Genomic DNA, 109,563 nt, shown 5'->3' with positions numbered 1-109,563 from the left:
TCTATTTCGATTCGGTTGTTCGTTCGTTTGCTTGTCGATTGTCGGCGCGCGTGTCCGGTTTACGGAATCGCGTCGATCGCCAGCTTCTTGCCGTCCAGCCGCACCTGCGCCGGCTTGCCGAGCACCGACTCGGGCAGCGGCACTTCGTTGGTGCGGTAGATGCCCGCAATGGCGACGAGCTGCGCCTCCATGCAGGTCGAGAAGATCCGCGCCTCGGTGTTGCCGCGCGCACCCGCAATGGCCTTGCCGCGCAGGGGCGCATAGACGTGCACGTTGCCGTCCGCAATGACTTCCGCGCCGAAGCTCACGACTGCCGTGACCACCACGTCGCCGCCGCGCGCGTACACCTGCTGGCCCGAGCGCAGCGGCTTGTCGATCAGCAGCGTGCCGTTGGCGGGCACCGGCACTTCGCGCACGATCTGCGGCGCCGCGCTCGCGGGGGCATTGGCGGGGGCAGGCGGTGCAGGGCTGCGCGGCGCCGGCGCCACCGGCATGGTGGTCAGCGAGAGGCCGGCGGCACGTGCGGCCGCGTTGTGCGCGTCGCTACCGCCGCGCACTGCGATCGGCTGCGTCTGGTGGCGTGCCAGCAGGTTGCGCAGCGCGGCAAAGTCGATGACGTGCGCCGGGGCGCCGCCTTGTTCCTCTTCCTGGAGCAGCGAAAGGTCGATGACCACCGGCTCCTGGTCGAAGAAGTCGGGGGAATCCGCCAGCTGCGCATCGAGCGCCTCGGCCAGCACGCCCAGGTCGGACGTCTTGAGGATCACTGCGATGAGCGGCAGCGTGGCGCTCTTGAATTCGAAAACCGCCTTGGTGCGCGCGGCGGAGACATCGGCCATTGGAAAACGTCGGTGCGAAAAGCGTTGAAGTCTAACGGGCGAAGGCTTCCGGCCCATCGCCCAGGCCTTCATGGGGCCGCCCGGACAACATCTCTTGCACCGCGTTGCACTTTCTTTCGCGGCGCAAAGGGAGCAGCGGCCCCCGCGCGGGCACCCGCGGATCGGGCTTTGCCCGGCCGCTGGGTGCGCCCCCCAGTGGGGGGAGGCGCCGCAGGCGCTTCGGGGGGCGTCCACATTCAGGCGTTGCGCGATCGCCCGAGGAGTGCGTAGAGGATGATCGCGCCGAAGGTAGCGGTTCCGATGCCGCCAAGCGCGAAGTCGCCGAACTTCAGCGTGAAGTCGCCAGTGCCGATGATCAGCGTGATCGCGGCCACGATAAGGTTCTTGTTCTGCGAGAAGTCGACCTTGTTGTCGACCCAGATCTTGGCGCCCGCAATGGCGATCAGGCCGAACACCACGATGCTCACGCCGCCCATCACCGGCAGCGGTATCGCCTGGATCAGCGCGCCGAACTTGGGGCTGAAGCCCAGCACCAGCGCGATCAGCGCCGCCACCACGAACACCGCCGTCGAGTAGATGCGCGTGGCCGCCATCACGCCGATGTTCTCGGCATAGGTGGTCACGCCCGTGCCGCCCGCGGCGCCGCTCACCACCGTCGCGATGCCGTCGCCGATGAACGCGCGGCCCATGTAGGGGTCGAGGTTGCGGCCGGTCATGGCGGTGACCGCTTTCAGGTGCCCGAGGTTCTCGGCCACCAGGATGATCGCCACCGGCGCGATCAGCAGCATCGCGTTGGCGGTGAACACCGGCGCGGTGAAGGTCGGCAGGCCGAACCAGGCCGCATTGGCGATGCCGCTGAGGTCGACCGGCTTGCCCAGGCCCATGCCGTTGGTCAGCACCGCGTAAACCACGGTCGCGAGGATCAGCCCGACCAGGATCAGGAGCCGCTGCAGCATGCCGCGCGCGAACACCGCCACCAGGCCCACGCAAAGGAAGGTGACGGCCTGCATCCAGGCGTCGAAGTTGCCGGCCGCCATGTTCTTGATCGGCACGTTGGCCAGGTTGAGCCCGATCACGGCCACGACGGCGCCAGTCACCACGGGCGGCATGAAGCGCTCGATCCAGCCCGTGCCGATGGCCTGCACGATCGCGCCGATCGCGATGTAGACCACCCCGCAGGCCACGATGCCGCCGAGCGCCACCGCGATGTTGGCGTTCGGGCCCTTGCCCGCGTAGCCGCTCGCCGCGATCACCACGCCGATGAACGCGAAGCTCGAGCCCAGGTAGCTGGGCACTTTGCCGCCGGTCACGAAATAGAAGATCAGCGTGCCGATGCCGCTCATCAGGATCGCGATGTTGGGGTTGAAGCCCATCAGGATCGGCGCCAGCACCGTGGCGCCGAACATCGCGATGACGTGCTGCACGCCCATGGCGCCGGTCTGCAGCCAGGGCAGGCGTTCGTCGGGCGCGATGACCGCGCCGTCGGCCAGTGTGGACACCGGCTTTTCAGTCCAGTTGAACATTGCTTTCTTCTCCTCTTGTTGATGGCGCGTGATTGTGGGGCAGAGAAGCAGAAGCAAGAAGGACGCCGCTCGGCCGCCGGGCGCGTGCCAGCGGGCTCAGCGCGGCTGCAGCACCGCCATCGTGATCCGCGACACGCAGGTCAGTTCGCCCGCCTCGTTCGTCAGTTCGATCTGCCACACCTGGGTGGAGCGCCCGCGGTGCACCGGCCGGGCCGTGCCCGTGACCCAGCCGCTGGTGGCCGAGCGGATGTGGTTGGCGTTGATGTCCAGGCCCACGGCGCGGTCGCCCTCGGGCGCGCTGTAGTGCGCGCCGCACGAGCCCAGCGTCTCGGCAAGCACCACCGACACCCCGCCGTGCAGGATGCCGTAGGGCTGGCGGGTGCGTTCGTCCACCGGCACGCGGGCGCGGATGAAGTCGTCGCCCACCTCCAGGAACTCGATGCCGAGGGCGGACACGGCGGTGCCGACATGGTTGCGGGTCAGTGCCTCGACGGAGATGTCTTTCTTCCAGATGCGCATTCGGTTCTTTCGGCTACGGGGAATCGGAAAACTATAGCGACGGCGGCTGACAAGGCGTGTCGCCTTGGCGTGCTAAGTTGCCGCGATGAAACGCTCAGTTCGCCCCTGGCTGCTTGGCATCGCCGCGGCCCTGCTGCTCGGCGCCGGGGCGCTGGTGTGGCTCGTCGCCTCGCGCCTGCCGAGCGACGAACAAGCCGCCGAGCGTATCGCCGAGGCGTTCGAAAAGCGGTTCGGCGTCGGCCTTCAGGTGGGCGGTGCGCACTGGTCGCTCTGGCCCAGCCCCGTGCTGGTGCTTTCGGATGTGGCCACGGTGCAGCCGCGCCCGGTCACGCTGCGCCGTGTCACGCTGCAACTGAGGCTGCGCGAGCTGCTGCAGCGGGTGGTCGCCGTCGACGCGCTCGAGGTCGAAAGCCTGGTGCTGCCGCGTGAATCGCTTTATGCGTTCCGAGGCAAGGGGCCGAGGCCGAGCGAGGGCGGCGGCGCCTTCACGCTGCCTGCGCCCTGGACGCTCGCGCCGCTTCCGATCGAGAAGGTCCGCTGGCGCGACGTGGTCTGGATCGACCGGCGCGGCATCGCATTGGCCTACGACGGCGAGATCGCGTTCGACGGCCAGTGGCGCCCGCGCGAGGCGCGCGTCGAACGCGCCGGCGCGTCGCCGCCCGCGCGCCTGCAGCTCGAGCGCGAGCCCGGGCAGGACCGCTGGCGCACCCGCATCGACGCGGGCGGCGGAAGCTGGAACGGCGTCTCGGTGTTCGAGGTGCGCCCGAACGACGCACTGCGCGTGTCGGCCGATCTCGAGGCGAGCGACATCGACCTCGCGGGCCTGCTGAAGGCCTTCGACCGCCGCGCGGCCGTCGCCGGCAAGGTCTACGGCCGCTCCATGCTCGAGGCCGAGGCGGGCGAACTCGGTGCGCTGCTGCGCAGCCTGCACACGCGCACCACTTTCGCGGTGCGGCCCGCGACGCTCGTCGGGCTCGACCTCGCCAAGGCGGTGAGCACAGCCGGCGTCAGCCGCGGCGGCACCACGCCGCTCGACGAACTGACCGGCACCCTCGACACCCAGGGCGGCGAGGACGGCACCGTGCTGCGCTACACCGACCTCCGCGCGCGTTCGGGCGTGCTCACCGCGAGCGGCCAGCTGCGCTTCTTCAACCGCAAGCTCGACGGTGCGGTCGCGGTCGACATCGTCGACGGCGTGGTCGGCGTGCCGCTCAAGATCGGCGGCACCGCGAGCGACCCGGAGGTTTCGCTGACCGGCGGCGCGCTGGCCGGCGCGGCGGTCGGCTCCGCGGTGCTGCCGGGCGTGGGCACCGCGATCGGTGCACGCCTGGGGCAGCAGGTCGAAAAGCTGTTCGGCACCGAGGCGCCGAAGGCGGAGAAAAAGGCGCCGGCCGCACCGCGGCGCTAGGCGTCGCGTCGCACCACCTCGGCATCGCCGTCGCCCGCCGCATGCAGCCGCGCCACGTCGGCCGCACGGCGCGCGAGCACCGCGCGCTGGTTGATGTAGCCCTTGTCGGTGATCTCGCCCGCATCGAGGCTCGGCGGCTCGGCCAGCACCAGCGCGCGTGCCGGGCATTGGGACGAGCCCGCGCCTTCGTCGCGCAGCGCGCGCAGCACCTCGGCAATGCGCGCCTGCAGCGCGCCATGTTCGAGCGATGCGGCTTGTGGCGCAGGGAACACCAGCATGCCGATCTCGTCGCGGTCGTGGCCCGTGAGCACCACGTCCTGCACATGCGGCGCGAGCAGCGAAACCAGCCGCACGCGCAGCGTGCCCACCGAAACCCAGGTGCCGCTCGAGAGCTTGAAGTCCTCGGCCACGCGGCCGTTGAAGACCACGCCGCGCGAAGGCGCCGCCGGGTCGGCCAGGAAGCCTGCGTCGCCGATGCGGTAGTAGCCTTCGCCGTCGAAGGCCTCGGCCGTCTCGCGCGGCGCGCCGCGGTAGCCCGGGAACACCGACACGCCCTTCACGCGCATCTCGAGCTTCTGCCCGTTGGGCACGAACTTCAGCTCGAGCCCCGGCAGCGGCGCGCCGATGCAGCCGGCACCGTCCAGCTTCCAGTGCGCGGAGGTAATGGCCGGCGAGGTCTCGGTGGCGCCCCACGAAGTGGTGAGCCAGAGCGGGCGCTCGGGCCGCACGCGCCGTGCCACCGCTTCGAGCCGCTGCCAGGTCGACGGTGCCAGCGCTGCAGCGGCATAGAACGCGAGCCGCAGCCGGGAGAACACCTCGGCCGCGAGCGCGTCGTCGGCCTCGAGAAAGGGCAGCAGCATGTCGAAGCCGCGCGGCACGTTGAACAGCAGCGTGGGCTTCACCTCGCGCAGGTTGCGCACGGTCCTGTCGACAAGGCCCGGCGCGGGCCGACCCTCGTCGATGTAGAGCGCGCCGCCGTGGCACAGCACCATGTTCAGGTTGTGGTTGGCGCCGAAGGTGTGGCTCCAGGGCAGCCAGTCGACCAGCACCGGCGGCTCCTTTGCGAGGAAGCGCCAGGTCTGCGCCATCATCTGCTGGTTGGCGCAGAGCATGCGGTGCGTGTTGATCACCACCTTGGGCCGCCCCGTGGAACCCGAGGTCAGCAGGTACTTGGCGTGCGTGTCGGGCTGGATGGCCTCGAAGGCCTGCATCACCGCAGGCGTTTCAGCGCTGGCCAGCAGGCGGTCGAACGCGATGGCGCCCGGATGGGCCTCGGCATGGCGGCTGAACACCGCGACCGCCTCGACGCCGCACCCCGCGAGTGCCGCGCCATAGACCTCGGCATCGGACGCATAGACCAGCGACGGACCGAGCGCCTGCAGCACGCCGTGCAGCCGAGACGGATCTTTCGCCATGCGCGAGTAGGCGCTCGACAGCGAACAGGCGGTGCGCCCGATGTGCATCGCCGCGAGCATCAGCACCGCGTGGTCGATCGCGTTGTCCGAGAGAATCACGATCGGCCGGTCATCGGGCAGCGCGAGGTCGAGCAGGCCCTGCGCCACCGCGCCCACGGCCTGCCGCAGCGCGCGATAGTCGAGCCGGCGCCAGCCGCCTTCGCCCGCCTCGTCGCGCTCGGCCAGCGCGAGCGCATCGGGCGTCTCGCGCGCCCAGCGCTCGAGCCATTCGCCGATGCAGCGCGCATACGGCTGCAGCGCCATCGGCGAACGCAGCGCGAACGAGCCGTCGTCGAAGTCGATGCGCACCGTGCGGGGCGGGGCGATCTGGTCCGGGTCGAGGAGGAAGTCGTGGTCGGTCATGGCGCTCGAGTGTGCCGGTGCTGGCGGTTGCGCGAATCAGGGCCAACAGCAGGTATCGCGCGCCGAAGCGCCTAGAGTGGAGCTTGCGTTCACCGGCATCATCATCGAATCACCACTCACGCAGGAGTCCCCATGAAGCTGTCACCACTGGCCCTTGCCGCCGTCATCGCCGCACTGGCATCGAGCGTGGCCGTCGCACAACCGGGCGCCGGCGCGACCTGCGCGGACAAGCGCGAGGCCATCGCGGCCGACATCGAAGCGGCCAAGGCCGAAGGCCAGCCCCGACGCGTGCGCGGGTTGGAACGTGCGCTCGCCGAAGTGCGCCGCAACTGCACCGACGAGAAGCTGGCCGCCGAGCACCGGCAGCGCGTGCGCAGCCACGCGCAGAAGGTGGCGCAGCGCGAGCGCGACCTGCGCGAGGCCCAGCGAAAAGGCGATGCCGACAAGATCGCGCGCCGCGAAGACAAGCTGCGCGAGGCGCAGGCCGAGCTTGAGCGGGTCAGGGCGCAGCGCTGACCGTGGCGCCGCGCTGCAGCGCGCTCACACCCCCAGCAGCTCTTCGAGCACCCCCGGCTCCGCCAGCAGATCCGCCGAGGCCCCGTGCCGCACGATGCGCCCCTTCTCCATCACCACGGCAAGATCGGTATGTGCGAGCACCTTGCGGTAGTCGCGGTCGACGATCAGCGTGGCGATGCCGGTGGTGCGGATCTCGGCGATCACGCGCCAGATCTCGGCCACGATCAGCGGGGCGAGCCCTTCGGTGGCCTCGTCGAGGATCAGCAGGCGCGGGTTGGTCATGAGCGCGCGGCCGATCGAGAGCATCTGCTGCTCGCCGCCCGAGAGCTGCTGGCCGCCGTGCGAAAGCCGTTCGGCGAGCCTGGGGAAGGTCGCCATCACGCGCTCGAAGGTCCAGGCGCGGCTGCCGTCGATGCCGGCACGCTCGCTCATCACGAGGTTCTCGCGCACTGAGAGGTTCGGGAAGATGCCGCGGCCCTCGGGCACGTAGCCGATGCCGAGCCGTGCGATCTTCTCGGGCGGCAGCCCGGTGACGGTGCGGCCGTCGATCTGCACCTCGCCCGAGGCGGGGCGCACGTAACCCATGACGGTGCGGATCAGCGTGGTCTTGCCCATGCCGTTGCGCCCCAGCAGGCCGACCGAGGCGGCCTTGGGAATGGCGGCATGCACGCCACGCAGGATGTGACTGTTGCCGTAGTAGGTGTTGATGTCGCGGACGGTGAGCATCTCAGTGGCCTTCCGCCGCGCCGCCCCAAGGGAGGCCAGCGCCCCCTCGGGGGGCAGCGAATACACGAAGTGATGAGCGTGGGGGCATCAGTGTTCCTCGCCGAGGTACGCGGTGCGCACTTCGGGGTTCTCGCGGATCGACGCGGGTTCGCCCGTGGCGATGACGGTGCCGTTCACCATCACGGTGATGCGGTCGGCAATGCGGAACACCGCATCCATGTCGTGCTCGACGAGCAGGATCGCATGCGTGGCCTTGAGCCGCGCGAGCAGCGTGAGCATGCGGTCGGTTTCCTCGGCGCCCATGCCGGCGAGCGGCTCGTCGAGCAGCAGCACGCGCGGCCGGGTGGCCAGGCACATGGCCACTTCGAGTTGACGCTGCGCGCCATGGCTCAGCGTGCCCGCGATGCGCGACGCCTCGGCCGTGAGGCCCGCGGCCTCGAGCGCCGCGTCGGCGGCGGCATTGCTGGCCGCGCAGCGCCCGAAGGATTCCCACAGCGTCCACGGCCGCGCGGTGGCGGCCTGCGCCGCGAGGCGGCAGTTCTCGTGCACGCTGAACTCCGGGAAGATGGTCGTGCGCTGGTAGCTGCGGCCCACGCCGGCGCGCGCGCGGCGCCACTGCGCGCGCCGTGTGATGTCGTGGCCGTCGAGTGCGATGCGCCCTTCGGAGGCCTCGATCTCGCCCGAGAGCATGTTGATCAGCGTCGACTTGCCGGCACCGTTGGTGCCGATCACGGCATGCACCTCGCCGACGTGCAGGTCGAGCGTGACGGCGTTCACGGCGGTGAGGCCGCCAAAGCGGCGGGTCAGTCCTTCGACCGAAAGCAGTGCGTGGGTGTTGCTCATGGTCTGGCTCCTTCCCCTTTCGGGGGAAGGCTGGGATGGGGGCGGGCAGGGCGCTCGACGGACACGCCGCTTGCCCCCACCCCGGCCCTCCCCCGGAAGGGGAGGGAGAAAGTCAAAGTCGAAGTCAGAACGCGTGTCATGCGCCCCCCTTCGGCGACAGCCGCTTCGCCAGCCCGATCAGCCCCTTGGGCAGCAGCGCGACGAACACGATGATGGCGATGCCCAGCGTGAGCTGCCAGTGGTCCGCGAGCGGACCGATCACTGCATGGGTGGAGAAGACCTCCTTGAGCAGCGTGAAGGCCACCGCGCCGATCACCGCGCCGCGCAGGTGGCCCAGGCCGCCGAGGATCACCATCAGCAGCACCTCGCCGGAGTTGTGCCACGCCATGAGTTCGGGGTTGACCACGCCGTCGCGCGACGCGAGCAAAAAGCCCGCGAGCCCGGCCAGCGCGCCCGCGAGCACGAAAGCCGCGAGCTTGTAGCCATAGACCGGAAAGCCCGCCGCGCGCATGCGCTGCTCGTTCACGCGGATGCCCGCGAGCGCCGCGCCGAAGCGCGAGCGCTTCAAGAGCGCGAGCAGCCCGTAGGTGAACACCAGCGCGCCGAGCACCACATAGAACAGCACCGTGCGGTTCTCCATGTCGAGCGGGCCGATGGCGGGCCGCACGTACAGGTAGATGCCGTCGCTGCCGCCGCCGACTGCGGTGTCGTGGAACACGAAGAAAGCCATCTGCGCGAAGGCGAGCGTCACCATGATGAAGTACACGCCGCGCGTGCGCAGGCTCAAGGCGCCCACGAAGAGCGCATACAGCGCCGCGACGCCCATGGACGCCAGCAGCAGCAGCACGAGGTTGCCGCCGTCGTTGCCCGAGGCCAGCACCGTCACGTAGGCGCCAAGGCCGTAGAACGCGGCATGGCCCAGGCTCACGAGGCCGGTCGTGCCCACGAGCAGTTCCAGGCTCAGCGCGAAGATCGACAGGATCATGATCTTGACGACGAAGTCCGAGGCGTAGTTGCCCAGCATCGGGCCGGCCACGCCAACCGCAATGGCCACCGCCACGGGCACCAGGAACGACAGCGAGGAGCGCTGGCGGACGGTGGCGTGGGTGTTGTTGTTGTTCGTCATGGCCGCTTCCCCATCAGCCCTTCGGGCTTCCAGATCAGCACGATCGCCATCAGCAGGTAGATGCCGATGCCGCTCAGGTCCGCGAAGAACACCTTGCCGAAGGTGTCGACGAAGCCCACGAGCAGCGAGGCCACGAGCGCGCCGGTGATCGAGCCGATGCCGCCGATCACCACCAGCACGAAGCAGATGATCAGCACGCTCGCGCCCATGTTGGGGTACACCGACGACATCGGCGCGGCGATCATGCCGGCCAGCGCCGCGAGCGCCACGCCCGCGGCGAACACGATGCGGTAGAGCCGCTTCACGTCGATGCCCAGGCCGCGCACCATGTCGCGGTTGCTCGCGCCGGCGCGGATCATCATGCCGAGCCGCGTGCGGTTGACGACGAAATAGAGTCCGACCGCCAGCACGATGCAGGCCGCCGATGCGAAGAGCCGGTACCAGGGGTAGCTCATGACGTTGCCGAGCGCGAAGCTGCCCTCCAGCCATGGCGGCACGCCGACACCGTGCACGTCGTTGCCCACCAGGATCGAGCGCAGCTCCTCGAACACCAGGATGAGCCCGTAGGTCATCAGCACCTGCTGCAGGTGGTCGCGCTGGTAGAGATAGCTGAAGAAGGCCCATTCGAGCAGGTAGCCGAAGATCGCCGCCAGCACCACGCCGGCCACCAGCATCAGAAGAAACTGGTCGCCGAACAGCGGCGACAGCGTGAACGCCATGTACGCGCCGATCATGTAGAAGCTTCCGTGCGCCAGGTTGATGACGCCCATGATCCCGAAGATCAGCGTCAGCCCCGAGGCCACGAGGAAGAGCAGGAGTCCGTACTGAACCGAGTTCAGGCACTGGACGAGAAAGGTGCCGAAATCCACGTTGAATGATCCCGAGAGCGCAAGAAAGAGGAGTGTGGCGCGAAGCGCCCACGATGTTCGCGAGACACCGCGGAACCGGCTTTGCCGGGCCGCAGGTGTCGCCCCCTTGAGGGGGAGGCGGCTACACGAAGTGAGCCGCTTCGGGGGTGGGCCTTACTTACATTCTGCAGCCGCGGGCGGGGTCGGCCAGACCCTTGATGGCCGTGCTCACCACCTTGTTCTCCTTGCCCTCGACCTTGCGCAGGTAGATGTCCTGCACCGGGTTGTGCGACTTGCTCATCGTGAACGTGCCGCGCGGGCTGTCGATCTTCGCCTTCTCGATGGCGGCGGTGAACTCGGCCTTCTTCGAGATGTCGCCCTTGGTGGCGGCCAGGCCCACGCCGAGCATCTGCGCTGCGTCGTAGCCCTGCACGGCGTACACGTCGGGCTGCATCTTGAACGACTTGGCGTAGCCGGTGCGGAAGGCGTTGTCGCGCGGCGTGTTCAGGCCGTCGGCGTAATGCAGCGTCGTCAGCATGCCCTGCGCGGCGTCGCCCTGCGCCTCGAGCGTGCCGTCGGTCAGAAAGCCCGGGCCGTAGAGCGGAATGGTCTTGTTGAGGCCCGCGGCCTGGTAGTCCTTGACGAACTTCACCGCGCCACCGCCCGCGAAGAAGGCGTACACCGCATCGGGCTTGGCCGCAGCGATCTCGGTCAGGAGCGCCTGGAACTCCACATTGGGGAAGGCCAACGTGAGCTGCTTGTCGACCTTGCCGCCGTTCTTCTCGAAGCCTTCCTTGAAGCCGTTGGCCGACTCGTCGCCGGCCGCGTACTTCCAGGTGATGGTGATGGCCTTCTTCTTGCCCTGCTGCTTGGCCGCGACCTCGCCCATCGCGTAGGCCGGCTGCCAGTTGCTGAACGAGCTGCGGAAGATGTTGGGCGCGCACATCGGGCCGGTCACCGCGTCGGCGCCGGCATTGGGAACGATCAGCACGGTGCCGCTTTCCTTGGCGGCCTTGGCCATCGCCATCGCGACGCCGGAGTGCACCGTGCCGACGATCACGTCGACGTTGTCGCGCTTGATGAGCTTGTTGACGTTGTCGGTGGCCTTGGCAGGGTCGGATTCGTCGTCGACCTTGAAGTACTCGATCTCGCGGCCGGCGAGCTTGCCGCCCTGTTCGTCGACGTAGAGCTTGAAGCCGTTCTCGATGGCCACGCCGAGCGCGGTGTAGGTGCCGCTGAAGGGCAGCATCAGGCCGACCTTGAGCTTGGCCGAACCCTGCGCCGCGGCGGTCGATGCGAGTGCGGCGAAAGCGATCGCGGTAAGCGCGAGGCGGGCGGTGCGAATGGTCATAGGGACTGTCTCCGATTGTGGGTGGTAATAAAAAGGTTGGCCGCGACGATGACACGATCCGGCTGATCGCGATGCGGGGAATGCCCGCATTCCGCGAGTTCAAGCAATTCGCATGCCCCGCCGACGCGCGCCGCGATGCCGCGGACCTGTGCGAGCGTGCCGTATTCGTCGTCGATGCCCTGGACCGCGAGCACCGGGCTGCGGATCGCGTCGATTTCGGCTTCGATGTTCCATTGGCGGAAGGGCGGATGCAGCCAGATGCGGTTCCAGCCCCAGAACGCCGAGTCCGCGCTATCGTGGTAGCGGCCGAGCTTCTGCGGCAGGTCGGTCGAAAGGTAGGCGCTGCGCGCTTTCTCGATGTTTTCGACGGTCACGTCCTCGACGAAGATGTGCGGCGCGAGCACCACGAGGCCGGCCACGCGAGCGGGAAAGCGCGCAGCGTACAGCAGAGAGATCGACCCGCCGTCGCTGTGCCCGAAGAGCCACGGCGTCTCGCCGTCGAGCCCCAGTGCGGCGAACAGCGCGGGCAGTACCTCGTGCGCCTGGCGGTGCATGAAGTCGACGTCCCAGGTTTCGTCTTCGCCGCGAGGCGTCGAGCGGCCGTAGCCCGGGCGCGAGAACACGAGGCCGCGCACCTTGGCGGCCTCGCACAGGCGCGCGGGAAAGTCCTTCCACATCGCGACCGAGCCGAGGCCTTCGTGCAGGAAGACGACGAGCGGGGCGTCGGTGCGCTCGGGGGCGATCCATGCGCACTCGATCTGCACGGCGCGGCCGCGCCAGTCGATGGTGGCGAATTCGGCGGTGCTCATGGTATTGCTCCTTCCCCCTCTGGGGGAAGGTTGGGATGGGGGCGCGCGGCGTTGGCAGAGGCCATGCCTTCGCGAAGGCCGCCTGCCCCCACCCCCACCCTCCCCCAGAGGGGGAGGGAGAAAGACAGCGGGAGCTTCACGCCTGCTTCTCCTTCTCGCGCAACCGAAACCGCTGGATCTTCCCCGTCGCCGTCTTCGGCAGCTCGGGCACGAACTCCAGGAAGCGCGGGTACTTGTACGGCGCGAGGCGTTCCTTCACGAAGGACTTGAGCTCGTCCTCGGTCGCCGCGGCGCCGTCCTTCAGCACCACGAAGGCCTTGGTCTTCGTGAGCCCGTCGCTGTCTTCCTTGCCGATCACCGCGGCCTCGAGCACGCCCGGGTGCTGCATCAGCGTGGCCTCGACCTCGAACGGCGAGACGTAGATCCCGCTGACCTTCAGCATGTCGTCGCTGCGGCCCGCATAGGTGTAGTAGCCATCGGCGTCGCGCGTGTACTTGTCGCCGCTCTTGGTCCAGCCGCCCTGGAAGGTGTCGCGCGACTTCTCGCGGTTGGCCCAGTACATCAGCGCCGAGCTGGGCCCGCGGATGTAGAGGTCGCCGACTTCGCCGTCGACCACGGGCCGGCCGTCCTCGCCGCGCAGCTCGACCTCGTAGCCCTCGACCGGCCGGCCGGTGGTGCCGTAGCGCACGTCGCCGGGGCGGTTGCTGATGAAGATGTGCAGCATCTCGGTGGAGCCGATGCCGTCGATGATCTCGCAGCCATAGTGCGCCTTGAAGCGCTGTGCGATCTCGCCCGGCAGCGCCTCGCCGGCCGACGAGCACATGCGCAGGGCCACGGCCTCGCGCGGCGGCAGCTTCGGCGAGGCGAGCATGCCCGCAAAGCCCGTTGGCGCGCCAAAGAACACGGTCGGCTGGTGCGCCGTCCAGCGGCGGAAGGTGGCGTCGGGCGTGGGCCGTTCGGCCATCAGCACCACCGTGGCACCGACCGAGAGCGGGAAGGTCAGCGCATTGCCGAGCCCGTACGCGAAGTACATCTTCGCGGCCGAGAAGCAGACGTCGTTCTCGGTCAGGCCGAGCACCGGCTTGCCGTAGAGCTCGGCGGTCCACCAGAGGTTGGCGTGCGTGTGGACCGTGCCCTTGGGCTTGCCGGTGGAGCCGGAGGAATAAAGCCAGAAGCCCGGGTCGTCCGACGCGGTGGGCGCCGCCGCAGGCATCGGCGCCACATCGGCGAGCGCGGCCTCGAAATCCTTCGCGCCTTCGGGCAGCGCGCCGGTTGGCTGCGAGACGAAGAGCGTGTGCACTTCATGCGGCGCGCGGTTCATCGCCTCCTGCAACCCCGGCATCAGCGCGCCCGAGATCAGCGCGGCCTGCGCGCGGCTGTGGTCGAGCATGTAGGCGTAGTCGTCGGGCGTGAGCAGGGTGTTCACCGCGACCGGCACCACGCCCGCATAGAGGCAGCCGAGAAAGCTCACGGGCCAGTCGCTGCTGTCGAGCATCAGCAGCAGCACGCGTTCCTCGCGCCGCACGCCGGCCGCCTTGAGGGCAGCCGCCAATCGGCGCGCGCGGTCTTCGAGCTCGCCGTAGGCCAGCCGGCCGCGGTCGTCGATGTACGCCGTGCGATCGGCGCGGCCACGGTTGAGCGCGAACAGGTGTTCGGCGAAATTGAATCGGGGGGGCAGCAGCGTCATGTTCTTGTTTCCTGGAGGCCCAGCGCGGCCAGCACGCCGGGGCTCGCCTGCACGGCGGTCCGGCGGTGATAGAAGTCGAGCGCGCGCAGCCCGCCCAGCTCGGCGCCGCCGCCGGCACGGCCGGGGCCGCCGTGCAGCGACATCGGCATCACGGTGCCATGGCCCGTGTGGGCCTGCGCCACCTCGGGGGACACGACGTGCACGCGCCCGTGGCTCGGCGCCACGGCCAGCGCGGCTTGGGCCAGTGCCGCATCGTCGCTGCCGTACAGCGACACGACCAGCGAACCCTGGCCGCGGTGCGCGAGCGCCGTGGCATGGGCGAGGTTGCGGTAGGGCAGCAGCGTGGCGACCGGGCCGAACACCTCGATGTCGTTCACGCGCGCGGCGGCATCGGCGTCGCGCGCGCCAAGCAGCACGGGGCCGATGCAGGCTGCGATGGCAGGGTCGGCATCCACCAGCGGCGCCTTGCGGCCGTCGTGCAGCACGGTGGTTTGCGTGGACAGCGCGTCGAGCCCTTCGCGCACCGCATGGAGCTGGGCGCGGCTCACGAGCGAACCCATGCGCACGGCCTCGTTGCGCGGATTGCCCACCGTGACGGCCGAGAGCTTCGCGCCGATGGCCTCGGCCGCGGCGTCGTACACCTCGGCCGGCACCAGGATGCGGCGGATCGCGGTGCACTTCTGGCCCGACTTGACCGTCATCTCGCGCACCACCTCGCGCACCAGCAGGTTGAACGCCTCGCTGCCGGGCGCGGCGCCGGGCAGCAGCAGGGCGCTGTTGAGGCTGTCGGCCTCGATGTTCGCGCGCACCGAGCGCGCGGCCACCGCTGCATGCGAACGGATCAGTGCGGCCGTCTCGGCCGAGCCGGTGAACGACACCACGTCGAAGGGCTGCAGCGCCTCCATCAGGCCGGCCGAGGTGCCACACACCACCGACAGCGCGCCCGCGGGCAGCACGCCCGCATCGACCACATCCTTGACCATGCGATGCGTGAGCCAGGCGGTCGCGGTGGCGGGCTTCACGATCACCGGCACGCCCGAAAGCAGGGCGGGCGCGGCCTTCTCCCACAGGCCCCACGACGGGAAATTGAAGGCGTTGATGAACAGCGCCACGCCGCGCGTGGGCAGCTGCAGGTGCTGCGACTGGAACACCGGCTCCTTGCCGAGCTTCACCGCGTCGCCGTCGCGCAGCACGCGCCCGTCGCCCAGCGCATCGCCCCATTTCGCATACTGGCCGAGCGTGAAGATGGCGCCGTCGATGTCGACCGCCGAGTCGTTCTTCACGGTGCCCGAGTTGGCGGTGGCGATCTCGTAGTAGCTGTCGCGGTTTGCTTGCAGCACCTTCACGATGGCCGCGAGCAGCCCGGCGCGCTCGCGGTAGGTCAGCGCGCGCAGCGCTGCGCCGCCCTGTTCGCGCGCAAACGCGAAGGCCGCGGGCAGGTCGAGGCCCGTGGCGTCGACGCGCACGAGTTCGGTGCCGAGCACCGGGTCGAAGAGCGGCGTGCCGGCGTCCGAGCCGCTTTGCCAGTGGCCGGCGACGAAATTGGCGAGGCGTTCGGTCATTGGGTGAACTTGATCTGCCCTTCCGGCAGCAGGTAGAGAACGAGCGCCCGGCCTTGCGCGACGGTCGGGCGGTGTGCGGTGCCGGGTCCGTAGACGCACCAGCCCGCGGGGCGTCCGTCGAAGGTGGCGGCGCTGCCGTCCAGCGGCATGATCAGGTCGATCTCGCCGTTCGGATGCGTGTGGTGCGGGCCGGCAATGTCCTGCATGTCGACCACGTCGACCGAGAAACGGTGCAGCGCGTCGTCAGCTTTGAACACGCGGCCGTAGCGGATGCCGCCGCCTTCGCGCTCGCAGAGCCAGCCTTCGGCCACGCCGCCGATGCAGGCCGCGCGCAGGCGCTCGAAACGCGCGCTGCCGGCACCGTGCTGGGCGTTCAACCACGCCTCGAGCTGCGCGTCGAGCGGCCGCCCGGCGATCTCGGCGGTGAGGCCGGCAATCAGTTGATGAAAATCTTCCTTGCTGGACATGGCGGGCTTCCTGTTGGAGGCTGGCTGGCGGGGACGCCGCCGCGGCTGCGAACTTTTGGTCTCACTTGCGCGATGGCGGCGTGTGCAGTATCTTGCTTGTAGTCGAACGATAAGCACCGAGACAATGGGTGTCAAGCAATATAGTGCATCTATGGTGTTTACCCTGAGCGCGCACAATCCTGGCCAGGAACGAGGACTTGCATGAACGAGCATGGAGACACGGTGCTGGCCACCGCGCCGGAAAGCGGCAACAACGCCGCGCCCGCCGGGGAGGCGAAGCATCCGCTGCTGGCGGCGCTGGGCGAGCGCGTGCGCAACCTGCGCGCGCAGCGCGGCCTCACGCGCAAGGCGGTGGCCGTGGCGGCCGATGTCTCGGAGCGGCATCTGGCCAACCTCGAATACGGCATCGGCAATGCCTCGATCCTCGTGCTGCAGCAGGTGGCGGGCGCGCTGCACTGCTCGCTGGCCGAACTGGTGGGCGACGTGACGACCAGCTCGCCCGAGTGGCTGCTGATCCGCGAACTGCTTGAAAAGCGCAGCGAGGCCGACCTGCGCCGCGTGCGCCTGGCCCTCGGCGAATTGCTCGGCACCGCCTCGGTCGATCCGGCGCGGCACCGGCGCATCGCGCTCGTGGGCCTGCGCGGTGCGGGCAAGTCGACCCTGGGCCAGATGCTGGCCGACGACCTCGAGCTGCCCTTCGTGGAGCTGAGCCGCGAGATCGAAAAGCTCGCGGGCTGCAGCGTGCGCGAGATCCACGACCTCTACGGCACCAACGCCTACCGCCGCTACGAGCGCCGCGCGCTCGAGGAGGCGGTGCAGATCCACAGCGAAGTGGTCATCGCCACGCCGGGCGGGATCGTGTCCGACCCGGCCACCTTCAACGAGCTGCTCGCGCACTGCACCACCGTCTGGCTGCAGGCCTCGCCCGAGGAGCACATGGGCCGCGTGGCCGCCCAGGGCGACACCCGCCCCATGGCCGCGAGCCGCGAAGCGATGGAAGACCTGCGGCGCATCCTCAACGGCCGCGCCGCCTTCTATTCGAAGGCCGACCTGTCGGTGGACACGAGCGGCAAGAGCCTGACCGACAGCTTCCAGGCGCTGCGCGCCGCGGCGCGGCAGGCTATGGGCATCGGCGCCTGAACCGGGCCCGACCCGGGACGATGAAAAAAAGCACAACAGGCATTGACTTGCCTGTTCGCATGCAGCATGATGCATGTCATCGGCGCTGGAATGTGCAATATTTTTCCGGTTCGCATCCGCCCCCACAGGAGACTTCCGTATGACCGAGACCACCCCCCCCGTCCAGGCGCCTCCGCGCGTCGACTACCGCGTCGAACCGGCGCAGTACAAGCATTGGAAGTTGAATGTCGAGGGCAGCGTGGCCCGCCTGGTGCTCGACATCGCCGAGGACGGCGGCATCCGCCCGGGCTACAAGCTCAAGCTCAACAGCTACGACCTCGGCGTGGACGTCGAGCTCAACGACGCGCTCAACCGCGTGCGCTTCGAGCATCCCGAGGTGCGCAGCGTGATCGTGACCAGCGGCCGCGACCGGATCTTCTGCTCGGGCGCCAACATCTTCATGCTCGGCGTCTCGAGCCACGCCTGGAAGGTGAACTTCTGCAAGTTCACCAACGAGACGCGCAACGGCATCGAGGATTCGTCGAAGCACTCGGGCCTCAAATTCATCGCGGCCGTGAACGGCGCCTGCGCCGGCGGCGGCTACGAGCTGGCCCTGGCCTGCGACGAGATCGTGCTGGTGGACGACCGCTCCTCGGCCGTGTCGCTGCCCGAGGTGCCGCTGCTCGGCGTGCTGCCCGGCACCGGCGGCCTGACCCGCGTCACCGACAAGCGCCATGTGCGCCACGACCTGGCCGACATCTTCTGCACCAGCGTCGAAGGCGTGCGCGGCCAGCGCGCGGTTGACTGGCGCCTGGTCGACGCGATCGCCAAGCCTGCGCAGTTCGCTGCCACGGTGCAGGAACGCGCCGCGCAGCTCGCGGCCGGCAGCGACCGCCCGGCCGGCGCCAAGGGCGTGGCGCTGACCCGCCTCGAGCGCACCGACAGCGCCGACGGCATTGCCTACAGCCACGTCGACGTGAAGATCGACCGCAGCAAGCGCACCGCCACGATCACCGTCAAGGCGCCCACGGGCGCACAGCCGGCCGACGTGGCCGCCATCGAGGCCGCGGGCGCCGCCTGGTGGCCGCTCGCGATGTGCCGCGAACTCGACGATGCGATCCTCAACTTGCGCACCAACGAGCTCGACATCGGCACCTGGCTGCTCAAGACCGAAGGCGATGCCGATGCGGTGCTTGCGTCGGACGCCGTGATGCTGGCCCACAAGGACCACTGGCTGGTGCGCGAGACCATCGGCGCGCTGCGCCGCACGCTGGCGCGGCTCGACGTGTCCTCGCGCAGCCTGTTCGCGCTGATCGAGGCCGGCTCCTGCTTTGTCGGCACGCTCGCCGAGCTGGCCTTTGCCGCCGACCGCAGCTACATGCTCGCGCTGCCCGACAATGCCGGGCGCGCGCCGAAGCTGGTGCTGAACGAATTCAACTTCGGCTTCTTCCCGATGGTCAACGACCAGAGCCGTCTGCAGCGCCGCTTCTACGAAGAGGCCGCGCCGCTCGAGGCCGCGCGCGCCGCGGCCGGCCAGCCGCTCGATGCCGACCAGGCGCTGAAGCTCGGCCTCGTCACCGCTGCGCCCGACGACATCGACTGGGACGACGAGATCCGCATCGCCATCGAGGAGCGCGCCGCCATGTCGCCCGACGCGCTCACCGGCCTCGAAGCCAACCTGCGCTTCGCGAGCCGCGAGAACATGGCGACCCGCATCTTCGGCCGGCTCACGGCCTGGCAGAACTGGATCTTCAACCGCCCCAACGCCGTCGGCGAGAAGGGTGCCTTGAAGGTCTACGGCACCGGCGAGAAGGCCGGCTTCGACTTGAACCGCGTGTGAACTGGCAGCCCCTACAACCCAAGGAACAACGATGAGCACGATCAACTACAGCGAGAAGATCCCCAACAACGTCAACCTCGGCGAAGACCGCACGCTGCAGCGCGCGCTCGAAGGCTGGCAGCCCAACTTCATCAACTGGTGGGACGACGTGGGCCCCGAGGGCTCGACCAACCACGAGGTGTACCTGCGCACAGCCGTGAGCGTCGATCCGCAAGGCTGGGCCCAGTTCGGCCACGTGAAGATGCGCGACTACCGCTGGGGCATCTTCTTGAACCCGGGCGACGCCAACCGCGAGATCCACTTCGGCGACCACAAGGGTGAGAAAGCTTGGGCGGACGTGCCCGGCGAGCACCGCGCCAACCTGCGCCGCATCATCGTGACGCAGGGCGACACAGAGCCGGCCTCGGTCGAGCAGCAGCGCCACCTCGGCCTGACCGCGCCGTCGATGTACGACCTGCGCAACCTGTTCCAGATCAACGTCGAAGAGGGCCGCCACCTCTGGGCCATGGTCTACCTGCTGCACAAGCACTTCGGCCGCGACGGCCGCGAGGAAGCCGAGGCGCTGCTGCAGCGCACCTCGGGCGACGTCGACAACCCGCGCATCCTCGGTGCCTTCAACGAGAAGACGCCCGACTGGCTCGCGTTCTTCATGTTCACCTATTTCACCGACCGCGACGGCAAGTTCCAGCTGGCCGCGCTGGCCGAAAGCGCTTTCGATCCGCTCGCGCGGACCACCAAGTTCATGCTGACCGAAGAGGCGCACCACATGTTCGTGGGCGAGAGCGGCGTCTCGCGCGTGCTCTCGCGCACCGCGCAGGTCATGAACGAACTCAAGACCGACGACCCGCAGAAGGTGCGCGCCGCCGGCGCCATCGATTTGGGCACCATCCAGCGCTACCTGAACTTCCACTACAGCGTGACCATCGACCTGTTCGGTGCCGACCAGTCGAGCAATGCCGCCATCTTCTACAGCTCGGGCCTGAAGGGCCGCTACGAAGAAGGCAAACGCACCGACGACCACGTGCTCAAGGGCCAGACCTACAAGGTGCTCGAGGTCAAGGATGGCCAGCTCGTCGAGAAGGACGTGCCGATGCTCAACGCGCTCAACGAAGTGCTGCGCGACGACTTCATCAAGGACTCGGTGGCCGGCGTCGGCCGCTGGAACAAGGTGCTCGAGAAGGCCGGCATCCCGACCCGCCTGGTGGTGCCGCACAAGGCCTTCAACCGCCAGATCGGCGCGCTCGCGGGCATCAAGATGTCGCCCGAGGGCCGCGTGGTCAGCGAGACCGAATTTGCCGCCAAGAGGAACGAATGGCTGCCAAGCGCCGAGGACTTCGCCTTCGTGGCATCGTTGATGGGCCGCGTGGTCGAGCCGGGCAAGTTCGCCGGCTGGATCGCGCCGCCGGTGATGGGCATCAACCGCCAGCCGGTGGATTTCGAATACGTCCGCTTCGGTTGACGGGTATTTCTCCTTCCCCCGTTGGGGGAAGGCCGGGATGGGGGCCAGCAGCGTGACCACGACCAACGCCGCCGGCCCCCACCCAACCCTCCCCCGAAAGGGGAGGGCTTCAGGAGAAACAACATGGACATGGCCGTCGAAACCGGGATCATCAAGCAGCACCTGATCGATCCCGAGATCTGCATCCGCTGCAACACCTGCGAGGCCACCTGCCCGGTCAACGCGATCACGCACGACGACAACAACTACGTCGTGCGGGCCGACATCTGCAACGGCTGCATGGCCTGCATCTCGCCGTGCCCCACGGGCTCGATCGACAACTGGCGCACCATGCCCGTGGTGCGCGCGTACACCATCGAGGAACAGCTGGCCTGGGAGTCGCTGCCGCCCGAGCTGCCGCCCGAGGAACTCGAGGCCGCAGGCGCATCCGCGGAGCCTGCCGCAGCCGCGGCACCGGCCGCAGTGCCGGCGGAGAGCGCCGCCGCCGTCGATTCCGTCGAGCCGGTCTTCAATTCCGCGCAGTTCGGCGCCACCGTGCCGCCCTGGTCGGCCGCGCACGCCTACACGAATCTCTTCCCACCGAAGACGCCGACCACGGCCACCGTCGTGGGCAACTTCAACTGCACCGAAGCCGGCTTCGACAGCGAAACGCACCACATCGTGCTCGACTTCGGCGTGGTGCCGTTCCCGGTGCTCGAAGGCCAATCGATCGGCATCGTGCCGCCGGGCACCGACGCGCTGGGCAAGCGCCACCATGCGCGGCAGTACTCGGTGGCCAGCCCGCGCAACGGCGAGCGGCCCGGCTACAACAACGTCTCGCTCACCGTGAAGCGCGTGACCGAAGACCATCAGGGCAGTCCGGTGCGCGGCATCGCCTCCAACTACGTCTGCGACCTCAAGGTGGGCGACACGGTGCAGGTGGTCGGTCCGTTCGGCGCCTCGTTCCTGATGCCGAACCATCCGAAGTCGCACATCGTGATGATCTGCACCGGCACCGGCAGCGCCCCCATGCGCGCCATGACCGAATGGCGCCGACGCCTGCGCAAGAGCGGCAAGTTCGAGGGCGGCAAGCTCATGCTGTTCTTCGGGGCGCGCACGCAGCAGGAGCTGCCGTACTTCGGGCCGCTGCAGTCGCTGCCAAAGGATTTCATCGACATCAACCTCGCGTTCTCGCGCACGCCCGGCAGCCCCAAGCGCTACGTGCAAGACCTGATGCGCGAGCGCGCTGCCGACCTCGCGGTGCTGCTGAAGGACGGCGCGAGCCACTTCTACGTCTGCGGCCTCAAGAGCATGGAAGAGGGCGTGGTGCTCGCGCTGCGCGACATCGCGAAGGAGGCGGGGCTTGACTGGGACGCCGTGGGCGGTGCGCTCAAGCGCGAAGGCCGGCTGCACCTCGAGACGTACTGAGCGCCGGCGAATGAAGTTCGCCGACTTCCAAGCGGGCCAGGTCATCGAGGCCGGGCCCTACGTGCTGACCGAAGCCGAACTCGTGCGCTTCGCGAAGGACTACGACCCGCAGTGGTTCCACACCGACGCCGAGGCTGCGGCCGGCAGCCCCTTCGGCGGGCTCATTGCAAGCGGCTGGCACACCTGCGCGATCGCGATGCGCCTGGTCGTCGGTGCCGCACTCGAGGGCTCCGAATCGTTCGCCTCGCCGGGGCTCGAGCATGTGCGCTGGCCGAACCCGGTGCGGCCCGGCGACGCGCTGCGGCTCGTCGCCGACGTGATCGAGGTGCGGCGCTCCGAGAAGCGGCCCACGCTCGGCATCCTGCGCTGGCGCTGGCAGCTGTTCAACCAGCGCGAGATGCTGGTGCTCGATGCCGAGGTCACGAGCCTGTTCAGGCTCCAAGCCGCGACCTGATCAAGAAAAGCCCGCGAGGCGCTGCGGGCTCCGGCTGCGGGTACCGCGGCGCGCTTACTTCCGGATCTCGGCGCCACCCACGGCCCCGGTGGCGCCGCTCACTGCATTCGTGGTCCCACCGCCTCAACTGCGTTTGTCGCCATGTGCGCCGTGGGCGCGCGGGGTGTGGGCGCCCTCCGTCGGCGGAGACGGGGGGTGAAGCGTTTGGCCGTCCGCTGCATCGAGGCAGCGGATGGGTTCGAAAGAATCTGTTGTGCGCTGCTTCACGTCTGGTAGCGCCGCGGCGCCAATGACCGTTCCGCACGCAGGGTCTGCCGCACAGCAGCCAGGCAACATGCATTTCATGCAACTCATAATGTTGCATGAAACGAGACAGCAAGCTTTCCGGCGTTCTCCACGCGCTGCTTCACATGGCCGAGATGGACGAGCCCGTCACGTCCGAAACGCTCGCCATGGCGATGCAGACCAACCCCGTCGTGGTGCGGCGCGCGATGGCCGGTCTGCGCGAGGCAGGCCTCGTGAGTTCGGCCAAGGGGCATGGCGGCGGGTGGGTGCTGTCGTGCCCGCTCGACGCGGTGACGCTCGGCGACATCCACCAGGCGGTGGGTTCGCCGGCGCTGCTGGCCATCGGCAACCGCACCGAAAGCCCGGGCTGCATCGTCGAGCAGGCGGTGAACGCGGCGCTCGACGGTGCCTGTCGCGACGCCGAGGCGCTCCTGCTCGCGCGGTTCAACGGCATCACGCTGGCCGATCTCTCCAGGGACTTTCATCGCCGCATGACGGGCGGCGGTTTCAACCTCAAGGACATTCAACATGCACTGTGACGCTCTGATCGTGGGCGGCAGCTTCGCCGGCCTTTCCGCTGCCCTGCAGCTCGCGCGCGCCCGAAAAAACGTCTGCATCGTGGATGCGGGCGCGCCGCGCAACCGCTTTGCCGAAGCCGCGCACGGCTTCTTCGGGCAGGACGGCACGCCGCCCCTGAAGATGATGGCCGATGCGCGCGCCAAGGTGCTCGCCTATCCGAACGCCAGCTTTATCGAAGGCCGCGTGACCGAGGCCCGGCCGGACGGAACCGGCGGCTTCGCGGCCACGCTCGAAGACGGCCGGCAGCTCTCGGCCGCGCGCATCGTGCTGGCCTTCGGCGTGGAGGATGGGTTTCCCGACATCGCCGGCGTGCGCGAGCGCTGGGGCCGGAGCGTGCTGCACTGCCCGTACTGCCACGGCTACGAGGTCAGCGGCCGGCGCCTCGGCGTGCTGATCGAGCCGCCGCACACGCCCGATCACGCGATCCTGTTCACCGAATGGGGCCCGGCCACGCTGTTCCTCCACGAGGGCAGCCTGCCGGACGCGGAGATGCGCGCGAAGCTCGAGGCGCGCGGCGTGGCGATCGAGCCGGGCCGCATTGCAGCGCTCGAGGGGCCGTCGCCCACCGCGCTGTCGAGCGTGCGCCTCGAGAACGGGCGGCGCGTGCCGCTCGACGCGATGTTCATCGTGCCGCGCACGCGTCTCGCGAGTCCGCTGGCCGAACAGCTTGGCTGTGCGATTGACGCGGGCGGCTTCGGACCGATGATCCGCACCGACGCCATGAAGATGACCACCGTGCCCGGCGTGTTCGCGGCCGGCGATGCGGCCATGATGTTCCACAACGCCACCATGGCCTCGGCCGACGGGGTGATGGCCGGGATCTCGCTGCACCGGGCGTCGGTCTTCGGCGGCTGATCCAAGCGGCTCAAAAAATCAGGCTATAATTCGCGGCTCGAAATGCGGGAATAGCTCAGTTGGTAGAGCGCAACCTTGCCAAGGTTGAGGTCGAGAGTTCGAGACTCTTTTCCCGCTCCACATTTCTTGCAAAAGGCCACCCCTGCGGTGGCCTTTTGCTTTTTGCGGCCGCCGTTCAGCCTTTGGCCGGCAGCACCATGCCGCGGCTTTCGCCGAAGCCGATGCGCGCATGGCCCGGCTTCTCGCACCAGCCGCGCAGCATCACCGCGTCGCCATCTTCCAGGAAGCCGCGCTGTTCGCCGTGCGCCAGCGTGACCGGGCTCTGCGCCGCGCGTGTCAGCTCGATGATCGCGCCGGCCTCGCCCGGGCCGGGCCCCGACACCGTGCCGCTGCCGAACAGATCGCCCGCGTTGAGCTGGCAGCCGCCCACGGTGTGGTGCGCCACCATCTGCGCCACGCTCCAGTACTGGTGCCTGAAGCTCGTGCGCGACAGGCGCGAGGCGCCATGCCCGCCGCTGCGCGCCTGCTCGCTTTCGAGCCAGACTTCGAGCTGGATGTCGATCGCGCCGCTTTCGCGGTTCCGCGCGTCTTCCAGGTAGGCGAGCGGCTGGGGATCGGCGGGCGCGCGCGTCCATGCCTGGCGGTAGGGCGCGAGCGCCTCCATCGTCACGATCCATGGCGAGACGGTGGTCGCGAAGTTCTTCGCCAGGAACGGCCCGAGCGGCGCCATTTCCCAGAACTGGATGTCGCGCGCCGACCAGTCGTTGAGCAGGCAGATGCCGAAGATGTGGTCCTCGGCATGCGCGAGCGGGATCGCCTCGCCGGCTGCGTTGCCCTCGCCGATCCAGATGCCGAGTTCGAGCTCGTAGTCGAGCCGCGCGCAGGCATGGTAGGTCGGTGCCTTCGCGCCGGGCGCCAGCGTCTGGCCCATCGGGCGATGAAAGCGCTGGCCGCTGACGCCGATGGTCGAGACACGCCCGTGGTAGGCGGTCGGAATCCAGCGGAAGTTCGGCGTCACGTCGCCTTCGGGGTTCATGAGCCGGCTGATGTTCAGCGCATGGTCGATCGAGGTGTAGAAGTCGGTGTAGTCGCCGATGCGCGCCGGCACGGTGAACTCGACCTCGGCCTGCGGCACCAGGCACTCGCGCATCGCTTCGACAGTGGCCGCGGTCGCGTCGGCGTGCAGCAGCGCGAAGAGCGCATGGCGCAAGGCCTGCCACGCGCTGCCGCCGAGCGCGAAGAGATCGTTCAGGGCGGGCAGCGCCGCGGCGCGCGCCGCATCGAGTGCAAGGCCGTCGAGCAGCGGGCGCGTCGCGAGTGCAGCCATGTCGACGACCTGGTCGCCGATCGCCACGCCGCCGCGAAACGGCTCGGGGCTGCCGAGGCGGCGGAACACCGCATGTGGCAGGTTCTGAACCGGAAAGTCGCTGCCCGCAGCATTGGCGCTGGCCACCCAGCTGCGGGCGTCGGCATCGTGCGTGTGATTGAGCGTGATCATGGTCTTGACCTTCCGCGCGTCAGACCGACGCCATCAGCGCGTCGTCGAAGATCGCCACGGCGCGCGTCCAGCCCGCCGAGGCGCCGCGGATCTTGTGCGGAAAGCAGCTGATGAAGAAGCCCGTGGGCGGCAGCACCTCGAGGTTGTGCAGCTTCTCGATGTGGCAGTAGCCGATGTCGCGGCCGGCCTTGTGGCCTTCCCAGATCAGCGAGGCGTCGTTCGTCTCACCGTATTTCTTGGCCGTGTGCACGAAGGGCGCGTCCCAGCTCCATGCGTCGGTGCCCGTGAGGCGAACGCCGCGCTCGAGCAGATACATCGTGGCTTCATAGCCCATGCCCGCGCCGGCCGAGACGTAGTCCGGGTTGCCGTAGCGTTTGCCAGCGCGCGTGTTGACGACCACGATCTCGAGCGGGCTCAGCGTGTGGCCGATGCGCTTGAGCTCGGCTTCCACGTCGGCCGCGGTCACCACGTAGCCGTCCTCGAAATGGCGGAAGTCGAGCTTCACGCCCGGCTGGAAGCACCATTCGAGCGGCACGTCGTGGATCGCGATCGCGGGCTTCTTCTCGCCGAGCGCCTTGTCCATGGTCGAGTGGAAGTGGTAGGGCGCATCGAGGTGCGTGCCGTTGTGCGTCGACAGCTGCACCAGCTCGACCGCCCAGCCTTCGCCGTCGGGCAGGTCTTCCTTCTTCAGGCCCGGGAAGAAGGGCTCGATCTGCTCGTAGGTCTGTTCGTGCGTGAAGTACTGGATCTTCGGCGCGAAGGCCGGCGGGTCGGAGAGCACGTCGTTCTCCAGGAAGATCGACAGGTCGACGAATTTGCGTGGCATCGGGGCGCTCCTTCTGTGGGGATTTCGGGTGGATGTGGGTTCTACGGCTGCTGCCACCGCAGCAAGCGTTTCTCCGCAAAGGCCAGCAGCGCATTGCTCACGAAGCCGATCAGCCCGAGCAGCACGATGCCGGCAAAGAGATCGCTCGCGCGAAAGGCGCGCGCCGCGAGAAGAATGGCCTGGCCGAGCCCGCTCTGCGAGGCGATCATCTCGCCCACCACGGCCACGATCAGCGCAATGGTCAGCGCGAGCCGCATGCCGGCCAGGATGTCGGGCAGGGCGTTGGGCAGGCCCACTTTCCAGACGAAGGCGGCGCGCGACATCTGCAGGCAGCGCGCCACCTCGGCGAGCCGCGGCTCCACGGCCGCGAAGCCGTGCACCGTGGCCAGCAGCACCGGCCACATCGCGCCGAAGGCCACGACGAACAGCACCATGTTCGGGTTCAGGCCGAAGATCGAGATCGCGAGCGGCAGCAGTGCCGAGGCCGGCAGCGGCCGCACGAACTCGAGCGTCGGCTGTACCCAGGCACGCACCGCGGGCGAGACGCCGATGGCCGCACCGAGCACCACGCCGAACAGCGACGCGAGCAGCCAGCCCTGCACCATGCGGCCCACCGTGGCTTGCGTGTAGGCGAGCAGTTCGCCGTTGCCGCCATCGCCCTTCAGGTTGAGCCCTTCGAGCAGGCTCGCGAAGGTGGCCTGCGGCGTCGGCAGGAACACGCGGCTCACCCAGCCCGCATTGCTCGCAACCCACCACAGCGCCACCAGCGCGCCGAACACGGCGAGCGGACCGAACCAGTCCGAGGCCGCTCGATGCTTCACCGTGCTCATGGCAGCACCCCCATGCGCCGCGCCACCGTGCGCTGCAGCAGCACCATGCCCGCGTTGACCGCGAAGCCCACCACCCCGATCCAGCCCAGCCAGGCGAGCATCAGCGCGGGATCGAAGCTCTGCTGCGCGATCATCATCGCGTAGCCCATGCCATGCGGATTGGCCGCGATCTCGACCGTGACGGCCACCACCAGCGCCACCGCCACGCCGAGCCGCAGCGCGACGAAGAGCCGCGGCACGATCGCCGGCAGCACGATCTTGAAGGCGCGCTCGCGTGCCGAGAGCCCGAGCACGCGGCTCACCTCGAGCAGGCGCGGCTCGATCTGCTGCACGGCCGACTGCACCAGCACCAGCAGCGGCCAGAAGGTGGCAAAGCCGACGATCGCCACTTCCATGCGCACGCCGAAGCCGAAGGCCAGCATCGCGAGCGGAATCAGCGCCACTGACGGCACTGGCCGCAGCACCTCGATCGACAGCGAGCCGAGCCGCGCCGCGCGGCGCGACAGGCCCAGCGCCAGCCCGAGCGCAATGCCGAGCACCGCGCCCAGCAGCAGCCCGAGCGCCGCGGTGCCGAGCGTGAAACCCGTGGCCTGCCAGAGCGAGCCGTCGAGCGCCGCGCCGACGAAGGCCTTCGCCGCTGCACTGGGGGGTGCGAGCGCGTCGCTGCCCAGCGCCGCCGCGCGCCTCGCATACCACTCGAAGGCGCCGATCAGCAGCGCCGGCAGCACCCACGGCCGCAGCCAGCGAAGCAGGCGCGGTTCAGTCATGGCTCTGCTCGATGAACGCGAAGAGCTCGCGCCGCAGCCGCAGGTAGTCCGGGTGCTCCTTGGTCGTGAGCTGGTCGCGCGGGCGCGGGATCTTCACGTCGATCATGCGCGCGAGGCTTGGCCGTCCCGGCCCGGGATTGGCCTGCAGCGCGATCACGCGGTCGCCGAGGTAGATTGCCTCTTCGAGGTCATGCGTGACGAACAGCACCGTCAGGCCGTCGTCGCGCACCAGCCGGGCCAATTCGTCCTGCAGGCCCTGGCGCGTGAGCGCATCCAGCGCGCCGAAGGGCTCGTCCATCATCATGAGTTCGGGCTTCTGCGCCAGGCAGCGCGCGATCTGCGCGCGCTGCTGCATGCCGCCCGAAAGCTGCACCGGAAACTTCTGCGCATGCTTCGCCAGGCCCACCTTCGCGAGCACCTCGGTGATGCGCGGCGCACGCTCGGCTTTCGGCACGCCGGCCGCTTCGAGTGCGAGGCTCACGTTGCCTTCGACCGTGCGCCAGGGCAGCAGCGCGCGGCCGTAGTCCTGGAACACGAAGGCCACCTCGCGCGAGGGCGCCTCGACCGCCACGCCGTTGCGCCGCACCGCGCCCGCGCTCGCCGCCACCAGGCCGCTGGCCGCGCGCAGCAGCGTGGTCTTGCCGCAGCCGCTCGGGCCGACGATGCAGACGAACTCGCCGCGCGCCACGTCGAACGACGTGGGCGACAGGATCTCGCGTCCGCCGAGACGGATCGCGACGCCGTCGAAGCGAAGAAAGTCGGCCCCGGCGCTCACTTGGCGATCAGCTTCGCGACGTCGATCGGGGTCCTGAGCATGTCCTGGTCCTTCATCAGGCCGACCCAGTAGCCCAGCTGCTTCTCGGTCACGGTCGGGCCGGGCGGCGAGATCTGGATCTTCGCGAGCACCTCGGGCGGCAGCTTGATGTACTTGCCGATGGCCGCGCGCACCTTGGCGTCGTTCTTCGGCTGCTGCATGAAGGTGGCGGCCTCGACCAGCGATTCGCGGAACGCGCGCGCCGCCGCCGGGTGCTTCTGCACCCACTCGCGCTTGGCCGCATGCACGATGGTCTGGTTGTTCTCGGGCAGGAAGGTCGAGTAATACGACGCCACGTAGCCCGCGCCGCTTTCGGTGATGCGGCTCATGAACGGATCGGCCGACACCACCGCGTCGACCGAGCCGCCGCGCAGCAGGTCGGCATGTTGCGGGAACGAGGCTTCGACGAAGTTGACCTTGCGGTGGTCCACGCCGCTGTCCTTGAGCCAGGCACGGAAGGTCACGTGCAGGAAGGCGCCGAGCCCCGGCACGCCGATCTTCTTGCCCACGCAGTCCTGCGGCGTCTTGATGTTCGAGCCGGCGCGCGCCACCAGGCCGAAGCCCGTGATGGTCTTCGACGTGAGGCCGCCGCCGGCCACGAGCACCAGGTCGAGTCCGCCGTCCACCGCCTGCAGGAACACCGAAGGCGTGGGCCCGCCGATCTGCAGCGAATCGGACTGCAGCGCGGCGGGAATGGTCGAGTTGAGCGGAATGAACTTGAGCGCCACATCGAGGTTGCGCTTCTTGAAGTAACCCTCTTCGGCGGCCACGAAGACCGAGGCGAAGTCGGACACGGCTGTGTAGCCGAACACGATCTTGGGGTTCTCCTGCGCGCGCGCAGGCAGCGCCGCGGCGGCCGATGCGGCGCCCAGCGCCGACAGCAGGGTGCGTCGATTCATCATTTCTTTTGTCTCCTTGAGGTTGTTTTCTTTGGGGTCGCCTTGGGTCGCGGCAGCGCTGCGCGCAGCCCGCCGACGATGAAGTTGACGAGCATCGGCGCCACGGCCGGATCGCTGCGCCGGTTCTCGCCCCGCGACAGCCGTTCGATGCGGGCGTCGCTCAGGTGGTGCAGCAGCGCACCGAGCGCGAACTGGTAGCCCCAGGCGGCCTGGCTGCGCGTGGCATGCGGCAGCGCGACGTGCAGCGCATCGATGTAGGCCTCGGCCAGCGGATCGAAGTAGCCGCGCAGCACGCGGTCGGCTTCCTCGGACGCGTGGTAGAGCTCGCGCGCCACCAGCAGCGCGTAGTACTCGCCCTCGGCGCTCGCGCGCAGCGCCAGCACGGGCGCGGTGAAGGCTTCGATGATGCGCGGCAGCGTGCGTGCGTCGTCGGGGTCGATGTCGACCGCCGCGAGCCCCGCAAGCCGCTCCTCGATGCTGTGGCTCCAGTGCTCGAAGATGGCATGGAAGAGTTCGTGCTTGGGACCGAAGTAATAGCCCACGAGCGCGAGCGGCACGGCGGCCTCTTCGGCGATCTGGCGGATCGTGACCGCGTGGTAGCCATGCTGCGCGAAGAGCTTCTCGGCGGCCAGCAGGATGGCCTGCCGGCGGTCGGGCCGCGGCGCCTCGGCGGCCGCGGGCGAGCGCTTGCGGGTGCTTCGCCGGGCGGTGGGGGTGCGCGCATCCATGGCCGGTATTGAACGCCTGTACAAAACTGTTGAACACACGTGCAAACCCTGAGGTCTATTCCTCTTGAGCCGCGCGTGGCGCGGCATTACGCTCGTGCCCATGCCTGCGCCTAACCTTCCCGCCCCCAACATCCCCCAGATCCGCCTGTACCAGAACTGGCTGCGCGACGAGCGCGGCCTCTCCTTCGACAGCTACGACGCGCTCTGGCGCTGGTCGGTGACCGACCTCGACGCGTTCTGGCAGAGCATCTGGGACTACATGGGCATGCACTCGCCCACGCCGCACACGGCAGTGCTGGCCAAGGCGCGCATGCCCGGCGCGACGTGGTTCCCGGGCGCCCAGGTCAACTACGTGCGCGAGGTGCTGCGCCATGCCGACGCGGCGCATGCGGCCGGCATGCCCGCGATCGTGAGCGACGACGAACTCGGCCGGGTGCGCGAGATGTCATGGCCCGAGCTGCGCCGGCAGGTGGCCTCGGTCGCGCTCACGCTGCGCGCGCTCGGCGTGCGGCGCGGCGACCGCGTGGCCGCCTACATGCCGAACGTGCCTGAGACCATGGTGGCCTTCCTCGCGTGCTCGAGCATCGGCGCGGTGTGGAGCGTGTGCGCGCCCGACATGGGCACGGCCGCGGTGGCCGACCGCTTCCGCCAGATCGAGCCCACGCTGCTGATCGCGGCCGACGGCGTGCACTACGGCGGCAAGCCGATCGACCGCAGCGCCGTGGTGCAGGAACTGCGCGACGCGCTGCCCAGCGTGCAGAAGCTGCTGCTGGTGCGCACGCCGCATGCCGCGCACCAGCTTGCGGCCAACGCCGACTGGCTGGACGCCATCGCGTGCGACGACGCCGAGGTGGCGGCCTTCGAGCCCGAGTGGCTGCCTTTCGACCATCCGATCTGGATCGTCTATTCGAGCGGCACCACCGGCCTGCCCAAGCCGATCGTGCACGGGCAGGGCGGCATCCTCCTCACGATGTACGCGTGCGGCCTGCACAACGACGTGGGCACGAGCTACGGCGCCAACAACTTCGGCGAGCGCTTCCATTGGTACAGCTCGACCGGCTGGGTCATGTGGAACTGCCAGCTCGGGGGCCTGGCCTTCGGCGCGACCGCGGTCATCTACGACGGGCATCCGGCGGGCAGCAAGGAAAAGCCCGACTGGGCCGTGCTCTGGCGCTTCGTCGCCAAGCACCGCATCACCTTCTTCGGCGCGGGCGCGGCCTATTTCACGAATTGCATGAAGGCCGGCGTGGTGGCCGCCGACTGCGGCGATCTTTCGCGCGTGCGCGCGCTCGGCAGTACCGGCTCGCCGCTGTCGGAAGAGGTGCAGCGCTGGGGCACGCAGCAGATCCTCGGTGCGGGCGCGAAGGAGGTCTGGTGGTGCAACATCTCCGGCGGCACGGATTTCTGCGGCGCCTTCATCGGCGGCAACCGCGAACTGCCCGAGGTGCCCGGCCAGATGCAGTGCCGCGAACTCGGCCATGCCGTCGAAGCCTGGAACGAAGCGGGCGAGCCGGTCATTGGCGAAGTCGGCGAGCTGGTCTGCACGCAGCCGATCCCGTCGATGCCGCTGTGTTTCTGGGGCGACGAAGGCAACGCGCGCTACCTGTCGAGCTACTTCGATACCTACCCCGGGGTCTGGCGCCATGGCGACTGGATCAGGATCGGCGAGGACGGCGGCTGCATCATCTACGGCCGCAGCGACGCGACCATCAACCGGCAGGGCCTGCGCATGGGCACGAGCGAGATCTACAGCGCCGTCGAAGGCCTCGCCGAGGTGCTCGACTCGATGGTGGTCGACCTCGAATACCTCGGTCGCGACAGCTACATGCCGCTGTTCGTGGTGCTGCGGCCCGGTGTCGCGCTCGACGACGCGATGCGCACGAAGATTCACAACGCCATCAAGACCTCGCTCTCGCCGCGCTTCCTGCCGAACGACATCTTCCAGGTGGCCGAGATCCCGCGCACGCTCTCGGGCAAGAAGCAGGAACTGCCGATCAAGAAGCTGCTGCTCGGCCAGCCGATCGAAAAGGTGGTCAACCGCGAGGCCATGGCCAACCCCGGGTCGCTCGACTGGTTCGTTGCGTTCGCGGCGCAGCGGGCGTCCTCGTCCGCGGTGCAGGACGAAGCCTAGCTCGCGTCGTGAAAGATGATGCCGAGCGTGTGCCGCTGCCCCGAACGCACGCGGCTCACGCCATGGCGCATGGTCACGCGGTAGGTGCCGCGCGTGCCCGCCACCGGCCGCTGGTTGACGGCAAAGACCACGGCCTCGCCCTGCGCCAGCGCCACCACTTCGGCGCGTGACTGCATGCGCGGGCGCTGTTCGGTCAGCACGAACTCGCCGCCGCTGAAATCCTCGCCGGGCCGGCTCAGCAGCACGGTGAGCTGCAGCGGAAACTGCAGTTCGCCGTAAAGGTCCTGGTGCAGGCAGTTGTAGTCGCCCTCGTCGTAGCGCAGCAGCAGCGGCGTGGGGCGCAGCTGGCCGGCCGCATGGCAGCGCGCAAGGTAGTCGGCGTGGGTGGTGGGAAAGTCGGCCGGTTGCCCCATGGCCGAGCGCCACGCGTTCGCGAGCAGCACGAGCCGCGCATAGAGCGCGCTGCGCCATGCGGCCAGCATCGGCGGCAGCGGGTTCGCGAAGTACTGGTATTCGCCCTGGCCGAAACCGTGGCGCTGCATCACCACGCGGCTGCGGAAGCGACCCGGCTCGTCGTACATCGCGGCCAGCGTACGGCATTCGTCGGGGCCGAACAGCACACCGGTGTTGGCGCAGCCGCGCGCGGCGAGTTCGCTGTCGATGCGGGGCCAGTCGAGGGCGGCGACGGCGCGCGCGGGAGAAGAAGAAAAAGAAGTCTGCATGCCGCCAGTCTCGCGTGGAGGCGCTGGCGCTGCTGGCCGTTTCCGGACCTCGGTCTTCGGCGGTTTTCGGCCGGGTGGCTACAGCCAGGTGCCGCCGGTCGGCATCTGGATCGTCGTGGCGGGGTCGCCGCTGCTGACGAGCGAATCGATCGCGATGCTCAGAATCGAAATGAAGATGCTCGCGAAGAACGCGGTCCAGAAGCCCGAGAGCTTGAACCCGCGCACCAGCGCGGCCACGAGCATGATCATCAGCGCGTTGATCACGAGCAGGAAGAGGCCCAGGGTCAGCAGCGTCAGCGGCAGCGTGAGGACGATCAGGAGCGGCTTGACGACCGCATTGGCCAGGCCGAGCAGCAGCGCCGAGACCACGAGCGCGGAGGTGGTCTCGAACTTGAGCCCGCGAAAGATCAGGCTCGCCACCCACAGCGAGAGCGCCGTGATGGTCCAGTGCACGAGAAAGGGGACGAGGTTGTTGAGCATGGCGGAGCGGCAAGCGGGAAGAGGGCGGCCCATCATATCGGCCGCGCTCGGCCCCGGCTTGTCAGCCGCCGCGCCGCGCCTCGGCCAGCAGCCAGTCGCTGAAGTACTTGAGCAGCGGGCGCTGGTCGGCGCGCTCCGGCGTTACCAGGTAGTAGTTGCGCTCGCCCGAAAGCGGCCGCGCGCAGGCCACCACGAGTTCGCCGCGCGCGAGTTCGTCGGCCACCAGCATGGTCGGCATCAGCGCCACGCCGAGCCCGTGCGATGCCGCGGCCGCCAGGATGGAGAACAGCTCGTAGCGCGGCCCGCCGCGCGCGGTGGGTGCATCGATGCGCTGCGCGTCGAACCACTGCCGCCAGCCGTCGGGCCGCGTGCTCTGCTGCAGCAGCGGCATCTTCGCGATGGCCGCGGGCGCCACGGACCGGCCGCGCGGCAGCAGCGACGGGCTGCACACCGGCACCACGTCCTCGTGCATCAGCAGCAGCGCGCGCGTGCCGGCCCAGTTCTCGACCTGCGCCGGCGTGCCGGCGTAGAGGGCGGCATCGAACTCGGCATCGGCGAACAGAAAGGGCCGGGTGCGCGTCTCGATGTGCACCACCACGTCGGGCTGCAGCGCCGCGAAGCCCTTGAGGCGCGGCATCAGCCAGCGCGTGGCGAAGGTGGGCACGGCCGCGAGCGACAGCGAGCCGCCCTCGCCCTGGTGGGCCATGGCATCAAGCGTGTCGCGCTCCATCGCCTCGAGCCGCCGGGCGGTCTGGCGCGCGTAGGCCGCGCCGCTCGCGGTCAGTGCCACGCCATGGCGCGTGCGGCGGAACAGCGCCACGCCGAGGAAGGCCTCGAGCGTGCCGATCTGGCGCGACACCGCACTCTGCGTGAGCGCGAGCTCCTGCGCGGCGCGGGTGTAGCTTTCATGCCGTGCCGCGGCATCGAAGCACACGAGGGTCTGCAGGGGCGGAATCTTGCGGCGCATGTATGCCGCGAGTGTATGACTGGAAACCTGCGGTTACCAGAGAGACGGCTTCACTAGATGCACAAGATGTGCGTTGAACGCATATCTGGGTGAGGATTCATCGTTTGCGCCCGGCCTGCAGCGGGGCTAGGATCGGGCCATTCCCCCGTCTTTTCGCCTTTCCTTTTCTTCCCCCCTTTTCCGGAGACAGCCACATGGCCGCCAAAGCGCAATTCCATTGGGACGACCCCCTTCTTCTCGACCAGCAGCTGACCGACGAAGAACGCATGATCCGCGATGCGGCCAACGCCTACTGCCAGGAGCGCCTGGCGCCCCGCGTCATCGAAGGCTTCCGCAGCGGCGAAACCGACCCCGCCATCTTCCGCGAAATGGGCGCGCTCGGCCTGCTGGGCCCGACGATTCCCGAGCAGTACGGCGGCCCCGGCCTCAACTACGTGGCCTACGGCCTGATCGCGCGCGAAGTCGAGCGCGTCGATTCGGGCTATCGCTCGATGGCCAGCGTGCAGAGCTCGCTCGTGATGGTGCCGATCTTCGAATTCGGCACCGAAGGCCAGAAGCAGAAGTTCCTGCCCAAGCTCGCCACCGGCGAATGGATCGGCTGCTTCGGCCTGACCGAGCCCGACCACGGCTCCGACCCCGGCAGCATGGCCACGCGCGCCAAGAAGGTGCCGGGCGGCTATTCGCTCTCGGGCTCGAAGATGTGGATCAGCAACTCGCCGATCGCCGACGTGTTCGTGGTGTGGGCCAAGGAAGTCAGCGAGAGCGGCGCCGTCGGCCCGATCCGCGGCTTCGTGCTCGAGAAGGGCATGAAGGGCCTCAGCGCACCGGCGATCCACGGCAAGGTGGGCCTGCGCGCCAGCATCACCGGCGAGATCGTGATGGACGGCGTGTTCTGCCCCGAGGAGAACGCCTTTCCCGAAGTGCAGGGCCTCAAGGGTCCGTTCACCTGCCTCAACAGCGCGCGCTATGGCATCTCGTGGGGGGCGCTCGGCGCGGCCGAAGACTGCTGGCACCGCGCCCGCCAGTACACGCTCGACCGCAAGCAGTTCGGCCGCCCGCTCGCCGCGAACCAGCTGATCCAGAAGAAGCTCGCCGACATGCAGACCGAGATCACGCTCGGCCTGCAGGGCAGCCTGCGCCTCGGCCGCATGAAGGACGAGGGCACGGCCGCGGTCGAGATCACCTCGATCATGAAGCGCAACAACTGCGGCAAGGCGCTCGACATCGCGCGCCTGGCACGCGACATGATGGGCGGCAACGGCATCAGCGACGAGTTCGGCGTGGCACGCCACCTGGTCAACCTCGAGGTGGTCAACACCTACGAGGGCACGCACGACATCCACGCGCTGATCCTGGGCCGTGCGATCACGGGCATTGCCGCATTTTCAAACTGACCCGGCCGAACGACCGCATGACCCAACCCGCAGCGCTCGACGGCATCAAGGTGCTGGACCTGTCCCGCGTGCTCGCGGGCCCGTGGTGCACGCAGATCCTCGCGGACCTGGGCGCCGACGTCGTCAAGATCGAGCGCCCCGGCGTGGGCGACGACACGCGCACCTGGGGCCCGCCCTTCGTGAAGGATGCGAACGGCAACGACACCGACCAGGCGAGCTACTTCACCGCCTGCAACCGCAACAAGCGCTCGGTCACGGTCGACATGGCCACGCCCGACGGGCAGGCGCTGCTCCGGCAGATGGCCTCGCAGGCCGACATCGTGGTGGAGAACTTCAAGACCGGTGGCCTCGCGCAGTACGGCCTCGACCACCACAGCCTGCGCGCGGCCAACCCGCGGCTCATCTACTGCAGCGTGACGGGCTTCGGCCACGACGGCCCCTATGCCGAGCGCGCGGGCTACGACCTGATGATCCAGGCCATGACCGGCATGATGAGCATCACCGGACGTCCCGACGGCGAACCCGGCGGCGGTCCGCTGCGCGTGGGCGTGGCACTCACCGACCTGTTCACCGGCGTCTACGCGAGCACCGCGATCCTCGCGGCGCTGCAGGTGCGCGACCGCACGGGCGAAGGCCAGCACATCGACATGGCGCTGCTCGACGTCGGCATGGCGATCCTCGCCAACCAGGCGAGCGCGTTCCTCAACACCGGCCATGCACCCGAGCGCCAGGGCAACACCCACCCGAGCCTCGCGCCCTACCAGGACTTCCCGACGGCCGACGGCGCGATGCTGCTGGCCGTCGGCAACAACGGCCAGTTCGCGCGCTTCTGCGAGGCGGCCGGCCATGCCGAATGGGCGGCCGACGCGCGCTTTGCCACCAACACGCTGCGCGTGAAGCACCGCGGCGTGCTCATACCGATGATGGAGGCGCTCACGCGCACGCGCAGCACCGCCGACTGGGTCGCGCTGCTCGAGGACAAGGCCGTGCCCTGCGGCCCCATCAACGACATCGCGCAGGCCTTCGACGATGCGCAGGTGAAGGCGCGCGGGCTGGCCGTCACGCTGCCGCGCGACGCGGGCGACGGCATCGCGAGCATCACCGGCGTGGCGAGCCCGCTGCGCCTTTCGGCCACGCCGCCCGTGCTGCGGCATGCGCCGCCGGCGCTCGGGCAGCACACGCGCGAGGTGCTGGCCGAGTTCGGTGTCGACGCTGCGCGCTTCGAGGCATTGCGCGCGGCCGGGGTGGTCTGACACACTGGCGGGCATGGTCACCCGCCCGCCGCCGAATCCGCCCGCCGCACCGTTCGCGCTGCTGCGCATCGACCACATCGTGCTGCGCGTGCGCGACACCGAGCGCGCCATCGGCTTCTACTGCGGCGTGCTCGGCTGCACCGTCGAGAAGCGCCGGGACGACCTCGGCCTCGTGCACCTGCGCGCCGGTGCGAGCCTGATCGACCTGGTCTCGCACGACGGCCGGCTCGGCCGGCAGGGCGGCGCGCTCGCGGGGCCCGAGGGGCGCAACGTCGATCACCTGTGCCTGCGCATCGAGCCCTTCGACGAAGCGGCCATCCGCGCGCTGATGGCGCAGCACGGCGTGCCGGTGAACGGCGAGGTGCAGAACAACTTCGGTGCCGAGGGCGACGGGCCCTCGATCTACGTCACCGATCCGGACGGCAACGGCGTCGAGCTGAAGGGGCTCGCCTGATCTGCGGTGCTCGGCGAACGCGGAGCACCGAGCGCGCTCAGCCCGCGCGCCCGATGATCGCGACCGCGAACACCGCCACGCCGAGCGCGAGGTTCAGGCTCACGAGCATGCGCACCGAGCCGAGCCGCGCGGCGGCCTCGGGCCATGCGCTCTGCGCGACCGCGCGGCGCAGAGCCGGGAACACCGCGGCGCGGATGTAGACGTAGACGCCGGCCATCACGAGCGCGATGCCCATCATCGCCTGGACACGCCAATGCACGCCGCGAAAGCCGCCCGTGAGCATGATCATCGCGAAGCCGCTCGCGAACAGCAGCGTGACGGCAGCGTCGACGCCGACGAAGAAGCGCCGCAGCGCCGCAGCCATCGTGGGCAGGCGCAGCGGCGGCTCGAGCGTGGCGGCCACGGCGGGGCGCACGGCAAAGTGCAGGGTGGCCATGCCGCCGACCCAGAAGGCGGCCGCGAGCAGGTGGATGAGAAGCAGGATGACGTAGGGCATGGGTGCCGATCAGAACACCGAAAGGTGCCCGCACGCAATGTTTCGCGCCTTGGGTTAAAACGCCGTCCTCCCCTTCTCAGAAAGCCGAGAGACGACATGACCCGTACCGTCACCCAGAAACGCGCCGATTTCCGCGCGCTCCACGAACAAGGCTGTTTCATCCTTCCGAACCCCTGGGACGCGGGCAGCGCGCGCTACCTGCAGGGGCTGGGCTTCAAGGCGCTGGCCACCACCAGCTCGGGGCATGCGTGGTCGCAAGGCCTGGCCGACGGTGCCGAGACGCGCGACGTTGTGCTCGCCCACCTGCGAGAGATCGTGGCGGCCACCGACCTGCCGGTCAACGCCGACTTCGAGAACGGGTTCGGGCGTGACGCCGACGGCGTGGCCGAGAGCGTGCGGCTCGCGGTCGAGACCGGCGTGGCGGGCCTCTCGATCGAGGATTCGACCGGCGATGCCGCCGACCCGCTGTTCGCGATCGATGTCGCCGTGGCGCGCCTGCGTGCTGCGCGCCAGGCCATCGATGCGGCCGGCGGAGACACGCTGCTCGTGGGTCGTGCAGAGAACTTCATCGTCGGGCGGCCCGACCTCGACGACACCATCGCGCGCCTGAAGGCCTACGACGCGGCCGGCGCCGACTGCCTCTATGCGCCGGCGATTCGCACGCGCGAGCAGATCGCGGCGGTGGTCGCCGCGGTTTCGCCCAAGCCGATCAACCTGCTGATCGGCTGGTCGAGCGAGCTCACGCTGCAGGACGCGGCTGCGCTCGGCGTGCGCCGCATCAGCGTGGGCGGTGCGCTGGCCCGCGCGGCCTGGGGCGGCTTCGACCGCGCGGCGCGCGCCATGGCCGGCGAAGGGCGCTTCGACTTCGAAGGCGCCGCTTCCGGTGCCGAGCTCAACAAGTTTTTTGGGCCGTCCGCCGCATAGGCCTGCGCGCATGGCCGGTCGCCGCATCGAGGTGCTGCTCGCGGAGATCCGCGCCTGCAGCGCCTGCGAGGCCCACCTGCCGCTCGGCCCGCGGCCGGTGCTGCAGGCGAGCGCAGGCGCGCGGCTGTTGATCGTCGGCCAGGCACCGAGCGCGACGGTGCATGCCACCGGCGTACCGTGGGACGACCGAAGCGGCGAGCAGCTTCGCCGCTGGCTCGGCATCGACCGCGACATGTTCTACGACGCATCGCGCGTCGCGATCATGCCGATGGGCTACTGCTACCCGGGCCGCGGCGCAAGCGGCGACCTGCCGCCGCGCCGCGAATGCGCCGCACTCTGGCACGAGCGGCTGCTTGCGCAGATGCCGCAGATCGCGCTGACGCTGCTCGTCGGCCAGTATGCGCAGCGCCACTTTCTCGGCGCTGCACGCAAGGCCGGGCTCACCGAGACCGTGCAGGCTTTCGAGGACTACGCGCCGCGCTTCATGCCGCTGCCGCATCCGTCGCCACGCAACACCGGATGGTTCAAGCACCACCCGTGGTTCGAGCGCGACGTGCTGCCGGTGCTGCGCGAGCGCGTGAGTGCGGCTCTCGCTGCCTAGGTCGAACTGCGCGCCGCGGGCCGACGCGGCGGCCGGGCCTCGAGCACGAGTTCGGCTGGCAGCGTGTCGTTCCACGATTCGGTGAAGTAGGCACGGTCGCTCGGCACGAGCTGTGGCAACGCCTCGCGCAAATGCGCCAGCGAGCGTTCGGCCGCCTCCAGATCGCCCGCATGCGCCGCATACCAGGCATGTTCGAACAACAGGCTGCCATGCTGCAGGCCCGGGTAGCGCCGGCGACCGGTCTGGTGGTCGGCGAGCCGGGCCGCGGCCACGTCGACCCAGCGCGCAGGCCAGTGCGTGGGGCTGTCGAAGGCATCGGCGAGCGGTCCGGCCAGCGCCGAGACCGCGGCCGGATCGAGCGGCACCTGGGCGCGGAACTGCGCGAGCGAGGGCTGCCGCCCGGCGCTGCAGTGGCCGCGCGCGATGCGCATCAGGTAGATCGCATTCCAGGCCGAGCGGCCCTGGCCGTCGGTGTGGCCGCAGAGCCATTCGCTGAACGCGATCCACTGCACTGCGCGGCGCGTGGTGTCGGCGTGGCCGTCGTGCGCGAGCGCCGGCAGGTCGGAGAGTCCCACGCGGTCGAACAGCCAGGCCGCCATGCCCATGTTCGCGGCCACGTGCTGGGCCGCATCGAAGGAGTGAGATTCGAAGGCGGCCGCCAGCGCCTCGCCGAAGCGCCGCAGCGATTCCTCGGCGAGCGCCGCGGCGGCCTGCGCATCGCCGGCCGCCAGCCCAAGGGCGCGCGAGCGGCACACCAGCGCCCAGAGATTGCACCATTCGAAGCGCACGTCGGGATGGTGGCGCAGCACCAGCGCCCGCGCGGTGTCGCCCGCCATGCCGCCGAGCAGCGACTCGGCGAGCGGCAGGTCGCGTGCCGTGTAGGCGCACCAGGCCGAGACGATGCATTCCATCGCGCCAAGATAGTCGTTGCCCGCCACATGGTGGGCGAGGCGCTGTTTCTTCAGTGCCTGCAGCCGGCGTCGCGCCTGCTCGTTGTCGCCGAGGCGGCGCCACAGCATCGCCTCGTTGAGCGTGACGAGCGCGCGCTGGAAATCGGTGGCGGCCAGGCCGCCGGCCAGGCGGATCGATTCGAGCGCGCTCGCCGGCTGCGGGCCCGCCGCACCGCCGCCACCGTCGCCTGCCACGGGCGCCATGAGCCGGCCCTGGCGCGCGGCCTGCTGCGCGGCGACCAGCTGTTTCCAGAAGGCGGCGTCCTGCAGGTGCACCGCGTCGGGCGGTGCCGAGCCGGTCTCGGCCGCCGGGCGCCGCCGCGTGCGCAGGCCCAGGAACGAAGCCACCTCGGCGGCCGTGGCGGCACGGCCGCCGACCTGCAGGCGCACCCGCGCGGCCTCGCCGGCGGGCAGCCAGAACGGGCCCTGACTGCGCCGCTCGGCGTTGAGGAAGCGCGGCTCGCGCTGCGTGTCCTCGCCCCAGCCGACGTCGAGCTGCCAGGCCTTGAAATCGCGGAACGCACGGCTCACGACCATGCGCAGCGTGCTCGCGTCGGACACCTCGCCGCGCAGGTCGGCCAGGCGCACCAGCCCGCCCTCGGTATCGTGCGCATGCTTCATGCGCGCGACGAGCCAGAGCGACTGGAACGCCGCACGCCGGCCGTCGACGGTCTGCGGCGAGGTGAGCTCAATGGAAAGCGGAGGAAGGGAGGCTGCGGTGGAGGGGGGCACGCCCCGGATTGAACCTCAAATTCAGCGGTAGCGATCCATCAGGGCCGGCAATTCGCTGCGCCCGATGCCCAGGTCGCGCAGCTCGTGGTCGCTCATCGACCGCAGATGGCGCTGCGCATCGCGCGCACGGCGGCCGTTCACCACGCGGCGGCGCCAGCCGCCGAGGGCATGGATCAGGCGTTGATGAAAGGACGATGGCTTGGGCGCGGTCACGATGGGCTCCTTGGTTGGAGCGCCGATCTTCTGGTGTCGCGTGCTATTGTGGAAGTTGAGAATGCTGACGGCACCGATCAGGGTTGCTGATATGACGACCCAACCGCTCCACCCATGCGACACCTCAACCTCGACCAGTTGCGCACGCTCATTGCCATCGCCGATCTCGGCAGCTTCTCGGCCGCCGCCAAGGCGCTGCACCTTGCGCAGCCGACCGTGAGCCTGCACATCAGCGAACTCGAGTCGCGCCTCGGCGCGTCGCTGGTGGTGCGCGGCAACCGCCGCATCGCGCCTACGGCGGCCGGCGCGGCGCTGGTCGAGCGCGGCCGCAAGCTGCTGCGCGACACCGACGATGCCATCGAGGCCGTCAAGCGGCAGGCCGAAGGCCGCGTGGGGCGCGTGCGGCTCGGCACGTCCACCGGCGTGCTCGTCGACCTGCTGCCGCAGGTGCTCGAAGCCTTGGGCGCAGAGCATTCGGGCATCGACGTGGAGGTGAGCATCCGCGGCTCCTTCGAGGCCATGGCGCGGCTGGCCGCGGGCACGCTGGACATCGGCCTGGTCGCGGTGCCGCAGCCGCCGATGAGCGGCATCGTCGTGACGCCCTGGTGCGAGCAGCCGATGATGGCCTTCGTGCCGCAGCGCTGGAAAGCGCCCCGGCGCGTGACGCCGGCCTGGCTCGCGGCGCAGCCGCTGATCTTCAACGAGGCGACCACGCACATGTACCGCCTCACGATGGAGTGGTTCGCCGCGGCCGGCTTCGCGCCGCGCGCGCGCATCGAGCTCAACTACGACGCCGCCATCCGCAGCCTGGTGTCGGCCGGCTATGGTGCCGCGCTGCTGCCGTTGCAGAAGAGCACCGACCTCCCGGACAACGGGCGCGTGCAGATCCTTCCGGTGAGCCCGAAGCTCACGCGCCGCGTGGGCATTGCGCACCGCCAGCCGGCGATGCTCGACGGGGCCACCCGCAGCGTGCTGGAGGTGCTCACGTCGTTTAGCCAGGCCTGAGCCTGCCTTTCTTCAGCCGCCCGGCTTGCCGCGCGCGCCGAGCGAAAGGATCTCGTTGGCGTTGACGATGGCTGCGGCAATGTCTTCCATGGTGCTGCGCTTGCTCATGGCCTGTTCGCGGATAAGGTCGTGCGCCTGGCCCTCGGTCACGTCGTGCGTCTTCATGAGGATGGCCTTGGCTTCGGCGAGTTGACGCACGCCGAGCAGTTTGGCCTCGGTCTTGCGCAGGCGCCGCGTGAGCGAGCGGCTTTCCTTGTGCGCCTCGCGCGCGACCACCAGCGCCGACAGCAGGCCGAACGAGCGCACCGGCGAGGGCAGCACGGCCTTGGCGCGGATCTCGAGCACAGCCTCGACGATGGTCGGGTTCTCGTAGGTCACGACGGCGATCACCGCCGGGGCGTCGTCGCTCTGGGTCCATTCGAAGCGCAGGTTGATGAGGTCGGGCTGCACCGCCATGAAGGCCACGTCGATGCCCTCGGGCAGGTGCTGCATCGGTGGCCAGAAGGCCTGCACCTGGCAACCTATGCGCTGCAGTTGCTGGGTGAGCTGCCGCCCGTCGGCGTCGTCGGGGTGGATGACCGCGATCTTCAGCAGCCGCAGCTCCTTGAGCTGCGTCGGCGTCACCCGCAGGGTGTGTCGCTTGGGTGCCGTTGCGTCCACGCTCAGGCCTCTCGGGATGCAGGTTCCAGCGAATCCAGCCGTGCCGTCCAGTCGCCCAGTGAATGGGTGACGAGGTAGGGGTCGGGGTAGACCGCGCGCGTCGCGCGCCGGACGATGGTGAACTGCCCGTTCGCATCGACCCGGCCGATGCGCGGATAGAGACAGGTGTGGTGGTTGGCCGGATCGACCTTGACGCGGCCCTGTGGCGCGTCGAACTCGCTGCCCAGGATGTGCGGCAGGATCCGCGCGATGTCGTCCGTGCCCGCCTGCGCGAACGCATTGGCGAAGATGTGCATCTGGAAGTACGACGCTTCCCAGCACAGGTTGGGCACGCAGCCGTCACCGAAGCGCCCGCGCAACCGCGCCAGGCAGCGCTGGTTGGCTGGCGAATCGATCGACTGGAAGTAGGGCGCCGCCGTGAAGTGCCCCGTGGCCACGCCCTGGCCCATCTGCGAGATCTCGGCCTCGGAGGTCGTGAGGCTCGAGATGGGCATCGTCTTCGGATCGAAGCCCGCCTCGGCGTAGGCCCGATAGAGGCTCGCCGTGGAGTCTCCCACCACGGTCGAGAAGATGAAGTCCGGCCGCTTGTCGCGGATGTCGGCCATGATCGCCCGGTAGTCCTTCTCGGTAGCGTCCAATGCCACGTAGCGCTCGCCGAGCTTCTCGCCGCCGGGGCGCTGCATGACGAGTTCGCCCATGATGCGGTTCGACTCGTACGGATAGATGTAGTCGGAACCGACCAGGTACACGCGCGAGCCGAAGTTGGTCGTCATGAACTCGGCCAGCTGCACGCTGTTCTGGTTCGGCGCGGCGCCCGTGTAGATGACGTTGCCCGAATACTCGAAGCCCTCGTACAGCGTGGGATAGAACAGCAGCTTGTTCCACTTCTCGATCACCGGGATCACGGCCTTGCGGCTGCTCGACATGTAGCAGCCGAAGATCACGTTCACGCGGTCGTGCACGATCAGCTGCTCGGCCAGCTGCGCGTAGCGCGCGGGGTTCGACTGCGGGTCGTAGCGCACCCCGACGAGCTCGCGGCCGTCGACACCGCCGGCCGCGTTGATTTCCTCTATGGCGAGCAGCGCGCCCTGCAGCTGCGAAAGGCCGATGGTCGAGGTGACGCCGGTCTCCGAATAAAGAATGCCGACGCGCAGAGGGTCCCTGTCAGCCACTGGGGTGTCTCCTGGATGTGTGGACCCTCATTGTGTGCTCCTCCGTGTGCTTCTTCATTCGGTCCCTCAATGGGCGGCGGCCAGCCGCGTGCTCATGCGGGCCAGCCGCGCGGGCAGGCTGCGCGCATCGTCGGCGATGCAATAGTTGCGCCAGCCGAAGATGCGCCGCACATACGCATCGGCCGCACCATCCACCGCGATGCACGCGCTGCGCACGCCGGCATCGCGCGCCTCGACCACGGCCTGGCGGGCGTCTTCGATGAGGTACTTCGGGTCGTGCACGTCGATGTCCGACGGCGCACCGTCGGTCACCAGCAGGATGGCACGCGGCCCCGCGGGCTCGGCCTGCAGGTGCGTTGCTGCATGGCGCAGCGCGGCGCCCATGCGCGTGGAGTAGCGCCCGCGCACCGCGCCGATCATGGCGCGCGACGGCGCGGCGAGCGGCTGGCCGAATTCGAGCAGGCGGTAGTAATACACCTCGGCGCGCGTGTTCGACGAGAAGCCGTGGATGGCCAGTCGGTCGATGCCGCGCGTGTTCGAGGCGGCGAGCAGCAGTGCGGCCTGCTTCTCCAGGTCGAGCAGCGAAGCCGTCCCATCGCCATGGCCCGGATCGTTGGCCGATGCCGAGAGGTCGAGCAGCACCAGCACGCTCGACGGCCGTGGCGCCTTGCCGGGCCGCATGAAAAGCCGCGCGTCGGGCCGCAGGCGCAGGCGGCGGTCGATCAGCACCTCGATGGCCGCATTGAGGTCGATGTCGTCGCCTTCCCACTGCCGGCGCAGGCGGTGCGTGCGGTCGAGGTGGCGCGCGCGGGGCAGCGTGAGCGGCACCATGCGCTCATGGCCTGCCGTCGCCGGCGCGCCCGCCGCGCCCAATCCCTGCCACGCGGGCAGCTTCTCGATCACCGTGCACCAGTCGGGGCGCAGGCGCTCCTGCACACGGTCCCATTCGGGGTAGGTGTAGCGGCCGAGTTCCATGTCGGCAATGCCTTCGGGTGGCGCTTCGTTGCCGTCGTTCGGTGCTTCGGAAGATGGCGGAGGCGGCCGCGCGCCGGTCTGCTGCAGCGCGACGGCTTCGTCCGGCGGTGTCTCGGCATCGCCGAAATCCCACAGGTAGCTGTTGTCGTCGCGCCAGAGCGCGGGCACGGCGTAGTCCTGCGGCTCGAAGCGCACGCGCATCTGGCCGAGGTCGTTGGCGAGGACCGAAGCGACGGCGCGGAAGGCGTCGTAGTCCTCCAGCCCCGCGCGCGCGACGGTCTCGTCGAACAGGCGTCGCGCCTTGTTCACCCAGTGGTTGTCGTCCTGTGCGTCGGCGCGCAGCAGCACGCGGTCCATGCGTGCGACCAGCGCGGCAAAGCGCAGGTCCAGCGGATCGGGTGCGGGCGGTAGCGCGGCGGTGAACCAGCCATGCAGGCCGGGAAAATCGCGGCACAGCAAGCGCTCGACGCGCGCGTCCTCGAGCGCCGAGACGATGGCGATGCCCAAGGGCTTGAGCGTGCGCGCCGGCCGCGCGGGCGTGGAGTAACGCAGGTGCGCGACCGCATGCGCGACCATAGCGCGGTGCAGGCGCACGGTGTCGTCGCCCTCCGGCAAGAGCAGCCGGCGGCCCGTGAGCACGGCGCGTGCGGTGGCCAGCGGCTGCACGTCGACATCGATGCCGGCCAGCCCGCGCGCCAGCAGCGAGAGCGCGCCGTGCCCGTCGTTCATCCGAACTGCGCCTCGACAAAGCCCTGCAGCGCGCTCGCCATGTCGGGGTCGTCGGTGAGGGCGCGCGTCATCGTCATGTCGCAGCTGTCGCGCGGTGACACGCCGTCGCGGATCAGCACGCCCGCGTAGATCAGCATGCGCGTCGATACGCCCTCGTCTAGCCCGCGGTGCTTGAGCTCGCGTGAGCAGTGCGCAATGGCGACCAGCTTCGCGGCAAGCCCGGGCTCGACCCCGGCCTCGTGCGCGACGATCTCGGTCTCGAGCGCGCCATCGGGGTAGTCGAACTCCAGCGCGGCGAAGCGCTGGCGCGTCGATGGCTTCATGTCCTTTGCGCTGCTCTGATAGCCGGGGTTGTACGACACCACGAGCTGGAAGTCGGGGTGCGCATGCACCAGCTCACCTTTCTTGTCGAGCGGCAGGATGCGGCGCGCGTCGGTCAGCGGGTGGATCACCACCGTGGTGTCCTGCCGCGCCTCGACCACCTCGTCGAGGTAGCAGATGCCGCCGTGGCGCACCGCGAGCGTCAGCGGTCCGTCGTGCCAGGCCGTTCCGTTGGCGTCGAGCAGGTAGCGCCCCACCAGGTCCGAGGCCGTCATGTCCTCGTTGCAGGCGAGCGTGACCAGCGGACGGCCGAGCGACCATGCCATGTGCTCCACGAAGCGCGTCTTGCCGCAGCCGGTCGGCCCCTTGAGGATCAGCGGCATGCGGTGGCGGTAGGCGTGCCGGTACAGCGCCACCTCGTTGCCCGCGGGCCGGTAGAACGGCTCGGTCTCGATGCGGTGGGCGGCGAGCGGGTCGTGGATGGGGGCGTTCATGGCGTGGCGAGCAGTTCCTTGAGGGCGCTGTCGATGAAGCGGGTGTCGGCCGGGCTGCTGCCGCCGCCCGCGAAGTGGCCCCACACGCCCGGGATCGGGCGGCACTCGGCGTTCGGCATGTGCGACACCTCCCACGCGTTGTCGGCCACGGGAAAGTACAGGTCGCGCTCCGCCGGCATCACGATCGCGCGCGCCCGGATGGCACCCAGCGCCTTCTCGAAGTCGCCCTTGAACACCGGGTTGTCGCTGATGTCGCCGTGCTGCCACGACCACAGCATCGCCAGCAGGTTGTTCGCGTCCTTCTTCAGGAAGAAGCCTTCCCAGTAGCCCACCAGGAAGTCTTCGAGCGAGCTGAAGCCCAGCTCGCGCCACAGCTGCTGCATGTAGAAGGGCTGCGACAGGCCCCAGCCCGCGTACACGCGGCCCACCGCGCGCAGTCCGCGCGTCGGCGGCGTGGTGTACCAGCCGCCGTTCCATGCGGCGTCGGCCGTGAGCGCGGCCTTCACGCCTTCGAGGAACACGATGTTGTGCGGCGCCGTCTTCGCCGAGCCGCAGAAGGGCGCGATGCGCTTCACCATGTCGGGGTACAGGCAGCCCCACTGGTTGGTCTGCTGCGCGCCCATCGACCAGCCCACCACGAGTGCGACCTGCTCGATGCCGAACTGCTCCGTCACCAGCCGGTGTTGCAGCGTGACGTTGTCGTAGAGCGTGACGTCCGGAAAGCGCGACAGGTTGTACGGCTCGGGCGTGTTGCTGGGCGACGAAGAGAGGCCGTTGCCCAGCATGTTCGGCACGATGATGAAGTACTTCTCGGGGTCCAGCGCCATGCCCGGTCCGATCAGCCACTCGTTGTCGTGGTGCTGGCCCGAGTACCAGGTCGGGTAGACGATCACGTTGCCCTTGTCGGCGTCGAGCTTGCCGTAGGTCTTGTAGGCGAGCTTGGCATCGCGCAGCGTCGCGCCGCGCTGCAGGGGCACGTCGCCGAGCTCGAAGATTTCGTGGTCCATGGTCGATGTCGCTTTCGAAAGAGGTGTTCAGTTCTTGATGGAAGGCGCGGCCGCCGCCACTGGCGTGGCGCTGCCGACGTGGAGCACGAAGTAGCACACGCCTGCCGCGATGAAGGCCGCTACCGCGGTCGACAATTGCGGCGCCATCGTCTCGGTGGCGTACGCCACCAGCGAGCCCACGCCCCAGGCGATGAAGGCGCGCGGGCGCCAGTCGGCACCGATGGCGGCGCCCGGCCGCACGAAGTACAGGTCGGCTATCAGGATGGCGCCGATGGGCGGCACCAGGATGCCCAGCAGCGACAGCCACGGAATGAAGAGCGCCCACACGTTGGCTGCGGCGATCGCGATGCCCATCGCGGCGAGCACCACGGCGAACACGCGCATGCGGCCGTTGCCGATGCGCGACCAGCCGACGGCCGAGTTGTAGAGGCAGTGCGCGCACACCGAGCCCAGGTTGCACAGCAGGAACACGAAGGCCACCACGGCGAGCCATGGCGCGTTCTGCGCGAGCAGGTAGCCGAACATGTTGTCCAGGCCGAAGGGCTGCGGTTGCGGCAGCGCCAGTGCGACCGTCATGATGCCGCCGACCAGCATCGCGACCAGGTTGGCCACGGGAAAGGCGCAGGCCGTGGCGATCAGCGAGCTCTTGCGGTCGGCGGACCAGCGGTTGAAGTCCGCCGTGACCGTGCCCGCGTCGATGAACAGCGCCACCACGATGGTCAGCCCGATGCCGAAGGACATCGGCAGCGCGGGCTGCGTGCCGGCGTACGAGAGCACCTTGTCCCACCCCGCCGCGCCGGCCGAATGCAACGCGACCCAGCCGCCCAGCACCACGAACAGCGGCACCGACACCATGCCGATCCAGTGCAGGCCGCGAATGCCGACGAAGGTGATGCCCAGGTACAGCACGCCGGCCGCGATGGTCATCGTCAGGTAGTCGATCTTGAAGGCCGTGTGCATCAGGTTGCCCGTGATGCCGGTCTGCACCGCGTACCAGCCCAGCAGCAAGGTCGACAGCAGGCCCGAGGCGAACACGTAGCCCTTCTTGCCGAAGCTGGCGCTGGCCAGCAGCGCGAAGTTGTGGCCGCGCGCCGTGCCCAGCACGCCGAGCGACCCGACGTACGCGAACATCAGCAGGTTGCCAACGATCATCGCGAGCAGTGCGGACTGGAAGCCCATGCCTGCCACCAGGATGGAGCCCGTCATGGCGCCCGTGATGATCATCGGGAACCCGAGCCACACCATCGAGACCGAGAAGGTGCTGCGCCGCTTGGAGAGCGGAACCGGGTCGTGCTCGTACTCGTCGCCGAGCACCTCGTCGTCGACATGCGTCTGACTCATGGCATACCTCTTTTTCTTGCGTTGAAGGGAATGGCGGGGCGCCGCAGTGGCTCAGCGGTGCTTCGCGGGCTCGTTCGGAATGCCCTCGATCGGGCACTCGGGCGTGCCGACCGTGCTGCGCGTGAACGACTCCACCCGCTCGCGCGTGCCCTCGGGGTCGTTGATCCACTGCGTGTAGAAGTTGTAGGGGCAGGCGGCCACACCCTTGTCGCCATCGCCCGAGTTGATGGTCCCGGTGTAGCCGCGGTGCACGAGCTTGAACAGGTGGTTCTGCGACTGGCCGTTCTTGCGCGCATCGCGGATCAGGCCCATCGACAGCTCGGCGTAGTTGATGCCCATTTCCTCTTCGCCGCATTCGCCGAGCGTGCGGCCGTCGAAGCCGATCAGCGCCGAGTGGCCGAAGTACGAGTACACGCCGTCGAAGCCGGCCGCGTTGGCCACGGCCACGTAGGTGTTGTTCATGAAGGCCATGGCCTTCGAGACCATGATCTGCTGCTCTTTCGCGGGGTACATGTAGCCCTGGCAGCGGATGATGAGCTCGGCGCCGCGCATCGCGCAGTCGCGCCAGATCTCGGGGTAGTTGCCGTCGTCGCAGATGATGAGGCTCATCTTCATGCCCTTCGGGCCGTCGCTCACATAGGTGCAGTCGCCCGGATACCAGCCCTCGATCGGAACCCACGGCATGATCTTGCGGTACTTCTGGACGATCTCGCCCTGGTTGTTCATGAGGATCAGCGTGTTGTAGGGCGCCTTGTTCGGATGCTCCTCATGGCGCTCGCCGGTCAGCGAGAACACGCCCCACACGTTGGCGCGGCGGCAGGCGTCCGCGAAGATCGCGGTTTCTTCGCCGGGGATGGCCGACGCGGTGTCGTACATCTCCTTGGCGTCGTACATGATCCCGTGGGTCGAGTACTCCGGGAAGATCACCAGGTCCATGCCCGGCAGCCCTTTCTTCATGCCGACCAGCATCTCGCCGATCTTGCGTGCGTTGGCCAGCACCTCGGCCTTGGTATGCAGGCGAGGCATCTTGTAGTTGACGACCGCGACGCCGACGCAATCGTTGCTGCTCGAAATATCACCATGTCTCATGACGTTGCTCCTGGAGGGTGGTTGAAGGGAAAAAGAGAAGGGCTCACACGGTCAGGAACGACCTGACCTTGTCCTGGTCGAGCGTGGCCCGCGCTTCGTCATGCACGATGCGGCCCCGGTCGATGACGAGAAAGCGGTCCGCCAGCGCGAGCGCGAAGCTCAGCACCTGCTCCGACACCACGACGGCAAAACCGCGCTCGGCGCGCAGCACGTTGAGCGTCTGCGCGATCTCCTTGATGATCGAAGGCTGGATGCCCTCGGTGGGCTCGTCGAGGATCAGCACTTTCGGCTCCGAGATCAGCGCACGCGCGATCGCCAGCATCTGCTGCTGGCCGCCCGAGAGATTGCCGGCCTTGCGCTGCTTCATGTCCCTGAGCACCGGGAAGAAGGTGTAGAGGTAGTCGGGCACCGTGCGGTGGCCCGACTTGGCCGCTCCGGCCAGGATGTTCTGCTCCACCGTGAGGAACGGAAACACCATGCGCCCCTGCGGCACGAAAGCCAGGCCTTGCGCCACGCGCTGGTAGCTCGGAAGCGCCGTGAGTTCGCTTCCCTCGAGCAGGATGCGGCCGCTGCGCGCGGGCAGCAGGCCGATCAGCGACTTCAACAGCGTGGTCTTGCCCATGCCGTTGCGGCCCATGATCGCCACCGCCTCGCGGGGTGCGACGCGCAACGAGACGTCGCGGATGACGTGCGATTCGCCGTAGGCGACATTGAGTTCGGAGACTTCGAGCATCAGCATTTCTCCTTCGTTCAGTGGCCGAGGTACACGTCGATCACGCGCGGGTCGGCCTGCACTTCGGCGGCTGTACCTTCGCTCAGCAACTTGCCCTGGTGCAGCACCGTGACGCGGTGTGCGATGCGCTTGACGAAGTCCATGTCGTGCTCGATGACGACCACCGACTTGCCCGCCGAGACGCGGCGCAGCAGGTCGCCCGTCTGCTCGCGCTCGCGCGGGCTCATGCCCGCCACGGGCTCATCGAGCAGCAGCAGCTCGGGCTCCTGCATCAGCAGCATGCCGATCTCTAGCCACTGCTTCTGCCCGTGGCTGAGCTGCCCGGCGCGGTGGTCGAGGCGATCGGACAGGAAGACTTCCTCGGCCATCGCATCGATGCGTTCGCGCAGGGCGCGCGTGCGACGGAAGGTCAGCGACTGCAGCAGGCCGTGCATGCGTGGCAGCGAGATTTCGAAGTTCTCGAGCACCGACAGGTCTTCGTAGACCGAGGGCGTCTGGAACTTGCGGCCCACGCCGGCGCGCACGATCTCGTACTCGTTGAGGCGACCGAGGTCCTGGCCGTTGAACAGCACGCGGCCTGCGCTGGGTTTGGTCTTGCCACACACCATGTCGAGCAGCGTGGTCTTGCCAGCGCCGTTCGGGCCGATGATCACGCGCAGCTCGTTGCGCTCGACCGAGAGGCTCAGGCCGTCCACGGCCTTGAAGCCGTCGAAGGACACGGTCAGGTCCTCGATGCGCAGGATCTGCTCGTTCGAGGGCGGCACGGCCGAGGCGGCCCGCGGCAGCCCGCCGTTGGACATCGTCATCGTTGCGTTCATGGCGCAACCTCCACCACGGCACGTCGGCGCACGAGCTTGTCGCCCAGGCCCGCGAGCCCGTTCGGCATTGCCCACACCACCAGGATGAACACCGCGCCCAGCGCGTACAGCCAGCCCTCGGGGAAGGTCTCCGACAGGTACGACTTGAGAAAGCCGATCAACAGCGCACCGACCACCGCGCCCGGAATCGACAGCCGGCCGCCGACCGCCGCGTAGATCACCATCTCGACCGAGGCCACGACGCCGATCACGCTCGGCGCGATGAGTCCGACCTGCAGGCTGTAGAACGCGCCGCCGATCGCCGACAGCGCGGCGGCCACCGCGAACACGAAGGCCTTCATGTGCGCCGTGTTGTAGCCACTGAAGCGCACGCGGTCTTCCTTGTCGCGGATGGCGATCAGCAGCTTGCCGAAACGACTGCGCACGATGGCGAGCGACACCGCCATCACTAGCGCGATGGCCGCCACCTCGACGAAGTACATCGTGCGCCTGGCTTCGTCGCCCACGATGTCCCATCCCAGCAGCGTGCGGAAGTCGGTAATGCCGTTGGCACCACCGGTGTCGCCCTGCTGGCCGACCACCACCACCGTGAGGGTGAGCGCCAGCGAGAGCGTGACGATCGCGAAGTACACGCCGCTCACGCGCCGCTTGAAGATCGCGTACGAGAACACATACGCCAGCACCGCTGGAACGACGAGGATGCCCACGACCGTCCAGCCCAGCGAATGGAACGGCTGCCACCATGCGGGCAGCTGCTCGACGCTGCTCCACACCATGAAGTCCGGCAGCTCGGGTGCGGACGCCTCGAGCTTGAGGAACATCGCCATCATGTAGCCGCCCAGGCCGAAGAACATGCCCTGGCCCAGGCTCAGCACCCCGCCGTAGCCCCAGGTGAGCACCACGCCCACCGCGACGAACGCGAAGGCCAGGTACTTGCTCACGAGGTTGAGGCGGAAGGGGTCGAGCGTGAGCGGCAGCACCACGGCGAGCAGCACCAGCACGGCCAGCATGGCGCCGATGTCGCGCTGGCGTTCAGCAGAAAGTCCGTGCATGCCTCAGCTCCTCGACCGCGTGGCGAACAGGCCGTGGGGCCGGAAGTACAGCACCGCGATCACCAGCAGCAGGATCGTGGCCTTTGCCATCGAGCCGCTCATGAGGTACTCGAGCCAGGTCTGCGACTGCGCGATGGCAAAGCCCGAGAGCGCGGTGCCGATGAGGCTCTGCACGCCACCGAACACCACCACGATGAACGAGTCGACGATGTACAGCTGGCCCGTGCCGGGATTGGTCGAACCGATCATCGTGAACACCGCGCCCGCGATGCCCGCCAGGCCCGAGCCCAGCGCGAAGGTCATCGCGTCGACGCGGTGCGTGTCGATGCCCACCGCGCCGGCAATGGCGCGGTTCTGCGTGACGGCGCGCACCTTCAGCCCCCACGGCGTGCGGTACAGCAGCAGGTACACGCCGACCGCGACCAGTGCCGTGAGCCCGACGATGAAGATGCGATTCAGCGGCAGCTGGATGCCCGCGGTGGGCTCCCAGGCACCGGCGAGCCACGAGGCCAGCGGCACGCTCACTTCCTGCGCGCCGAAGATCGAGCGGTAAGTCTGCTGCAGCATGAGGCTCAGGCCCCATGTGGCGAGCAGGGTGTCCAGCGGCCGGTCGTAGAAGAAGCGGATGAAACCCCGCTCCAGCGCATAGCCGAACGCGAAGGTCACGGTGAACGCGAACGGAATCGCAGCGAACAGGTACAGGTCCATGAAGCCTGGCGCGAAGTGCGCAAAGAAGCGCGCGGCCAGGTAGGTCATGTAGGCGCCCAGCGCCATCAGCTCGCCGTGCGCCATGTTGATGACGCCCATCAGGCCGAACACGATGGCCAGCCCGAGCGCCATCAACAGCAGGATGGTGAACAGGCTCACGCCGTTGAACACCTGCATCACCGCGATGTCGAAGTTCATCGCGTTCAGACCTTCGGGAAGGGGTTGGGCTCGACCAGCTGCGGCGATTCCCACACGATGTCGAACTGCCCGTCGGGCCGCGCACAGCCCACGCGCACCTTCTTCCAGACGTGGTGGTTGGTGGCGTGCACGCGCACGGTGCCTTCGGGTGCCTCGATCTCCACGCCCGCGGCGGCGGCCGTGACCTTGTCGACGTCGAAGGACCTGGCCTTCTCCACCGCCAGCTTCCACAGGTACACGCTGTTGTAGGCCACCTCCATCGGGTCGCCGATCACGCGCTCCTGACCGTACTTGGCCTTGAAGGCCTTCACGAACTTCTCGTTGGCCGGCGATTTGATGCTCTGGAAGTAGCCCATGCAGGCGTAGTAGCCCGCGGCGTTGTCCTTGCCGATGCCGTCGATCTCGTTCTCGGACACCACGGTCGAGAGCAGCACCTGCTTGGCGCCGTCCAGGCCCGCCGCGCGCAGCTGCTTGTAGAAGGCCACGTTCGACCCGCCCACCACCGTGCTGTAGATGCAGTCGGGCTTGGCGGCCTTGATCTTGTTGATGATCGACGAGAACTCGGTGTGGCCCAGCGGTGCGTATTCTTCGCCAAGCACCTTGCCGCCGGCCTTCGCGATGGCGGGCTTGGCGATCTTGTTGCAGGTGCGCGGATAGATGTAGTCGGAGCCGACGAGGAAGAAGTTCTTGCCTTTCTCGCGCGCCATCCACTCCACGGCTGCGATCACTGACTGCGTGGCTTCCTGCGAGGGATAGAACACGCGCTTGTCCTGCTCCTGGCCTTCGTAGTAGGTCGGATAGAACAGCAGGCCCTTGGCCTGGTTGAGCACCGGCAGCAGTGCCTTGCGCGAGGCCGAGGTGTAGCAGCCGATGATCGCCGCGACCTTGTCGCGCTCGAGCAGCTTGCGGGCCTTCTCGGCAAACACCGAGTTCTCGCTCGCGCCGTCTTCGACCACCGCCTCGATCTTCTTGCCGAGCACGCCGCCGGCGGCATTGATCTCCTCGATCGCCAGCTTCTCGGCATCGACCAGCGAGGCTTCGGCGATGGCGATCGTGCCCGAGAGCGAATGCAGCAGGCCGAGCTTCACGCTGGCGCCGTCCTGCGCGCGGGCCAGGCCGGCCACGCCGCCGGCGGCACCCAGCACGATCATCGAGCCCCCGGTCTTCACGATCTGGCGGCGGTTGAAAGCGTTCGTCATGTCAAATTCCTTTGCTTTGGTTTTGTGCGAGTCATCAGGAACATCCGACCTTCGGAACTGCGATTTGGGTGTCTCCTCCCGCCGCGCGGCCCCTGCAAACGAGCGCTGTGCTGCCAGTGCTTCTTCTTCGGGCAAAGCTGCGCCACCGGATGCCGCGCATCCGTTTTGAAAAGGCGTTGTTGCGACCGAAAAAACAAAAAAGCCCGAACCGGTGGTGAAACCGATTCGGGCTTTATTGCCCGACACCTCGCTGGCAGCACTGGCAGCGGGCGTCGAATGACTGGTAACGATTGCTCGTTGGGGCGAATTCTTCCTCGATTCACCCTCGCGTGAACATACGCTGTTTCGCTAATTGGCGAATGTGCGAAACGTGTGTTATTCGCGCGCAGCGCCTGTGGGGCTTGCTAACCCCGCGGACGCGCGTAGCCCGATTCGATCCACGCGGCAGCGCTCGACGTGGTGAGCCGGAACGCGGGCGACACGCTCACGCTCGCCAGTTCCGTGTCGTCCGCAGCGTCGTGCGCCGCGAGCGTGGCCGAGGGGTTGTCCTCGTCGGGCACGATCGCGAGCGACACGCGCACGCGCCGGTCGTCGCGCGTGGTCACGGTCACGTGCTTGTTGAGCGTGGCATGCAGCTGCTGCTCGTGTCGGCGGATGACCTCGGCGGCGGTCTTCACGAGCGTGGAGAACGCCGGGCCGTCGAGCGGCTTGGGGTTCTTCTTGTCGCGGCCCATGGTCCATGGGCCGACGAGCGCGGGCTCGGGGTCGCCATGGCGCGTCATCTCGACGGCCCAGCCGTCGTCGTCCTCGTTCTTGATCACGCGGGCGGTCCAGAGGCCGTCGCGCCAGAGGCGGGGTTCGTGCAGGGGCGGGGTGTCGTCGGTGTCGGTGGGTTCGGTCATTCGGGGCATGCGTGATCTTGCGCGGGCATTGTCGCCTGACGCCATGAGCGCCGGGGCGCGCCGCGCCGGCCTCAGAACACCGACAGCCCGGTGCGCGCAACGAACAGTTCGAGCGCCTTCATGCCGAGCAGCGAGTTGCCCGACGCGTCGAGCGCGGGCGACCAGACGCAGAGCGTGAGCCGGTCGGGCACCACGGCCACGATGCCGCCGCCGACGCCGCTCTTGCAGGGCAGGCCGATCGAGAAGGCGACGTCGCCGGCGGCATCGTAGGTGCCGCAGGTCAGCATCAGCGCGTTGATGCGCCGTGTCTGCCGCTCGCCCGTGACATCGGCGCGGCCGTCGATCGGATGCGCGCCGTCGCGGCACAGGAAGGCCGCGGCGCGCGCGAGCTGGCGACAGCTCATGCGCAGCGCGCACTGGTGGAAATAGGTGTCGAGCACCGCGCCCACGTCGTTGTCGATCTTGCCGAAGCTCTTCATGAAGTTGGCGAGCGCGACATTGCGGAACCCGGTGGCGGCCTCCGACTGCGCCACTTCGCTGTCGAAGGCGATGGGCTCGTCGCAGAGGCTCGCCATCAGCGCGAGGATGTCGGCCTTGGCGCTGGCGCCCGCCTGCAGCGCCTGGCTCACGAGCCGGTCGGCCACCGCGATCGCGCCCGCATTGATGAACGGGTTGCGCGGCTTGCCGTGCTCGTTCTCGAGCTGCACCAGCGAGTTGAAAGGGTTGCCCGAGGGCTCGCGTCCGATGCGCTCCCACAGCGCATCGCCCACGCGCTGCATGGCGAGCGTGAGCGTGAAGAGCTTCGAGATGCTCTGGATCGAGAACGGCGTCTCGAAGTCGCCGGCGCCGGCTTCCTCTCCCTCGCAGGTGCGCAGTGCGATGCCGAGCTGGCGCGGATCGACCGAGGCGAGCGCGGGGATGTAGCTTGCGACCGTGCCGCCCTGGCCGAGCTGCGGCCGCAGGGTGTCGACGATCTCGTCGAGGACGTGCTGGAAATGGCTCACCGGTGCACCTTCGGCGCCGCGGGCCGCCGGTTCACGAGCACGATGCCGACCGCCACGCCCACGAGCGCCACGATCAGCTGTGCCGTGAGCGGCTCCTTCAGCAGCGCCACGCCGAACACCAGCGCGAACAGCGGCGTGAGGAAGGTGAACGACGACATGTGCGTGGCCGGGTAGTGCCGCAGCAGCCACATCCACGCGAGATAGCTCGCGAATGCGCCGACCACGGTCTGCAGCCCGATTGAGGTCCAGGCCCAGGCGGAGTACGAGAAACCCCACGGCTCGCCGAGCACGAGCGACAGCAGCGGGCAGACCACAGCGGTCACCGCCACTTGATAGAACAGCGTCTTCTCGGCGCTCGCCGTGGCGAGGCGCGTGGTGCGCAGCGTGAGCGTCGTCAGGCCCCAGAGCATGCCGGCCCCGAGCGCCATGGCGTCGCCGACGAGCTGCGTCGAACTCATGTGGCCGAAGCCTTCGCTGAAGGCCAGCACCACGCCCGCGAACGCGATCAAAAGGCCCAGCCACTGGAAGCCGCGCAGCCGCTCCGACGGCACCCAGCGCGGCAGCAGCAGCGACACCCAGAACGGCGCGGTGTAGAGAAACACCGTGAGCCGCGACGCGCTGGTGTTCTGCAGCCCCAGGTAGATGCCCGCGAACTCGCCCGCGAACAGCAGCCCCGCGAGCAGCCCGGCACCGAGCGTGCCGTCGCGCTCGAACAGCGGCACGCGCCGCCACACGCACCACAGCCACAGCAGCAGCACCGCACCCGCCATGCGGATCGAGGCCTGCCAGAGCGGTGGCACTTCGGCGACGGTGGTCTTGATGAGGATCTGCTGCAGCCCCCAGAAGGCACAGCAGGCGACGAGCAGACCGATGGCCAAAGAGTCGAGGTGGGTCTTGCGCTGGATCATGGGTCTTGTTTTTCTTGTGCGCCGCAGAAGGCGCCGGTCAGAGCGGATGTTCGGTGTAGAAGCGCCCGCCGTGAAAGAGCAGCGGCGATGCCGTGTCGTCGTGCGTGCAGCGCTCCACCTCGCCCACGAAGATCACATGATCGCCTTCGTCGTAGCGGCTGCGGTTGAAGCATTCGAAGCTCGCCGCCGCGCCCGCGAGCACCGGCGCGCCGCCGAGTCCTTCGGTGAAGGCCACGTCGACCCAGCGGTCGATGTTCTTGGTGGCGAAGCGCTCGGCCAGCGCTTTCTGGTCGGCCGCCAGGATGTTGACCGCATAGTGCGAGCCCGCGCTGAGCGCCGGCATCGAGGCCGCGGCACGCGAGAGGCTCCAAAGCACCAGCGGCGGCGCGAGCGAGACCGAGTTGAACGAATTGGCAGTAAGGCCGACCAGCGTGCCCTCGGCCGATCGCGCGGTGACGATGGTCACGCCGGTGGCGAACATGCCGAGCGCCGCGCGGAATTCAGCGGGCGAGAAGGTCGGGGGCTGGGCCCGGCGGGAGGTGGTCACGGAAGAAGCGGCGCGTTGGAAGGCAGGGAAGGGCTATTCTGGCTCAGCTGCCGGCAGTGCCGCTGGCGGGGCCGTCATTCCCTCGGTCACGTACGGGGTGTAGATCGACAGCCTGCGGAGCAGATCGAACATGGCCCTCCCTCGTGTTCACGCGCTCCTCAGCTCCTCTACCGCCTTGTGCAGAAACGCGGCGATCTCTTCCTTTTCTGGCAACTGCACCTGGTATCGCGACACAAACAACTGATTGCTCATGCCCGCCAATGCGTATTCCACGAGTTCAACGTTCTTTCGTGTGCACAGAAGAATGCCGATCGGTGGCTGGTCGCCATCGCTCATTTCATGCTGCTTGTAGTACCCCACGTAACTGTTGAGCTGTCCCAGATGCTCATGGCGGAACGCGTCGTTCTTGAGTTCGATAAGCACATGACATTTGAGGACGCGGTGATAGAAGACCAGGTCCACGAAGAAGTGCTCGCCTCCGATCAGGAGGCGCTTTTGCCGCGCCTCGAAGCAGAAGCCGTGGCCCAGTTCCAGAAGGAACCCCTGAAGCTTTTCGAGCAGCGCGTCCTCGAGTTGGCCTTCGGTCACCACTTCCTGGGGTTTGAGGCCCAGAAACTCGAACACGTAGGGATCGCGAATGACCTGCTGCGGCGCGTTCTGCTCCGCACCCTCATGGGTGCGTTTCGAAAGTGCGGCTTTGTCGATGGACAGTCCGCTGCGTTGCCAATACTGGCTCGCGATCTGGCGCTTGAGTTCGCGCACGGACCAGTTCCCGCGCAGTGCTTCGGCTTCGTAGAAGGCTCGCTGCGGTGCGTCGTCGAGCTCGACCAACTGCTCGAAGTGACTGTAGGAAAGCCGAGTGACGAGCAGTTCGGGGTCGGTTGAGGAAACGGTGGTGGGCGATGGTGCGGACGCCGTCCGCACTTTTCCTTCCGGGGCCGTGGGCGGAGCAGGGCCGCAGATTGTGCGGACACCGCCCGCACAATCTGCGGATAGGCCCTGTAGAAGGCCAGGTAGCCATACAGCTGGCGTTTGCCGCTGTTGCTGACGCCTTGAGCGCGCAAGGCTTCCGACAGTTCGACCAGCAGCTTGTCCCCATAGCGGGCGAGATCGGCGCCTTGCAATTCGTAGTGGTGGATGTGGGAGCCGATCAGCCAGTTGCGCCAAGTGAGGCTGATGTTGACGGCGCGGGTCGCCCGGACAGCGCACTCTTCGTGCACCTGGCGAATGCTGGTCACCAGCGCGGCAAATCCTGTGTCCGGCGGCTTTGTTGCAGGGCTGCGCTCAGAGGGCATGCGCAGGAGCTTACCTCGACCAGCGCCCTGCAAGCGGCATCGTCGCGAACGGATGAGAAGTCAGGCTTGCGCGCTCGGTTTCAGCCGAAGAACCAGTAGCAGACCCCGACGGCCGCGGCCACGCCGGCCGCTTCGGCCGCGAGGGCGCAGGCCACCGCATGCCGGGCGCGCTGGATGCCCACGGCGCCGAAGTACACCGCGAGCACGTAGAAGGTGGTCTCGGTGCTGCCCTGGATGGTGGCGGCCACGAGCGCGGGAAAGCTATCGACACCCTGGCTCTGCATGGTCTCGATCAGCATCGCGCGCGCCGCGCTGCCCGAGAAGGGCTTGACCAGGGCGGTCGGCATCGCATCGACGAAGCGCGTGTCCCAGCCGCCCATCTCCACCAGCCAGCGCAGCCCCGCCAGCGCGGCGTCGAGCGCGCCCGATGCGCGCAGCACCCCCACGGCGCACAGCATGGCGACGAGGTAGGGCAGCAGGTTCTTCGCGATGTCGAAGCCTTCCTTCGCGCCTTCGACGAAGCACTCGTAGACCTTGATGCGGCGCACCGCGCCGGCCACGAGAAAAGCGACGATCACGCCGAACAGCGCCAGGTTGCCCGTCAGCGACGACAGCGCGGCGATCGCTGCCGCCGAGAGGCTGCCGAGCAGCGCCATGAAGCCGCCGAGCAGCAGCGCGGCCGGTACCAGGTAGGCCAGCACCACGGGGTCCCAGAGCCGCAGCCGCTGCACGGCCGCCACCGCGAGCAGGCCGGCGAGCGTCGATGCGCTGGTGGCGAGCAGGATCGGCAGGAACACCAGCGTCGGATCGGCGGCGCCCTGCTGCGCGCGGTACATGAAGATCGTCACCGGCAGCAGCGTGAGCGACGAGGCGTTGAGCACGAGGAACAGGATCTGCGCGTTGGTGGCGGTGACCGGGTCGGGATTGAGCCGCTGCAGTTCGCGCATGGCCTTCAGGCCGATCGGCGTGGCCGCGTTGTCGAGCCCGAGCGCGTTGGCCGCGAAGTTCATCGTGATGAGCCCCAGCGCCGGATGGCCCGCGGGCACGTCCGGCATGAGCCGCCGGAACAGCGGCCCGAGCAGCCGCGCAAGCCAGCCGACCAGCCCCGCCGCTTCCGCGATGCGCAGGAAGCCGAGCCACAGCGTGAGCGTGCCGAACAGCAGCACCATCACCTCGACCGCGAGCCGCGCCATCGCGAACAGGCTTTCGACGATGGCCGCGAAGACGCCCGGATCGCCGCCGACGAGCCAGCGGCCGAGGGCGGCGAGCGCCGCCACGAGGAAGAAACCCAGCCACAAGCCGTTGAGCACGCGCGATTCTTTCGTCAGGAAATATCGATCAGCAGATGCGGCCGGAAGCCTTCCTGTTCGCCCTTGCCCTTGTAGCCGAGCGGATTGGCCACCACGCGGCAGCCGTTCTTCACATAGTCGAACGGACAGTGCAGGTGGCCGTGCAGCCACAGCTGCGCGTGGGCGAGCAGCGGGTCGAGCGCATTGCAGAAGCCGGCTGTGCCCGGCCTGAGGCCGTAGCGCGGATCGGCGCTCGCGAGGCTTGGCGCGAAATGCGTGATGGCCACGGTGGTGCCGTCGAACGGTTCGGCCAGCGCCTGTTCGAGCCAGGCCTGGCATGCGAGCGCCTGCTCGCGCAGCGCGGCCGACATGAACGGCTGCCCGTGGCGGACCGTGGCCGCCTTCTCGAGGTAGAAGTCGGCCGCGCGCATCGCCTTGCCGCGTTTCTTGAGTGCGTCGGCCAGGCCGTCGACCGCCGGGTCGACGAGCGCGTCGAAGTCGGCCCACAGCGTGGTGCCGACGAAGCGGATGCCCTCGATGACCGCCGTCTCGCGCTCGAGCCAGCGGATGTCGAGCGCGTCGCAGAGCGCGCGAAGCCGGGCATGGGTTTCGTCGAAATCGGTGTTGTCGTATTCGTGGTTGCCCGGCACGTAGACCACCGGCACGGGCCAGCCGTGGCGCGGCGAGAAGCGGCCCAGGCCGAAGTCGGTGTCGACGAGGCGCGAGCCCTGTTGATAGGAGCCGATGTCGCCCGCCAGCACCAGCATGTCGGCCCCGGGTGCGGGCTCGGCAACGAAGTTCGGATGGGATTCCAGGTGCAGGTCGGAGAGCAGTTGCAGCTTCATCGTCGGGCCAGTCTAGAGGAATCAGCCCATGCACAAAGCGCATGAGGGAGGGGGTTTAAATACTAGGGATAACCCTTATTCTTGAAGCACCAACTACTTCGCGCAGCCAAAAGCAGCGCACTCGCCATGTCCAACCTCCTTGCCCAAGTGGCCCAATTCTTTCGTTCCGCCCCGGCCGATGCCCTGCCGCGCAGCCACGCCGCCACGCTGATGGAAAGCGCAGACGTGCGCGCCGGCATGAATGCGCACCAGGCGCAGGAACTGCGCATCGCCGCCAGCGCCTGGCTCAGCGTCGTTCGCTGAGCGCCTGCGTTCAGCCCTGGCCGCCCGCCTGCCGGCCCAGCGCCGGATCGGCGAACGCTGATGCGGCCGAGCGCATCAATGCGGTGCGCAGCCATTCGTGCGCGTGCCCGTGCTGGGCGCGCCGATGCCAGATCGCGTCGACATGCACCATCGGCTGGTCGAACGGCAGCTCGCGCAGCACCAGCTGGTCCTCGATGCCGGTCACGGTCACGAAGTGGCGTGGCAGCACCGTCAGCAGATCCGAGTTGGCCACCACCCGGCCGGCCGTGAAGAACTGGTTCACCGTCACCACGATATGCCGCTCGCGCCCCAGCGCGCCGAGCGTCTGGTCGATGAAGCCGTAGGGCCGGCCCGAAAAGCTCACCAGCAGGTGCCGTGCGGCGCAGTAGCCGTCGAGCGTGAGCGGCGTGTCGGCCAGCGGGTGCCCGCGCCGCATCACGCAGACGTACTGGCCCAGGTAGAGCCGCTGGGTCTCGAACGCCACCCCTGCGCCCGACTGGCCCCGGGCGGCGAGGCTGGCGATCACGGCCGGGAAGTAGCCCACCGCCATGTCGACTTCTTCCTGCTCGAGCATGCGGCGCGGATCGCGTGTGGTCAGCGGCAGCACGCGCAGCGAGATGGCGGGCGCTTCCCTCTCGACGATCTGCACCAGGCCTGGAATGAGCTCGGCCGCGGTCGCGTCGGCCATGGCCAGAACGAAGGTGCTGTCGGCCGAGGCCGCGTCGAATTCGCCCGGCGCCAGCGTGTGCTGCAGCTGCCGCAGCGCGTCGCGCACCGTGGGCCAGAGCGCCAGCGCGCGCGGCGTGGGCTCGACGCCGGCGCCCGCGCGCGTCACGAGTTCGTCGCCCAGGGCGTCGCGCAACCGGCGCAGGGCATTGCTCACGGCCGGCTGGGTGATCGACAGATTGCGCGCGGCGCGCGTCAGGTTGCGCTCCGCCATCACTTCGTCGAAGACGCGCAGCAGGTTGAGGTCGAGGGTACGGAAATTGACGTCCATCAGTGTTGTGAATGATAAACATCAGAAAGATAAAGTAGCCAAACACTAGGGCAAACCCTAATATCACCCCATCGACACCGTAATTCATCCCTAGGAGGGATTCATCATGACCAGCTTCGTCCACGTTGACCAACCCACTTCCCATCCCGGCGTCGATCGCGCCGAGGTTCTGTTTGCCCGCCTGAAGGCTGCCCGCGCGGGCGCCAACGGTTCGCGTCCCCTGATCGTCCTCCTGATCGTCGCAGCGCTTGCCGCCGCGGCGGTGGTGGCCGACAACCTCGTCACCCATTGGGACGAAGGCGCGCTGCTCGCCGGCTGGGCCGTGCTCTGCGGCGCCGTGTTCGCCGGCATCGCGCTGTTCGCCGGTTCGCTGTGCGACACGGTGGCAGGCACCTGGAACGCTGCGGCCCACCGCCGCGCCGCGGCCCGTGCCGATGCCCGTTTCCTCGAAACCGCCAAGAACGACCCGCGCATCATGCAGGAGCTGCAGGCCGCCACGTGGCGCCACGAGTCCGAAGGCAAGGTTCCGGCCGCTGCCGCCGCCAAGGTCGATGCGCTGGCCCGCATGGCCGAAAGCGCCCGCGAAGCCCGCATGCCGACGATCTACGACGCCATGCGCCGCATGAACAGCTCGCGCTACTACTGATCGACCGGCCGCGAGGCCCCAATGAAAAAGCCGCCCGGCGAGGGCGGCTTTTTTTTGCCTTGGCCAATCAGGCCGCGAGTCGCTGCTCGATGGCGGCCCGGGTCTCGGGCAGCTCCTTCGGCAGGTGGTGCTTGAGCTGTTCGAACAGCTCGGCATGCAGCTTCAGCTCGGCCTCCCAGGCGGCCTTGTCGATGCTGGTGACGCTCTTGAACTGCTCGGCGCTGAAGTCCAGGCCGGTCCAATTGAGCTCTTCGTAGCGCGGGCTGACGCCGAACACATGGTCGACGCCCTCGGCCTTGCCCTCGATGCGGTCGATCATCCACTTGAGCACGCGCATGTTCTCGCCATAGCCGGGCCAGACGAACTTGCCGTCGGCGCCCTTGCGGAACCAGTTGGTGGTGAAGATGCGCGGCTGCTTGGCGCCCGAGGCCTCGAGCTTCTTGCCCAGATCGAGCCAGTGCTGGAAGTAGTCGCTCATGTTGTAGCCCATGAAGGCCAGCATCGCGAACGGGTCGCGGCGCACCACGCCCACCTGGCCGACGATGGCGGCGGTGGTCTCGGAGCCCATGGTGGCGGCCATGTAGACGCCTTCGGTCCAGTTGCGGCCTTCGGTGACCAGCGGCACCGTGGTCGAGCGGCGGCCGCCGAAGATGAAGGCATCGATCGGCACGCCGGCCGGATCGTCCCAGGCCGGGTCGAGCGCCGGGTTGTTGGTGGCGGCCACGGTGAAGCGCGAGTTCGGGTGCGCGGCCTTGGCGCCGGTTTCCTTGGCGATGGCCGGGGACCAGTCCTTGCCCTGCCAGTCGATCAGGTGCTCGGGCAGCTGCTTGCCGGGCACGTCGTCCTCGAGGCCTTCCCACCAGACGTCGCCGTCGTCGGTGAGCGCCACGTTGGTGAAGATCACGTCGCGGTCCAGGCTCTTCAGGCAATTCGGGTTGGTCTTGAGGTTGGTGCCGGGGGCCACGCCGAAGTAGCCGGCTTCGGGGTTGATGGCGTACATGCGGCCATCCTTGCCGGGCTTGATCCAGGCGATGTCGTCGCCGATGGTGGTGACCTTCCAGCCTTCGAAGCCGGCCGGCGGCACGAGCATCGAGAAGTTGGTCTTGCCGCAGGCCGACGGGAACGCGGCGGCCACGTGGTACTTCTTGCCCTCGGGCGAGGTCACGCCGAGGATCAGCATGTGCTCGGCCAGCCAGCCTTCGTCGCGGCCCATGGTCGAGGCGATGCGCAGCGCGAAGCACTTCTTGCCGAGCAGCGCGTTGCCGCCGTAGCCCGAGCCGTAGCTCCAGATCTCGCGCGTCTCGGGGTAGTGGACGATGTACTTTGTCTTGTTGCAGGGCCAGGAGACGTCCTTCTGGCCGGGCTCGAGCGGCGCGCCCACGGTGTGCACGCAGGGCACGAACTCGCCGTCGGCGCCGAGCACGTCGTACACGGCCTTGCCCATGCGGGTCATGATGCGCATGTTGACGGCCACGTAGGGGCTGTCGGAGAGCTCGATGCCGATGTGGGCGATGGGCGAGCCGAGCGGGCCCATGCTGAACGGCACCACGTACATGGTGCGGCCCTTCATGCAGCCGTCGAACAGCGGCTGCAGCGTGGCGCGCATCTCGGCCGGGGCCATCCAGTTGTTGGTGGGGCCGGCGCTTTCCTTCTGCTCGGAGCAAATGAAGGTGCGGTCCTCGACGCGTGCGACGTCGCTCGGGTCGGACAGTGCGAGGAAGGAATCCGGGCGCTTGGCCGGGTTGAGCTTCTTGAAGGTGCCCGCGTCGACCAGTTTCTGGCAGAGGCGGTCGTACTCTTCCTTGCTGCCGTCGCACCAGTAGATGGACTCGGGTTTGCAGAGCGCGGCCATTTCGGCCACCCAGGCAATCAGTTTCGCGTTCTTGACGTATGAGGGTGCCTGAATGGCGAGGCCCTGCATCGTGGGTGCGTTCATCGGAAATCTCCTAAGTTGAAAAATCGTCTTTCCGAACGGGACGCCGTACCGGCATGGCACGGAGGTCCGTTTGAGAAAACGTTTCGCCTCGCGGAGACTGCGTCACCCGGGGCCACCCGGCCCACGGACGAAGACGCAACCGGCTGTCAGGCCAGGTAGACGGCGATCGATGCCAGGAGGAGCATCAGCACCGCGCCTGCCACGGGGAGCACGACGGGCATCAGGTGCACGACCGATTCGACGGCATCTGCTTCAACGGCCGCGGCATGGCCGGGCTCGACGGGAGTGGTGTTGGACATGGGAATACCTCGAATGCACAAAGACGGAAAAACTGCGGGCATTTTACAGATGGACCCCGTCCATCCGGTCTAGGGGGTTCCGAGCCCCCTTTTTCAGTGCTGCTCCTCGGCCTCGAAGCCGGCCTCGTGCAGCGCGCCCAGCACGCTCGCGAGGTGGGCCCGTCCGCGGGTCTGCAGCACCAGCTCGATGTCGACGTTCTGCGCCGCCAGCATGGTGAAGGCGCGCTGGTGATGGACTTCGTCGACGTTAGCGCCCGCTTCTGCCACCGTGGCGGTGATCTGGGCCAGCGAGCCCGGCACGTCGCGCGCGCTCACGCGCACGCGGGCGAGCCGGCCGGCGCGCACCATGCCGCGCTCGATGATCGCCGCGAGCAGCAGCGGGTCGATGTTGCCGCCCGAGAGCACCAGCCCCACGCGCTTGCCCTTGAAGCGCTCGGGATGCCGGATCAGCGCCGCCAGGCCGGCCGCGCCGGCGCCCTCGACCAGCGTCTTCTCGATCTCGAGCAGCATCAGCACGCCCTGCTCGATGTCGCCCTCGTCGACAAGCAGCAGGTCGTCGACGTGGCGCGCGATGATCTCGCGCGTCAGCACGCCGGGCGTTCCCACTGCGATGCCTTCGGCGATGGTGCTCTTGCCCTGCAGGTGCTGCGTGCCCTTGACTGCATTCACCATGCCGGGGAAACGCGTGGTCTGCACGCCGACGATCTCGATGCCGGGCCTGCGGTGCCGCGCCGCGACGGCCATGCCGGCGATCAGCCCGCCGCCGCCCACCGACACCACGAGCGTGTCGAGTTCGGGCACAGCATCGAGCATCTCGAGCGCCACGGTGCCCTGGCCCGCGATGATCGCTTCGTCGTCGTAGGGATGCACGAAGCTGAGGCCTTCGCGTTCGGCCAGCTCGAGCGCATGCGCGCGCGCCGCATCGAGCGTGTCGCCATGCAGCACCACCTCGGCCCCGAAGCCGCGCGTGCGCTCGATCTTCACGCCCGGCGTGAAGCGCGGCATCACGATGAGCGCGCGCAGGCCCAGGCGCTCGGCGTGGTAGGCCACACCCTGCGCATGGTTGCCGGCCGACACCGCGATCACGCCGCGGGCGCCGCCCTCGGACAGGTCGACCAGCTTGTTGCAGGCGCCGCGCTCCTTGAACGAGGCGGTGAACTGCAGGTTCTCGAACTTCAGGAACACCTGCGCGCCGACGATCTCGGAGAGCGTGCGCGACTCCACGCAGGGCGTGTCGAGCACCTGGCCCCGCAGGCGCGCCGCGGCACGCTGGATTTCTTCGATTCCAACCATGGCGGGCATTGTGGCTGGAATCGCACCATCAGGGTTTTTACCGTTCCCGCATCTTCCCGAAGCCAAAACTCTGCGCTATGGTCGCTTCAGTAATTTCCTCATGCCAGGAGGTCGGTGGATGGTCAAGCGCGCGGGTGTCGATGTGGTGGCTGCTGCTGTGCGCGGGCAGGCATTGCCGTCGCCCGGGCTCAAGGGCGCGCCGGTGCTGGAGCTCATGTGCTCGCACTTCGTGCTCACGCTGGCCGCCAAGCAGGGCCCGCGCTTCAACGTGCGCCGCGACATCAACGGCCTGCTCTCGCTGACCGGCCGCCACCTGGTGTGGCCGCTCGCGGTGCTGCAGCGGCTGAGCGAGTTCCTCGGCCGGCGCTGCGCGGGCAACGAGGCCTGGAAGGGCGTCGAAGACCTCGACGGCCGCACGCTGCTCGAGCGCCATGGCGTGTGGCGCGGCCCCTATGAGGAAGGCACGCTGTTCTTCTACCTCGACGAGTACGCGAAGGACCATCCCAAGGACCTGCTCTCGGTGCTGTCCGTCACGCGCGACTGGCTCACGCATGCGCTGCGCAAGCAGTCGACGCTGGTCGAGAAGAACATCGATGCGCTCGCCGGCCTGCTGCAGCTCAACAAGGCCGAGCGTGCGCTGCTGCTCTACGGCACGCTCGCGCGCTACCAGCGCGACCTGCGCTCGCTGCTGGTGGAGTTCAAGGTCAACAACGCGCCCGAGGCCTATGCCGCCATCGCCGACATCGCGGGCGTCAATGCAAGCGAAGTCGGCGAGGCGCTGCGTGCGGGGTCGCGGCTCGAGCGCATCGGCCTGGTCGAGAACCTGATCTCCGAGCACAACATCACCGACCTGGCCGATCTCATGAAGGTCAGCGAGAAGCTGCCGCCGGTGCTGATGCGTGAGTACCGCGACCACAACGAGCTCATGGCCGTGTTCACGCGGCCCTCCGCAAAGAGCACGCTCACGCCCCACGATTTCTCCTTCGTCGAGGAAGACGCGCAGATGCTCGTCACGCTGCTGCGTGCGGCCGTGGCGCGCAAGGAGCCTGGCGTCAACGTGCTGCTCTACGGCCCGCCCGGCACGGGCAAGACCGAACTCGCCAAGGTGGTGGCGCAGGCCGCGGGGCTCGATCTGTTCGAGGTCGAGTACGCCGACCGCGACGGCAACTCGCTGTCGGGGCGCGACCGCTACCGCTCGCTACAGATCGCGCAGGTGTTCCTCAAGGGCAGCGCCCAGGCGGCGCTGCTGTTCGACGAGGTGGAAGACGTCTTTCCGCCCATCAGCACCGAGGCCGCGCAGTTCATGGCGCGTGCCGAGCAGGTTCCGGCGCCCCCGAGCGGCAGCGTGAGCGGCAAGGCCTGGGTCAACCAGATCCTCGAGGCCAACCCCGTGCCCACGCTGTGGGTCACCAACCGCATCGAGCAGATCGACCCGGCGTTCCGGCGCCGCTTTGCCTACCACCTCGAACTCAAGTCGCCGCCGCCCGGCGCGCGCGAGCAGCTCGTCAAGAAGACGCTCGACGGCATCGTCGTGTCCGAGGCGTTCACCGCCAAGCTGGCAGAGCGCAAGGGGCTCACGCCCGCGCAGATCCGCACCGCGGTGCGCTTCGCGGGGCTGGCCTGCACCGACGGCGCGTCGATGGAGGCGCTGATCGAGCGCCAGCTGCGCAACGCCGACCTCGCGCTCGGCACGTCCGATGCCGGGCTCGGCGAGCGGCGCAACGTCACCACCTACGACCTCGACATGCTCAACGTCGAGAGCCGCTTCGAGGTGCCGCGCATCGTCGCGGCGCTCAAGGCGCGCGGCCACGGCACGCTGTGCTTCTATGGCGCGCCGGGCACCGGCAAGACCGCGCTCGCCGAGCACATCGCCCGAGCCATCGGCCGGCCGCTCATCATCAAGCAGGCCAGCGACCTCATGAGCAAGTACGTCGGCGAGACCGAGCAGAACATGGCCGCCATGTTCCGCGAGGCGGAAGCCGAAAAGGCCGTGCTGCTGCTCGACGAGGCCGACAGCTTTCTGCAGGACCGCCGCGGCGCCCAGCGCACCTACGAGGTGACCGAGGTCAACGAGATGCTGCAGGGCATGGAGCGCTTCAACGGTGTGTTCGTGTGCACCACCAACCTGCTCGAACGGCTCGACCAGGCGGCGCTCAGGCGCTTCACGTTCAAGATCAAGTTCATGCCGCTGACCGCGCAGCAGCGCGAGCGCATGTTCGTGACCGAGGCGCTCGCGGGCGATGGCGCGCTGCTCACGGGCGAGACCCGCGCGCGGCTCGCGCAACTGCGCCAGCTGTGCCCGGGCGACTTCGCTGCGGTGAAGCGGCAGACCGACATTCTGGCGGTCGAGTTCTCGGCCGCCGAATTCCTCGACCAGCTCGAGGCCGAACACCGCATCAAGCCCGAGGTGCGCGAATCGCGCGGCATGGGTTTCGTGCAGTAGGTAGCCAGGCAGCAGTGAGCGAACGCCGGCGGGGGGCCGGCCGCACGCAGAAAAAAAGAACACAGGGAACGCAGCGACAGGAGGAGGCTTTCGATGACAGAGCAAAAGACACATGCCGCAGCGGCAGGGGGCATGCCGCGTTTCACTTTATGGCGGTTCGCGGCATTCGCAGGGACGGGCCTGCTTTGCGGCGCGATCGCCGCATGCGGCGGCGGTGGGGGAGGCGGCGGCGGCGGGTTTCCGATCATCCCGGGCGGGGGCAATCCCCCGGTCGGCGACGGCGGCGGCGACGGGCCGGGCGACCCCGATGCGATCGTGGCCTCGGCGAGCGTGGCCGGCCTGTGCGCCGCGCCGCGCGCCGGCACCAATCCCGCGACCGGTGCCGCCTACCCCGACCGGCCCGGCACGCTGACCGACGAGAAGCGGTGGGTGCGCGGCTGGATCGACGAGACCTATCTCTGGTATGGCGAGGTGCCGACCACGCTCAAGGCCGCCGACTACGCCACACCGGTCGCGTATTTCAACGTGCTCAAGACGCCGGCGCTCACGCCCTCGGGTCGCGCGAAGGACCGCTACCACTACGTCGTCGACACCGAGCGCTATCGCCAGCTCTCGGAAGCCGGCGTGTCACCGAGCTACGGCATCGAGCTTGCCGTGCTGCGCAGTTCGCCGGCGCGCAACATGCGCATCGCCTTCGTCGAGCCGAACTCGCCGGCCGGCAGGGCCGGACTGCCGCGTGGCGCCAAGCTGGTGGAGGCCGACGGCGTCGATGTGGTGCGCGCCACCGGCACCGCCAACGTCAATGTGATCAATCGCGCCATCTCGCCGCAAGAAGCCGGCGAGTCGCACACCTTCGTCTTCGAGGTGGGCGGCGTGCGGCAGGCGCCGGTCCAGCTCACGGCCGAGCAGGTGCGGCGCACGCCGGTGCAGTTCGTCAAGAGCATCGACACCGGCAGCGGCCGCGTCGGGTACCTGCTCTTCAACGACCACATCACCACCTCGGAGATGCAGCTCATCAATGCGGTCAACCAGCTGCGCAACGACGGCGTGCAGGACCTGGTGCTCGACATGCGCTACAACGGCGGCGGGCAGCTCAACATCGCGAGCCGGCTCGCCTACATGGTGTCGGGGCCGGCCGCGACCGACGGCAAGGTCTTCGAGCAACTGGTGTTCAATGACAAGAACCCGTTCCACCTGCTGCCGGCGCAGACGCAGATACCGTTCTACGGCACCAGCCGCACGGGTGCGGCGCTGCCCCGGCTGGGGCTGTCGCGCGTCACCGTGCTCGTCGGTCCGGACACCTGCTCGGCCAGCGAGTCGGTCATCAACGGCCTGCGCGGCGCCGACGTGAGCGTGAACCTGGTCGGCGGTACAACCTGCGGCAAGCCTTACGGCTTCTCGCCGCAGGACAACTGCGGCACCAGCTATTTCGCGATCCAGTTCCAGGGCGTGAACGCGAAGAACTTCGGCGACTACGGCGACGGCTTCCGGCCCGACTGCGCCGTGGCCGACGACTTCGCGCATCCGCTCGGCGACCCGGCCGAGGCGCGGCTCGCCGCGGCCCTGGCGATGCGCAATGGCGGCGCCTGCCCGGCGATATCCGCCAAGACCCTGCCGGGGGTCGAGAAGCCCGGCATGTCGGAAACCGAGCCCTATTTGCGCGACCGCTCGCCGCTGCGCGAGATGCGCGTGCTCGACATGCCGGGCGCGCCGGCAGCACCGGGATGACCGGCGCCGGATTGGCGTAAACCCTGCGGTCTTTCGACTCTCTTGCTGCGCAAGCGCGCGGCCGATAGAGTGGCCTTCATCAGTAGCAAACGTTTGCGCAAACGTTTGGCATTTTGTTCTACACGGCTTCGGCCGCCATGAGGAGACCACGATGAAGATGCGAATCCAGCGCCGCCGGTGGCTCGGCGCGGCCTTGCTCGCCACGGTACTTTCGGCCTGCGGCGGGGGCGGCAGCGGCAACGACGGCTTTGCGCTCGCGCCGGGTTTCGGCGCCGCGCCGCCGCCCGCGCAGAAGATCATCATCGACAGCGACTACAACACCATGAGCGACGACGGCCAGCTCGGCGTGATGGCCGCGCAGCTCCAGGCCGAGGGCAAGGTCGAGGTCCTCGGCATCACCGTGGTGTCGGGCAACAAGTGGCTGCGCCAGGGCGTGGCCGAGGCGCTGAAATCGGTCGAGCGGCTCGGTGTGGGCCACCGCATCCCCGTGTTTGCAGGCGAGAACTACGCGTTCAACCACGACCGGGCGGCGATCGAGGCCGAGCTGGCGGCCGGGGCCGGCGGCGACGGCTATCTGGGCGCCTGGAGCACGCCCGAGCCCAAGACCGACGCCGAGCTGGCGCCGATTCCCGACGGCTTCGCCACGCACACGCAGGTGCAGCCGCGCAGCGCGGTCGACTTCATCATCGACACGGTCAAGGCGCATCCGCACGAGGTGACCCTGCTCGCGATCGGCCCACTCACCAACATCGCCAAGGCGGTGCAGCGCAGCCCCGAGATCGTGCCGTTGATCAAGCAGATCATCTACATGGGCGGCGCCGTCCATGTGCCCGGCAACACCACCAAGGCGGCGGAGTTCAACTGGTGGTTCGATCCCGACGCCGCGCAGTTCGTGGTGCGGCTGCCGATCCCGCAGGTGGTGGTGCCGCTCGACGTGACCGACACCGTGCTCATGGACAAGGCGATCTACGACCGCATTGCGCACCCGCCCCGCCCCACCGCGGTGACCGAGGCGTTTCGCCAGGAGTGGTTTGCCGCCGACTTCGAGAAGGACCCGAACCACACCTCGAACATCTGGGACACGCTGACCATCGCCTACCTGCTCGATCCCGCCTACGCGACCCAGGTCTCGGAAGAGTACGTGGACGTGATCGCGCGGCCGGGCGATCCCGAGAACGGCCGCTCGGTCGGCTACACGACGCCGCCGGCGGGCGCGCCGCTGCAGAAGATGAAGGTGGTGACGCGTTTCGACAACGCGCGGTTCTTCGCGCTCTACGTGGATCTGCTCACGCGGCCGGTGCCGGTGCGCCTGCCGCGCTGAGGCCGCCTAGAAAGCCGAGCACACCCGCAGCACCTCGCTGCCATAGGCCTCGAGCTTCTTCGTGCCGATGCCGCTGATGCCCTGCAGGTCTTCGAGCGTGGCCGGTGCGCGCTCGGCGATCGCAGCCAGGGTGGCGTCGTGGAAGATCACGTAGGCCGGCAGGTTGTGCTCGCGCGCCACCTCGGCGCGCCAGGCCTTGAGCGCCTCGAAGCGCTTCTGGCCCTCGGCGTCGAGGGCGGCCGCGGCCGGTGAGGGCGCGCCTCGCGCGGCCTTCTCGCGCCGCGCCTTGCCGCTGCGTGCGGCGGGCGACGAGATCGATTCGCGCAGCGACACCAGCGTCTCGCCGCGCAGCACAGCGCGGGAGGCTTCGGTGAGCTTGAGCGTGTTGTAGGCCTCGGCGTCGACCGCCACGGCGCCGATCGCGATGAGCTGGCGCAGCACGCCACGCAGCTGCACCTCGCTGAATTCCGCGCCGAGCCCGAAGGTGCTGATGCGCTCGTGCCCGTACTGGCGGACCTTGTCGGTCTCCTTGCCGCGCAGGATGTCCATGACATGGCCCGAACCGAAGCTGATGCCGCTTTGCTGCTGCACGCGGTACACCGTGGACAGCAGCTTGCGCGCCGCATCGGTGCCATCCCACACCTGCGGCGGATTCAGGCAGTTGTCACAGTTGCCGCAGGGCGTGCTCTTCTCGCCGAAGTAGCCCAGCAGCCGCACGCGCCGGCAGTCGCTCGCCTCGGCCAGCGAGAGCAGCGCGTCGAGCTTGCCGCGCATCACCTGCTTGAACTCCTCGCCCGCGGGGCTCTCGTCGATCATGCGGCGCTGGTTGACCACGTCCTGCAGACCGTAGGTCATCCAGGCATCGGCGGCTGCGCCGTCGCGGCCGGCGCGGCCGGTCTCCTGGTAGTAGCCCTCGATGTTCTTCGGCATGTCGAGGTGCGCCACGAAGCGCACGTCGGGCTTGTCGATGCCCATGCCGAACGCGATGGTCGCGACCATCACGATGCCTTCCTCGCGCAGGAACCGGTCCTGGTGCCGCTGGCGCACCGCTGCGTCCAGGCCCGCGTGGTAGGGCAGGGCATTGATGCCCGCGCCCTGCAGCATCACGGCCACGTCTTCCACGCGCTTGCGCGACTGGCAATAGACCACGCCCGCATCGCCCTCGTGCTCGCGTTCGATGAAGCGCAGCAGCTGCGTGGTCGCGTCCTTCTTCTCGACGATGGTGTAGCGGATGTTCGGCCGGTCGAAGCTCGAGACGAACTGGCGCGCCTCTTCGAGCTGCAGCCTCTCGACGATGTCGGCCCGCGTGAGCGCGTCGGCCGTGGCCGTGAGCGCGATCCGCGGCACGCCGGCATAGCGCTGGTGCAGCACCGTGAGCGCGCGGTACTCGGGGCGGAAGTCGTGGCCCCACTGGCTCACGCAGTGCGCCTCGTCGATCGCGAACAGCGAGAGCTTGCCGCGCGCGGCAAGCGCGTCCATCAGCTCGAGGAAGCGCGGCGTGGTCACGCGCTCGGGCGCGGCGTACAGCAGCGTGATCTCGGCGCGCGCCATGCGGCGCTCGACGTCCTGCGTCTGCTGCCAGTCGAGCGTCGAGTTGAGGAAAGCCGCGTCCACGCCGGCCTCGTGCAGTGCGCCCACCTGGTCGTGCATCAGCGCGATCAGCGGCGAGACCACCACCGCGAGGCCGTGCCCGGCGCGCTGCCGCGCGATGGCCGGGATCTGATAGCACAGCGACTTGCCGCCGCCGGTGGGCATCAGCACCAGCGCATCGCCGCCGGCCACCACATGCTCGACGATGGCTTGCTGCGGCCCGCGGAACTGCGCATAGCCGAAGACCTCGTGGAGGATGTCGGCGGGCGCGCTCGACGTGCTGTGGTCGGCGTCGGAGGGGAGGGGGGCAAGCGAGGACACGGGCGGCAGGCGGGCGGCGGAAGAACGGAACGAACGAAGGAAAAGGCGAAGAGGGAGCGCGGCCGTGGATTGTCCCCCAGCCACCAGGAAATGACCGTGGCACGAGGTTTGCAATCACAACGCCAGTCTCGAAGCCCTTCTTGTATAGACAGCAAAGTGGTGCATTGTCGTCCTGCCATGCACCGAATAGGTTCTCTCGGGTTATCCTGTATATACAAGTTGGGGCACACGGCAACAATGCGAGGCGCGCGCCACCCGGACGGACGACGGGGGCGCATCGCCGAGCCATCTCTTTCTCAAGAACGGAACCAGGAGTCCCCATGGTCAAGACGCTAGTTGTGAAGATTTCCCCGCTGCTGGCAGCGCTCGCCTGCACCGCAGGCCTGGCCGGCACGGCCGCTGCGCAGGAAACCAAGATTGCGCTCGGCATGTCGGGCTGGACCGGCTTTGCGCCGCTCACGCTGGCCGACAAGGCGGGCATCTTCAAGAAGAATGGCCTCGACGTCGAGATCAAGATGATCCCGCAGAAGGACCGGCACCTTGCGCTGGCCGCGGGCGCGATCCAGTGCGCCGCTACCACCGTGGAAACGCATGTGGCCTGGAACGCCAACGGCGTGCCGATCGTGCAGATCTTCCAGATGGACAAGTCCTACGGCGCCGATGGCATCGCGGTGCGCAACGACGTGAAGAGCTTCGCCGACCTCAAGGGCAAGACCATCGGCGTGAGCGCGCCCGGCACCGCGCCGTACTTCGGCCTGGCCTGGATGCTCAACAAGAACGGCATGACCTTGAAGGACGTGAAGACCGTCTCGCTCGAGCCGCAGCCCGCCGCGCAGGCCTTCGTGGCCGGCCAGAACGACGCGGCCATGACGTACGAGCCGTACCTGTCGACCGTGCGCGCCAATCCGGCGGCCGGCAAGATCCTGGCCACCACGCTCGACTACCCGATGGTGATGGACACCGTGGGCTGCGCGCCGACCTGGCTCAAGGCCAATCCCAAGGCCGCCGCCGCGCTCACCAAGTCGTACTTCGATGCGCTCGAGATGATCAAGGCCGACCCGGCCAAGTCGAACGAGATCATGGGCTCGGCCGTCAAGCAGAGCGGCGAACAGTTCGCCAAGTCGTCGGCCTACCTGCGCTGGCAGGACAAGGCCGCGAACCAGAAGTTCTTCGCAGGCGAGCTCATGAGCTTCATGAAGGAGGCCACGACGATCCTGCTCGAAGCCGGCGTGATCCGCAAGGCGCCCGAAGACTACGCCGCCACCTTCGATGCCAGTTTCGTCAAGTAAGGCCCTGCCGCCGATGGCGCCACGCGCAGCGCCTGCCGGCGAGGTCACGCAGCCCGCAGGGGCCGCGCCCGCCGCACCGGCTCCGCCCCTGCGGCGGCGCCGCGCATTCGCGCCGCTCGAACCCATCGGCGCGCGTGCGCGGGTACTGCTCGGGCTCGGCTTCTTCGTGGTGTTCGTGCTCGCGTGGTCCGTCGCCACGCTCGGTGGCTTCGTCTCGCCGACCTTCCTCGCAAGTCCGCCGACCATGGTCAAGGAAGGCTGGCTGCTCTTCACCGAGTACGGCTTCAGCCTGGACGTGGGCATGACGGTCTGGCGCGTGTTCGGCGGCTTCGTGCTGGCGGCCGTGTTCGCGGTGCCGCTGGGCATCGCCATGGGCACGTGGAAGACGGTCGAGGCCTTCTTCGAGCCCTTCGTCTCGTTCTGCCGCTACCTGCCGGCCTCGGCCTTCATCCCGCTGCTCATCCTCTGGGCCGGGCTCGGCGAAATGCAGAAGCTGCTCGTGATCTTCATCGGCTCGTTCTTCCAGATCGTGCTGATGGTGGCCGTCACCGTGGGCGGTGCGCGGCGCGACCTCGTCGAGGCGGCGTACACGCTGGGCGCCAAGAGCCGCGGCATCGTCGCGCGCGTGCTCATCCCCAGTGCCGCGCCGGGCATCGCCGAGTCGCTGCGCCTGGTGCTCGGCTGGGCCTGGACCTACGTGATCGTGGCGGAGCTGATCGGCTCGTCCTCGGGCATCGGCCACATGATCACCGACAGCCAGGCGCTCCTGAACACCGGCCAGATCATCTTCGGGATCATCGTGATCGGCGTCATCGGGCTGGTGTCCGACTTCGCCTTCAAGGCGCTCAACCGCCGCCTCTTCGCCTGGGCCGCACTGTGACGACAACGACGATGACGAACAACCAGCTTTCGATCCAGGGCGTGTCGCGCGTCTTCACCGGTGCCAAGGGGCAAAGCACGCAGGCGCTGCTGCCGATCGATTTCGAGGTGCGCGAGAACGACTTCGTCACCATCCTCGGGCCTTCGGGCTGCGGCAAGTCGACGCTGCTGCGCATCGTCGCGGGGCTCGACTTTCCCACCACCGGCCAGGTGCTGCTCGACGGCGAGCGCATCGAGGGGCCGGGTGCCGACCGCGGCGTGGTGTTCCAGAGCTACACGCTGTTCCCCTGGCTCACGGTGGCCCAGAACATCCGCTTCGGCCTGCGCGAGCGCGGCATGAGCGAAGCCGAGCAGAAGGAGCGCAGCGCGTTCTTCATCGCCAAGGTGGGCCTGCGCGGCTTCGAGAACCACTATCCGAAGCAGCTCTCGGGCGGCATGCAGCAGCGCACCGCCATTGCGCGCGCGCTCGCCAACGACCCCAAGATGCTGCTGCTCGACGAGCCCTTCGGCGCACTCGACAACCAGACCCGGGTGCTGATGCAGGAACTGCTGCTCGGCATCTGGGAATCGGCGCAGAAGACGGTGCTGTTCGTCACGCACGACATCGACGAGGCCATCTTCATGGCCAACCGCGTGGCCGTGTTCAGCGCCAGGCCGGGCCGCATCAAGACCGAGATCGCGGTCGACTTCCCGCATCCGCGCAAGTACACGATCAAGACCTCGCCCGAGTTCATGGCCATCAAGGCGCGCCTGACCGAAGAGATCCGGGCCGAGTCGATGGCGGCGGCCGAGCATTGAACAGGCGACCGGACCCGCAATGACCCCCGCCGCACGCCGCGCCGACCCCTCGCTTGCGCTCTATGCGCAGGTCAAGGACCACATCTCGCGCAAGATCCAGGACGGCACCTGGCCGGCCGGCCACCGCCTGCCGTCCGAGAGCGAGCTGGTCGCGCAGTTCGGCATTTCGCGCATGACGGTGAACCGCGCGCTGCGCGAGCTCGTGGCGCAGGGGCGCATCGTGCGCATGGCCGGCGTCGGCAGCTTCGTGGCCGAGACCAAGCCGCAGTCCACGCTGCTGCAGATCGCCAACATCGCGAGCGAGATCCGCCAGCGCGGCCACGACTACCGCTGCGAGATGCTCGCCGTCGAGCGCCTCGCGGCCTCGCCCGACGTGGCCGCCTGGCTCGACATGCGCGCGGGCAGCTCGGTGTTCCACAGCGTCTGCCTGCACCTGGACAACGACACGCCGGTGCAGCTCGAGGAGCGCTACGTCAACCCGCAGGTCGTGCCCGACTACCTCGCGCAGGACTTCGCCGCGGTGCCGCCCAGCGAATACCTCGTGCGCCACGTGCCCTTCGACCAGATCGAGCATGTCGTCGATGCCGTGCTGCCCACGCCCGAACAGGCCGGCCACCTCGCGATGGCGCCCGCCGATCCCTGCCTGCTGCTGACGCGCCGCACCTGGACGCGCAACATCCCGGTGACGTGGGTGCGCTGCCTGCACCCGGCCTCGCGCTACAGCCTGGGCAGCCGCTTTCGCGCCGACGGCAATCCTTCATTCGGATGAGCCCGCGACGGCAACCAAAGTCTTCTGACGCAACCACTTGTATAGACAGGTTCACATGGCCCAACCTTCCAACCCCGCCACCCTGACCCTCACGCCCGGCCAGGTCGACCTTGCGATGCTGCGCCGCATCCACCAGCACAGCGGCCTGCGCCTTGCCCTCGATCCGTCGGTGCAGGAAGGCATGGCCCGTGCCGAAGCCGCCGTGCGCCGCATCGTCGAGAACGACGAGGTGGTCTACGGCATCAACACCGGCTTCGGCAAGCTCGCGAGCACGCGCATCGGCAACGACCACCTGGCCGACCTGCAGCGCAACCTCGTGCTCTCGCACAGCGTGGGCACGGGCGAGCCGCTGGCCGCGCCGGTGGTGCGGCTGGTACTCGCCACCAAGGCCGTGAGCCTGGCCCGCGGCCATTCGGGCGTGCGGCCCGCGCTCGTCGATGCGCTGCTGGCGCTCTTCAATGCGGGCGTGATGCCGCGCATCCCGTGCAAGGGCTCGGTCGGCGCCTCGGGCGACCTCGCGCCGCTCGCGCACATGGCCTGCGTGCTGATCGGCGAAGGGGAAGCGACCCTGCCCGACGGCCGCGTGGTCGGCGGTGCCGAGGCGATGCGCAGCGTGGGCCTCGAACCCTTCGTCCTCGGCCCCAAGGAAGGCCTGGCGCTGCTCAACGGCACGCAGGTGTCGACCGCGCTCGCGCTCGCGGGTCTTTTCGGTGCCGAGAACGTGTTCGCCTCGGCCTTGATGTCGGGCGCGCTGTCGCTCGAGGCGATCCAGGGGTCGATCAAGCCCTTCGACGCGCGCATCCATGCGGCGCGCGGCCAGCCGGGGCAGGTGGCGGTCGCGGCGGCGGTGCGCACGCTGCTCGACGGCAGCGAGATCGTGCCCTCGCACGCCGACTGCGGGCGCGTGCAAGACCCGTATTCGGTGCGCTGCATTCCGCAAGTGATGGGCGCCTGCCTCGACAACCTCGCGCATGCCGCGCGCGTGTTGGCGATCGAAGCCAATGCGGCATCGGACAACCCACTGGTGTTCTGCGACACCGGCGAAGTGATCTCGGGCGGCAACTTCCACGCCGAGCCGGTGGCCTTCGCGGCCGACATCATTGCGTTGGCCGTGAGCGAAGTGGGCGCGATCGCCGAGCGCCGCATCGCGCTCTTGCTCGACACGGGCCTGTCGGGCCTGCCGCCGTTCCTGGTGCACGACGGCGGCCTGAATTCGGGCTTCATGATCGCGCAGGTCACGGCCGCGGCGCTCGCGTCGGAGAACAAGTCGCTCGCGCATCCCGCGAGCGTCGACAGCCTGCCCACTTCGGCCAACCAGGAAGACCATGTGTCGATGGCCACTTTCGCGGCGCGCCGGCTCGGCGACATGGTGAACAACACGGCGGTCGTGGTGGGCATCGAAGCGATGGCCGCCGCGCAGGGCATCGAACTCAAACGCGGCGTGGCCCCCGGCGGCGGGCTCAAGAGCTCCGCGCTGGTCGAAGCCGAATTCGCCAACATCCGCCAGAAGGTCGCCTTCCTCGAGCGCGACCGCTACCTCGCACCCGACATCGAAGCCATGCGCCAGTGGGCGCTCGCAGCCGAGCTGCCGCGCGCGCTGCGCGACATCCTTCCCAGCCATTCCTGAAACTGGAGATCCACCGATGAATGCTCCCGACACCCTCGCGCTGCAAGGCGCCGACCCCCGCCACGACCCGACGCGCGTGATCCGCGCCCCGCGCGGCAGCCAACTGAACTGCAAGAGCTGGCTCACCGAGGCGCCTTTCCGCATGCTGCAGAACAACCTCGACGCCGAGGTCGCCGAGCGGCCGCAGGACCTCGTGGTCTATGGCGGCATCGGCCGCGCCGCACGCAACTGGGAATGCTTCGACCAGATCCTCGCGTCGCTCAAGGAGCTGGGCGACGACGAGACGCTGCTGATCCAGTCGGGCAAGCCGGTCGGCGTGTTCAAGACGCACCCGGATGCGCCGCGCGTGCTGCTCGCCAACTCGAACCTCGTGCCCAAGTGGGCCAACTGGGAGCACTTCAACGAGCTCGACCGCCTCGGCCTCTTCATGTACGGCCAGATGACCGCGGGCAGCTGGATCTACATCGGCAGCCAGGGCATCGTGCAGGGCACCTTCGAGACCTTCGTCGAGGCCGGCCGCCAGCACTACGGCAACAGCCTCGCGGGCAAGTGGATCCTGACGGCCGGCCTGGGTGGCATGGGCGGCGCGCAGCCGCTCGCGGCCACGCTCGCGGGCGCGGTGTCGCTCAACATCGAATGCCAGCAGTCGAGCATCGACTTCCGCCTGCGCACGCGCTACGTCGACAAGCAGGCGCGCGACATCGACCATGCGCTCGAACTCATCCGCCAGCACTGCGATGCGAAGGAGGCGGTGTCGATCGCACTGCTCGGCAACGCGGCCGATGTGCTGCCCGAACTGGTCAAGCGCGCGAAGGCCGGCGGCATCCGGCCCGACCTCGTGACCGACCAGACCTCCGCGCACGACCTGATCAACGGCTACCTGCCCGCGGGCTGGAGCGTTCCGCAGTGGCAAGCCGCGATGAAGGACCCGTCGCAGCACGACGCCCTCCGGACCGCCGCCGCCAAGTCGTGCGCCGTGCATGTGCAGGCCATGCTCGACTTCCAGGCCATGGGCATTCCCACGGTCGACTACGGCAACAACATCCGCCAGGTCGCGTTCGACGAGGGTGTCGCCAATGCCTTCGACTTCCCGGGTTTCGTGCCGGCCTACATCCGGCCGCTGTTCTGCGAGGGCAAGGGCCCGTTCCGCTGGGTGGCGCTCTCGGGCGACCCCGAAGACATCTACAAGACCGATGCCAAGATCAAGGAACTGTTCCCCGACAACACGCACACGCACCGCTGGCTCGACATGGCGCGCGAGCGCATCGCCTTCCAGGGCCTGCCCGCGCGCATCTGCTGGCTCGGCCTCGGCGAGCGCCACATCGCGGGGCTGGCATTCAACGAGATGGTGAAGAACGGCGAACTCAAGGCGCCCATCGTCATCGGCCGCGACCACCTCGACACCGGCTCGGTCGCGAGCCCCAATCGCGAGACCGAAGCGATGAAGGACGGCACCGATGCGGTGTCCGACTGGCCGCTGCTCAACGCGCTGCTCAATACCGCCGGCGGCGCGACCTGGGTCAGCCTGCACCACGGCGGCGGCGTCGGCATGGGCTATTCGCAGCATTCGGGCGTGGTGATCGTCTGCGACGGCACCGACGCCGCGGCGAAGCGCATCGCGCGCGTGCTCTGGAACGACCCCGCCAGCGGCGTCATGCGCCATGCCGATGCGGGCTACGACATTGCCGTCGCCACCGCGAGGAAGCAGGGGCTCAAGCTGCCGATGGTCCGCTGAGGGCGCGCGTTGCGGCCGACAAAGGTAAGCCGAAGGTAGGAAGAAAAACCCAGCCAATTCCCATTCAATGGGAATGAAGCCTTGGACGTGGGAACGGCCGGCCAGATACTGCAGACCGCATTCCGCCACTCCATCCGACGCCCACGCCCTTTCCGATGACGCCGCCGACCGATGCCTCCGCTCACAACGACCGCGCACTGCGCGTGCTGTCGGTGCTGGCGCAGTGCAATTCGGCCCTGACCGCGGCGCAGCTGGTGGAGGAAACCGGCTTGTCGAAGAGCACGCTCTATCGGCAGATCGCGATGCTGCGGCGCTGGGGCTTCGTGATGGAGTCCGACGGGCGCTATTCGCCGGGCCCGGTGAGCGTGCAGCTCGCGAGCGGCTTTGACGGCAACTCCGACCTCGTGATGGCCGCGCGTGCCGACATGCGCGCGCTCGCGCAGCAGAGCCATGAAAGCGTCGCGCTGGTCACGGCCGTGAACGACCGCGTGGTGTGCCTCGAGATGATTGACAGCGAGCATTCGCTGCGCTGCTCGTTCGACCGCGGCCGCAGCGTGCCGGCGCGCGACGGCGCGAGCGCCAAGTGCCTGCTGGCCCACATGCCGGCCGAGCAGCGCGATGCGCTGCTCGACGCGCTCGGCGAACCGCCTGAACAACGCGCGCGGCGCGCCAGCGAACTCGACGCGATCCGCGAGGCTGGCCATGCGGTGACGCAGGGCGAGGTCGATGCCGGCGTCTGGGGTGCCAGCGCACCGCTGCTCGCGGCCAACCGGCGCCTGCGCGGCGCGATCACGCTGATGGCGCCGCTCACGCGCGTCGAAGGCATGGAAGCTGCATTGCGCCACATGGCCGTCGTCACAGCGGCGCGCATCTCTCGCGCGCTGCAGTAGCCCGCAGCGCGCGCACCCTTCGTCTTTCCCTTTTTTTCTCACCACGGAAGCTCCTCAACATGAACACCCGTCGCACCCTCGTCGCCGCCGCACTCGCCGGCCTCGCCTTCTTCGGTCTTGCCGGCGCTGCACAAGCGCAGGGCGAGCCGCTGCGCGTGGCCACTGATGCCACCTTCCCGCCGATGGAGTTCGTCGAGAACGGCAAGCGCACGGGTTTCGACGTGGAGCTGGTCGAGGCCATCGGCAAGACCCTGGGCCGCAAGGTCGAATGGATCGACATCGACTTCAAGGGCCTGATCCCCGGACTGATCTCGCGCCGCTTCGACATGGCCGTGTCGGCCATCTACATCACCGAAGAGCGCAGGAAGGTCGTCGACTTCACCGCGCCCTACTACGCGGGCGGCCTCGTCGTGATGGTGAAGGAGGGCAACACGTCGATCCAGAAGCCGGCCGACATCAACGGCAAGAAGGTCAGCGTGCAGGTGGGCACCAAGTCGGTCGCCTTCACGAAGGAGAAGTACCCGCAGGTGCAGCTGCTCGAAGTCGAGAAGAACCAGGAGATGTTCAACCTCGTCGACATCGGCCGCGCCGATGCCGCGGTGACCGGCAAGCCTGCCGCCTACCAGTACGTGCGCACGCGCGGCGGCCTCAAGGTGCTGCCCGAGCAAATCACCACCGAGGAATACGGCATGGCGATCCGCAAGGACACGCCCGAGCTCACCAAGGCGGTGAACGGCGCGATCGAGAAGCTCAAGGCCGACGGCACCTATGCGCAGATCGTGAACAAGTGGTTCAACAGCAGCGCCAAGTAAGCGCGCCATGGATCTGGATTTCTCGCCGGTCTGGCAGGGCTGGCCCGCGCTGCTTCGCGGCGCGCTCGTCACCGTGGAGATCACCGCCTGCGCACTGCTGCTGGGCTGCGTGGTCGGCCTGCTGGTCGGCGTCGGCCGACTGAACCCGAAGCGGCGCTGGCTCTACGGCATCTGCACCGCCTATGTGGCGGCCATCCGCGGCACGCCGCTCCTGGTGCAGCTGTTCATCCTGTTCTTCGGCCTGCCGCATTTCGGCATCCTGCTGCCGGCCTTCCTGTGCGGCGTGCTGGGGCTCGGCGTGTATTCGGGCGCCTATGTGTCGGAGATCGTGCGCGGTGCCATCCAGTCGATCGACCGCGGCCAGACGATGGCGGCGCAGTCGCTCGGCATGACGCCGGGCGTGGCGATGCGCGAGATCGTGCTGCCGCAGGCGGTGATCCGCATGATCCCGCCGCTCGGCAACGAGTTCATCGCGCTCATCAAGAACTCGGCGCTGGTGTCGCTGCTCACCATTCACGACGTGATGCACGAGGGGCAGAAGATCATCAGCGTGTCGTACCGCTCGCTCGAGGTCTACCTGGCCATCGCGCTCGTGTACTTCGTGCTTACGGGCACGATGACGCTGGTGCTCCGGCACTTCGAGCGCAAGCTGGGGCAGGGCGGGCTGGTGCGATGAGCGTGGTCCGCTTTTCCCGCGCCACGCTTCCCGCCACCCCCTGGAAGAACGGCGGCGGCACCACGCAGGAGATCGCAAGCTGGCCGCCGGGCGCGGGGCTCGATGCCTTCGGCTGGCGCGCGAGCATCGCGACCATCGCGCAGCCCGGCCCGTTCTCGGTCTTCGCGGGCATCGACCGCCAGATCATGCTGCTCGAAGGCGACGGCGTGCGCCTCTTCACGCACGACGCGCGCATCGACCACCGGCTCGACGTGCCGCACCGACCGTTCGCCTTTCGCGGCGACGAGGCCATCGATTGCACGCTGCTCGGCGGCGCCTCGAACGACTTCAATGTGATGGTGCGCCGCGGCCAGTGGCGCGCCGAGCTGCAGCTGCTCGACGACGCTGCAACCATCGCGCCCGCGCCGCATGGCGTGCTGCTCGCGCTGCGCGGTGCCTGGCGCATCGGCGACGCCCATTGCGCCGAAGGCGAGGGCCTGTACTGGACCGACGAGCACACGGCGGCATGGCAGGCCGTACCCGCCGAGTCCGGTGCACGGCTTCTCGCGGTGCGCATCATGCCGGCGTAAGCTGCGGAAAGACAACCCCACACACATGACATCCGCCAACCGATTTCCCTCGGCCGACGGCCTCTGGACCGCGCTGCGCCTGGCACCGGGCGCAGCGCCCGGCGCTGCGCCGGACACCGAGGCCGACGCCACGATCGCCGTCACCGGCGGCATGGTGCGCTGGGTCGGCGCACGCCATGCGGTGCCGGCCGAGTTCGCCGGCCTCGCGCCACACGATGGCGGCGGCGCGCTCGTCACGCCCGGCCTCGTCGACTGCCACACGCACCTCGTCTACGGCGGCCAGCGCGCCAACGAATTCGCGATGCGGCTCGCGGGCGCCAGCTACGAGGAAGTGGCGCGTGCCGGCGGCGGCATCGTGTCGTCGGTGCGCGCCACGCGCGAGGCCGACGAGGACACGCTCTTTGCCGCGGCCGCCGCACGCCTCGAGCAGCTGCTGGCAGACGGCGTCTGCGCGATCGAGATCAAGTCGGGCTACGGCCTCTCGCTCGAACACGAGCGCAAGCAGCTGCGCGTGGCGCGGCGCCTGGGCGAAGCCTACGGCGTGACCGTGCGCACCACCTTCCTCGGTGCGCATGCGCTGCCGCCCGAGTACGCCAACCGCAGCGGCGATTACATCGATGCGGTGTGCCGCGAGATGCTGCCCGCGCTCGCGGCCGAAGGGCTGGTGGACGCGGTCGACGTGTTCTGCGAGCGCATCGCCTTTTCGCTCGACGAGACCGAGCAGGTGTTCCAGGCCGCGCAGGCGCTCGGCCTGCCCGTGAAGCTGCATGCCGAGCAGCTCTCGGACATGGGCGGCGCCGCGCTGGCCGCGCGCTATGGCGCGCTCTCCTGCGACCACATCGAGCACCTGTCGGCCGAGGGCATCGCGGCCATGCGCCGCTCGGGCACGGTGGCCGTGCTGCTGCCCGGCGCCTACTACACGCTGCGCGACACGCACCTGCCGCCCATCGAAGCGCTGCGCGCCGCCGGTGTGCCGATGGCCGTGTCGACCGACCACAACCCCGGCACCTCGCCCGCGCTCTCCTTGCTGCTGATGATGAACATGGCCTGCACGCTGTTTCGCCTGACCGTGCCCGAGGCGCTGGCTGGCGTCACCGTGCATGCGGCGCGCGCGCTCGGCCTGCAGGCCACGCACGGCGCCATCGCTCCGGGCATGCCGGCCAACTTCGTGCTGTGGAACGTGCGCGATGCGGCCGAGCTCGCCTACTGGTTCGGCCAGCGGCCGGTGCGCTGCGTGGTGCGGCAGGGGCGTATTTCTTTTCCCTCTCCCTCTGGGAGAGGGCAGGGTGAGGGCCTGCGGCCATGAATGCGAGCCCTCACCCCAACCCTCTCCCAGAGGGAGAGGGAGCAGGACAAACGCTCTTCGCAGCCGATGCGCTGCTGCCCGCAGGCTGGGCCAAGAACGTCCTGCTGACGTGGAACGACGCGGGCCAGCTCACGCAGGTACGAGCCGGTGCGCAACGCAGCGCCGACACGCCGGCCGCCCACGGCCCGGTGATCCCCGGCATGCCCAACCTGCATTCGCACGCCTTCCAGCGCGCGTTCGCGGGGCTCACCGAACACCGTGCCGAGGCCACCGACAGCTTCTGGAGCTGGCGCACGCTGATGTACCGCTTTGCCGCGCGCCTCGGCCCCGCGCACATGGAGGCGATCGCCACCTGGCTCTATGCCGAGATGCTCGAGGCGGGCTACACCAGCGTGTGCGAGTTCCAGTACGTGCACCACGACATCGGCAAGCGCCCGTATGCCGACGATGCGACGCTGAGCCTCGCGTTGCTGCGCGCCGCGCAGAACGCCGGCATCGGCTTCACGCTGCTGCCGGTGCTCTACCAGGCGAGCGGCTTCGGCGGCCAGCCCCCCAATGAAGGCCAGCGCCGCTTCATCCGCAGCACCGACTCGATGCTGCGCCTGCTCGAGGCCCTGAAGCCCGTCTGCGACGCGCAGGGCGCACGCCTGGGCCTTGCGCCGCATTCGCTGCGCGCGGTGCCGCCCGGGGCGCTGGCCGAGGCGCTCGCGGGGCTCGACGCGATCGACCGCACCGCGCCGATCCACATCCACATCGCCGAGCAGACCAAGGAGGTCGACGACTGCATCGCCTGGAGCGGGCAGCGTCCGGTCGCGTGGCTGCTCGACCATGCGAAGGTCGATGCGCGCTGGTGCCTGGTGCATGCCACGCACATGGACATGGCCGAGTACGAGCGCGGCGCGGCAAGCGGCGCGGTCGTGGGGCTGTGCCCGACCACCGAGGCCAACCTCGGCGACGGCATCTTCGACTTCACGGCCTGGCGCCGGCACGGCGGCGCCTGGGGCGTCGGCTCCGACAGCCACGCCACGGTCAATGCCGCGGAAGAACTGCTGATGCTCGAATACAGCCAGCGGCTTGCGCGTCGGCAGCGCAACGTCGGCGCCGAGCCCGCGCATCCACACGTGGCCACCGCGCTCACGCTCGGCGCGGTGCAGGGCGGTGCCCAGGCTTCGGGTCGCGCCATCGGCGGGCTGGCCGCGGGCCAGCAGGCCGACTTCGTCGTGCTCGATGCCGCGCACCTCGCGCTGCAGGGCCTCGGCGCCGCCGATGCGTTGTCGTCGCACGTGTTCGCGAGCCACCGCACCTCCGCCATCGACGCGGTCTGGGTGGCGGGCCGGCCGCGCGTCGTGGCCGGACGCCATGCGCTGCACCACGAAGCCGCCGCCGCGTTCGCCGCGGCGCGCAGCGAACTGCTGAAAGAGAATTGAGATCCTCATGCCCTTCACCACCACCGAACCCGCCTTCCGCTTCCGCCAGGGCACGCGCCCGCTGCTGATCTCGATGCCGCACGTCGGCACCCATGTGCCGCCCACGCTCGCCGCGCGCCTGACCGACGAGGCGCGCCACGTGCCCGACACCGACTGGCACCTCGAGCGCCTCTACGACTTCGCCGACGAACTCGGCGCCTCGGTGCTCGTGGCGACACATTCGCGCTACGTGATCGACCTGAACCGTCCGCCCGACGGCGCGAGCCTGTACCCGGGCCAGAGCGTCACGGGCCTGTGCCCGGTCGACACTTTCGACGACACGCCGGTCTATGCCTCGCGCGACGACCTGCCCGGCGAGGCCGAGGTCGCCGAGCGCCGCGAGGCGATCTGGCAGCCCTATCACCGGCAGCTCGCGGCCGAGCTCGCGCGCCTGAAGGCCGCGCACGGCACCGTCGCGCTGTGGGACGCCCATTCGATCCGTTCGGTGCTGCCGCGCTTCTTCGAAGGCAAGCTGCCCGACCTGAACCTGGGCACCGGCAAGGGCACGAGCTGCGACCCGGTGCTGGCCGCGCAACTGCTTGAGATCGGCAAGGCGGCGAAGGGCTACACCGCGGTACTCAACGGCCGCTTCACCGGCGGCTACATCACGCGCGCCTACGGCAACCCGGCCGCGGGCGTGCATGCGGTGCAGCTCGAGATGACGCAGTCGAGCTACATGCAGGAGCAGCTGCCCTTCGACTACCTGCCCGACGTGGCCGCGGGCGTGCAGCCGCATGTGCGCCGGATGATCGAGGCGATGCTGGCGTTCGTCGAAGCCGCGCCAAAGGGCTGACAGCCGCCAGGGCCAGCCCCCGCTTCCTACAATCGGGGTCTATGAAGCCCCTCGTCTACACCCGCGGCCAGGCCCTTGCCGGCATCCTCGAAAAGCGCATCGCCATCCTCGATGGCGCGATGGGCACGATGATCCAGCGCTTCAGGCTCACCGAGGCGCAGTACCGCGGCGAGCGCTTCAAGGACTTCGAGCGCGACGTCAAGGGCAACAACGAGCTGCTCTCGCTGACCCGGCCCGACGTGATCCGCGACATCCACGAAGGTTATCTCGCCGCGGGCGCCGACCTCGTCGAGACCAACACCTTCGGCGCGACCACCGTCGCGCAGGAAGACTACAAGATGGCGCACCTCGCGCGCGAGATGAACTTCGAATCCGCCAGGCTCGCGCGCGCGGCCTGCGACAAGTTCAGCACTCCGGACAAGCCGCGCTTCGTGGCCGGCGCGCTCGGCCCCACGCCCAAGACCGCGAGCATCAGCCCCGACGTGAACGACCCCGGCGCGCGCAACGTGAGCTTCGAGGAACTGCGCGCCGCCTACTACGAGCAGACCGAGGCGCTGGTCGAGGGCGGCGCCGACCTGCTGCTGGTCGAGACCATCTTCGACACGCTCAATGCCAAGGCCGCGCTGTTCGCGGTCGACGAGTACTTCGAGGCGAGCGGCGAGCGCCTGCCGCTGATCATCAGCGGCACCGTCACCGACGCTTCGGGCCGCATCCTCAGCGGCCAGACCGTGACCGCGTTCTGGCACAGCGTGCGGCATGCCCGGCCGCTGGCCGTGGGCCTGAACTGCGCACTTGGCGCGGCGCTCATGCGGCCCTACATCCAGGAGCTGGCCAAGGTCGCGGGCGACACCTTCATCAGCTGCTACCCGAACGCGGGCCTGCCCAACCCGATGAGCGAGACCGGCTTCGACGAGACGCCCGACGTCACCTCGCGGCTGCTGCACGAATTCGCGGCCGAAGGGCTCGTCAACATCGTCGGCGGCTGCTGCGGCACCACGCCCGACCACATCGCGGCGATCGGCCAGGCCGTGGCGCCGATGCCCGTGCGTTTGTTGAACAACAGCGCTGGCTTCTACCGCGAAGCCGCCTGACTGTCCCACCCCCGAAGCGGCTCACTTCGTGTAGCCGCCTCCCCCTCAAGGGGGCAACACCAGCGGCCCGGCAAAGCCGGTTCCGCGGTGTTCGCACGGAGGGAGGAAGAGCGCGCCGTCGGCTGATTGACGGTGATGGAGGCTGCGCCTAGGCTGGGCGCACACAAGAAAGCCCCTTCGCCATGAACCCCAAGCATTCCTTCTCCTTGCGCTGGCTCGGCATCGGTGCGCTGGCGTTTGCGCTGCCGTTGTTGGCGGCCGCGCAGCAGGCCTACACGCGCGCGTCGGTCAACCTGCGCGCCGGCCCGTCGGGCGACTATCCGCTGGTGGCGCGCCTGGCGCCCGGCCAGCCGCTCGATGTGATCGGCTGTACCAGCGGCTACGGCTGGTGCGACGTGGTGCTGCCCGACGGTGGCCGCGGCTGGGTCTGGTCGCGCAGCCTCGATTACGCGTGGCAGGAGCAGCGCGTGCCGCTCGCGACCTATGCCGCAACGATCGGCGTGCCCGTCGTGACCTTCGTGATCGGCAACTACTGGGCCAACTACTACCGCGACCGGCCCTGGTACGGCGAGCGGCGCTGGTGGGGCCGCAGGCCGCCGCCACCGCCCGTGGCGGGCTGGCGTCCGCCGCCGCCGGTGCGGCCGGCCTGGCAGCCGCGGCCCTGGCCGGGGCCTGGCTTCAAGCCCGGGCCGGCGCACGGCGTGCGCCCCCCGCACGCGCCGGGCCACCCGCGCCCGCACCCGGGTCCGGGCTTCCGCCCGCCGGGCGACCCCGGGTTCAAGCCGCCGCGGCCCCAGCCCGTGCATCGGCCCGGACCGCCATCGCGCCCGCCGCAGATGCACCCCGGTGGCGGGCGACACGAAAGTGGCGGCGGCGGACGCCCGCATGGGCGCGGGGAAGGCAAGGGCGGTGGTGGCCGGGGCGGTGGCGAAGGCGGCGGCCGGGGTGGCGGCCACGGGAGCCGCAACTGAGCGCGCCCGCTTTGCCTTTCAGTCGCCGGTCGGCCAGGGATTGAGCAGCTTGGCGCCGGTGTTCTCGAAATCGCGGATGTTGCGCGTGACCAGCGTGAAGCGATGGGTCAGTGCTGTCGCCGCGATCATCGAGTCGCGATAGTTCTTCGGGTCGGGCACATGCATCGGCGCGCAGGCCATGGCGGCTTCTGCGCCAAACGGAAGGATCCGGCCGTCGAAGGCGAGACGCAGGCTTTCGAACCAACGGCGCAGGGCGCCGCCCTGGGGAGGCGCTTTTCGCTCCATCCGCAGGATTCCGGTCTCGAGTTCGAGCACGGTGACCGCGGAAAGGAAGAAGTGACTTTGGGGGATCGATGCCGCCCACTCGCGAACCGCCGCCGATGGGTTCGGCTTGCCGTGCCGGAGTTCCGATACGACGTTGGTGTCGAGGAGGTACATCAGCCGAGGTCCGGCGTCTTCAATTCGAGGTCGGCGCGCGGGAAGTCGATGGCGACATCCTCCGTGGACGGAAGGCTGTCCATCAATGCGAGCAGCGACATGTCCGCCTTGCCGTGGACACGGTCGTAGTCCTCGATGCGCTGGAGCACGTATTCGGGCACGCCCCGGTTCGTGATGTAGACCGGGCCGTCGGCTGCCGCCCGCTTGGCTGCGGCGACGTCGCGGGTGAAATCTCGGCTCGAGATGCTGGTGACGGTCATGACAACAACTCCCTTCAAGTTTTGCTTGTATGTTATGACATTGTCCGGTTCCACGTCAACCCTCGGCAGCCGCCTTGGCCGCCTGCCGGTCCCGCGCAATCAACGCCACGAAGCGCTGCGCGCCCAGCCCCAGCGGCCGCTCGCGCGACCACACCACGTCGACCCACAGGTCGAGCCCGTTGCTGAGGTTCTCGAACGGAATCTCGACCAGCGCACCGGTCGCCACGTGCGGCCGGGCGAAATTGCGCGGCAGCCAGCCCCAGCCGAGGCCGGCGGTGATCAGGCTCAGCGCGGCCAGCGCGTTGTCGGTGCGCCAGACATGGCGCGCGAACACGAAGCGCGGGTCGCTGGTGGCGAGGTCGCGTCCGGCCACCACGATCTGCCGCGTGTTCGTGAGGTGCTCCTCGCGCAGGCGCTGGCCCGCGGCCGCCTGCAGCACCGGATGGCCGGGCGCCATGACCGCCACCATGGTGTCGCTGCCCACCTCCTGGAATCCTTCGCGGCCGTCGAGGCTCGGCCGCTCGAACACCAGCGCCAGCTGCGCGCGCCCGCTGTGCAGCAGGGCCAGCGCATCGGCCTGCGGCGCCGCCAGCACCTCGACCTGCAGCAGCGGGTATTCGTCGGCGAGCGCCGCGAGCGGACCGCTCCAGGGCGCCGCCAGCAGTTCGGGCGCGATCGCCAGCGTGAGGCGGTCTTCGAGCCCCCGCGTGAGCGCGAGCGCCTGCACCTGCAACTGCTTGAGCTGCGCCGCGAGCAGCCGCGCCTGCGGCTCCAGAGATCGCGCGGCGGCGGTCGGCTGTGGCTCGCGGCCGCTGCGGTCGAACAGCGGCAGCGCCAGCTCGGCCTCGAGGTTGGCGATCGCCATGCTCACCGCCGACGGCACCTTGTGCAGCGCACGCGCCGCGGCCGAGAAGGAGCCGTGGTCGATCACGGCCAGAAAGACTTCGACGCTGTCGCTGGAGAAGGCCATGGGTGTCGATCTATCAATAAAACTGAAACAAGTTAACTTTTTATATCAGCAAATCACAAATAAAGTCCAGGCATCGCTTTTTCATTTGCCAGAGGAACAGGTCATGCAGGGCATCCAACGCCGCGTCGTCTACATCGCTCTTTACGAAGGGATCGCCATCGTGGCCGCCAGCGCCGGGCTGGCGCTGATGACGGGCGCGGGGCTCGGCCATTCGGGCGCGCTGGCCGTCGCGGCCTCGGTGGTCGCGGTGATCTGGAACCTGCTGTTCAACGCGCTTTTCGAGCGCTGGGAAGCGCGCCAGCTGGTTCGCGGGCGCAGCCTGCGCCGCCGTATCGCCCATGCGATCGGCTTCGAGGGCGGCCTGATCGCGGTGCTGGTGCCGCTGTTCGCCTGGGGCCTGGGCGTGTCGCTCTGGGAGGCGCTCGTCATGGACCTGGGCCTGGTGGTGTTCTTCCTGGTCTACACCTTCGTCTTCAACTGGGGCTTCGACCGCGTGTTCGGCCTGCCGGCCTCGGCCGCCCCCGCCACGCCCGCGCCAGCGGACGGGATGGCGCGCCAGGGCGCCTGAACGCCCCCGCGCGGCCGCGGCGCCTGCCGCAGCCGGTAAAATCACGCTCCCTTCCAAGGAGCGTTGCAGCGGCGGCCCACACAGCGGCCCGCCGTCAGGCTTGGAAGGCGCCCTGCTGGCCGGGGCGCAAGCCGCCAACGACGCTCACCTGCCGTTTTTCCCTGCACAGGTGAGCCCCGATGAGTGATGTTTCCACGACCCCCGTTCCCGCGATGAAGCTGTCCGGCCTCGAGCCGGTGGCCATCGGTGCCGGCTCGCTGTTCGTCAACATCGGGGAGCGCACCAACGTCACCGGCTCGAAGGCCTTCGCGCGGATGATCCTGAACGGCCAGTTCGAAGAGGCGCTGGCCGTGGCGCGCCAGCAGGTCGAGAACGGCGCGCAGGTGATCGACATCAACATGGACGAAGCCATGCTCGACAGCAAGGCCGCGATGGTGCGCTTCCTGAACCTGATCGCGAGCGAGCCCGACATCGCGCGCGTGCCGGTGATGGTCGACAGCTCGAAGTGGGACGTCATCGAGGCGGGGCTGCGCTGCATCCAGGGCAAGGGCATCGTCAACTCCATCTCCATGAAGGAAGGCGTCGACAAGTTCAAGCACGAGGCCCGGCTCGTGCGGCGCTATGGCGCGGCGGCGGTGGTGATGGCCTTCGACGAGAAGGGCCAGGCCGACACCTTCGAGCGCAAAATCGAGATCTGCGAGCGCGCCTACCGCATCCTTGTGGACGAGGTGGACTTTCCGCCCGAGGACATCATCTTCGACCCGAACATCTTCGCGATCGCCACCGGCATCGAGGAGCACGACAACTACGCGGTCGACTTCATCAACGCGGTGCGCTGGATCAAGCAGAACCTGCCGGGCGCCAAGGTGTCGGGCGGCGTCTCCAACGTGAGCTTCAGCTTCCGCGGCAACGACCCGGTGCGCGAAGCGATCCACACCGTGTTTCTCTACCACGCGATCCAGGCCGGCATGGACATGGGCATCGTCAACGCCGGCATGGTCGGCGTGTACGACGACCTCGAGCCGACCTTGCGCGAGCGCGTGGAAGACGTGGTGCTGAACCGCCGTTCCGATGCGGGCGAGCGCCTGGTCGAAGTGGCCGAGACCGCCAAGAGCGGTGCCAAGGACGACAGCAAGAAGCTCGAATGGCGCGGCACGCCGGAGCATCCGGTGCACGTCAACCAGCGCCTGTCGCACGCCATGGTGCACGGCATCACCGACTTCATCGTCGAGGACACCGAAGAGGCCTACCAGCAGATCCTCGCCAAGGGCGGCCGGCCGCTGCACGTGATCGAAGGCCCGTTGATGGACGGCATGAACATCGTGGGCGACCTGTTCGGCCAGGGCAAGATGTTCCTGCCGCAGGTGGTGAAGTCGGCGCGCGTGATGAAGTCGGCCGTGGCCCACCTCATTCCCTACATCGAGGAAGAGAAGCGCCAGGACGAGGCCGCGGGCCGCGACGTGCGCACCAAGGGCAAGATCATCATCGCCACGGTGAAGGGCGACGTGCACGACATCGGCAAGAACATCGTCACCGTCGTGCTCCAGTGCAACAACTTCGAGGTGGTGAACATGGGCGTGATGGTCCCGTGCCACGAGATCCTGGCCCGGGCCAAGGTCGAGGGCGCGGACATCGTCGGCCTCTCGGGCCTGATCACGCCGAGCCTCGAGGAGATGCAGTACGTGGCCGGCGAGATGCAGAAGGACGACCATTTCCGCATCCGGAAGATCCCGCTCATGATCGGCGGCGCCACCACCAGCCGCGTGCACACGGCCGTGAAGATCGCACCGCACTACGAAGGCCCCGTGGTCTACGTGCCCGACGCCTCGCGCAGCGTGAGCGTGGCGCAGAGCCTGCTGTCGGATCAGGCGGCCGCCTACATCGGCGAGATCAACGCCGACTACGACAAGGTGCGGCTGCAGCACGCCAACAAGAAGCAGGTGCCGCTGTGGCCGCTCGCCAAGGCGCGCGCCAACAAGACGCCGATCGACTGGTCGAACTACGTGCCGCCGGTGCCCAAGTTCATCGGCCGGCGCGTGTTCAAGAACTTCGACCTGACCGAGCTCGCGAAGTACATCGACTGGGGCCCGTTCTTCCAGACCTGGGACCTGGCCGGGCCGTTCCCCGCGATCCTCAAGGACGAGGTCGTCGGCACCGAGGCCGTGCGCGTCTATGCCGACGGCCAGCGCATGCTCAAGCGACTGATCGAAGGGCGCTGGCTCACCGCAAGCGGCGTGGTGGGCTTCTGGCCCGCCAACACGGTGAACGACGACGACATCGCGCTCTATACCGACGAGACGCGCAGCGAAGTGGCGCTCACCTGGTACGGCATGCGCCAGCAGGCAGAGAAGCACGTGATCGACGGCGTGATGCGCCCGAGCCGCTGCCTGGCCGACTTCGTCGCGCCGAAGGACAGCGGCCTGGCGGACTACGTGGGCGTGTTCGCGGTCACCGCGGGCCTGGGCGTCGAGAAGAAGGAGAAGTACTTCACCGACGACCTCGACGACTACTCTGCCATCATGCTCAAGGCGCTGGCCGACCGGCTGGCCGAGGCCTTTGCCGAGGCGCTGCACCATCGCGCGCGCACCGACTTGTGGGGCTACGCGAGCGACGAGGCGCTCGGCAATGACGAGATGATCGCCGAGAAATACCGCGGCATCCGCCCCGCGCCCGGCTACCCAGCCTGCCCCGACCACAGCGTGAAGCGCCCGATGTTCGACCTTCTGGGTTGCGCGGACATTGGCATGACGCTCACCGAAAGCCTCGCTATGATGCCGGCCGCCAGCGTGAGCGGTTTCTACCTGAGCCACCCCGACGCCACGTACTTCAACGTCGGCAAGATCGGGCACGACCAGCTGCAGGACCAGGCCGCGCGGCGCAAGCAGAGCGAATCCGAACTCGAGCGCCTGCTGGCACCCAACCTTTGAACCCGCCGGCCGCCCGGCACCGGGAGTCGTTATTCAGAAGCTGATGTTTGCAGCCGCGCAGTACGCGGCATGGGCGGTCTTCGTGGTCGCCTGCTGGGGCGCGGGACGCGCGCTGCTTGCGCACCTGGCGCCGCCGCCCCGTCGCGATGCCTGGCTCGAGGCGGCCATGGCCGCGGCCCTCGGGGTCGGCTTCTTCATCTGCGCCTTCCAGCTGCTCGCGGTCTTCGGCCTGTTCAAGCCGCAGGCCACGGCGGCGCTGGTCGGCGCGGGCGTGCTGGCGGCGGCGCTGCAGGCAAGGCCCTGGTGGCGCGCGCTGCGGGTGCTGCGCGGCACTGCGGCCGTCGCCGCCCGGGCGCCCTGGGCGCGCAACGAGAAGATCGCCGCCATCGCGCTCGCGCTGGTGGCGCTGCCATCGATCGTCGCGCCGCTCGCGCCACCGGCCGCGTTCGACGAGCTCATGTACCACCTGCCCTATGCGCGCCTGGTGGCCGAGCAGGGCAGCCTCGGCATCCACGAGTGGCTGCGCTACCCCTGGTTCCCGTACAACTACAACCTGCTCTATGCGGCCGCGCTGCAACTCGGCGACGACGTGCTGCCGCACCTGCTCAACGGACTGGCCGGCGCGCTCTCGGTGCTGATGGTCTTTCGCCTCGGGATGCTGCATGCGAACCGGCTCACCGCCTGCATCGGCGCCGCGATCTGGCTCGGCATCGGCGACTATTCGAATGCGCTCATCGACATGGGCGTGGCGCTCTTCGTGCTCACGGCCTGCGTGGCGCTGTGGTGGTGGCGCGAGTCCGAGCCGGTGGCGGGCGGCATGCGCTGGCTCGGCGTGGCGGCCTTCGCGCTCGGCGTGGCTGCGGGTTCCAAGTACCAGGCGCTGACCTTCCTGCCGCTGGTGGCGCTGTTCGTCGTGTGGCACGAGCGGCGGCCCAAGGCCTGGGCGCTGGCGCTGGCCTGCTTCCTCGTGCCCTGCATCTATTGGTATGCCCGCAATGCCGTGATGACCGGCGACCCGTTCAACCCGATCGGCGCCCGCGTGTTCGGCTTCACCGACTGGATCCCGGCCGACTACGTGCAGCAAGTCGCCGATGTGCGCGACCATGCCGCGCGGCCCAACCTGCTGATCTGGGCCGTGTTCCTCGCGCCCTTCGGCCTGCTCTGGAAGCGCTCGCCCGCGCTGCGCGCCGCCGGCTGGTTCAGCTTCTATTCGGTGGCCGTCTGGCTCATCACTTCGCGCTATCCGCGCTACCTCACGGCCTCGTACCCGCTGATCGCGCTGACGGCGGCCATCGGCTGGCAGGTGCTGTTCGGCTGGATCGCCAAGGGCCTGGGCCGCATGTTCGGCCGCCGCGGGCTGCCGGGCGGCGCCGCTGCGGCGGTGGTGTCGCCGGGGCGCTTCGGCCTCGCGGCCGACTGGGCCGCCGTGCTGCTGCTGGCCGCGCTGGCCGCGGTGTCGATGCGCCAGACCGCCGAGAAGATCGCGATGATCTCGCCCACACAAGAGACGCGCGAAGCCTTCCTGCGGCAGAACGTGCCCGGCTACGGCGCCATGGACTACCTGCGCCGGCATGCCGACGGGCGCGTCTACCAGATCGCGCTCAACGAGGCGATTTACTACGGGCCGAATCCGATCTGGGGCGACACGCTCGGCCCCTGGCGCTACCGCGACTTTTTGCTGCTGCCGCCGGGCGACATGGCGCGCAAGCTCGCCGGCCTGGGCTTTACCGCCATCGTCATGCCGACCTCGTTGGTGCCCACGCTCGCCACCCGGCCCGGCTTCGACGCGCACTTCACCCTGCTGTACGAACAGGACGGCGGCCGGGCGTACCGTATCCTCTCGAGCGCACCATGAACGAGCCCCAGACGCCAGCCACCGCCCCGATGCGCATCGCCGCGGTCATCCCCTGCTACAACGAGGCGCTTTCCATCGCGCAGGTGATCGCCGAGTTCCGCGCGGCGCTGCCCGAGGCCGAGATCCACGTCTTCGACAACAACTCGACCGACGACACCGGCGCCATCGCGCGCGCGAACGGCGCCTGGGTCACGCACGTGGCCGCGCCCGGCAAGGGCAACGTGGTGCGCCGCATGTTCGCCGACGTCGAGGCCGACGTCTACGTCACGGTCGACGGCGACGCCACCTACGACGTGGCCAGCGCGCGGCGGCTGGTCGATGCGCTGGTGGAGGGCAACCTCGACATGGTGGTGGGCAGCCGCGTCGACGATGGCCAGAACGCGCTCACCTACCGCACCGGCCACCGCTTCGGCAACCGGCTTCTGACCGGCGCCGTCGCGCAGCTCTTCGGCGGCGGCCTGACCGACATGCTCTCGGGCTACCGCGTGTTCTCGCGCCGCTACGTGAAGTCGTTCCCCGCGCTGTCGCAGGGCTTCGAGATCGAGACCGAACTCACCGTGCATGCGCTCGAACTGCGCATGCCCTATGCCGAGATCGCGACCGCCTACACCACGCGCCCCGAGGGCTCGCACAGCAAGCTCTCGACCTACCGCGACGGCTGGCGCATCCTCAGGACCATCTGCAAGCTGTTCATCAGCGAGCGGCCGCTGCAGTTCTTCTCGATCTTCGCGGCGGTGCTGGGCATCGGCGCGATCGCGCTGGCGATCCCGCTCCTCATCACTTACATGCACACCGGCCTGGTGCCGCGCCTGCCCACCGCGGTGCTCGCGACCGGCGCCATGCTCGCGGCCATGCTGTCGATGGTGTGCGGCGTGGTGATGCACGCGATCCGGCTCGCGCGCCGCGAAACCAAGCGGCTGCGCTACCTCGGGGTGCCGGGCGTCGGGCTGTTCCGCCGCGGGGCATGAAACCCGGCCGCGAGTTCCTGCTGTTCGCCGCGGTCGGCGCAGCGGGTTTCGTGGTCGACGTGGCGGTGCTGTACCTCGCCGCGCCCTGGCTCGGCTGGTACGGCGCGCGCGTGGTGTCGTTCTGGGCGGCGGCCACCGCGACCTGGGCGCTGAACCGGCGCTACACCTTCGCGGCGCGGCCGTCGGGCAGCTCGCTCGTGCGCGAATACCTCGGCTATCTCGTCACCATGCTCGGCGGCGCGGCCGTGAACTACGGCGCCTACGTGGGGGTGCTGCATGCCTTCGAAGGCCGCTGGGTGCCGGCGCTCGGCGTCGCGGCCGGCAGTTGCGCGGGGCTCGTGGTCAATTTCGTGGCCGCGCGGCAACTCGTCTTCAAGGCGCGCCGCCGGCCCTAGCCGCTCAGTGCGCGCCCGAGACCACCACCGGGATCTCGGTCGCGGGCGGCGTGTTGCGGCTGCGGCCGCAGCGCACGATGCCGTCGATCATCACCATGCCCACGCCCGGGATGTCGCCGAGCTGCACGCTCTCGAGCAGGCCCGGCGCGGGCGAATGCTGGGCCCGGTCCATGAACACGAAGTCGGCATCGCGGCCCACTTCGACGAGGCCGCAGTTGAGCTTGCGGATCTTCGCGGTGTTGCCGGTGGCGAAGCAGAACACCAGCTCGGCCGGGATGTTCGCGATCGAAGACAGCATCGCAATCATGCGCAGGATGCCCAGTGGCTGCACGCCCGAGCCCGCGGGCCCGTCGGTGCCGAGGATCACGCGGTGCGGGCACTTGAGCTCGAGCGCCGCCCGGGCCGCCGCGATGGCCACCTTCTCGTTGCCGTTGTGCACGATCTCGATCGCGCGCGAGCTCTTCTCGCACAGCTCGCACACGTGCGCCTCGGGCAGCGAGGTGTGGCCGCCGTTGATGTGGCCGATCACGTCGGCGTCGGCCTCGAGCACCACGTCCTTGTCGATCAGGCCCGAGCCCGGAATCGAGGGCCCGCCCGTGTGGATCGTGCTCTGGATGCCGTACTTGCGCGCCCAGGCGACCATCTCCTTGGCCTCGTAGCCGGCCTTGACCGAGCCCAGGCCGACTTCGCCGAGCAGGCTCACGCCGGCTTCGGCGAGTTCCTTGAAATCGCTCTCGACCATGCCCTTCTCGATCACCGGTGCGCCGGCCAGCACCTTCACGCCGCCGGGACGGAAGTTGTCGAACGCACGCTGTGCAGTGATGGCCAGCGCCTTCAGGCCCACGATGTCCTTCGGCCGGCCCGGCAGGTGCACTTCGCCGGCCGAGATCATGGTGGTCACGCCGCCGTGCATGGTCGAGTCGATCCAGCCGATCTGTCCCTGGCGCGGCGTCCAGTCGCCGAAGACCGGATGCACGTGGCTGTCGATCAGGCCCGGCGCGACGCAGGTCTTCTTCGCGTCGATGACCGTCTTCGCGCCTTCGAGGTCGCAGTCCTTCTGCTTGCCGACCGCGACGATCAGGCCGTCGTTCACCACGATGGTGTCGGCGTCGAGGATGGGCCGGTCGATGTCGCCCGACAGCAGGAGCCCTATGTTCTGGATGACGACCTTGCCCGACTTGCCGCCGGTTGCGATTTCTGCCATGGGGTTTTGTCCTCGTCGTGGGGTGGAGTGATGTTGTTGGGGGCCTGGGCTTCGTCGGCCCGCACGGTGCGCAGCAGCGTCTCGATCACGAACGCTTCCCAGTGAGCGATCGCCTCGGGCGACTCCAGCGGCTCGCCGAGAAAGGCCGTGAGCGTGTGCCGGTTCGAGGTGTAGAAGTAGCCGGTCGAGGCGATCAGCAGATAGATGTCGCGCGCCACCAGGTCGCGGCGGAACAGCCCCTGCGCCGCGCCGCTCGCAAGGATCTCGGCAAGGATCGACACCGCGCGTGACGAATACTCGCGCGCCCGCAGCGACTTCGAGATGTGCCGGCCCTTGTGCAGGTTCTCGGTGTTGAGCAGCGTCACGAACTCGGGATTCCTGCGGTAGTAGCCGAGCACGAAGCGGATCACTTCGGTCAGCGCCTCGACTGGCCGCGAGGCATCGAGCGCGATCGCGGCCTCCGCATCGTCCATGCGCTGGTAGATGCCTTCGAGCACCGCGATGAACAGGCCTTCCTTGCTGCCGAAGTAGTAATAGATCATGCGGTCGTACGACTTCGCGGCCTTGGAGATCTTCTCCACGCTGCCGCCGTCGTAGCCGTATTTCGCGAAGACCTTGGTCGCCGCCTTCAGGATGCTGTCGCGCGTGGCCTGCGCCGCGGCCTCGCGCACGCCGGTGCGGCGCTGGGGCTTGGCGGCTGCGGTGCTGCGGCTGTCGGCCATCGTTCGCGCGGCGGACCTGGCTACTTCTCGGCGAAGGCGCGCTCTACGACGAAGTCGCCCGGCGTGGAGGTGTTGCCTTCCTTGAAGCCGCGCTTCTCGAGGATGTGCTTCAGGTCGACCAGCAAGCCGGGGCTGCCGCAGAGCATGACGCGGTCTTCCACCGGATTGATCGCGGGCAGGCCGAGGTCGTCGGTGAGCTTGTTGGTCTCGATCAGGTCGGTGATGCGGCCCTGGTTGCGGAACTCCTCGCGGGTGACCGTGGGGTAGTAGAGCAGCTGCTTTTCGATCATCTCGCCCAGGAACTCGTGCTTGGGCAGGTGGTCGGTGACGAGGTCGTGGTAGGCCAGCTCGTCGACCTGGCGCACGCCGTGCACCAGGATGACCTGTTCGAACTTTTCGTAGGTCTCGGGGTCTCGGATCACGCTCATGAACGGTGCGAGGCCGGTGCCCGTGCCGAACAGGTAGAGGCGCTTGCCCGGCAGCGTGTAGTCGATCAGCAGCGTGCCGGTCGGCTTGCGCCCGACGATGATGGTGTCGCCGACCTGGATGTGCTGCAGCTTCGAAGTGAGCGGGCCCTCTTCGACCTTGATGCTCAGGAACTCGAGGTGTTCCTCGTAGTTGGGGCTCACGATGCTGTAGGCACGCAGCAGGGGCTTGCCGTTGACCTTCAGCCCGATCATCGTGAAATGGCCGTTCGAAAAACGCAGCGCCGGGTCGCGCGTGGTGGTGAAGGTGAACAGGCGGTCGGTCCAGTGGTGGACGCTCAGGACGCGTTCTTCGCTGAATGCACTCATACGGAACTCAAGAGTTGTTGGGTTGTGGACAGTGAGGATGGCTGAGCCGGAATGCACCTTGAAGGGGCGGCAAGCCCCGGCCGGCTGCGAACCCTCCATTGTCGTTGGTCGGAAAAACCCCGATGAACACCGCGAGAAAACACCATTGCAAGCACCGGGCCCGTTTGCTACATTGGTCTCGAATGTAGTGAACGCAACATGAAAGTGTAGGGAATGCTACACAAACGGCAGGCGGCGCACAAGCGGGCAGACGGCACGTTTGTTGCAAACCCCACCGGACCTGCTGCCTCCGCACACTGCCCACGAGATCGCCCCGATGACCGAACACACCAAGACAGACGGACTGCCCGGCATGGACATGCCGGTGGCCTTCGAAGCCGGCGCCAGCGCCTTCGGCAAGGCCCCGCCGCGCAACGAGAAGATGAGCACCGCCAAGGTCGAGTGCAACGCCTGCCCGGTGCTGTGCCAGATCTCCGAGGGCCGCACCGGCGCCTGCGACCGCTATGCCAACCGCGAGGGCGTGCTGGTGCGCGTCGACCCCGTGGTGCTGCTGCGCCGCGAGCTCGCCGCCGAGACGCCCGCGCTGGTGCCCTTCGACCGGCCCGGCGCCACGGCCGCCGAGGGCGCCGAGGCCGGCGCTCCCGACTGGAACGGCGACCTGCTGCATGCCGACCAGGTCTTCGTGACCGGCGTGGGCTCGTCCACCACCTATCCCGACTACAAGCCCGCGCCCTTCATCGTGGCCTCGAAGGCCGAGGGCGTCGACATGGTCACGGTCGTCACCGAAGGCATCTTCAGCTACTGCAGCTTCAAGGTGAAGATCGACACCGACCGCTTCCTCGGTCCCGAGCAGGCCAATGTGCGCTACCGCGGCGAAGTCGTGGGCCATGTCACCACCGCCGAATACGGCTCGCAGATGCTGTCGCTCGGCGGCGTGCACCACCTCACGGGCGGCAGCAAGAAAGAGGGCCGCATGACGGTCGAGCTGATGCAGCTGCTCGGCAACAAGAAGGCGGTGGAGTGCACCATCGACGGCGGCTCCACGCTCGTGGTCCAGGCCGGCCGCGCGCCCATCGTCAACGGCGTCGAGGAGCAGCGCATGCGCGTGGGCTGCGGCTCGGCCGCGGTCGGCATCTTCGCGCGCCAGTTCGCGGGCGTGGCCGACGAGGTGGTGGTGGTCGACGACCACATCACCGGCGTGCTGACCGAGCACCAGGCCGGGCGCTGCCTCGACATGCCGCCTTCGGGCATCCAGATGCTGGGGCGCAAGTCTACGCCGGGGCGCTACTTCCAGGTCGCGAACCCGGGCAACGGCTGGGGCGGCACCGACATCGCCGACCCGCTGGCCATCATCGAGGGCTGGGAGGAGGGCGTGGCGCGCCCCGGCCTGCGCCTGTTGATGACATCGACCACCGGCGAGCATGCGCAGTGGTACGTGCTCGACGATGCGCTCAAGCCCGTCGAGCAGCCGATGCCGCCCGACGTACGCCGCATCGTCGAGCGCATCGGCGAGAACTGCGAACCATCGCTGTGCACGGTGCTGTTCCTCGGTGGTGCGGGCGGCAGCTTGCGCGCCGGCGTGACCGAGAACCCGGTGCTGCTCACGCGGGCGATCAAGCGCGCGCTCGTCAACGTGACCTGCGGCGGCGCCCCGGCCTATGTGTGGCCCGGCGGCGGCATCACGGTGATGGCCGACGTCATGCGCATGCCCGACAACAGCTTCGGCACCGTGCCCACGCCGGCCATCGTGGCGCCGATCGAGTTCAGCATGCGGCGCGCCGACTACGAGGCGCTCGGCGGTCACGTGGCGCACATCTTCCCACTCGAGCAGGCGCTCGCGCGTGGCGCATGGCAAGAGGACGGCGCGCCGCTCGCACGCCAGTGGCTCGCGATGGACGCGGCCAATCCGTGGCCGCTCGGCCACGCGCCGATGCTGGGGTGAAGCATGTCCACCTCGACGTGCGCCGCGGCTGTTGCTCCTTCCCCCGCTGGGGGAAGGTTGGGATGGGGGCGGGCAGAGCGCCCGATGGATGCGCCGCGAGCCCCCACCCCGGCCCTCCCCCGGAAGGGGAGGGAGGAATACCGCGCCGCTCAGGCGCGTCTGTTGCCATGAGCGCCCAACGCACCGCGCTGGACGAGCGCCGCTGGCATTTCCAGCACGGCCCGATCGACATCGTGGTCGAGGCGCACGGCGATCCGTACGCCGTCGCCGCCGCGCACGACGCGGCATGGGCGCGCTTCGTCCATGTGCTCGACGAACTGGTGCGCGAGCTGCCGCTGCTGCGCCTGCCCGCGAGCGACAACAGACGACCGCGTGGCGCCGTCGCGGCGCGCATGTGGCAGGCCTGCGCCGCGTTCTCGCCGATGTTCCTCACGCCGATGGCGGCCGTGGCAGGCTCGGTGGCGCAGGAGCTGGTTGCCTTCTACGAACGCCCCGGCATCGAGCGCGCCTGGATCAACAACGGCGGCGACATCGCGCTGTACCTTGCGCCGGGCCAGTCGGCACGCGTGGGCGTGTATGCCGACCTGGCGCGCTTCGACTGGCGCAGCCACGCGCGCGAAGGCGGCCTCCTCACCACCGACGGGCAGTTCGAGATCCGCGCCGCCCAGCCCGTGCGCGGCGTGGCCACGAGCGGCTGGCGCGGCCGCAGCTTCTCGCTCGGCATCGCCGACAGCGTGACCGTGCTCGCCGCCACCGCCGCCCAGGCCGATGCCGCGGCCACGGTGATCGCCAATGCGGTCGACGTGGACGATGCCGCGGTCGTGCGCCGGCCCGCCAACGAATGCAAGGACGACAGCGACCTGGGCGATTTCCTGGTCACGGTCGACGTGCCGGCGCTCGCGCCCGCGCAGGTGCGGCGTGCGCTCGACGCCGGCGCCGTGTGCGCGCAGGCGCTGCAGAAAAGCGGCCTGGCCTGGGCCGCCCTGCTCGTTTGCCAGGGGCAGTTTCGAGTCGTCGAGCCCTTATGCTCCAAGTCGCTGCCCGCTGCGCAGGCCGATGCAGTTGGTTCAGTATTTGCTTAACGAAAAGCAAGGTTCTTTCCCATGATCGATATACGCCGCGTCTTCACCCAGGTCGAGCACATCCACCACGAGTTCGGCCCGCGCGCCGAGACGCCACTGGTGCGCGGTGCCATCGGCGCGGTGCTGACCAATCCGTTCGCCGGCCGCTACGAGCCCGACATCCTGCCGATGATGGCGCTGCTCGATCCCGTGGGCGTCGACATGGCGCACCGGCTGCATGCGGCCATGGACGTGCCGCTCGCACAGATCGCCACCTACGGCAAGGGCGCCATCGTTGGCGCAGCGGGCGAGCTCGAGCATGGCGCGCTCTGGCACGTGCCCGGGGGCTATGCGATGCGCGAGCTGCTCGGCTGGAAGGGCGACCGCGCCGCCTACACCGCGGGCAAGGGCGAGGCCAAGACCGGCCAGCCCGGCAATGCGCTGTCGATCGTGCCCTCGACCAAGAAGGTCGGCCCGCCGGGCGCCGCGCTCGACGTGCCGCTCACCAACATCAATGCGAGCTACGTGCGCGGCCAGTTCGATGCCATCGAGGTGCGCGTGCCCGGCGCGCCGGCCGCCGACGAGATCGTCTTCATCCTCGCGATGAGCACCGGCTACCGCGTGCATGCGCGCGTGGGCGGGCTGCTGGCCGAGAACATCAGCAAGTGGGACGGCCTGAGATGAAGTACTCCCCCAAGCTTGCCCACTTCGTGTGGCCGCCAACCCCCTCGCCGGGGGCAACACCAGCGGCCCGGCAAAGCCGGTTCCGCGGTGTTCCCGCATTTCAGAGACAAGGAATCAAGAGAGCATGACCACAGCCAACATCCGCAAGCTCGTCATTCAAGTCGACGAAACCCGCAAGGAAATGGGCCGCGAGATCACGCCGCCCACGCGCCGCGCCGTCGCCATCGCGGTGATCGAGAACCCCTACGCAGGGCGCTACAGCGAGAACCTCGACGAACTCATCGCGATCGGCGAGGAGCTCGGCGCGCTGCTCGGCCAGAAGGCCGTGAAAGCGCTCGGCATCGAGCCGGGCCAGGTCCAGAGCTACGGCAAGGCTGCCATCGTCGGCGAAGGCGGCGAGCTCGAGCATGCGGCGGCGATCCTGCATCCCAAGCTCGGCGCGCCGCTGCGCGTGGCGGTCGAGAAGGGCGCGGCGCTCGTGCCCTCGGCCAAGAAGCGCGGCACGCTCGGCACCGCCATCGACGTACCGCTCGGCCACAAGGACGCGGCCTTCGTGCGCAGCCATTTCGACGCCGTCGAGGCGCGCGTGTCCGACGCGCCGCGCGCCGGCGAGATCGTGGTCGCCGTGGCCGTCACCGACAGCGGCCGGCCGCTGCCGCGCATCGGCGGCCTTCAAGCGAGCGAGATCAAGGGCGAAGACGGGTTGAGATGAGTACTCCCCCAGTCTTCGCGCACTTCGTGTCGCTTCGCCAACCCCCTCACCGGGGGCAACACCAGCGGCCCGGCAAAGCCGGTTCCGCGGTGTTCCCCGTAAAGACCTCGTTTTTCTTGTCCCTTCCAGGAGCTTCCCGATGAACCCACTGCGCCATGTCTTCTGCGCCGCTTCCGCCCTCACGCTGGCGACGGCGGCCCTCGTTCCTGCGCACGCCCAGGGCGTGATCAAGATCGGCGAGATCAACAGCTACAAGGCGCAGCCCGCCTTCCTCGAGCCCTACAAGAAGGGCATGGAACTCGCGGTGGACGAGATCAATGCCAAGGGCGGCGTCAACGGAAAGAAGATCGAACTCATCAGCCGCGACGACAACGCCAACCCCGGCGACGCGGTGCGCGTGGCCGAGGAGCTGGTCTCGCGCGAGAAGGTCGACGTGCTCGCGGGCGCCTTCCTCTCGAACACCGGCCTGGCGCTGACCGACTTCGCGAAGCAGAAGAAGTTCTTCTACCTGGCCGCCGAGCCGCTGACCGACAAGATCGTCTGGGCCAACGGCAACAAGTACACCTACCGCCTGCGCCCCTCGACCTACATGCAGGTCGCGATGCTGGTGCCCGAGGCCGCCAAGCTCAAGAAGAAGCGCTGGGCGGTCGTGTACCCCAACTACGAATACGGCCAGTCGTCGGTCGCCACCTTCAAGACGCTGCTGAAGGCCGCGCAGCCCGACGTCGAGTTCGTGGCCGAGCAGGCGCCGCCGCTCGGCAAGGTCGATTCGGGCAGCGTGGTGCAGGCGCTGGCCGACGCCAAGCCCGACGCGATCTTCAACGTGCTGTTCGGTGCCGACCTGTCGAAGTTCGTGCGCGAAGGCAACACGCGCGGCCTGTTCAAGGGCCGCGAGGTAGTGAGCGTGCTGACCGGCGAGCCCGAGTACCTCGACCCGCTCAAGGACGAGGCGCCCAACGGCTGGATCGTGACCGGCTACCCGTGGAACGGCATCAAGACGCCCGAGCACAAGGCCTTTCTCGATGCCTACCAGGCCAAGTTCAAGGACTATCCGCGCCTGGGCTCGGTGGTCGGCTACAGCGCCATCTACTCGATCGCCGAAGGCGTCAAGAAGGCCGGCGGCACCGACACCGAGAAGCTCGTCGCGGCCTTCAAGGGCCTGCAGGTCGACACACCCTTCGGCAAGATCAGCTATCGCGCGCAGGACAACCAGTCGACCATGGGCGCGTATGTCGGCAAGACGAAGAACGAAGGCGGCAAGGGCGTGATGGTCGACTACGTCTACCTCGACGGCGCCAAGTTCCAGCCGACCGACGACGAAGTCAAGAAGATGCGCCCCGCAGACTGACTGCGCGGCTCCTGCACCGCGTCCGCGGCCCTTCTTGCATGAAGGCGCGGAGGCGGATGTCTCCCGTTTCCTCAGGGTCCTTATGAGTTTTTCAGGCTTCGTTGTTCAGTTGCTCAACGGGTTGGCCGGCGCGTCCTCGCTCTTTCTCGTGGCCGCCGGCCTTTCGCTGATCTTCGGCGTGACGCGCATCGTCAATTTCGCCCATGGCTCGTTCTTCATGGTGGGCATCTACATCGCGTACACGCTGGTCGACAAGCTGGGCTCGAGCCTGGGCTTCTGGCCCGCGCTGCTGGTCGCGGCGCTCGCGGTCGGCGTGCTAGGCGCGCTGATCGAGGTGCTGCTGCTGCGCCGCATATACAAGGCGCCCGAGCTGTTCCAGTTGCTCGCCACCTTCGCGCTCGTGCTGGTCATCAAGGACGCGGTGCTGTGGCTCTGGGGGCCCGACGAACTGCTGGGGCCGCGTGCGCCGGGCCTCAAGGGCTCGGTCGAGATCCTCGGGCGGCAGTTTCCGTCGTACGACCTGTTCCTGATCGTGGTCGGGCCGGTGGTGCTCGGGCTGGTGTGGCTGCTGCTCACGCGCACCCGCTTCGGCACGCTGGTGCGCGCCGCCACGCAGGACCGCGAGATGGTCAGCGCACTCGGCGTGAACCAGGCCTGGCTCTTCACCGCGGTGTTCGCGCTCGGCGCGCTGCTCGCGGGGCTGGGCGGTGCACTGCAGTTGCCGCGCGAACCCGCGACGCTCGAGATGGACCTCAACACCATCGGCGCGGCCTTCGTGGTGGTGGTGGTCGGCGGCATGGGGTCGCTGCCCGGCGCCTACGTGGCTGCATTGCTCATCGCCGAGATCAAGGCGGTGTGCATCTGGCTCGGCGTGGTGGAGATCTTCGGCGTCGACGTGTCGTTTTCGAAGCTCACGCTGATGGTCGACTTCCTCGTGATGGCCGCCGTGCTGGTGTGGCGCCCGTGGGGCCTGTTCGGCCGCGCGCAGGCACCGAGCCGCTACGTCGGCATGCAGGAGGAGCCGCTGCGCCGCCCCGGCAACGCCTACATGGCGGGCGCTGCCGTGCTCGCGCTGCTGCTCGCGGGGCTGCCGCTGCTCACGGCCGATTCGCCCTACACGCTGGTGCTCATGATCGACCTGATGATCGCGGCGCTGTTCGCGACCAGCCTGCACTTCATCATGGGCCCGGCCGGCATGCATTCGTTCGGGCATGCGGCGTACTTCGGCCTCGGTGCCTACGGTGCGGCGCTGCTCGCGCGCTCGCTGAACCTGCCGATGGAACTCACGCTCGTGGTCGCACCGCTCGTGGCCGCGCTCGGCGCCTTTGTCTACGGCTGGTTCGCGGTGCGGCTGTCGGGCGTGTACCTGGCCATGCTCACGCTCGCCTTCGCGCAGATCACCTGGGCCATCACCTACCAGTGGGACAGCTTCACGGGCGGCAGCAACGGCCTCACCGGCGTGTGGCCATCCGACTGGCTGTCGGACAAGCGGGCCTATTACTGGCTCACGCTGGTGCTGGTAGGTGCGGGCGTGTGGTGGTTGCGGCGCGTGCTGTATTCGCCGTTCGGCTATGCGCTGCGCGCGGGCCGCGACTCGGTGCTGCGCGCGGACGCGATCGGCATCGACGTCAAGCGCATGCAGTGGGCCGCCTTCGTCATCGCGGGTGCGGTGGCGGGGCTCGCCGGTGCGCTGTTCGCGTTCTCGAAGGGCAGCATCTCGCCCGAGACGCTCGGGGTGGGCCGCTCGGTCGACGGTCTCGTGATGGTGCTGCTCGGCGGCATCCAGACGCTCGCGGGGCCGGTGGTCGGTGCCGTCACCTTCACCTGGCTGCACGACACTGTGGCGCGCAACACGGACTACTGGCGCGCGATGCTCGGGGCGATCATCCTGCTCTTGGTGCTGTTGTTTCCGCAGGGGATTGCGGGGGCGATCAGGCAGTTGTGGGGGCGTTTTTCTTCTTCTTCGCGTGAGGCGGAGGGGCGGACGGGGGAGGTGCGGACGTGAGGGGTTCTTTTGGGTTTCGGGGCCGGGTTTCGCCCCGGCGGGCGAGCTACTTTCTTTTGCTTCGCCAAAAGAAAGTAGCCAAAGAAAAGGCGACCCCGCTGTCTGCGACCCCTTCGCTGCGCTACGGGGCAACCTGCGGTGCTCGCGTTTCGCGGG

General features: G+C 68.7%; 103 protein-coding genes, 1 tRNA gene, 1 pseudogene and 1 riboswitch. Of the genes and pseudogenes, 48 read left to right on the top strand and 57 right to left on the bottom strand.

Going from position 1 to position 109,563, the window contains the following annotated elements:
• Positions 1-59: 59 nt before the first annotated feature.
• The 3 genes from minC to AC3A6J_RS14740 all read right to left on the bottom strand — a co-directional run bounded on the left by minC (position 60) and on the right by AC3A6J_RS14740 (position 2,878).
• Positions 60-836 (bottom strand): septum site-determining protein MinC, encoded by a 777-nt coding sequence (gene minC / locus AC3A6J_RS14750; RefSeq protein ID WP_487860708.1) that lies wholly within the window; start codon positions 834-836, stop codon positions 60-62.
• 236 nt (positions 837-1,072) lie between these two features.
• Positions 1,073-2,359 carry a solute carrier family 23 protein gene (locus tag AC3A6J_RS14745; protein ID WP_487860707.1) on the bottom strand — a complete coding sequence of 429 codons (1,287 nt, stop codon included), beginning with the start codon at positions 2,357-2,359 and terminating at the stop codon, positions 1,073-1,075.
• A 96-nt stretch (positions 2,360-2,455) separates the two neighbouring features.
• Complete coding sequence (locus tag AC3A6J_RS14740; RefSeq protein ID WP_487860706.1) at positions 2,456-2,878, bottom strand: hotdog fold thioesterase; 423 nt, start codon at positions 2,876-2,878, stop codon at positions 2,456-2,458.
• An 85-nt stretch (positions 2,879-2,963) separates the two neighbouring features.
• Between AC3A6J_RS14740 and AC3A6J_RS14735 the strand changes: the two genes are divergently transcribed.
• Positions 2,964-4,286: an AsmA family protein gene (locus AC3A6J_RS14735; RefSeq protein ID WP_487860705.1), complete on the top strand. Its 1,323-nt coding sequence runs from the start codon at positions 2,964-2,966 to the stop codon at positions 4,284-4,286.
• Here the strand turns inward: AC3A6J_RS14735 and AC3A6J_RS14730 are convergent.
• On the bottom strand, positions 4,283-6,103 hold the full coding sequence (locus AC3A6J_RS14730) for a feruloyl-CoA synthase (RefSeq protein WP_487860704.1): 1,821 nt from the start codon (positions 6,101-6,103) through the stop codon (positions 4,283-4,285). The genes AC3A6J_RS14735 and AC3A6J_RS14730 overlap by 4 nt on opposite strands.
• A gap of 132 nt (positions 6,104-6,235) precedes the next feature.
• Between AC3A6J_RS14730 and AC3A6J_RS14725 the strand changes: the two genes are divergently transcribed.
• Entirely contained in the window at positions 6,236-6,619 is a 384-nt protein-coding gene (locus AC3A6J_RS14725; protein ID WP_487860703.1) for a DUF1090 domain-containing protein, read from the top strand.
• A 24-nt stretch (positions 6,620-6,643) separates the two neighbouring features.
• On the opposite strand, the gene AC3A6J_RS14720 is transcribed toward AC3A6J_RS14725, so the two are convergent.
• From AC3A6J_RS14720 to AC3A6J_RS14680, 9 genes are all read right to left on the bottom strand, one after another.
• Positions 6,644-7,345, bottom strand: a complete 702-nt coding sequence (locus tag AC3A6J_RS14720; RefSeq protein ID WP_487860702.1) for an ABC transporter ATP-binding protein — start codon at positions 7,343-7,345, stop codon at positions 6,644-6,646.
• Positions 7,346-7,432: 87 nt separating this feature from the next.
• Positions 7,433-8,188: an ABC transporter ATP-binding protein gene (locus AC3A6J_RS14715; RefSeq protein ID WP_487860701.1), complete on the bottom strand. Its 756-nt coding sequence runs from the start codon at positions 8,186-8,188 to the stop codon at positions 7,433-7,435.
• 136 nt (positions 8,189-8,324) lie between these two features.
• Entirely contained in the window at positions 8,325-9,314 is a 990-nt protein-coding gene (locus tag AC3A6J_RS14710) for a branched-chain amino acid ABC transporter permease (protein WP_487860700.1), read from the bottom strand.
• Positions 9,311-10,183, bottom strand: a complete 873-nt coding sequence (locus AC3A6J_RS14705; protein WP_487860699.1) for a branched-chain amino acid ABC transporter permease — start codon at positions 10,181-10,183, stop codon at positions 9,311-9,313. The genes AC3A6J_RS14710 and AC3A6J_RS14705 overlap by 4 nt, the downstream gene beginning before the upstream one ends.
• Before the next feature lie 157 nt (positions 10,184-10,340).
• On the bottom strand, positions 10,341-11,513 hold the full coding sequence (locus AC3A6J_RS14700) for an ABC transporter substrate-binding protein (RefSeq protein ID WP_487860698.1): 1,173 nt from the start codon (positions 11,511-11,513) through the stop codon (positions 10,341-10,343).
• Positions 11,510-12,322 (bottom strand): alpha/beta fold hydrolase, encoded by an 813-nt coding sequence (locus AC3A6J_RS14695; RefSeq protein WP_487860697.1) that lies wholly within the window; start codon positions 12,320-12,322, stop codon positions 11,510-11,512. Before AC3A6J_RS14695 ends, AC3A6J_RS14700 begins: the two co-directional genes overlap by 4 nt.
• A gap of 136 nt (positions 12,323-12,458) precedes the next feature.
• Positions 12,459-14,009, bottom strand: coding sequence for a benzoate-CoA ligase family protein (locus AC3A6J_RS14690; protein ID WP_487860696.1), 1,551 nt, complete (start codon positions 14,007-14,009; stop codon positions 12,459-12,461).
• Positions 14,006-15,571 (bottom strand): 3,4-dehydroadipyl-CoA semialdehyde dehydrogenase, encoded by a 1,566-nt coding sequence (locus AC3A6J_RS14685; protein WP_487860695.1) that lies wholly within the window; start codon positions 15,569-15,571, stop codon positions 14,006-14,008. The genes AC3A6J_RS14690 and AC3A6J_RS14685 overlap by 4 nt, the downstream gene beginning before the upstream one ends.
• Positions 15,568-16,038, bottom strand: a complete 471-nt coding sequence (locus AC3A6J_RS14680) for a DUF4863 family protein (protein ID WP_487860694.1) — start codon at positions 16,036-16,038, stop codon at positions 15,568-15,570. The genes AC3A6J_RS14685 and AC3A6J_RS14680 overlap by 4 nt, the downstream gene beginning before the upstream one ends.
• Positions 16,039-16,239: 201 nt before the next feature.
• Here AC3A6J_RS14680 and AC3A6J_RS14675 point away from each other — a divergent pair, with 201 nt between their 5' ends.
• From AC3A6J_RS14675 to AC3A6J_RS14640, 8 genes are all read left to right on the top strand, one after another.
• Complete coding sequence (locus AC3A6J_RS14675; RefSeq protein ID WP_487860693.1) at positions 16,240-17,178, top strand: helix-turn-helix transcriptional regulator; 939 nt, start codon at positions 16,240-16,242, stop codon at positions 17,176-17,178.
• A gap of 139 nt (positions 17,179-17,317) precedes the next feature.
• Entirely contained in the window at positions 17,318-18,997 is a 1,680-nt protein-coding gene (boxC, locus tag AC3A6J_RS14670; protein WP_487860692.1) for a 2,3-epoxybenzoyl-CoA dihydrolase, read from the top strand.
• Between the two features lie 31 nt (positions 18,998-19,028).
• Positions 19,029-20,456, top strand: coding sequence for a benzoyl-CoA 2,3-epoxidase subunit BoxB (gene boxB, locus AC3A6J_RS14665; RefSeq protein WP_487860691.1), 1,428 nt, complete (start codon positions 19,029-19,031; stop codon positions 20,454-20,456).
• Between the two features lie 123 nt (positions 20,457-20,579).
• Positions 20,580-21,863 (top strand): benzoyl-CoA 2,3-epoxidase subunit BoxA, encoded by a 1,284-nt coding sequence (gene boxA, locus AC3A6J_RS14660; RefSeq protein ID WP_487860690.1) that lies wholly within the window; start codon positions 20,580-20,582, stop codon positions 21,861-21,863.
• 10 nt (positions 21,864-21,873) lie between these two features.
• Positions 21,874-22,317: a MaoC family dehydratase gene (locus tag AC3A6J_RS14655; protein WP_487860689.1), complete on the top strand. Its 444-nt coding sequence runs from the start codon at positions 21,874-21,876 to the stop codon at positions 22,315-22,317.
• Positions 22,318-22,679: 362 nt separating this feature from the next.
• Entirely contained in the window at positions 22,680-23,141 is a 462-nt protein-coding gene (locus AC3A6J_RS14650) for an RrF2 family transcriptional regulator (protein WP_487860688.1), read from the top strand.
• Positions 23,131-24,036, top strand: coding sequence for an NAD(P)/FAD-dependent oxidoreductase (locus tag AC3A6J_RS14645; protein WP_487860687.1), 906 nt, complete (start codon positions 23,131-23,133; stop codon positions 24,034-24,036). The genes AC3A6J_RS14650 and AC3A6J_RS14645 overlap by 11 nt, the downstream gene beginning before the upstream one ends.
• Before the next feature lie 44 nt (positions 24,037-24,080).
• Positions 24,081-24,156 (top strand) — tRNA-Gly (locus AC3A6J_RS14640).
• Positions 24,157-24,211: 55 nt separating this feature from the next.
• Here the strand turns inward: AC3A6J_RS14640 and fahA are convergent.
• The 7 genes from fahA to AC3A6J_RS14605 are packed head-to-tail and all read right to left on the bottom strand — an operon-like array spanning position 24,212 to position 30,398.
• Positions 24,212-25,534, bottom strand: coding sequence for a fumarylacetoacetase (gene fahA, locus AC3A6J_RS14635; RefSeq protein WP_487860686.1), 1,323 nt, complete (start codon positions 25,532-25,534; stop codon positions 24,212-24,214).
• 19 nt (positions 25,535-25,553) lie between these two features.
• A complete protein-coding gene (locus tag AC3A6J_RS14630) occupies positions 25,554-26,360 on the bottom strand; it encodes a cyclase family protein (protein ID WP_487860685.1) in 807 nt (268 codons plus the stop codon).
• A gap of 41 nt (positions 26,361-26,401) precedes the next feature.
• Positions 26,402-27,190 carry an ABC transporter permease gene (locus AC3A6J_RS14625; RefSeq protein ID WP_487860684.1) on the bottom strand — a complete coding sequence of 263 codons (789 nt, stop codon included), beginning with the start codon at positions 27,188-27,190 and terminating at the stop codon, positions 26,402-26,404.
• Positions 27,187-27,957, bottom strand: a complete 771-nt coding sequence (locus AC3A6J_RS14620; protein WP_487860683.1) for an ABC transporter permease — start codon at positions 27,955-27,957, stop codon at positions 27,187-27,189. Before AC3A6J_RS14620 ends, AC3A6J_RS14625 begins: the two co-directional genes overlap by 4 nt.
• Positions 27,950-28,732, bottom strand: coding sequence for an ABC transporter ATP-binding protein (locus AC3A6J_RS14615; protein WP_487860682.1), 783 nt, complete (start codon positions 28,730-28,732; stop codon positions 27,950-27,952). Before AC3A6J_RS14615 ends, AC3A6J_RS14620 begins: the two co-directional genes overlap by 8 nt.
• Positions 28,729-29,673: an ABC transporter substrate-binding protein gene (locus tag AC3A6J_RS14610; RefSeq protein WP_487860681.1), complete on the bottom strand. Its 945-nt coding sequence runs from the start codon at positions 29,671-29,673 to the stop codon at positions 28,729-28,731. Before AC3A6J_RS14610 ends, AC3A6J_RS14615 begins: the two co-directional genes overlap by 4 nt.
• The gene (locus tag AC3A6J_RS14605; protein WP_487860680.1) at positions 29,670-30,398 is read right to left on the bottom strand and encodes a TetR/AcrR family transcriptional regulator; all 729 of its coding nucleotides are present in this window, start codon (positions 30,396-30,398) and stop codon (positions 29,670-29,672) included. The genes AC3A6J_RS14610 and AC3A6J_RS14605 overlap by 4 nt, the downstream gene beginning before the upstream one ends.
• Before the next feature lie 100 nt (positions 30,399-30,498).
• Between AC3A6J_RS14605 and AC3A6J_RS14600 the strand changes: the two genes are divergently transcribed.
• A complete protein-coding gene (locus AC3A6J_RS14600) occupies positions 30,499-32,529 on the top strand; it encodes an acetoacetate--CoA ligase (protein ID WP_487860679.1) in 2,031 nt (676 codons plus the stop codon).
• Here AC3A6J_RS14600 and AC3A6J_RS14595 read toward each other — a convergent pair.
• From AC3A6J_RS14595 to AC3A6J_RS14585, 3 genes are all read right to left on the bottom strand, one after another.
• On the bottom strand, positions 32,526-33,251 hold the full coding sequence (locus tag AC3A6J_RS14595; protein WP_487860678.1) for a 2OG-Fe(II) oxygenase: 726 nt from the start codon (positions 33,249-33,251) through the stop codon (positions 32,526-32,528). The genes AC3A6J_RS14600 and AC3A6J_RS14595 overlap by 4 nt on opposite strands.
• Before the next feature lie 78 nt (positions 33,252-33,329).
• On the bottom strand, positions 33,330-33,731 hold the full coding sequence (locus tag AC3A6J_RS14590) for a phage holin family protein (protein WP_487860677.1): 402 nt from the start codon (positions 33,729-33,731) through the stop codon (positions 33,330-33,332).
• Between the two features lie 61 nt (positions 33,732-33,792).
• Positions 33,793-34,698: a LysR substrate-binding domain-containing protein gene (locus AC3A6J_RS14585; protein WP_487860676.1), complete on the bottom strand. Its 906-nt coding sequence runs from the start codon at positions 34,696-34,698 to the stop codon at positions 33,793-33,795.
• Positions 34,699-34,892: 194 nt separating this feature from the next.
• Between AC3A6J_RS14585 and AC3A6J_RS14580 the strand changes: the two genes are divergently transcribed.
• The 3 genes from AC3A6J_RS14580 to AC3A6J_RS14570 are packed head-to-tail and all read left to right on the top strand — an operon-like array spanning position 34,893 to position 37,799.
• Complete coding sequence (locus AC3A6J_RS14580) at positions 34,893-36,092, top strand: acyl-CoA dehydrogenase (RefSeq protein ID WP_487860675.1); 1,200 nt, start codon at positions 34,893-34,895, stop codon at positions 36,090-36,092.
• A gap of 17 nt (positions 36,093-36,109) precedes the next feature.
• Entirely contained in the window at positions 36,110-37,345 is a 1,236-nt protein-coding gene (locus AC3A6J_RS14575; protein WP_487860674.1) for a CaiB/BaiF CoA transferase family protein, read from the top strand.
• Positions 37,346-37,358: 13 nt separating this feature from the next.
• The gene (locus AC3A6J_RS14570; protein WP_487860673.1) at positions 37,359-37,799 is read left to right on the top strand and encodes a VOC family protein; all 441 of its coding nucleotides are present in this window, start codon (positions 37,359-37,361) and stop codon (positions 37,797-37,799) included.
• 37 nt (positions 37,800-37,836) lie between these two features.
• Here AC3A6J_RS14570 and AC3A6J_RS14565 read toward each other — a convergent pair whose 3' ends face one another.
• Positions 37,837-38,295, bottom strand: coding sequence for a CopD family protein (locus AC3A6J_RS14565; protein ID WP_487860672.1), 459 nt, complete (start codon positions 38,293-38,295; stop codon positions 37,837-37,839).
• A gap of 96 nt (positions 38,296-38,391) precedes the next feature.
• On the opposite strand from AC3A6J_RS14565, the gene AC3A6J_RS14560 reads away from it, so the two are divergent.
• Both AC3A6J_RS14560 and AC3A6J_RS14555 read left to right on the top strand, forming a co-directional pair.
• Positions 38,392-39,219 (top strand): isocitrate lyase/PEP mutase family protein, encoded by an 828-nt coding sequence (locus tag AC3A6J_RS14560; RefSeq protein ID WP_487860671.1) that lies wholly within the window; start codon positions 38,392-38,394, stop codon positions 39,217-39,219.
• A 10-nt stretch (positions 39,220-39,229) separates the two neighbouring features.
• Positions 39,230-39,820 carry a uracil-DNA glycosylase family protein gene (locus AC3A6J_RS14555; RefSeq protein WP_487860670.1) on the top strand — a complete coding sequence of 197 codons (591 nt, stop codon included), beginning with the start codon at positions 39,230-39,232 and terminating at the stop codon, positions 39,818-39,820.
• Here AC3A6J_RS14555 and AC3A6J_RS14550 read toward each other — a convergent pair.
• Positions 39,817-41,502, bottom strand: coding sequence for a hypothetical protein (locus AC3A6J_RS14550; RefSeq protein ID WP_487860669.1), 1,686 nt, complete (start codon positions 41,500-41,502; stop codon positions 39,817-39,819). The genes AC3A6J_RS14555 and AC3A6J_RS14550 overlap by 4 nt on opposite strands.
• A gap of 21 nt (positions 41,503-41,523) precedes the next feature.
• Positions 41,524-41,715: a YjiS-like domain-containing protein gene (locus AC3A6J_RS14545; protein WP_487860668.1), complete on the bottom strand. Its 192-nt coding sequence runs from the start codon at positions 41,713-41,715 to the stop codon at positions 41,524-41,526.
• A gap of 114 nt (positions 41,716-41,829) precedes the next feature.
• On the opposite strand from AC3A6J_RS14545, the gene AC3A6J_RS14540 reads away from it, so the two are divergent.
• On the top strand, positions 41,830-42,720 hold the full coding sequence (locus tag AC3A6J_RS14540; protein ID WP_487860667.1) for a LysR family transcriptional regulator: 891 nt from the start codon (positions 41,830-41,832) through the stop codon (positions 42,718-42,720).
• Positions 42,721-42,732: 12 nt separating this feature from the next.
• Here the strand turns inward: AC3A6J_RS14540 and AC3A6J_RS14535 are convergent, their stop codons facing one another.
• The 20 genes and pseudogenes from AC3A6J_RS14535 to AC3A6J_RS14440 all read right to left on the bottom strand — a co-directional run bounded on the left by AC3A6J_RS14535 (position 42,733) and on the right by AC3A6J_RS14440 (position 62,006).
• Positions 42,733-43,380 carry an ANTAR domain-containing response regulator gene (locus AC3A6J_RS14535; protein ID WP_487860666.1) on the bottom strand — a complete coding sequence of 216 codons (648 nt, stop codon included), beginning with the start codon at positions 43,378-43,380 and terminating at the stop codon, positions 42,733-42,735.
• A gap of 2 nt (positions 43,381-43,382) precedes the next feature.
• On the bottom strand, positions 43,383-44,552 hold the full coding sequence (locus tag AC3A6J_RS14530; RefSeq protein WP_487860665.1) for a transporter substrate-binding domain-containing protein: 1,170 nt from the start codon (positions 44,550-44,552) through the stop codon (positions 43,383-43,385).
• Between the two features lie 66 nt (positions 44,553-44,618).
• Positions 44,619-46,256, bottom strand: a complete 1,638-nt coding sequence (locus tag AC3A6J_RS14525) for a nitric oxide reductase activation protein NorD (protein WP_487860664.1) — start codon at positions 46,254-46,256, stop codon at positions 44,619-44,621.
• Entirely contained in the window at positions 46,253-47,071 is an 819-nt protein-coding gene (locus tag AC3A6J_RS14520; protein WP_487860663.1) for an AAA family ATPase, read from the bottom strand. Before AC3A6J_RS14520 ends, AC3A6J_RS14525 begins: the two co-directional genes overlap by 4 nt.
• Complete coding sequence (locus tag AC3A6J_RS14515; protein ID WP_487860662.1) at positions 47,068-48,078, bottom strand: alpha/beta fold hydrolase; 1,011 nt, start codon at positions 48,076-48,078, stop codon at positions 47,068-47,070. The genes AC3A6J_RS14520 and AC3A6J_RS14515 overlap by 4 nt, the downstream gene beginning before the upstream one ends.
• 27 nt (positions 48,079-48,105) lie before the next feature.
• Positions 48,106-49,419, bottom strand: coding sequence for a purine-cytosine permease family protein (locus AC3A6J_RS14510; RefSeq protein ID WP_487860661.1), 1,314 nt, complete (start codon positions 49,417-49,419; stop codon positions 48,106-48,108).
• Positions 49,420-49,470: 51 nt separating this feature from the next.
• Positions 49,471-50,508 (bottom strand): aliphatic amidase, encoded by a 1,038-nt coding sequence (locus AC3A6J_RS14505; RefSeq protein ID WP_487860660.1) that lies wholly within the window; start codon positions 50,506-50,508, stop codon positions 49,471-49,473.
• 43 nt (positions 50,509-50,551) lie between these two features.
• Positions 50,552-51,241: an urea ABC transporter ATP-binding subunit UrtE gene (gene urtE / locus AC3A6J_RS14500; RefSeq protein WP_487860659.1), complete on the bottom strand. Its 690-nt coding sequence runs from the start codon at positions 51,239-51,241 to the stop codon at positions 50,552-50,554.
• A 17-nt stretch (positions 51,242-51,258) separates the two neighbouring features.
• Positions 51,259-52,041, bottom strand: a complete 783-nt coding sequence (gene urtD, locus AC3A6J_RS14495; protein WP_487861088.1) for an urea ABC transporter ATP-binding protein UrtD — start codon at positions 52,039-52,041, stop codon at positions 51,259-51,261.
• Positions 52,042-52,055: 14 nt separating this feature from the next.
• Entirely contained in the window at positions 52,056-53,111 is a 1,056-nt protein-coding gene (gene urtC, locus AC3A6J_RS14490) for an urea ABC transporter permease subunit UrtC (RefSeq protein ID WP_487860658.1), read from the bottom strand.
• A 3-nt stretch (positions 53,112-53,114) separates the two neighbouring features.
• On the bottom strand, positions 53,115-54,017 hold the full coding sequence (gene urtB / locus AC3A6J_RS14485) for an urea ABC transporter permease subunit UrtB (RefSeq protein WP_487860657.1): 903 nt from the start codon (positions 54,015-54,017) through the stop codon (positions 53,115-53,117).
• A gap of 5 nt (positions 54,018-54,022) precedes the next feature.
• Positions 54,023-55,216 carry an urea ABC transporter substrate-binding protein gene (gene urtA / locus AC3A6J_RS14480; protein ID WP_487860656.1) on the bottom strand — a complete coding sequence of 398 codons (1,194 nt, stop codon included), beginning with the start codon at positions 55,214-55,216 and terminating at the stop codon, positions 54,023-54,025.
• Positions 55,217-55,620: 404 nt separating this feature from the next.
• Positions 55,621-56,118 carry a hypothetical protein gene (locus tag AC3A6J_RS14475; protein WP_487860655.1) on the bottom strand — a complete coding sequence of 166 codons (498 nt, stop codon included), beginning with the start codon at positions 56,116-56,118 and terminating at the stop codon, positions 55,621-55,623.
• A 71-nt stretch (positions 56,119-56,189) separates the two neighbouring features.
• On the bottom strand, positions 56,190-57,122 hold the full coding sequence (locus AC3A6J_RS14470) for a glutaminase (RefSeq protein WP_487860654.1): 933 nt from the start codon (positions 57,120-57,122) through the stop codon (positions 56,190-56,192).
• Positions 57,119-58,030: a DMT family transporter gene (locus AC3A6J_RS14465; RefSeq protein ID WP_487860653.1), complete on the bottom strand. Its 912-nt coding sequence runs from the start codon at positions 58,028-58,030 to the stop codon at positions 57,119-57,121. Before AC3A6J_RS14465 ends, AC3A6J_RS14470 begins: the two co-directional genes overlap by 4 nt.
• 37 nt (positions 58,031-58,067) lie before the next feature.
• On the bottom strand, positions 58,068-58,577 hold the full coding sequence (locus tag AC3A6J_RS14460) for a flavin reductase family protein (protein ID WP_487860652.1): 510 nt from the start codon (positions 58,575-58,577) through the stop codon (positions 58,068-58,070).
• 147 nt (positions 58,578-58,724) lie between these two features.
• Positions 58,725-59,501, bottom strand: a complete 777-nt coding sequence (locus AC3A6J_RS14455) for a PDDEXK nuclease domain-containing protein (RefSeq protein WP_487860651.1) — start codon at positions 59,499-59,501, stop codon at positions 58,725-58,727.
• Between the two features lie 113 nt (positions 59,502-59,614).
• A pseudogene (locus AC3A6J_RS14450) lies at positions 59,615-59,872 on the bottom strand (DUF1016 N-terminal domain-containing protein); the annotation flags it as partial.
• A gap of 80 nt (positions 59,873-59,952) precedes the next feature.
• Positions 59,953-61,182 (bottom strand): nucleoside recognition domain-containing protein, encoded by a 1,230-nt coding sequence (locus AC3A6J_RS14445; protein WP_487860650.1) that lies wholly within the window; start codon positions 61,180-61,182, stop codon positions 59,953-59,955.
• Between the two features lie 14 nt (positions 61,183-61,196).
• Positions 61,197-62,006 (bottom strand): metallophosphoesterase, encoded by an 810-nt coding sequence (locus AC3A6J_RS14440; protein ID WP_487860649.1) that lies wholly within the window; start codon positions 62,004-62,006, stop codon positions 61,197-61,199.
• A 126-nt stretch (positions 62,007-62,132) separates the two neighbouring features.
• Here AC3A6J_RS14440 and AC3A6J_RS14435 point away from each other — a divergent pair, with 126 nt between their 5' ends.
• Positions 62,133-62,309: a hypothetical protein gene (locus AC3A6J_RS14435; RefSeq protein ID WP_487860648.1), complete on the top strand. Its 177-nt coding sequence runs from the start codon at positions 62,133-62,135 to the stop codon at positions 62,307-62,309.
• A 10-nt stretch (positions 62,310-62,319) separates the two neighbouring features.
• On the opposite strand, the gene AC3A6J_RS14430 is transcribed toward AC3A6J_RS14435, so the two are convergent.
• Complete coding sequence (locus tag AC3A6J_RS14430; RefSeq protein ID WP_487860647.1) at positions 62,320-63,306, bottom strand: LysR family transcriptional regulator; 987 nt, start codon at positions 63,304-63,306, stop codon at positions 62,320-62,322.
• 106 nt (positions 63,307-63,412) lie between these two features.
• Here AC3A6J_RS14430 and AC3A6J_RS14425 point away from each other — a divergent pair, with 106 nt between their 5' ends.
• Positions 63,413-63,952, top strand: a complete 540-nt coding sequence (locus AC3A6J_RS14425) for a hypothetical protein (RefSeq protein WP_487860646.1) — start codon at positions 63,413-63,415, stop codon at positions 63,950-63,952.
• A 67-nt stretch (positions 63,953-64,019) separates the two neighbouring features.
• On the opposite strand, the gene AC3A6J_RS14420 is transcribed toward AC3A6J_RS14425, so the two are convergent.
• The 3 genes from AC3A6J_RS14420 to AC3A6J_RS14410 all read right to left on the bottom strand — a co-directional run bounded on the left by AC3A6J_RS14420 (position 64,020) and on the right by AC3A6J_RS14410 (position 67,480).
• Positions 64,020-65,888, bottom strand: a complete 1,869-nt coding sequence (locus AC3A6J_RS14420) for a phosphoenolpyruvate carboxykinase (GTP) (protein ID WP_487860645.1) — start codon at positions 65,886-65,888, stop codon at positions 64,020-64,022.
• Between the two features lie 146 nt (positions 65,889-66,034).
• The gene (locus AC3A6J_RS14415; protein ID WP_487860644.1) at positions 66,035-66,187 is read right to left on the bottom strand and encodes a hypothetical protein; all 153 of its coding nucleotides are present in this window, start codon (positions 66,185-66,187) and stop codon (positions 66,035-66,037) included.
• Between the two features lie 93 nt (positions 66,188-66,280).
• Positions 66,281-67,480 carry a threonine ammonia-lyase gene (locus AC3A6J_RS14410; RefSeq protein WP_487860643.1) on the bottom strand — a complete coding sequence of 400 codons (1,200 nt, stop codon included), beginning with the start codon at positions 67,478-67,480 and terminating at the stop codon, positions 66,281-66,283.
• 118 nt (positions 67,481-67,598) lie between these two features.
• On the opposite strand from AC3A6J_RS14410, the gene AC3A6J_RS14405 reads away from it, so the two are divergent.
• The 3 genes from AC3A6J_RS14405 to AC3A6J_RS14395 all read left to right on the top strand — a co-directional run bounded on the left by AC3A6J_RS14405 (position 67,599) and on the right by AC3A6J_RS14395 (position 72,972).
• Complete coding sequence (locus tag AC3A6J_RS14405) at positions 67,599-69,923, top strand: ATP-binding protein (RefSeq protein ID WP_487861087.1); 2,325 nt, start codon at positions 67,599-67,601, stop codon at positions 69,921-69,923.
• Between the two features lie 132 nt (positions 69,924-70,055).
• The gene (locus tag AC3A6J_RS14400; protein WP_487860642.1) at positions 70,056-71,651 is read left to right on the top strand and encodes a S41 family peptidase; all 1,596 of its coding nucleotides are present in this window, start codon (positions 70,056-70,058) and stop codon (positions 71,649-71,651) included.
• A gap of 151 nt (positions 71,652-71,802) precedes the next feature.
• Positions 71,803-72,972, top strand: coding sequence for a nucleoside hydrolase (locus tag AC3A6J_RS14395; protein ID WP_487860641.1), 1,170 nt, complete (start codon positions 71,803-71,805; stop codon positions 72,970-72,972).
• Between the two features lie 6 nt (positions 72,973-72,978).
• Here AC3A6J_RS14395 and recQ read toward each other — a convergent pair whose 3' ends face one another.
• Positions 72,979-74,883: a DNA helicase RecQ gene (recQ, locus tag AC3A6J_RS14390; RefSeq protein WP_487860640.1), complete on the bottom strand. Its 1,905-nt coding sequence runs from the start codon at positions 74,881-74,883 to the stop codon at positions 72,979-72,981.
• A 320-nt stretch (positions 74,884-75,203) separates the two neighbouring features.
• Between recQ and AC3A6J_RS14385 the strand changes: the two genes are divergently transcribed.
• The 15 genes from AC3A6J_RS14385 (at position 75,204) to AC3A6J_RS14315 (ending at position 90,554) form a co-directional block, all read left to right on the top strand.
• Positions 75,204-76,172, top strand: a complete 969-nt coding sequence (locus tag AC3A6J_RS14385; protein ID WP_487860639.1) for an ABC transporter substrate-binding protein — start codon at positions 75,204-75,206, stop codon at positions 76,170-76,172.
• A gap of 13 nt (positions 76,173-76,185) precedes the next feature.
• Positions 76,186-77,052 carry an ABC transporter permease gene (locus tag AC3A6J_RS14380; RefSeq protein WP_487860638.1) on the top strand — a complete coding sequence of 289 codons (867 nt, stop codon included), beginning with the start codon at positions 76,186-76,188 and terminating at the stop codon, positions 77,050-77,052.
• Positions 77,053-77,063: 11 nt separating this feature from the next.
• Complete coding sequence (locus tag AC3A6J_RS14375) at positions 77,064-77,849, top strand: ABC transporter ATP-binding protein (RefSeq protein WP_487860637.1); 786 nt, start codon at positions 77,064-77,066, stop codon at positions 77,847-77,849.
• 19 nt (positions 77,850-77,868) lie between these two features.
• On the top strand, positions 77,869-78,618 hold the full coding sequence (gene hutC / locus AC3A6J_RS14370) for a histidine utilization transcriptional repressor HutC (RefSeq protein WP_487860636.1): 750 nt from the start codon (positions 77,869-77,871) through the stop codon (positions 78,616-78,618).
• Between the two features lie 55 nt (positions 78,619-78,673).
• Entirely contained in the window at positions 78,674-80,245 is a 1,572-nt protein-coding gene (hutH, locus tag AC3A6J_RS14365; RefSeq protein WP_487860635.1) for a histidine ammonia-lyase, read from the top strand.
• 16 nt (positions 80,246-80,261) lie between these two features.
• Positions 80,262-81,980: a urocanate hydratase gene (gene hutU / locus AC3A6J_RS14360; RefSeq protein ID WP_487860634.1), complete on the top strand. Its 1,719-nt coding sequence runs from the start codon at positions 80,262-80,264 to the stop codon at positions 81,978-81,980.
• Positions 81,981-82,135: 155 nt separating this feature from the next.
• Positions 82,136-82,870 carry an IclR family transcriptional regulator gene (locus AC3A6J_RS14355; protein ID WP_487860633.1) on the top strand — a complete coding sequence of 245 codons (735 nt, stop codon included), beginning with the start codon at positions 82,136-82,138 and terminating at the stop codon, positions 82,868-82,870.
• A gap of 59 nt (positions 82,871-82,929) precedes the next feature.
• A complete protein-coding gene (locus AC3A6J_RS14350; RefSeq protein ID WP_487860632.1) occupies positions 82,930-83,682 on the top strand; it encodes a transporter substrate-binding domain-containing protein in 753 nt (250 codons plus the stop codon).
• 7 nt (positions 83,683-83,689) lie between these two features.
• Positions 83,690-84,358 (top strand): amino acid ABC transporter permease, encoded by a 669-nt coding sequence (locus AC3A6J_RS14345; RefSeq protein WP_487860631.1) that lies wholly within the window; start codon positions 83,690-83,692, stop codon positions 84,356-84,358.
• Positions 84,355-84,927: a HutD/Ves family protein gene (locus tag AC3A6J_RS14340; protein ID WP_487860630.1), complete on the top strand. Its 573-nt coding sequence runs from the start codon at positions 84,355-84,357 to the stop codon at positions 84,925-84,927. Before AC3A6J_RS14345 ends, AC3A6J_RS14340 begins: the two co-directional genes overlap by 4 nt.
• Before the next feature lie 25 nt (positions 84,928-84,952).
• A complete protein-coding gene (gene hutI / locus AC3A6J_RS14335; RefSeq protein WP_487860629.1) occupies positions 84,953-86,233 on the top strand; it encodes an imidazolonepropionase in 1,281 nt (426 codons plus the stop codon).
• Positions 86,230-87,660, top strand: a complete 1,431-nt coding sequence (locus tag AC3A6J_RS14330; protein ID WP_487860628.1) for a formimidoylglutamate deiminase — start codon at positions 86,230-86,232, stop codon at positions 87,658-87,660. Before hutI ends, AC3A6J_RS14330 begins: the two co-directional genes overlap by 4 nt.
• 7 nt (positions 87,661-87,667) lie before the next feature.
• Positions 87,668-88,492 (top strand): N-formylglutamate deformylase, encoded by an 825-nt coding sequence (gene hutG / locus AC3A6J_RS14325; protein WP_487860627.1) that lies wholly within the window; start codon positions 87,668-87,670, stop codon positions 88,490-88,492.
• A gap of 41 nt (positions 88,493-88,533) precedes the next feature.
• Positions 88,534-89,583, top strand: a complete 1,050-nt coding sequence (locus AC3A6J_RS14320) for a homocysteine S-methyltransferase family protein (RefSeq protein WP_487860626.1) — start codon at positions 88,534-88,536, stop codon at positions 89,581-89,583.
• Positions 89,584-89,765: 182 nt separating this feature from the next.
• Positions 89,766-90,554, top strand: coding sequence for an SH3 domain-containing protein (locus AC3A6J_RS14315; protein ID WP_487860625.1), 789 nt, complete (start codon positions 89,766-89,768; stop codon positions 90,552-90,554).
• An 18-nt stretch (positions 90,555-90,572) separates the two neighbouring features.
• Here the strand turns inward: AC3A6J_RS14315 and AC3A6J_RS14310 are convergent, their stop codons facing one another.
• The 3 genes from AC3A6J_RS14310 to AC3A6J_RS14300 are packed head-to-tail and all read right to left on the bottom strand — an operon-like array spanning position 90,573 to position 92,222.
• On the bottom strand, positions 90,573-90,992 hold the full coding sequence (locus AC3A6J_RS14310) for a PIN domain-containing protein (RefSeq protein ID WP_487860624.1): 420 nt from the start codon (positions 90,990-90,992) through the stop codon (positions 90,573-90,575).
• Complete coding sequence (locus tag AC3A6J_RS14305) at positions 90,992-91,252, bottom strand: type II toxin-antitoxin system prevent-host-death family antitoxin (protein ID WP_487860623.1); 261 nt, start codon at positions 91,250-91,252, stop codon at positions 90,992-90,994. The genes AC3A6J_RS14310 and AC3A6J_RS14305 overlap by 1 nt, the downstream gene beginning before the upstream one ends.
• A 55-nt stretch (positions 91,253-91,307) precedes the next feature.
• Positions 91,308-92,222 carry a LysR family transcriptional regulator gene (locus AC3A6J_RS14300; RefSeq protein ID WP_487860622.1) on the bottom strand — a complete coding sequence of 305 codons (915 nt, stop codon included), beginning with the start codon at positions 92,220-92,222 and terminating at the stop codon, positions 91,308-91,310.
• A 103-nt stretch (positions 92,223-92,325) separates the two neighbouring features.
• Between AC3A6J_RS14300 and AC3A6J_RS14295 the strand changes: the two genes are divergently transcribed.
• From AC3A6J_RS14295 to AC3A6J_RS14275, 5 genes are all read left to right on the top strand, one after another.
• Complete coding sequence (locus tag AC3A6J_RS14295; RefSeq protein ID WP_487860621.1) at positions 92,326-92,790, top strand: PACE efflux transporter; 465 nt, start codon at positions 92,326-92,328, stop codon at positions 92,788-92,790.
• A gap of 49 nt (positions 92,791-92,839) precedes the next feature.
• Positions 92,840-92,943: riboswitch (S-adenosyl-L-homocysteine riboswitch) on the top strand.
• A 59-nt stretch (positions 92,944-93,002) separates the two neighbouring features.
• On the top strand, positions 93,003-95,717 hold the full coding sequence (metH, locus tag AC3A6J_RS14290) for a methionine synthase (protein ID WP_487861086.1): 2,715 nt from the start codon (positions 93,003-93,005) through the stop codon (positions 95,715-95,717).
• A gap of 43 nt (positions 95,718-95,760) precedes the next feature.
• Positions 95,761-97,572 carry an ArnT family glycosyltransferase gene (locus AC3A6J_RS14285; protein WP_487860620.1) on the top strand — a complete coding sequence of 604 codons (1,812 nt, stop codon included), beginning with the start codon at positions 95,761-95,763 and terminating at the stop codon, positions 97,570-97,572.
• A complete protein-coding gene (locus AC3A6J_RS14280) occupies positions 97,569-98,540 on the top strand; it encodes a glycosyltransferase family 2 protein (protein ID WP_487860619.1) in 972 nt (323 codons plus the stop codon). The genes AC3A6J_RS14285 and AC3A6J_RS14280 overlap by 4 nt, the downstream gene beginning before the upstream one ends.
• Positions 98,537-98,935, top strand: a complete 399-nt coding sequence (locus AC3A6J_RS14275) for a GtrA family protein (protein WP_487860618.1) — start codon at positions 98,537-98,539, stop codon at positions 98,933-98,935. Before AC3A6J_RS14280 ends, AC3A6J_RS14275 begins: the two co-directional genes overlap by 4 nt.
• Before the next feature lie 4 nt (positions 98,936-98,939).
• Here the strand turns inward: AC3A6J_RS14275 and AC3A6J_RS14270 are convergent, their stop codons facing one another.
• From AC3A6J_RS14270 to AC3A6J_RS14260, 3 genes are read right to left on the bottom strand one after another with little or no spacing between them, the layout of a single operon-like run.
• Complete coding sequence (locus AC3A6J_RS14270) at positions 98,940-100,139, bottom strand: amidohydrolase family protein (protein ID WP_487860617.1); 1,200 nt, start codon at positions 100,137-100,139, stop codon at positions 98,940-98,942.
• Positions 100,085-100,861, bottom strand: coding sequence for a TetR/AcrR family transcriptional regulator (locus AC3A6J_RS14265; RefSeq protein WP_487860616.1), 777 nt, complete (start codon positions 100,859-100,861; stop codon positions 100,085-100,087). Before AC3A6J_RS14265 ends, AC3A6J_RS14270 begins: the two co-directional genes overlap by 55 nt.
• A 20-nt stretch (positions 100,862-100,881) precedes the next feature.
• A complete protein-coding gene (locus AC3A6J_RS14260) occupies positions 100,882-101,655 on the bottom strand; it encodes a ferredoxin--NADP reductase (RefSeq protein WP_487860615.1) in 774 nt (257 codons plus the stop codon).
• 316 nt (positions 101,656-101,971) lie between these two features.
• Here AC3A6J_RS14260 and AC3A6J_RS14255 point away from each other — a divergent pair, with 316 nt between their 5' ends.
• The 6 genes from AC3A6J_RS14255 (at position 101,972) to AC3A6J_RS14230 (ending at position 109,407) form a co-directional block, all read left to right on the top strand.
• Positions 101,972-103,597 (top strand): 6-hydroxynicotinate reductase, encoded by a 1,626-nt coding sequence (locus AC3A6J_RS14255; protein ID WP_487860614.1) that lies wholly within the window; start codon positions 101,972-101,974, stop codon positions 103,595-103,597.
• Positions 103,598-103,764: 167 nt separating this feature from the next.
• Positions 103,765-104,679 (top strand): UPF0280 family protein, encoded by a 915-nt coding sequence (locus tag AC3A6J_RS14250; RefSeq protein WP_487860613.1) that lies wholly within the window; start codon positions 103,765-103,767, stop codon positions 104,677-104,679.
• 21 nt (positions 104,680-104,700) lie between these two features.
• The gene (locus tag AC3A6J_RS14245; RefSeq protein WP_487860612.1) at positions 104,701-105,342 is read left to right on the top strand and encodes an amino acid synthesis family protein; all 642 of its coding nucleotides are present in this window, start codon (positions 104,701-104,703) and stop codon (positions 105,340-105,342) included.
• Positions 105,343-105,466: 124 nt separating this feature from the next.
• Entirely contained in the window at positions 105,467-106,054 is a 588-nt protein-coding gene (locus tag AC3A6J_RS14240) for an amino acid synthesis family protein (protein WP_487860611.1), read from the top strand.
• Between the two features lie 139 nt (positions 106,055-106,193).
• On the top strand, positions 106,194-107,402 hold the full coding sequence (locus AC3A6J_RS14235; protein WP_487860610.1) for an ABC transporter substrate-binding protein: 1,209 nt from the start codon (positions 106,194-106,196) through the stop codon (positions 107,400-107,402).
• Positions 107,403-107,484: 82 nt separating this feature from the next.
• Positions 107,485-109,407: an ABC transporter permease gene (locus AC3A6J_RS14230; protein WP_487860609.1), complete on the top strand. Its 1,923-nt coding sequence runs from the start codon at positions 107,485-107,487 to the stop codon at positions 109,405-109,407.
• Positions 109,408-109,563 lie beyond the last annotated feature (156 nt).

It is taken from the genome of Variovorax sp. Soil_C_39, assembly GCF_057656815.1.
The sequence above is the reverse complement of the archived record's forward strand: the minus strand, read 5'-3'. Positions and strand labels throughout refer to the sequence as shown.

Bases quoted from the DNA above. Each gene is read 5' to 3' on its own strand.
- minC (WP_487860708.1), bottom strand. From the start codon at position 836: ATGGCCGATGTCTCCGCCGCGCGCACCAAGGCGGTTTTCGAATTCAAG.
- AC3A6J_RS14745 (WP_487860707.1), bottom strand. From the start codon at position 2,359: ATGTTCAACTGGACTGAAAAGCCGGTGTCCACACTGGCCGACGGCGCG.
- AC3A6J_RS14740 (WP_487860706.1), bottom strand. From the start codon at position 2,878: ATGCGCATCTGGAAGAAAGACATCTCCGTCGAGGCACTGACCCGCAAC.
- AC3A6J_RS14735 (WP_487860705.1), top strand. From the start codon at position 2,964: ATGAAACGCTCAGTTCGCCCCTGGCTGCTTGGCATCGCCGCGGCCCTG.
- AC3A6J_RS14730 (WP_487860704.1), bottom strand. From the start codon at position 6,103: ATGACCGACCACGACTTCCTCCTCGACCCGGACCAGATCGCCCCGCCC.
- AC3A6J_RS14725 (WP_487860703.1), top strand. From the start codon at position 6,236: ATGAAGCTGTCACCACTGGCCCTTGCCGCCGTCATCGCCGCACTGGCA.
- AC3A6J_RS14720 (WP_487860702.1), bottom strand. From the start codon at position 7,345: ATGCTCACCGTCCGCGACATCAACACCTACTACGGCAACAGTCACATC.
- AC3A6J_RS14715 (WP_487860701.1), bottom strand. From the start codon at position 8,188: ATGAGCAACACCCACGCACTGCTTTCGGTCGAAGGACTGACCCGCCGC.
- AC3A6J_RS14710 (WP_487860700.1), bottom strand. From the start codon at position 9,314: ATGACGAACAACAACAACACCCACGCCACCGTCCGCCAGCGCTCCTCG.
- AC3A6J_RS14700 (WP_487860698.1), bottom strand. From the start codon at position 11,513: ATGACCATTCGCACCGCCCGCCTCGCGCTTACCGCGATCGCTTTCGCC.
- AC3A6J_RS14695 (WP_487860697.1), bottom strand. From the start codon at position 12,322: ATGAGCACCGCCGAATTCGCCACCATCGACTGGCGCGGCCGCGCCGTG.
- AC3A6J_RS14690 (WP_487860696.1), bottom strand. From the start codon at position 14,009: ATGACGCTGCTGCCCCCCCGATTCAATTTCGCCGAACACCTGTTCGCG.
- AC3A6J_RS14685 (WP_487860695.1), bottom strand. From the start codon at position 15,571: ATGACCGAACGCCTCGCCAATTTCGTCGCCGGCCACTGGCAAAGCGGC.
- AC3A6J_RS14680 (WP_487860694.1), bottom strand. From the start codon at position 16,038: ATGTCCAGCAAGGAAGATTTTCATCAACTGATTGCCGGCCTCACCGCC.
- AC3A6J_RS14675 (WP_487860693.1), top strand. From the start codon at position 16,240: ATGAACGAGCATGGAGACACGGTGCTGGCCACCGCGCCGGAAAGCGGC.
- boxC (WP_487860692.1), top strand. From the start codon at position 17,318: ATGACCGAGACCACCCCCCCCGTCCAGGCGCCTCCGCGCGTCGACTAC.
- boxB (WP_487860691.1), top strand. From the start codon at position 19,029: ATGAGCACGATCAACTACAGCGAGAAGATCCCCAACAACGTCAACCTC.
- boxA (WP_487860690.1), top strand. From the start codon at position 20,580: ATGGACATGGCCGTCGAAACCGGGATCATCAAGCAGCACCTGATCGAT.
- AC3A6J_RS14655 (WP_487860689.1), top strand. From the start codon at position 21,874: ATGAAGTTCGCCGACTTCCAAGCGGGCCAGGTCATCGAGGCCGGGCCC.
- AC3A6J_RS14650 (WP_487860688.1), top strand. From the start codon at position 22,680: ATGAAACGAGACAGCAAGCTTTCCGGCGTTCTCCACGCGCTGCTTCAC.
- AC3A6J_RS14645 (WP_487860687.1), top strand. From the start codon at position 23,131: ATGCACTGTGACGCTCTGATCGTGGGCGGCAGCTTCGCCGGCCTTTCC.
- fahA (WP_487860686.1), bottom strand. From the start codon at position 25,534: ATGATCACGCTCAATCACACGCACGATGCCGACGCCCGCAGCTGGGTG.
- AC3A6J_RS14630 (WP_487860685.1), bottom strand. From the start codon at position 26,360: ATGCCACGCAAATTCGTCGACCTGTCGATCTTCCTGGAGAACGACGTG.
- AC3A6J_RS14625 (WP_487860684.1), bottom strand. From the start codon at position 27,190: ATGAGCACGGTGAAGCATCGAGCGGCCTCGGACTGGTTCGGTCCGCTC.
- AC3A6J_RS14620 (WP_487860683.1), bottom strand. From the start codon at position 27,957: ATGACTGAACCGCGCCTGCTTCGCTGGCTGCGGCCGTGGGTGCTGCCG.
- AC3A6J_RS14610 (WP_487860681.1), bottom strand. From the start codon at position 29,673: ATGATGAATCGACGCACCCTGCTGTCGGCGCTGGGCGCCGCATCGGCC.
- AC3A6J_RS14605 (WP_487860680.1), bottom strand. From the start codon at position 30,398: ATGGATGCGCGCACCCCCACCGCCCGGCGAAGCACCCGCAAGCGCTCG.
- AC3A6J_RS14600 (WP_487860679.1), top strand. From the start codon at position 30,499: ATGCCTGCGCCTAACCTTCCCGCCCCCAACATCCCCCAGATCCGCCTG.
- AC3A6J_RS14595 (WP_487860678.1), bottom strand. From the start codon at position 33,251: ATGCAGACTTCTTTTTCTTCTTCTCCCGCGCGCGCCGTCGCCGCCCTC.
- AC3A6J_RS14590 (WP_487860677.1), bottom strand. From the start codon at position 33,731: ATGCTCAACAACCTCGTCCCCTTTCTCGTGCACTGGACCATCACGGCG.
- AC3A6J_RS14585 (WP_487860676.1), bottom strand. From the start codon at position 34,698: ATGCGCCGCAAGATTCCGCCCCTGCAGACCCTCGTGTGCTTCGATGCC.
- AC3A6J_RS14580 (WP_487860675.1), top strand. From the start codon at position 34,893: ATGGCCGCCAAAGCGCAATTCCATTGGGACGACCCCCTTCTTCTCGAC.
- AC3A6J_RS14575 (WP_487860674.1), top strand. From the start codon at position 36,110: ATGACCCAACCCGCAGCGCTCGACGGCATCAAGGTGCTGGACCTGTCC.
- AC3A6J_RS14570 (WP_487860673.1), top strand. From the start codon at position 37,359: ATGGTCACCCGCCCGCCGCCGAATCCGCCCGCCGCACCGTTCGCGCTG.
- AC3A6J_RS14565 (WP_487860672.1), bottom strand. From the start codon at position 38,295: ATGCCCTACGTCATCCTGCTTCTCATCCACCTGCTCGCGGCCGCCTTC.
- AC3A6J_RS14560 (WP_487860671.1), top strand. From the start codon at position 38,392: ATGACCCGTACCGTCACCCAGAAACGCGCCGATTTCCGCGCGCTCCAC.
- AC3A6J_RS14555 (WP_487860670.1), top strand. From the start codon at position 39,230: ATGGCCGGTCGCCGCATCGAGGTGCTGCTCGCGGAGATCCGCGCCTGC.
- AC3A6J_RS14540 (WP_487860667.1), top strand. From the start codon at position 41,830: ATGCGACACCTCAACCTCGACCAGTTGCGCACGCTCATTGCCATCGCC.
- AC3A6J_RS14525 (WP_487860664.1), bottom strand. From the start codon at position 46,256: ATGAACGACGGGCACGGCGCGCTCTCGCTGCTGGCGCGCGGGCTGGCC.
- AC3A6J_RS14520 (WP_487860663.1), bottom strand. From the start codon at position 47,071: ATGAACGCCCCCATCCACGACCCGCTCGCCGCCCACCGCATCGAGACC.
- AC3A6J_RS14515 (WP_487860662.1), bottom strand. From the start codon at position 48,078: ATGGACCACGAAATCTTCGAGCTCGGCGACGTGCCCCTGCAGCGCGGC.
- AC3A6J_RS14510 (WP_487860661.1), bottom strand. From the start codon at position 49,419: ATGAGTCAGACGCATGTCGACGACGAGGTGCTCGGCGACGAGTACGAG.
- AC3A6J_RS14505 (WP_487860660.1), bottom strand. From the start codon at position 50,508: ATGAGACATGGTGATATTTCGAGCAGCAACGATTGCGTCGGCGTCGCG.
- urtE (WP_487860659.1), bottom strand. From the start codon at position 51,241: ATGCTCGAAGTCTCCGAACTCAATGTCGCCTACGGCGAATCGCACGTC.
- urtD (WP_487861088.1), bottom strand. From the start codon at position 52,041: ATGTCCAACGGCGGGCTGCCGCGGGCCGCCTCGGCCGTGCCGCCCTCG.
- urtC (WP_487860658.1), bottom strand. From the start codon at position 53,111: ATGCACGGACTTTCTGCTGAACGCCAGCGCGACATCGGCGCCATGCTG.
- urtB (WP_487860657.1), bottom strand. From the start codon at position 54,017: ATGAACTTCGACATCGCGGTGATGCAGGTGTTCAACGGCGTGAGCCTG.
- urtA (WP_487860656.1), bottom strand. From the start codon at position 55,216: ATGACGAACGCTTTCAACCGCCGCCAGATCGTGAAGACCGGGGGCTCG.
- AC3A6J_RS14475 (WP_487860655.1), bottom strand. From the start codon at position 56,118: ATGACCGAACCCACCGACACCGACGACACCCCGCCCCTGCACGAACCC.
- AC3A6J_RS14465 (WP_487860653.1), bottom strand. From the start codon at position 58,030: ATGATCCAGCGCAAGACCCACCTCGACTCTTTGGCCATCGGTCTGCTC.
- AC3A6J_RS14440 (WP_487860649.1), bottom strand. From the start codon at position 62,006: ATGAAGCTGCAACTGCTCTCCGACCTGCACCTGGAATCCCATCCGAAC.
- AC3A6J_RS14435 (WP_487860648.1), top strand. From the start codon at position 62,133: ATGTCCAACCTCCTTGCCCAAGTGGCCCAATTCTTTCGTTCCGCCCCG.
- AC3A6J_RS14430 (WP_487860647.1), bottom strand. From the start codon at position 63,306: ATGGACGTCAATTTCCGTACCCTCGACCTCAACCTGCTGCGCGTCTTC.
- AC3A6J_RS14425 (WP_487860646.1), top strand. From the start codon at position 63,413: ATGACCAGCTTCGTCCACGTTGACCAACCCACTTCCCATCCCGGCGTC.
- AC3A6J_RS14420 (WP_487860645.1), bottom strand. From the start codon at position 65,888: ATGAACGCACCCACGATGCAGGGCCTCGCCATTCAGGCACCCTCATAC.
- AC3A6J_RS14415 (WP_487860644.1), bottom strand. From the start codon at position 66,187: ATGTCCAACACCACTCCCGTCGAGCCCGGCCATGCCGCGGCCGTTGAA.
- AC3A6J_RS14410 (WP_487860643.1), bottom strand. From the start codon at position 67,480: ATGGTTGGAATCGAAGAAATCCAGCGTGCCGCGGCGCGCCTGCGGGGC.
- AC3A6J_RS14405 (WP_487861087.1), top strand. From the start codon at position 67,599: ATGGTCAAGCGCGCGGGTGTCGATGTGGTGGCTGCTGCTGTGCGCGGG.
- AC3A6J_RS14400 (WP_487860642.1), top strand. From the start codon at position 70,056: ATGCCGCGTTTCACTTTATGGCGGTTCGCGGCATTCGCAGGGACGGGC.
- AC3A6J_RS14395 (WP_487860641.1), top strand. From the start codon at position 71,803: ATGAAGATGCGAATCCAGCGCCGCCGGTGGCTCGGCGCGGCCTTGCTC.
- AC3A6J_RS14385 (WP_487860639.1), top strand. From the start codon at position 75,204: ATGGTCAAGACGCTAGTTGTGAAGATTTCCCCGCTGCTGGCAGCGCTC.
- AC3A6J_RS14380 (WP_487860638.1), top strand. From the start codon at position 76,186: ATGGCGCCACGCGCAGCGCCTGCCGGCGAGGTCACGCAGCCCGCAGGG.
- AC3A6J_RS14375 (WP_487860637.1), top strand. From the start codon at position 77,064: ATGACGAACAACCAGCTTTCGATCCAGGGCGTGTCGCGCGTCTTCACC.
- hutC (WP_487860636.1), top strand. From the start codon at position 77,869: ATGACCCCCGCCGCACGCCGCGCCGACCCCTCGCTTGCGCTCTATGCG.
- hutH (WP_487860635.1), top strand. From the start codon at position 78,674: ATGGCCCAACCTTCCAACCCCGCCACCCTGACCCTCACGCCCGGCCAG.
- hutU (WP_487860634.1), top strand. From the start codon at position 80,262: ATGAATGCTCCCGACACCCTCGCGCTGCAAGGCGCCGACCCCCGCCAC.
- AC3A6J_RS14355 (WP_487860633.1), top strand. From the start codon at position 82,136: ATGACGCCGCCGACCGATGCCTCCGCTCACAACGACCGCGCACTGCGC.
- AC3A6J_RS14350 (WP_487860632.1), top strand. From the start codon at position 82,930: ATGAACACCCGTCGCACCCTCGTCGCCGCCGCACTCGCCGGCCTCGCC.
- AC3A6J_RS14345 (WP_487860631.1), top strand. From the start codon at position 83,690: ATGGATCTGGATTTCTCGCCGGTCTGGCAGGGCTGGCCCGCGCTGCTT.
- AC3A6J_RS14340 (WP_487860630.1), top strand. From the start codon at position 84,355: ATGAGCGTGGTCCGCTTTTCCCGCGCCACGCTTCCCGCCACCCCCTGG.
- hutI (WP_487860629.1), top strand. From the start codon at position 84,953: ATGACATCCGCCAACCGATTTCCCTCGGCCGACGGCCTCTGGACCGCG.
- AC3A6J_RS14330 (WP_487860628.1), top strand. From the start codon at position 86,230: ATGAATGCGAGCCCTCACCCCAACCCTCTCCCAGAGGGAGAGGGAGCA.
- hutG (WP_487860627.1), top strand. From the start codon at position 87,668: ATGCCCTTCACCACCACCGAACCCGCCTTCCGCTTCCGCCAGGGCACG.
- AC3A6J_RS14320 (WP_487860626.1), top strand. From the start codon at position 88,534: ATGAAGCCCCTCGTCTACACCCGCGGCCAGGCCCTTGCCGGCATCCTC.
- AC3A6J_RS14315 (WP_487860625.1), top strand. From the start codon at position 89,766: ATGAACCCCAAGCATTCCTTCTCCTTGCGCTGGCTCGGCATCGGTGCG.
- AC3A6J_RS14310 (WP_487860624.1), bottom strand. From the start codon at position 90,992: ATGTACCTCCTCGACACCAACGTCGTATCGGAACTCCGGCACGGCAAG.
- AC3A6J_RS14305 (WP_487860623.1), bottom strand. From the start codon at position 91,252: ATGACCGTCACCAGCATCTCGAGCCGAGATTTCACCCGCGACGTCGCC.
- AC3A6J_RS14300 (WP_487860622.1), bottom strand. From the start codon at position 92,222: ATGGCCTTCTCCAGCGACAGCGTCGAAGTCTTTCTGGCCGTGATCGAC.
- AC3A6J_RS14295 (WP_487860621.1), top strand. From the start codon at position 92,326: ATGCAGGGCATCCAACGCCGCGTCGTCTACATCGCTCTTTACGAAGGG.
- metH (WP_487861086.1), top strand. From the start codon at position 93,003: ATGAAGCTGTCCGGCCTCGAGCCGGTGGCCATCGGTGCCGGCTCGCTG.
- AC3A6J_RS14285 (WP_487860620.1), top strand. From the start codon at position 95,761: ATGTTTGCAGCCGCGCAGTACGCGGCATGGGCGGTCTTCGTGGTCGCC.
- AC3A6J_RS14280 (WP_487860619.1), top strand. From the start codon at position 97,569: ATGAACGAGCCCCAGACGCCAGCCACCGCCCCGATGCGCATCGCCGCG.
- AC3A6J_RS14275 (WP_487860618.1), top strand. From the start codon at position 98,537: ATGAAACCCGGCCGCGAGTTCCTGCTGTTCGCCGCGGTCGGCGCAGCG.
- AC3A6J_RS14270 (WP_487860617.1), bottom strand. From the start codon at position 100,139: ATGGCAGAAATCGCAACCGGCGGCAAGTCGGGCAAGGTCGTCATCCAG.
- AC3A6J_RS14265 (WP_487860616.1), bottom strand. From the start codon at position 100,861: ATGGCCGACAGCCGCAGCACCGCAGCCGCCAAGCCCCAGCGCCGCACC.
- AC3A6J_RS14260 (WP_487860615.1), bottom strand. From the start codon at position 101,655: ATGAGTGCATTCAGCGAAGAACGCGTCCTGAGCGTCCACCACTGGACC.
- AC3A6J_RS14255 (WP_487860614.1), top strand. From the start codon at position 101,972: ATGACCGAACACACCAAGACAGACGGACTGCCCGGCATGGACATGCCG.
- AC3A6J_RS14250 (WP_487860613.1), top strand. From the start codon at position 103,765: ATGAGCGCCCAACGCACCGCGCTGGACGAGCGCCGCTGGCATTTCCAG.
- AC3A6J_RS14245 (WP_487860612.1), top strand. From the start codon at position 104,701: ATGATCGATATACGCCGCGTCTTCACCCAGGTCGAGCACATCCACCAC.
- AC3A6J_RS14240 (WP_487860611.1), top strand. From the start codon at position 105,467: ATGACCACAGCCAACATCCGCAAGCTCGTCATTCAAGTCGACGAAACC.
- AC3A6J_RS14235 (WP_487860610.1), top strand. From the start codon at position 106,194: ATGAACCCACTGCGCCATGTCTTCTGCGCCGCTTCCGCCCTCACGCTG.
- AC3A6J_RS14230 (WP_487860609.1), top strand. From the start codon at position 107,485: ATGAGTTTTTCAGGCTTCGTTGTTCAGTTGCTCAACGGGTTGGCCGGC.